We start from the raw sequence: 115343 nt of genomic DNA, 5'->3' as shown, positions 1-115343 counted from the left end.
GTAACCATATTATTAAAACAGGAACCGGATAAATAACCCGGCTAAAGAATAGAAAAACAACAAGGTGAAATAAAACTGATTATACAGGTTTAATTGTTGCAACTCTGGTCTTATCTACTAAATTTGTAGACTTTAACCAAGACCCGATGATCACAAACCTAAAACACAGTATTACCTTAATTTTTCTATTCTTTATTACCAACCTGGCTACAGCTCAAAACAAGATTCTTGTTTTTCAATCAGACTTCGGCTTAAAAGACGGGGCAGTGTCCGCCATGAAGGGCGTTGCTATTGGCGTTTCCCCGGATCTTAAAATATTCGACCTGACACATGAAATCCCAGCTTATAATATCTGGGAGGCTGCGTACCGCCTGGTGCAGACCGTCCCTTATTATCCGGCCGGAACTGTATTTGTTTCTGTCGTAGATCCCGGAGTAGGGACTACCCGTAAATCTGTAGTGCTTAAAACCAAAACAGGGCAATTTATAGTGACACCAGACAATGGTACACTTACTTTGGTCGCGCAATCATTAGGCATCGAAGAAGTCCGTGAAATTAATGAAGTTAAAAACAGACGTAAAGATTCTGAGAAATCCTATACCTTCCACGGCCGTGACGTTTACGCTTTTACCGGAGCGAGATTAGCCTCAGGAGCTATCAGTTATGATCAGGTTGGAAATGAACTTCCAAAACAAGTTGCAGAAATCCCTTATCAGAAAGCTACCCTGGAAAACGGGAAACTTAAAGGCAGTATTGCTATACTTGACGTACAATTCGGCAATATCTGGACAGACATTCCTGCAGACCTCGTCAAACAACTTAATCCGCAATACGGAGCAGTACTTCATGTGCAAATCTTCCATAAAGACAAGAAAGTTTATGAAGGAGACGCACCTTATAGTCAGACATTTGGTGCTGTTGCTGAAGGTAAGCCTTTAAGTTACCTGAACAGCTTGTTACAATTATCCTTTGCCTTAAACCAAGCCAACTTTGCCGCGGTTCATCACATTGCCAGTGGCAATGAATGGAGTGTTGAAGTGACTTTAAGGAAGGGTAAATAGCATGAGGAGATTAATTTACGCTTTCCTTTTTTTACTGATTTCAACTGCAGCCTTCTCGCAAAACCGGGTCATTACAGGCCGGGTTACCGATCAGCACCACAACCCGTTGCCAGGTGCAACCGTTATCCTGTCGCCCGGTGGCCAGCAAACCAGCAGCGATCAGACAGGTGCATTTAAAATAACTGCGACAGCTCAGTCACAACTGATCGGTGTCAACTTTATAGGTTATCAGCTTTTTAAACAAAAATTGACCACTGCAAATACTTACGCCATTAGTTTACAACCAGACGAAGCCCTGCTGGATGAGGTTGTTTTAGTCGGCACACGCAGTACGGGCAGAACAAGGTTAAACACCGCAGTTCCTGTAGATGTATTCAATATTCCTAAATTACAGCTGATGGCACCGCAGAATGATTTGAATCAGCTGTTGCAATATGCTTCACCATCTTTCAACTCTAACCGTCAATCCTCCTCTGATGGCAGCGAGCACATTGACCCGGCCAGTATCCGTGGATTAGGCCCCGATCAGCTGCTTGTGTTAATTAATGGGAAACGCAGGCACACCACTTCTCTGGTCAATAACCAGGGAACTATGGGCAATGGCTCTGTAGGTACAGATATGAACTCTATTCCAGCCTCAGCAATTGAGAGAATTGAAGTTTTAAGAGACGGTGCTTCTGCACAATACGGCTCAGATGCAATTGCAGGTGTCGTTAATATCGTGCTGAAACAAAATACCGGTAAACTAATGGTGGCAGCTACCGGGGGAATTACTTCGCGGGGTGACGGCCAGGTTGGGCAGCTTAACCTGAATTACGGAACTGCTTTAGGCAAAAAAGGAGGTTATTTAAACCTGACTGCCGAAGGCGCTTACCGCGGTAAAACTACAAGAGATCAGAACAATGACCTGGCTATCTTTGATCAGTCCGCTAATCCTGCCCGTGAATATGATGACGCACAATTGAAAGCAAGAGGCCTCACCAGGGACGATTTTAATTTCCAGATCGGGGATGCTAAAATTCAGAACCTGTCTGGCTTTTTTAATCTCGGACTGCCATTTAACCGCGGAAAAACAGAATTCTATGCCTTTGGAGGTTATAACTACCGAACTGGAGAAGGCTTTGGCTTTCGCAGGCTTCCAAGTGACCCTTCAGCAAATGTATACAGTATTTTTCCTAACGGCTATCAGCCCAATACTACTTCAAAGATCAATGACCGTTCTTTAGCCTTTGGATTTAAACATAAACTGGGCAATTGGAATGCCGACCTGAGTAATACTTTAGGTGATAACAGGTTTGACTATGAAGTGAACAATACCGTGAACGCTTCCCTGCAGGATAAATCGCCAACCAGTTTTAAAGCCGGAGGGCATGAGTTTCTGCAAAATACAACCAACCTTGATTTTAGCCGTAAACTCGATGTCGCTTCAGGCCTGAACCTTGCTTTTGGTGCTGAATTCAGAGTAGATGATTACCAGATCCGTGCAGGTGAAGAAGCTTCCTGGAAAAACTATGCTTTGATAACTAATCCTGATGGGACAGTTTCCAACCCCTCAGGACTGGCAGGAGGTTCGCAATCCTTCAATGGATTTTCTCCTGATAACGTAGTGCATAAAAACAGGAGCAATACCGGTTTATATGCTGACGCTGAACTCGATGTCACTTCAAAATGGCTGATCAGCGGAGCGGCCAGGTTTGAACACTACAGTGACTTTGGCTCTACCGTGAGTGGTAAATTTGCGACCCGCTACAAGCTTACCTCTAAATTTAACCTCAGAGGAGCCATCAGTAACGGATTCAGAGCACCATCCCTTCATCAGCAATATTTCAGTGCCGTAAGTACCGATATTTTACCAGACAATACCTTAGGGCAATCCGGCTTCTTTGTCAATAACAGCCCTGTCGCAAAAGCTTTAGGAATTCCTGAATTGAAACAGGAAACCTCTATGAATTATAGCCTTGGTTTTACCGCTCAGCCGTTTGCCAACTTTAATATTTCCGTAGACGGTTACCTGACAGAGATTAAAAACAGGATTGTACTGACCGGAAGCTTTGGCTATGATGCCTTTGGAGATCCTGTTCCGAAAGTTCAAAGTATCATTAACTCCTTTGGCGTATCTTCTGCACGCTTCTTTAGCAATGCAATTGATACCAGGACTATCGGTGTAGATGTGGTTGCAGATTATAATATTAAATCCGGTGACCATACTTATGGTGCTTCCCTGGGATTTAACCTGAACAGGAACAAAATTATTGGTGACCTGCATATCCCGGGCCAGTTGAAAGGGCAGGAGGATATTTTTTTCTCTCCCAATGACAGAACTTTGATTACAGAAGGAACGCCAAGGATAAAAACTAACCTTGCGCTGAACTACGGCTATAAGAATTTCAGCCTGCTGCTGCGTAATGTTTACTTTGGAAAGGTGGCCAGAAACAGCTTCCCTTACGGAGAAGAGCAGATTCATAGCGGAAAAGTGGTGACCGATCTCTCCTTAAGCTATGCCGTAAAACCAGTAACCTTTACCATAGGTGCGAATAACCTTTTTGACATCTTCCCTGATCAGCAAATTTATGCCAATAGTTATTTTGGTGTGTTTAAATATGCTTCAGTACAAATGGGAACCCTTGGAAGTTATTACTTCCTGCGGGCAACACTCGACTTGCCTAACAAAAAAAGATAAACTTGTGCTAAAGACAGTATTCTTGCTGTCTTTAGCTAATTTTGTTTGAATTGTGTAATATTTATAAATGCCGTAAATAACCCGTATTCATTGATAATGACACCCTGAGTTATATTTTTACTATCAATTTAATATATCATCATTGAAATGTGTAATCATTTATTTGATTATTGTAATTGCAAGAGTTGCTAAAGTGGTAATTTTGTAGCATTATGATAACGATTACCTCCAAATCGAAAGCTATTAAAGATCAACACCAGGGAATAGCCACCCTGTTAGCTTTTGCACTACTACCTTTATCTGGCTTTGCAACTGATATTTATATTCCGTCTTTGCCTACAATGGCGGGGGAGATGAACGTAAGCAGTATCCAGGTGCAGCTTACCTTAAGTATCTTTCTGATCAGTTATGGTGTTTCCCAGCTCTTTATCGGGAGCGTGCTGGATAGCTTTGGGCGTTACAAGATTTCCCTGGTTTCCCTGGTGATTTTCGCGCTTGCAAGTTTCACGATTGCAACCACACACAATATTTACCTGATCTACCTCATGCGGATCATCCACGGGCTAACTGTTGGTGCAATTATCGTAGCCAAACGTGCTTACTTTGTCGATGTATTTTCAGGAGATAAACTCAAACACTATTTAAGTCTTTTCTCTATTATCTGGTCTACAGGCCCAATTGTGGCCCCTTTTATAGGTGGTTATTTACAAGCAGCTTTCGGCTGGGAATCTAACTTTTATTTTTTAGGAGGTTTCGCACTCGTACTGCTCGTGCTGGAACTGATCTATAGCGGCGAAAGCCTGGTGCACTTTACCGAGTTCCGTTTCCGTAATATTTTAAATATCTATACCACGATGATCAAAACTGCAAGTTTTTCATTGGGTATTGTAATGCTTGGCCTGGCTTACTGTATGGTCATGACTTATAACATGACGGGGCCGTTCATCATCGAACATCATTTAAAACTGTCACCGATTATTGCAGGTTACAGCTCCCTGTTTTTAGGTTTTGCATGGATGGTCGGCGGATTTATCGGTAAAGCAACAATTAATAAGCCCTTTTTTAGAAGACTTGCTATTAATGTTGGTCTGCAGGTGGCCTTTGTAACCATTATGATTATCAGCCTTAACTTTATCAGCAACTTATACTCGATGCTCTTCTTTGCCTTTATTATCCACGTAGGCGCAGGTTATACTTTTAATAACTATTTCACCTTCTGTTTAGGGAAATTCCCTAAGAATGCAGGTATTGCCGGTGGTTTGACCGGGGGGATTACTTATGTAATCGTTTCCTTCTTAAGTTATGGAATTGTAAATGTTGTACCTGCAAAAGATGAAACAAACCTGAGCTATAGCTATTTGATTCTGATTGCACTGTCAGTAGTGATTATGCTGATTATTGCAAATATCAATAAGAAAACAGCAGCGCAGTCTGTAGCGCAAGCTGCTTAGTTTTTTTTTAAACTACTTATAATCAGTTTTATATGAAGTTTATTTTATTATAAACTATAGCATGAATAGTTAAATTGGAAGAATTGGTTATCTGCATTGAAGTATAAGATCCAGGCAAGGGTCGTGGCTAGGTTGTGGTACAGGTTGAAGTAATGTTGAAGAAGGGTTGTACCCCTACAGTACCCCTGCAAAAATGGGTTCAAAATATGCCTTTTTCTTTTTTCGGGCATGCTCAAAAAACTGTAGTTTTGGGCATGCTTATTTTATTGACTTCACTGAACTCACTCCTTTTTATTATTTTGTCATTGCTGCATATATACTGGGCATTTGGCGGGGTATGGGGAAAAGATCTGGCTGTACCAACAGGTAAATCAGGTCAGAAATTATTCGTGCCCAGCGTTCTTTCTACTTTAATTGTAGCGATCGGGCTATTGATTTTTGCACTAGGTAATCTCAGTATTCAGTTTGCACCAATTTTGACATTAAACCCTTTATTCCAAAAATATGGAATTCTTTTGATCGGACTAATCTTTCTTGTACGCGCAATTGGTGATTTTCATTATGTCGGATTGATGAAGAAGTACAAATCATCTGATTTCGCAAGATACGATGGCCTCTTTTATTCCCCTTTGTGTTTATTCTTTTTCCTCTCTCATCTGCTGATCTTTACAGGCTTTTAATCGGATAAAATCTTCTCCTAATGAAAAGGAAACGAGATTTGTCTACCTTTGCCGCATTCTTAAATCGTATTTGGGAATAAAATATTAATTTGCTGTTATGCGTCAAAAAGTGTTTTTATCCGGATTAATTTTGATGGGGTTCATTACTAGTTCCATCACAGGCTGTAAAGAAGAAAAATCCACGGCTGCTTCTGCTTTTTATTATTGGAAAACCACTTTTCTATTAGATAAAGCGCAGACTGCACTTTTAAAGGATGGGGCTGGTGATCAGCTGTATCTTCGCTTGTTTGATGTGATCTGGGATGAGCAGCAAAAGGATGTGCGGCCTAATGCAGTGATCAGTATCAATCAGGATATTCGTCAATTTCATATTGTCCCGGTCATTTATATCACCAACAAAACGTTCGAAAAGCTAACTCCTGATCAGCTTGTGCCATTGGCTGAAAAAGTCAATAAATTAATCAATGAAATTACGGTACAGAATAAAATCACTTATCAATGGGTACAGATTGACTGCGACTGGACTACGGGTACTAAAAACAGGTATTTTGCTTTCCTGGAAGCATTTAAGCAGCTGAACAAAAAGCAATTGGAAGCGACTATCCGGCTGCACCAGATCAAATATGCCGACCGGACAGGTATACCCCCGGTTGATAAGGGCTTATTGATGTTTTATAACATGGGTAAGATTTCCGCCAATCTGAAACAGCGTAATTCTATCTACAACCCAACGGATGCCTCTAAATATATCAGCTATCTGCCTACTTATCAATTGCCACTGGATATTGCATTGCCGCTGTTCTCCTGGACCATACAAATCAGAGAAGGTAAGGTTATCCAGCTTTATGGAAAGATAGGGCTGAAAGAATTATCAGACCGGAATAACTTTCAGCAGATCGCGCAGTCAAAGGTTTATAAAGCGAATAAAAGCTTTTATTTGTCAGGCCTTTATATCAAAGAGAATGATTTATTTAAACTCGAAAATGTAGACACTAAACAGCTGAACCTGGCTGCTAAACAATTATCAAAACACCTTGCACATCTTGAAAATAGAAATATAATATACTATGAATTATCAACCGTCGCTGCTTCAGCGCTTGAAGCAAAAGATATCAAAGAAGTTTCTGCTCATTTTTAGTGTCTGCTCCATTGCGGTAGCAGGTATTGTAGTCGCCTGTGGTGACGGGGGCTATTATGATGATTATGAAAATTCCAGTTTTGCACCGGAAGCTTTTGTAAGCAGTGCTTATACTCCTTTTTTCTTTACCAGCGAAATCAGTTATTATAACGGATATAATCTGGACGATAGCAACACCCGTTATAATCAACTGGTGGTTAGTGAATGGAATTCCTGGTTTGAGAACCAGGTAGATACTGCCGCACTGAAAACACTGCTTATTAAAGCGAGTGCCGGAAATATTGATTCTGCTGCCCGTTATTACAAAGGAAAGCTGGATGTATTACCCACAGGTTTACCTGAGCTGAAAAACACAAAAGCGAGTAAAAAGAAAGTCAATGCTTTTTTTGACTATTTGCTTCTGGCTAAAGAATGTGAGGTTTATGCCGTAGGACCTGGTGATTACTGGAGTTATGAAAAAACTCCTGTAAAAGAAGTACCTGCAGATTTGGAAAATACTTTACTAAAAGCCGTTGACCAGGAGAAAGATCCTTTTATCAAAGAGCGTTTATGGTTCCAGATGGTACGTTATTACTACTTCAAGCAAAGACAGTATGCTGCAAATGTGCCGAAAATTGATATACCGCTTCCGGCTTATTTTGCCAAAGAAGAAGCAGCTTTTCCCAAAAATATGATGTATTACCGTGCATTGGGATATTTAGCTGGTTATTATTATCAAAAGGGAGAATTTGCACAGGCAAACTATCTGTACAGTTTATGTTATAATTACTCTTTTGAAATGAAAATTCCCAGCAGATGGAGTTTTCATCCTCAGAATGAAAACGACTGGAAGCAAACTTTGGCGCTGGCCAAAAATGGAGGCGAGAAAATCACTTTATGGCATATGTTAGGTAGCAGCAGGGATGAAGCGCGTGCAATTAAAGAAATCTATACTATTGATCCTAAGGCTGAAAAGCTTGATCTTCTGTTAAGCAGGCTGGTCAATATCAGAGAAGCACAAGGACAGGCATCAAAAGACACCAGTGCCTCCAGCCAGGCGAAAAGAATGGCCACAGCAGCTGAAAGGACTTTAGTCGGTAAAATTGCCATTGAGGAGAAAACTTCAAAACCTTATTACTGGAACCTTGCTGCAGGTTATCTGAATTCGCTTTCAGGTAATTATGCGCTGGCCAAAACATTTTATACCAAAGGCAGGAAACAGTTACCGGTTAATGATACCCTGGTGATGGCACAGTATAAAGTGCTGAACTGGCTGCTTTATTTGAAAACGCTGAAACATATCGATGCGAAAACTGAAGCAGAAATGGTGGAGCCTTTAAACTGGCTGAATAGTTTAAGCAAGAATAAAAAATCTATTACCAGCCTTCGTTATAACAGTGCAATCGCTCAAAGTATGACGATTTTATCTGCTCAGTATAAAAAACAAGGCGATGTATTGAAAGCCTATTTTTTTACTCCGGAATTGGCATTTTACAATAGCAATGAAAGGATAGAAGCTGCGAAATCGCTGTTAAACAAAAAGAATAAAACTCCTTTTGAGCTCGCTATGCTGAATTATTATTCGATCAATGTTGGGCAGCTGAGTTATTTACAAGCTATGTTACTGGTTTACCAGGAGAAACTGGATGAAGCTATTGTCCTGATGAAACAGGCAGATACGGTGAACAGAACTGAACTGATGGCTAATCCTTTCAATATAAAAATCCAGGATTGTCACGATTGTGATCATCTGGCAGATAAGGATAAAAAACATTTTACCGTGTTGAGCTTTATTGAGGCTTTAAAGACAATTAAAGGAGATCTGGTTGCAGGTAAAGACGTTTCCAGAAATGCAGCGCTGCTGGGTAATGCTTATTATAACATTACGCATTATGGCAATGCCCGTGTATTTTACTATTCTGCTTCAGTAACCGAGAGTTACGGGGATTCTCCTTTTAGTATCCCGGTGCCTTATAGAAAGATAGTGACTGATAGTAAAATTGCAGAGAAGTATTATCTTTTGGCCCGTGCCAATGCGAAGACCAAAGAGTTAAAAGCAAAATATACTTACATGGCAGCTAAATGTGAGCGCAATGAGATCTACAATGTGCAATATAATAACGCCATTAAAGAGAAGCAGTATTCATGGCAATTTGATTTCAGTAAAATACCTGTTGGTAAGTATTTTTCAGAGCTGAAAGCACAGTACAGCCAGACTAAATATTACCAGGAAGTATTAAATGAGTGTGGTTACTTTAATAAGTATATCAATAAGAAGCATTAACCACATAATTATCCGGCTTTTTTATAGCCATCCAGCTTTCAGAGAGGGGCAGATGAAAACATCTGCCCCTTTTTTATGGAATTTTATGACAGGTTCCTGAATATAATTCCGGCTGCTATTTGCCTTAATTATGATTCAAATGCAATTATTTGATAATTATTTGTATTTATGTAGTTGACTACGTACTTTTACACTTATATACTATAAAGCGATGGAAACACAATTTGAAATTACCACCTCAACAGTTGCAGAAACTGAACAAATCATAGACTTAATCCTTACTATTCAACAACAAGAATTCAATATTCCAATCACTGCTGCAGATCAGCCCGATCTGAGCGAGATAGATCAGTTTTACAAAGCACCGGGAGGTGAGTTCTGGGTTGCGAAACATCAGGATCAGGTGATCGGTTCTATTGCTTTAATTAATATAGGTGAGGGGATTGGGGTAATCCGTAAAATGTTTGTTCATAAAGAGCACAGGGGTAAAGAGAAGGGGATTGCACAAAAACTGCTGATAACCTTAATTGCTTATGCCCGCGAAAAAGGAATTAATGCGATCTATTTGGGAACGGTAGAGAAATTACAGGCAGCAATCAGATTTTATGAGCGGAATGGTTTCGTCCCTATAGAAAAAGCGAACTTACCAGCGAGTATGCCTTTAATGAAACTGGACACTCACTTTTTTGTTTTACACCTGGATGATGACAAATAAAGAAACTGTTAATCTAATAGATGAATCTGGCATATTAGCCATTTCAACACGTTTACAACGCTTAAGTGAACAATTCCGTAAGGATGGGTTATTGTTGTATAAAGCTTTTGGAATTGAGTTCGAACCGAAATGGTTTCCTGTCATCTATACGCTGCAGTTCAAATCTCCTTTGAGTATCCTGGAGCTTGCAGCAGAAATTGGCTATGCGCACCCTTCCACAATTAGTCTGTTGAAAGAACTGGAACAGCAAAAGCTGATCAGCTCTTTACGCGACAAAACCGATGAGCGAAAACGGCTGATTATTTTAACGGGTAAGGCCTGGGAACTGATTGAACAGATGAAACCAGTATGGGAAGTCATGGTCAAAGTTTTATCGGAACTCACTGAGAATGAAAATAGCTTGCTGAAAGCATTAAATGAGTCAGAAGAGCAACTGCGCAAGAAGGGTTTTTTGGAGCGGGCACTGGTTTTGGTAGATGCGCTAAAAAAAGAAAAGGCGGAGCGTAGTTCTGAGCCTTTTGAAATAGAAGTACAGCCTGTATTAACGGTCGGGGGATTGAAAACTTCGGGTGCTATATTGAAGTCTATTCTAAGGGAAACAGACGGGGATCAGTTGTTTACTGCTTCCACAGCAGCTGAATCTTCTCATTTTCTGGCTACTGTACATGATCTGCCTGCAGGAACCTGCAGTTACCGGAAAACTAAAACAGGAAACAAGATCGAAGGGCTGGCCGTATTGGAGCAGTACCGGGGCATGGGGGTAGGAAAAGCTTTAATTCAAGCCATCAATGCCTTGAAACCGGAAGTCTTTTATGTGCATTCATCGCTTCCTTTGGTCAGCTGGTTCGAGAAAATGGGTTTCGTGAAAAAAGGGAAACAGCTGGAAGAGCCCGGAGGCCTTTATTATAAAATGGTTTATGCGCCCTGAAAAGATAATTGTACATCCTGAAATATATTTCTGATTTCATTACCCCTGTTTGTTTTTCTAATTGTCAGTAGGTTAGATGTTTATAGTAAACAATAACCTACCAAAAACAAACAAATATGAAACCATCATGATTTTTCAGCTCACACAACGAAATGAATATAAAATCATGATAGCTTCATAACCATTAAAATCAAATATATACTTATGAAAAACATGTATTTTATCGCGCTCATCGCGATGCTGACTATTTCTTGTAAAAAAGATCAGGCTATTGCTGACAATGCGGCGCAGCAAACAGACAAAAAAGAGGTTGCTGCAGTTAGTACCATCGTATTTAGCGGCATTACCTGGAATGTCAAGGATGTGGGTAATACCACAGTCGGCCCGGGCCCGAACTATTGGTCAGGGAGCGGTGTCTGGGTAGACGCGCAGGGATTCCTCCATTTAAAAGTTAAAAAAGATCCGGCAACCGGCAGATGGAATTGTGCGGAGATCTACTCCCAGCAGAATTTTGGTTACGGTTCCTATGTCTGGCAAATCGAAGGCCGCCCGGATCAGTTAGATCCAAACCTGGTATTCGGCCTGTTTAATTACAAAGCCGGGGATGACGGGCATCATGAGGTAGATATTGAATTTGCCAGGTGGGGAAATAGCCAGTGGCCTAATTTCAACTATACAGTATATCCTGCTTATGGTGACACCGGAACAAGAGATTCTAAAACTTACGAACTGGCTTTAAATGGTACTTACAGCACTTATAAATTTACACGTACCAGCCAGCAGGTCGCTTATAAAAGTTATCATGGACATACGCAAAATGAAGCAAACGCTTTTTATGCGCACCAGACTCCTGCTGGTTTTCCTGTAAGTACAGAAGCACTTCCTGTACATATGAATTTATGGTTGTTTAGCGGCCATGCGCCTGTAAATGGTCAGGAAGTAGAAATGATTATTCATTCTTTTAAATTTACGCCTCAATAAGTTTTGAATAAGAAAGCTGGTGAAATACTAATTTCACCAGCTTTCCTGCTTGCGTTTGTCATTCAACCGGAATCTTCTTTTTAATTAAGCCCGGTATGGATAGCAGTTAATATTAAAGGGTTTGAACCCTGATCAAAACGGGGCTCAATTTTGCCTTCACTGATCAATTTCAGGATATGAAAACGCATTGTTGATAACAAATAAGTAAGTAATCTTTGTGCTTTCTTGTTTTCTCTTTCTTCCCAAAGACTTACAAAAACACTTTCTGTAATGGACTCAACGAGTACAAAATTCTTTATTCTTTTATAAGACTCATTATAGATTTTCTTCCAATACCGTTCAAAAATTTCTGTTAAAGCCATACGGTCACTTTTTTTTAAATGTTTAAGTAACATCGCATCGCTTAAATTGCTGTAGACGGTTTTTTCTGATCCCATAGTCATCCTTTTAGGTTAATATAATTAGCTTTTTATTTACCAAGTATAAAAAAATAACCGCTAATTATTGGCATAATAAATGACTGTAATTCAACTTTTTATGGCTAAAAGCATTTATATTTGATAATTCAGTGATTATTTTTTAAGCCTTTAAAAACTTTTTAATGCCGTTTCAGAAAGTCCTGAGTGGAACTGATCTCTGCATAATAAAAATTAAGTGCTCCTAACAAAGCTTTTTGTACTTCTTCAGCTTTAACATGCTGCCCATTTACTTCCAGATCTCTTGTCGCTGTGGCATCTGCAATCACCTCGCAGTTAAAACCGAAATCTTTAGCTGCTTTAACAGTGGCATCAATACAAACATGGGTCATCATGCCTGCAAATACGAGGTTTTTAATGTTTTTACTTTTAAGGTATTCCAGTAAATCTGTTTCACGGAAGCTATTAGGATAGTGTTTCACAATTAATTTCTCATTTTTTACCGGGGCCACATCAGGATGGATCAGCGCGCCTGTTGTACCAGGTAAAAAGAAGGTGGCACCTTCTTGTGTGGCAATATGCTGGATATGGATAACCGGCATGTTGATCTTCCTGCTTTTCTCTAGTAACAGCCTGGTGTTTTCGGCCGCTTCATTTGCACCGGATAGGGTCATCCGACCGCCAGGGAAATAATCATTTTGCACATCAATGATAATTAATGCACTATTAGTGTGGTTTTGCTTTTGAGCAGATACGGTAGGAATACCACAAATAGTAACCAGGCAGGTTACACCAAGATTTAAGATTGCTTTCTTCATTTTGCTATTTTTTATTCAACAAAAGTACAGCGCCCTTTTTTCCGAAAAATTGAACTAGTTCAATGTGAAAGCTTTTTTCGGATTTTATTTAAAAATTCGTGCGTAATCCCCAGGTAGGCGGCAATTTGCAGTTGCGTTAACCGCGTTTGCAGCTGAGGATATTTCTCTGTAAATTCCAGATAACGGTTTTCGGCTGTCTTACCGATAGAGGAAATCACCCGGCGTTGAAAAGAAACCAGCGTCCTTTGGTTCATGATCCGGAACAATTTTTCCACCTGGGGCAATTGCTGGTATAAAAGATCCTTATCGGGTTTATTAATACATAATACTTCACAATCTTCTAAGGCTTCAATATTTAGAATAGCAGGCACCTGGTTCGTGAAACTATCAATATCAGTGGCCCACCAATCCTCTACAGCAAAATAAATGATTTGCTCAGAGCCATTTTCATCCAAATAATAAACCTTAAAACATCCTCTGGTCACAAAACCTTCATACCTGCATATTTCTCCCGCACGTAACATAAATTCCTTTTTTTTGAATTTACGAAGATGAAAGTTTGCACAAAACTGTTCAAACTCTCCGGTAGTCAGCTGAATGTGTTTTGCTATATTTTTATGCAGCAGCTCGAACATGGCTTTTAGTTTTTGAGGATAATTTTCTGGATATAGGCCGCTCCCCAGATTCCAAAAGCATCAGTTACGTTTCCTTTAACAGGAACATCCAGTACACCTGCAATACTTTTGGCAGCCTGTAAATCAATACTGTATAAATAATCAAAATAGGCAGCAGAGGTAGACTTTACAATTAAAGTATACTGCGTATTTTCAGTCTTCAGTATACTCTGGTCATAGTAGATTTCCAACGTTGTTTGATTTCCATTAAATGTTTTATCGGTTAAGAAAATCCTTCCGGAATGATCTTTTAAAACATTGAATCTTACATTTTCAGTTCTGGCATCATCGGTAGCAATAATTAATCTGTTAGATTTTGCGTCGAAAGCAGTGTCTCGTTTAAGGGTTAAGCCAGGATGGGTTTTCAATAATTCTGTAAACTCAGCTTCTGAATTAACTTTTATCTTTTGTCCATTTTCCAGGTAATATCTTTCTATAGTATAAGTTCTCGCCCTAAGTTCAAAGGTGTAATAATTAGGTTCAGTATTGAGGTCTGTAATTTTTACATTCATCGAGGTTGAATCCTGATCCAGCAGATTAAGTTGAAAAGCCGGAGGAATAGTCGTTTCTGCCCGGTGTGTTTTTCCTTGATAAGTAATAGATAACTTGTAATTTTGACCAGTGACAGCCTTTTTGCCCGTATAATTCCCTTTTCCCTGGTAAAGATATTTTTCTATTAAATTATTATTCTGGTCCAGAAGACTGACCTGCGCATCTTCAACATTGGGGAATCCCCCCGCGGCAGCAGAGAAAACGGATGTGCTCAGGTTGATTAACGCATCATCTGCCTGGTTAAATTCTCCAAGAACAACCAATTGAGGCGTTTTGCCGGAAATGTCTATGTTGGTTTCTTTTTCACATCCACTGAAGACGACTAAAAAGAGCAGGGCCAGAAGATCTATTTTCCTGTAAATGGACATGGCTAAAATTTATAGGTGAAAGTAAAATAGGGAATTAATTTTAACTTGGCTTCTTCCAGGATATTTACTTTGTTGGACTGACTGTTGACTGATACAAATAAATAGGCTGAGGAAGAGTTCGCAATCGCATTATACATCCCTAATGTCCAGATTCTTTGATGTCCGTTACTAAACTTACGGGTAAGATTTAAACCCAGGTCAAGTTTATAATTTTGGGCAAGCGTGTAATTGTTTAATCCTGAAATTACATAAGTATCAGGGCTGGAAGCAGAACCCAGAACATCGTCTATGCTTTTATGGGTAGTCTGTGGTACGGTGACATGCCGGCCGGTAATGTAGGTCCACAGGGCAGATATTTCCAGCCTTTTTCCTAAAGAGGCATTCACTGCAAGGTTAAAGTTATGTCTTAAATCCTGATCTAAAGGAAAACTCTGTCCCAGGTTAAGTGCTTTAAACTGGCCGGTTGTTTTGGATAGGGTATAGGCCATTTGAAATCTCAGCCAGTTCAGTTGCTGCACATAACTAAATTCTATGCCCTTACTATTTCCTCTTCCTGAGGCCAGCCGGTCTTCAATTTTTCTGGCGAAATAACCATTGGCTATATCCTGTCCCGCTCCAAGGGCAAGCAAATTATCCATATTTTTTAAATACGCTTCGACAGTAAAAGTGCTTGTTTTTCCAGCTTGCAGGCGGTAAGAAAGATTTAAGATTTCAGAAGTCTCTGGTTTAATGTTTTTACTGCTTGGAATCCTGAATTCTGTTGGAACTGAAAGGCCATTGGTCGTAAACTGATGTATAAACTGAGCCATTCTGGAATAAGAAGCCGTAATGACCTGGTTATCGCCCAAACGATAAGAAAACCTGATCCTTGGTTGCAGGGTATGATAAATGGTATTGCCATTTTTAAATCCTGTATAGTGCCAGCCAGCCGTGAATTCAGCATGTGAGCCAATTTTAACTTCATCTTCGATATAAGCGTCAAAATTAAGGGTATTGATAGTGATGCTTTCCTCAGTGCTTAAACCCACGGGAAAGATAAATGAGTTCATACTTACACCTGCTCCGAAGTTTAGTTTAAGATCCGGCCTTAAATAATAATTAAAATCACTTTTTAATCCATAATCTTTCACTGTGGTATAAACCCTTTTTGGCAACCCAACCAGCGAAGAAACCAGGTTAGCATCCAGGCTATTTCTGTACTGACTAAAAGTAGCCGTTGTATTTTTAAAGAGGCGGGGACTTAAAATACTATTCCACCTGAAAGCGACGAGCCTGTTTCCCCATTTCAGGGTAGACCTGAAAGAATCATTACTTTCATCACTAAAGTCTAATTTCTGCCGGTAAGAGTCATTTCCTAAATAAGTACTGATGTAAAACCTGTTATTGGGGTTTGCGATATAATTGAGCTTCAGGTTCAGGTCTAGAAAATAATAGTAAAGTCCGGCATCCTCCAATGCTTTTGCGCCTAATAAATCCAGCCAGCTTCTCCTGGTATTCAATGAAAAAGAAGCTTTGTCTTTAATAATAGGCCCTTCAAGGCCAGTAGATGCAAACAATAAACCAATGGTGCTATGTCCATGGTATTTTTCCATATTACCATCTTTGGAACGCACGTTCAGTACTGAGGAAAGACGGCCGCCATATTTTGAAGGGAAATCGCTCCGGTAAAAGTCTACACTTTTGAGTACATCGGGATTAAAGATGGAAAACATCCCGTTAAAATGATTGATGTTATAAATGGAAATATCATCCAGGGTCACCAGGTTCTGATCTGCATTTCCGCCTCTTACAAACATACTGACCGAGCCGCCTGTGTTCCCTGAAACACCAGGGTATAATTGAATGGCCCGGATTACATCTTTCTCTCCAAGAAAGGAGGGGAGCTTGTTCGCAGCTTCCAGATCCACATGGTCACCGCCTACATTTAAATTATTCCTGGATTCGTTACTTTTTGTCACTACTAATTCAGGAAGGTCCACGCCGGATTTCAGGAAAATATCCTTTCGGATACTCTCTCCATTCAAATTAACCTTTAGGATAACCGGTGCGTAGCCTGTATGGGTAATTGTTAATTCATAATCCCCTTTTTCCAGACTGATACTATAAAAACCAAAACCATTGGTTACGGCAATACTCTGACTTTCAGTCTCTGTTATATTGGCACCGATAATCACCTCAGCACTGCCCTCTTCTTTGATGAACCCGCTCAGGGTAATGAGCCTGGGGTTGCTGATCAGCAGTATTTTACCCTCATATTCTTTAATTTGGATAGATTCTGCACGTAAAACTTCTTCCAGTAATTCTCCAACGGTTTTGATCCGGCTGGATAAAGTTATCTTTCGGTTCATCCTGATATTATCAGGATTATAAGTTAACAGGATACCAGTTTGCTCAACCTGGCTTAGAAAGGAAGAGATTAATCCTTTTCTGTGTGTAATTTTTATGGGCGTGTTTAATAGCCCGGTCCGGTTCTGTGCATTTAGAAAAACAGGGACCAGAATTAAAAATAGGAAAAAATAGATTTTATTCCCTGTTATCATTCTCACAGGCTAAATTATGGATTAATATATAATCTTTTTTAACCTCGTAATTAAACTTAAGAATGAGTTTTAACTCTTCTAATACACTTTCTAAAGTCTGGTTTTTAAAAGTTGCTGTCACCGCGCAGGATGCAGCATTATTATCCAATATAATTTTTCTGTGATAGGTGTTTTCAAGTACTTTGACCAGGCTGGATAACCGCTCTTTTCTAAAAACCAGCATGCCTGTTTTCCACGCATACTCATTTCCAGACAGCACGGTATCTTTTTGAAGCTGATTGTTATGTAATGTTCCTTTGTTGCCTGGTAAAAGTATAACAGCAAGGCCACGTTTTTCGGTGCTGCTCAGTTTTACTTTTCCGGTTCTTACGGTAACTTCTACCTGTGCCTGGTTGGTATTGACATTAAAGGATGTCCCTAATACGCTGACTTGTCCTTTTCCAGCTGCAATAATGAAAGGTCTTTCCGGATTTTTGGTAACTTCAAAGAAAGCTTCTCCTTCAAGTCTTACTTCTCTTTGATCTCCTGAGAGCAGTTTAAAATATTTTAAGGTACTGTTTGCATTCAAAGTGACCAGGGAACCATCTGCGAGTGTAACCTGCTTATTGGCCAGATTACCTGAGCTGACTGTGATTAAAGGGTTATAATAAGAGCTGTAATAAATCAGTGCAAAGCTGGTCACCAGGAATAATGAGGCAGCAATAGACATCCACCAGGTACGCTGACTGCCGGTTTTAATCAATTTAACTGTTTTGGTCTGCTGTCCTTTGATTTGAGCATCTATATTTTGCCAGGCATTGTCTAAGTTGCAATCAGGGTTGTAATCAGCCTGTTCAGCTTTTGCTATTAATGATTTCAAACGGCCATATTCCAGCGGATTGGATTTGATCCATTCTTCCACAGCTATTTTTTGCTCAGGAAGAAGCTCATCGTTGAAGTGTTTGGCCAGAAGAGAATTAATATCTTGATTTTGCATGGTCGCTGTTAAACAAAGATTAAACGTAAAAATTTAAAATACCCCTATGTTCCAGAAAATAAATTAATGAAAGCAAAATAGAAAGGGGAATATAGTGTGTACGGGCAAATTCCCGCATGATACTGATCGCTTTACCCATTTGATTTTCAACTGTTTTAATGGAGATCCCTAATTCGGTAGCGATTTGCTGATAAGTGAGCTTGTCCATCCGGCTCATCCTGAAGATCGCACCGCATTTTGGTGGAAGCAGTGCGAATGCTTCCTCAATAAGCGATTGTATATCTGTGTTTTCTTTAGCTTCTTCTTGTTCTTCTAATGGGGTATCACTTATTTTATTGGCAACGGTTTCATCCTCCATGGACAGGGTATGCACTTTTTTTCTCAGCCTGGAGATACAATTATTGCGTACTGCAGTAATCAGGTAATATAAAGCGTTTTTATCATTCACCATATCCTGCTTTATTTCCCAGAATTTCACAAATACTTCTTGTACAGCATCCTGACTTTCATCACTGTCGGCCAGGTATTTATACGCATGCGTACATAATGTCTTGTAATGCAAGCGGAATAACTTTTGAAAATCTGAATATAATGGCTCTTGTATGTGCATATATTAACGCCTGGTCTTGGCTTGCAATGGGCAAAGATAAATTAATTTAAAATATAACATGGGGGTATTTGTGATTCTGGCCGTCTAACAGGAAAGGAAAATAAATCATACCCGATGCTTAGAAGAAAAATTGCCACTATTGTTACACTCCTTATTTTATCCGGGATTACCTGTGAGCTTAAAGCGCAAGCCCGCAAATCCGGAAGGTTAAATAGTTTACGCCTGTCTGAAAGTTTCGTAAGAGGGAATTCAAATCTCTCTATATTGACTGTTTTGGGCTATCGTTATCTGTTGAATGAAGAAATAAGGGGCGGTGCTGATTTTGGGTACCATAGTGGAATGTATCAGGATAGTCACCTCAGAGAGTACAATATTGCAGGGAGTATTGATTTTACATATTCACGTGGCAGAACAGTAGAGTTTTATGGTTCAGCTGGTGCCGGGTATGGCTTATTTACAGGTAATCACGTCAATAAATTTCTTTACCAGGTCAATCCTTTGGCAATGCGGCTGGGCAATGGCAGTTTGGCTGGTTTTGCTGAATTGGGCTGGGGATACAGAGGGCTGATCACCTCTGGTCTTGCTTATAGATTTTAACTGCTGATCAGCTCATTTTTACAATTAAATTATATGGAACCAATTATCGGAATTATAGAAAATAACTCGGCCAAAGTAGCAAAAATGCTGAATTTAGTATTGGCAGATGAGTTTTTGCTGTATACTAAAACAAAGAATGCCCACGAGAATCTTGATGACAATGATCTTTACCGGAAGTTAATGCTTTTTAAAGAGCAGTATGAGCTACTGGAAACTACGATGGACAGTATTGCCGAACATATCCACTCTACGGGTTACAATATCCCGGTTACACTGGAAATATTTTTAGAGCTGGAGCATCTGGCTGAGCAATGCGGGCTTAATATTGATGGCCTGGAGGTTATTCATGAATTGCTGGAAGAACATGAAGGTTTAATCATCCGCTTGCGAAAGAGAGCTGTATACTTTGGAAATGAGCTTCAGGAATCCGGAGTTGGCCGCTACCTGATACAACTGATGGAAATTCATCAGCGCATGATATTGGAATTGAAGATTTATCTGTAAACTGAACAACCCCTGTGTGATACGTAAACCGCATGGGTTTTTATCTCGTATTGTAAATATAGACGATGGGTGAGAAAATAATGGTATTTTTGACCTTCTATTGAATGAAACATTTACGATTTGAAACCTACATACACTAAATTTCTATCGAGAAAAATTATTCTTGCCTTCTTAGCAGGGGTTATTGTTCTGGCTATAGCGGCTTTATTTGTACGTTATTCTATCACGCATAAATTAGAAAACCTTTCGAAATTCGCCTATGATATAGAGCGTGATCAATCGAAACCACAACGGGCTTTATTATTACTTCATCAGGCTGAGGATGATTTTCAGGAATCCCTTTTAAGCACTGACAGCACTAAAAGTAATGCCTACAAAGTAAAATTATCACAGGCTTTTGATGAGATCGATTCACTGCTCAAAGAAAATACCGATACTGCAGGCCTTTCTGCCATACAGCGTAATAAAGTCAGGTTTTGGTATCATAAAAAGCTAAAACTATCCGAAAACCTTTATACGCTCAAACATAATTTTGATTCTCTGCTGACTGCCTATACTGACTTTAACCTGAATAATCAGAATTTGCCGGGTATCCGCACCATTGTACATGCAAATAAGAAGATAACTAAAAATCAAACGGACACGATCCGTAAAGAAGTAGAAGTTCAAAAGAAAGGACTCTTTAGCAGGTTGAAAGATGCGATCTCTAATACGAATGTACCAAAAACCGGGGTAATTGAAATTAACCATAACCGTACCAGTGGTTCTATTGATTCTGTGACAATGAAAATTGCAGGAAATGATAAAAGAGCTTATGCAAAAGGTATTAAACAATTACAAGAGCGCAATGAAAAACTATTAACTGCGCAAAAAGAACTGATTACCCTGAATATCCGGATCAATAATGAAATGGAGCGTATTATCAATGGCGTAAAGGAGATCAATTATAGTATAGTAGCTGAATTCAAGGAAATGGCTTTTAAAAGTTACCAGGAAACTACTGCTTTATTGAACAAGTTTTACCTTGCTGCACTTTTCCTGGTCCTGGTATTTGCTATATTATTGATCATATTTATTATTAAGCTGGATAAATCAGAAGTAGACCTGCGTCAGGAAAATGACCGCGCTGTAACTATCGCACAGCAAAAGATGGATTTATTGCTCCATATGAGCCATGAGATCCGAAATCCATTAACGGCAATAAAGGGCTTCCTTTATATCTTTAGCCGCACAAGCCTTTCTCCGCGGCAAACAGAAATGCTGGGCTCCATTACCTTATCTTCTGATATGCTGCTGCTCACGCTGAATGATACTTTAGACGCAGCAAAAATGGAGAATAATGAGTTCAAGATCAATCCTGAGCCTTTTAATGCCGATTTTGCCTTGAAAGAAGTCATCGAGAGCATGGAATTCAGTGCCACTAAAAAGAAACTGGCAATCCATTATAATTTTGAAGGAGATAAACAGCTGGTCTTGTTGGGTGACAGTTTCAGGTTGAAACAGATCATGGTCAATTTGCTGAGCAATGCGATTAAATATACCAATACGGGCAGCATTACCGTGCATGCAAAGTTGAACATAGCGAAGCAGCAAACCAGGCTGGAAGTTAGCATTACCGATACTGGAATGGGAATTAGCCAGGAACAGCAAACCAACTTGTTCTCTAAATACTATCAAACTAATTCTGCCAAAGGAAAAACAGGTACTGGCCTTGGTTTATATATTTGCAAACAAATGGTCGAGCTGCAAAAGGGGGAGATCAGTGTACAAAGTAAGGCCGGGGAAGGCAGTACGTTCCGGTTTTATATTCCTTATCAGCAAGGGATGCCTGCGGAGAGCGGGCTTGTTCAACCTGCCACTGATGACCCGCTGTTGTTATTGAATGGCATCAGTATCCTGGCCGTTGATGACAATGAGCTTAATTTAATGTTCCTGAAAATGATGACCAGTAAATGGAACGTTAAATTCTACCAGGCCTCAAACGGAGCTGATGCTTTAGCTCTGCTGCGTAAAAACCCGGTAACAGTGGTACTGACTGATATTCAGATGCCGGAAATGGATGGGTATGAGCTGCTGACTGCCATGCGGGCTGCTGAAGGTCCGGTCAGTAAAATTCCTGTGATTGTCATCGGAGGAAATGAAATTGAGCTGGAAAAGGTGAAGGTTTCGGCCAATGGGTTTGCAGGTTTAGTCAGAAAGCCATTTGTAGAGTCAGAACTGGTTCGCAAAATTGCAGCTGTGTTACCCCGCCAGTAAAATCCTGATATTATTTTTATTCTTTTTTGTAATTTTATTGGTTTCCCATAGTCATAGGGAAGGGGTATGTAATTTTTAATCAGATCGTATACCCCCAACGTGCGTTTCACCTGTTTTAGTTATAAAAAACCTCACCTCATAGAAATTATCGACAAATTTAAATATGAAACAAAAATTACTATTAACAATGGCCATTTCGGGCTTGTTCCTGAGTGCTTCGGCGCAAAAGGTAAAGTTTACCGAGTATGATATGGATAATGGCTTACACGTCATCTTACACCAGGACAAAACAGCGCCGGTAGTTGCAGTCTCTGTGATGTATCATGTGGGTTCAAAAGATGAAGATACGAAGCGAACTGGGTTTGCACATTTCTTTGAACACCTTTTGTTTGAAGGCAGTGACAATATGAAACGCGGAGAGTTCATGAAAACAGTGAGCAGTAACGGAGGGCAAAATAATGCGAATACTTCGCAGGACAGAACTTTCTATTACGAAGTATTTCCTTCTAATCAGTTAGAATTAGGACTATGGCTGGAGAGTGAGCGTATGCTGCATCCTAAAATAGATGAGATCGGGGTTAAAACCCAGAATGAAGTAGTTAAAGAAGAAAAAAGGTTAAGTTACGATAACAGGCCTTATGGAATGTTCACAGAAAAAATATTCAGCAGTTTGTTCCAGGGACATCCTTACCGCTGGCAGCCAATTGGTTCAATGGAACATCTGGACGCTGCAAAATTAAGTGAGTTTATTGCTTTCTTTAAAAAGTATTATGTGCCGAATAACGCGGTGTTAACTATTGCTGGTGATATTGATGTGGACCAGACCAAAGCTCTGGTACAGAAATATTTTGAAGAGGTTCCCAAGGGTGCCCCGGTTGTAAAAACAGTTTACCAGGTGAAGCCTGTAGAGAAAGAAATCATCGATACTGCTTACGATGCCAATATTCAGATCCCTGCAATATTTGCGGCTTACCGCGTACCGGGTATGAAAAGCCGGGATAGTAAAGTATTGGGAATGATCAGCAACCTGCTTTCTGGCGGGGGCAGTTCAAGACTAAGCACTAAAATGGTGGATGAGAAGAAAACTGCCATTCAGGTTGCGGCTTTCAATTATTCTTTAGAAGATTATGGGGCTTATATTACCCTGGCATTGCCGAATAACAATACACCGCTGAATGATCTTTTGAAAGATATTGATGCTGAGGTTGTACGTTTACAAACTGATCTGATCAGTGAGGCTGAACTTTCTAAATTACAGAACCAGTTCGAAAATGGCTATGTCAGTGCAAATAGTAAAATGATCGGTCTTTCTGAGAACCTTGCGAATGGTTATACTTTCCACGATAAACATACCAATGATATTAACGAGGAATTAGATAAGGTAAGAGCTATCACACGGGAAGAAATCAGGGAAGTTGCCCGCAAATATTTAAATAAGAACCAACGTGTCGTTCTTTATTACTTACCTAAGAAATAATCGCTTTCTAATCCAGCTTAAAATTACAAAATGAAGAAAATATTCATACTTGCCTTTGCCACACTGTTTGTACAGTCTGTAGTCGCGCAAAAATTAGATAGAAGTCAGAAACCAAAACCAGGACCAGCACCTGTACTTACTTTTGCTGATCCGGTTATTTATAAACTCCCTAACGGAATTACGGTTTTGGTTGTTGAAAACCATAAGCTGCCGAAAGTAACGGCTACTTTCAGCATAGATGCAGGCCCGATTACTGAAGGGGAGAAAGCGGGTTCAATCGCTTTTCTGAGCGGACTGCTGAACGAGGGAACGACAACGAAAACCAAGGCTCAGTTTGATGAAGCAGTGGATCAGTTAGGGGCAGATGTAAGTCTTTCTGCTACTGGTGGCCGTACGGCTGCATTAACGCGTTATTTTGATAGTGCATTCCTTTTAATGGCTGATGCTTTGCGTCATCCTTCTTTTCCGGAGGCTTCTTTTGAGAAATTAAGATCCCAGGCATTGACGAACTTAAAGTCCAGTGAACGCAGCGCTAAGTCTATTTCAGGACGAGTAGTGAGTGCGCTTACTTATGGTCTGAACCATCCATTAGGAGAGTTTGAAACTGAAAAAAGCGTTAAAGCGCTTAGTTTAAATGACGTTAAAGCAGCTTATAGTAAATATGTGACTCCTTCCAGAGGATACCTTACTTTTGTAGGTGATATAAAACCTGAAGCAGCAAAAGCAATAGCGATTAAAGCATTAGGCGACTGGAAAGGCAACTCTTTAACGCTTCCTGTATTAGCTAAAGTAAACAATCCTTCAAAAACTGAAGTGGATGTAATTGATTTGCCAAGTGCGGTACAATCAGAAATTACGGTAACCAATCTGATTGATCTGCCAATGAGCAGCCCTGATTATCATGCAGTTTTACTGGCCAATGAACTTCTTGGCGGTGGTGCTGATGCGAAGTTATTCAGAAACCTGAGAGAGAAACATGGTTTTACTTACGGCGCTTATGCTTCTACGGGTTCGGGTCGTTTTCAGTCACAGTTCCGTGCAAATGCGGCTGTGAGAAATGAAAAAGTAGACAGTGCTGTTGTTGAATTCCTGAAAGAGATCCAGGTGATGCGTACTGAAAAAGTAAGTGCTGATGATCTTCAAAATGCGAAAAACCTTTACAATGGGTCTTTTGCTTTAGGGTTGGAAAATCCGGCACGTACTGCGGGTTTTGCAAGCAATATCCTGATCAACAATCTTCCGAAAGATTTCTACCGTACTTATCTTCAAAAGATTAATGCGGTTACTGCCGATGATATTCTGCGGGTGAGTAAAAAGTATTTTGGTTATGATGATGCAAGAATCGTTATTGTGGGTAACCAGGAGAAATTTGTTCCTGGTTTAAAGAAAATGGGGTTTGTTGTTAAATCTTATGATAAATATGCAGCTCCGGTAACTGCTGCTGTTGAGGCCCCGAAAAAGGCAGCTGAATAAGCTTTTTTTAACAGCTTAAAACCCCTGATATATCGCTGATCCTGATTTTGGCGATATATCAGGGGTTTTTGCATTATACAGTCAGAATTTATCATCTTTGAATTCTATAATTTTAATTGTGAAACAATCAAAAGATAAACGGACTTCTATACCTGTTCATAAGTTACAGGAGCGCACTTCGCTGGGCATACAGGTTCGTTATTTTGTCAACTTCAATAAGCAGGATATACGAAAGCTGGGGGCACACAGGGATGATCATTATATTTTGATTATCCAGGAATACGGAAATAGCAAGGTGAACATTGATTTCAAAACGATCATGGTCAGTGGTTGTGCTGCTTTTTTTATTTTGCCCGGACAAGTGCATTATGTGCCGGAATCTGAAGAAACGGCAGGCTGGTTTATGGCGATAGACTCTTCTTTGGTAGACAAGAGTTATCAGCAGATTTTTGAAGAGCTTGCATTACATCAGCAAGCCCTGGCAATCAGTACTGAAAAAGTGGATCAGTTAGCGAAATGTGCGGGGCTTTTGTGTGATATGTTCGATGATGCTGAGCAGGCGCTGATGCCCGGTACTGTGATTCATTCTCTGGCATCTGCTTATGTAGGGATCTTTGCAGATCTTTATAAATCCAGCAATCCTGAAAAAGATAAACAAAACCTCAGACCAGAAATTATTACCAGTGAATTCCGGAAACTGGTAAGCAGTCAATTTAAAACCCTTAAAAATCCAAGTCAGTATGCAGATACGCTTTCGCTCTCGCTGTCTTATCTGAATGAGGTGGTTAAAGCAGTAACTGGTTTTCCTGTCAGCTACTGGATTCATCAGGAAATTATTCTTGAAGCTAAAAGGATGCTGTATTACAGCGATTTAAGTGTGAAGCAGATTGCGTTTTCACTGGGGTATGATGACCATGCTTATTTTTCCAGGCTTTTTACCAAAGTATCTGGTATTTCGGCGGTCAGATTTCGGAAAGACTACCGCGAATAATCCAAGTTAAACCTTGGATAGTCTCTTGAATGAGCTTTTGTTTTATCGTTTTTTTGTATAAAGTAAAGCTTATGAATATTATCAAAAAGAAAGTCTTATCAATTTTTGAAAGCCGCGTTTTAAAACAAGGATGTGTATTAGAAGTGCGGGCTTGGAATCCAGCCACTTTTTTTGAAATTGATTTACACCTGCCAGGGGTAGATATGGACAAATGGACCTCAGTCCAGCATATGAAAGTTAAAGTTTCCGAATATACTTACCGTGATTATACGCCGGCATTATGGGACGCCGAAACAGAAACTTGTACACTTTGCATAGATTCGGCGCATTCAGGGCCTGGCAGTGATTGGGTAAAGGGATTAAAAAGAGGGGACACTATATCATACGTCGGGATAGGCTCTACTTTTCATAAACCAGTAGCTGATAGTAAATTGTTATGTCTGGGTGACAGCAGCAGTATCGGTCATTTTCTGGCACTGAAACAATTGGCTCTGGGCATTGGTGAAGTTTATGGAGCGATCAGTTTTGATACGGAATCACATGCCCGCGAATTCTCAGAATATTTTGATACTTATCTGCAACCGATCAAGGAGAATAAAAGGGATGTTTCCCTGGTTTCCTGGCTGAATGAACAGGATTTAAGCAATGAAACAATTTATATTGCTGGTCATATTCCAACAGCTATGCAGCTGCGCACGCACCTAAAACTGCGCAATGATTTCAACGGAAGTATTAAACTACAAGGATTCTGGCACTAATGAAACAGGTTAAAGAAATGAGATCCGCCATTTTATTGGATCTGTGGTTTTTAGTCGTAGCGCTTATTTGTTTATTAAATCTGGTGCGTATGCTGTAAATTTGAATAATCATTTATATCAATATTTATATCACTGGCCTTATGATGATCGATAACTATCTTGAAAGTACATTCAAACAGTTTGAATACTATAGAATGCTTGGGGAAAAGACTTTTGCACAACTCACGGATGCACAGCTTTTTTATCAAATTAATGCGCAAAGTAATAGTATAGCAATTATTGTCAAACATATATCCGGGAATATGTTATCCCGCTGGACAGATTTTCTGACCATAGATGGTGAAAAGGCCTGGCGTAACCGGGAAGCTGAATTTGATAATGATGTTAAAGACAGAGCAGCATTAATGCAGTTATGGAATGAAGGCTGGACCTGTTTATTTACAGCTTTGAAGACGATCAACGCAGCTAATTTTGAGCAGCTTGTCTATATCAGGAATCAGGGGCACTCTATCACCGAAGCTATTAACAGGCAGCTGGCACATTACCCATATCACATTGGTCAAATCGTGTTTTTGGGTAAAATGCTGAAGGATGGAGATTGGGATTCTTTATCCATTCCGCGTGGTGATTCTCAGAAAGTTAACAGTGAAAAATTCGCTCAGCCCAAGACGAAGACCCATTTTACAGATGAATTTCTGAATAAAGGTGAAAACTGATCTTTATATAGTTGATTGTGAAATCGGTACGGCATTTTTATTGTCGGTTTAGTGGTCAAATTATCTGAAAGGAACCTTTTTTAATTGTAAATATTAATTCCTGATCAAATGATTTAAGTCTGATTACAGGAAGAGGTTTTTCGTAAAAAAACACTCCATTGCTTTGGTTAGGGAGCTATTTATGGTTATTTTTAAAGTATAAATTAGCCTCTCGAAGAAACCAAATCAGGAAACCTTATTTATTAAGGCGACCAATGCACTACCATGCAAAAACAATCAATGAGAGCCCAGTTATTAAAAATCCCAACCCCCCTTGTTAATTCTTTCAGCATCCGGAGAGATCTGCTTCCAGACATTAACAACAGTTTACATTATCACCGTGAAATAGAGCTGATCTATTTCAAAAACGGTTCAGGAACCCAATTTATAGGGAACAGTGTGAAGCCATTTAAATCAGGAAACTTAGCCCTGATAGGCAGTCGTCTCCCTCATTACTGGAAATTCGATGAGCATTACTTCTCTGCTGTCGATGGACAGCAAACAGATGTGATTGTTATTCATTTTTGTGAGGACTTTTTAGGAGAAAACTTTTTGAATCTTCCTGAAAATAAGGTGATCCGTAAACTTCTTCAGGAATCGACAAAAGGAATTCATATACAGGAAAGTATCAGCCCGAAAATAGGCGAATTGATGGAGCATATCTTTCTTAGTGTTGGAGCTAAAAGGTTATTGCTTTTATTAGAAATCCTGGCAATGTTGGGGAGTAATTTTAAAAGCTGTACTTTATTGAATAGCGATTTTTTAGGTGATACCGCCATAAAAGATAATAGCCCGATCAGCAATATTTACAATTATATTCTGTCCAATTTTAATAAAAAGATAGAGATCGAAGAACTGGCAGATTTTGCGAATATCAGCGTACCTTCCTTTAGCAGGTATTTCAAAACGCATATTGGAATGACTTATAAGCAGTTTTTGCTGGATGTGAGAGTTGGTCAGGCTTGTAAATTACTGATTGAAGGCCAGATGAATGTAAAACAGATCAGGTATGAGTGTGGTTTTCAAAATGTAGTCAGCTTCCATAAGCAATTTAAAGAGGTGACAGGAAAGAGCCCGCTGGAATATCAAAAGTATCATTTGCAGCACAGAAAAGGGATTTAATCAACATGCCGTTATCTTTTTAAAGGTAACCGCATGCTGTTTTGTTGTTTTTCTGTTTGAAGGAGTATTGCTTTTCTGCCTGAAGGTTTGCCATCAGCAGGAGTGATGTCGTTCTGCTTATAAGCTCCAAGCAGGGCGGGACAGACTTAAAAGTGTAAGTGCTAATTTTTTAATAGGGTATGTTTTTGATAGGAGTTAGTTACAGACAGGAGTTATCAGGAAGATACTGTCTGGATTTTAATAATTCAGGAAACTGCCCGGTTAAAGACAGCTTCCTGATTAGTCAACCGGTAGATGTTTAATTATTTATAAATTGTGGTGTGTATTAGCAATTCAGGTTTGTTTATTTTACTGGATATAGTGTTTTTAAAGCAACAATATCACTTGTTGTAAAAGGGCGGTTTGTTCCATCAGAACAAGCCAGCATGAATGAGCCTGGTTCGCCTCCTTTTGGAGTGCCGGGAATGTAGATTGCGCCCACACCACTGGCTCCTTCATTTGGATTCTTATCAAAACCACAACTGTAAGTTCTGTCAGCATAATCCGTGTGTCTGAAACCAATTGCATGTCCAATCTCGTGTGCAATTACGGTAGCCAGTACATTGTTGTTTTTATAATCTTTATTGTATACCACTGAACTCAGTTTAATTGGCGTTGCAGGGTTCCCGTTTGAAGGAAAACCAGCTGATTGTCCTAAGATCGTTCCTCCTGAAGGGGATTGCCCTAAGTCTGCACCATTGATTACAATGTCTGCTTTTTCAGTAGAAGTTGAACTTAACAGCTTCATGCTTAGCTTAAGACCCTGGTCATTGTAACGTTTAATGGCCTCAGTCGTTGCATTGGTGAAAACTGTTTGCGATGTACCAGCATCAATTTTAATCTTAATAACTCTTGGCAAACCTGTTACTAAGTTGGTTGTGCGATACTGCTCTGTTTTCGGCCCCTGATCAGAAAGTCCGGCAACAAATTCCTGCTGAAGCTGAAGTTGTTGTGGTGTTAAAAAAACATCACCCTCCACTAAATAGCCGCCATCAGTTTTGACTACCATATTAGTGGAAAATCCTGCCTGCGCGATAGCTGTTTTCTCTTCTTTGGTCAATTCCGAACTTGAATTTTGTTCAGCAGATGTACTGTTATTGTTCTTCTTACAGCTTACGACTACAGCGATTGTCATCAATAATGCTAAAGAGATTGTTTTTGGATTAAATAGGTTGTTAGTTTTCATGTTTTTCATTAGTTAGGTAGGTAATTAGTTAGGTTGACTAAAGCAATGATAAATAATCGTGGTGATGAAAAACAGGGAAAGCTGAATTGCGTATAAAAGATGTACTCTTTTGTAGGAAAAGCTTAAAAATATTAAACAATAATTCTCTCACTTTCGGCACTTGTTTAGCTTTATATCATAAACTATAATCATTATGTTCTTCTTTATAAGAACAATAGCTTAAATTTAGGTCAGTAAAAATATCTAATCAATTGACAGTTGAAAGCTTCTCTGCATAGTTTCATTAAAGCTAATTACAGAACCATTTTCACAGTGGGATTACTGGTATTGATATTTCAGATAAGTATGAAGCAAAATTTCCTGTTATTTCATACTATTGTTGAGCTTTCTGCAATTGTCATTGCCTTCGCCGTTTTCATTGTAACCTGGAATACCAGGAAGATAATTGATAATAATTACCTGTACTTCGTAGGAATGGCCTATGTTTTTATTGGCACTTTAGACCTGCTGCATACCATCACTTATCCGGGTTTGAACATTATTCCGGGAACTATTTACTACACTAATCAGTTTTGGATAGCAACCCGGTTCCTGGAAGCTCTAACCTTTATTATGGGCTTCTGGTTTCTGAAAAGGAAGAAAGTACTCAACGGAGATATTACAATTTTAACTTATTGCCTGATCACAATACTCCTTACGTTATCCATTTTATACTGGAAGATATTTCCTGTTTGTTATATCGCGGGAACAGGACAGACCGCCTTTAAAATTACTGCTGAATATGTAGTCATCGCTATGCTCTTTCTTGCCGGGTTCCTGTTGTATAGTTCCAGAAATAGTTTCAGCCCTTCAGTGTTCCGGTTGTTAATGTTATCGGTGTTTTTTGCTATTCTCAGCGAATTTTGTTTCACCTTATATGTCTCAATTTTTAGTCTTCCAACCGAGATCGGACATTATGCAAAGCTAATTTCTTTCTTTCTGATCTATAAGGCCAACGTAGAGACTGGATTTACCAAACCCACTGAGCTTATCTTTAAGGATCTGAAAGACAATGAAGAGAAATACAGGACGCTGACAGAAAACCTTCCGGAACTGATCTTTCGTTTTGACCGGAGTTTCAGGTGTTTATATGCGAATTATGCCCTGCAACAATTCCTTTCTATGAAACAGGAGTCTTATACCGGCAGGAAGTTAAGCCACCTTGGATTACCAGCTTCTTTTGAACACCTGTTAATCAAAATGTTAATCACGGTAAAGCAAACAAAACTAACGCAGGAAACTAATTTTGACCTGAATGAAGGCAATTATACAAACTCCTTTGCAATACAGGTCATTCCGGAGTATGTTCTGGAAGATCACAAAGGTACTTATTTGGTGATTTGCTATGATATTACGGATTTAAGGATTACTGAGCGCAGGTTAATGGAGTTGAACAATACCAAGGATAAGTTTTTTTCAATTATTGCGCACGACCTGAGAAATCCATTTACTTCCCTGATTTCTTTTAGTGAGCTGATTTATAAAAATGTGAACAGGCTAAGTCCTGAGAAAATTGAGAATTTAGCTATGCGGATGAACGATTCCGCTAAACAGGCTTATATTTTATTGGAAAATCTGTTGCACTGGTCAAAGATGCAGACCGGTGTGCTAAAGCCTGATTTACAAGAGCTGGACGTGATTGAATTGTTAAAAGAAATCAAACATATTTCTTCTTCCACTGCGATTGCGAAGGGCATAGAGATTAAACTGGAAGAATTGCCTGCGGCCAAAATAATTGCAGATAAACAAATGATGAGTACTATATTGAGGAATATCATTGCCAATGCGATCAAGTTCAGCTATGCCAATGGAAGTATTGTGCTGAAAGCTGCTGAGCGCCAGCATGAGGTCCTTTTTTCTGTAATGGACTCAGGTGTAGGCATCGAAAAGCAAAATGCCGACTTGCTATTTAAAACTGACAGCAGCTTTTCTACACCGGGTACTCAAAATGAAATGGGAACAGGTTTGGGGCTAAGGCTATGCCGGGAATTTGTAGAAATAAGTGGCGGGAGTATCTGGCTGGAAAGTGAGCCGGGGCTGGGCACCACTATTTATTTTACGATACCTGCTCAGGATAATGCTGTGCAAAAGGATACTGTTGTTAAATGATCAAAACTGCACAATGAGCTTTGATCATTTAATAGTTTTTAATTGGCGACCAGTTGCTTTGTATATTCCTGAATCGCATTTTTGATATTCTGAACGATCTCCTGTCTTCCGCTTAAAGAGTTAATATATTCTTCCTCATCCGGATTACTGATGAATCCTATTTCAGTTAATACAGCCGGCATACCCGCTCTTGCCAATACAGCCAGACTTTGTTCTTTTACCCCGCGATTAACACGGCCTGCTTTAATATACTGCTGTTGAATTAAAGTAGCCAGTTTAATACTTTGGCGACGGTAAGCATTTTTCATCAATGATAGAATGATAAAACTTTCCGGATCATTTGGGTTATACCCATCATAGTTTTCCTTGTAATCCTTCTCCAGTAAAATTACCGCATTCTCTCTGACCGCTACATCTTGTTCACCTAATCTTCCGGAACCAGAAACGAAAGTCTCCACACCCGAAGTTTCTGTTCTTCCTCTCATATTTCCAGGCATAGAGTTACAGTGGATAGAGATAAATAAATCTGCGTGAGCTTTATTTGCAATATCAATACGCTCATATAATGGAATAAAAACGTCTTCAGTACGGGTATATATCACTTTTGTGTTCTCAATTTCCTTCTCAATTGTTTGTCCAAGCAACATAGCCACGTCCAGGGCAACATCCTTTTCTTTGGAAAACAAGCCTCTTGTTGATCCATCTTTTCCACCATGACCTGCATCGATCACGATGATCATTGGTTTAAGAACAGGAGCTGGTTTGACTTGTTGTACTACAGGTGCTGTTTGTATTTGTGGTGCTGGTTGTACTTGCTGAGGCGTTTGTGCGTATATAAAGGAAGAACTAAGCAGAAAAAGAACAGTAAAAGTAGTTCTGAAGGCTGTTATGTTTTTAATGTTTTCAGGCATTATTTTTTGCAGGTTTATTTAGTGTTTTCGTAAATCCCCCTGGGGGGTCAATTTACAAATTTACAAAGATAACGTTGAAATTCTAAACTTAGTTCGAATTCATTGACCTGAAATTTAATTGGAAACCCTCCCTTGTTCTTCGGCGGTGTATGTTTTTCTGTTCCTGGTGGTTTTAATTTTCATGTTTCCAAATTTATAACTGAAGCTCAGTGAGAACATTCTGCTTTCCCATTCATTCTCCCAGTAGGTATTTACATTGTTGTATTTTAGCACACCTATGAATCTTGCGGTATAAAAAATATCACGGATCTTCAGGGAGATTGTAGCCTTTTTATCCATCAAAGTCTTCTTAGCTGAGTTTATCAGATTAGGTTGTTGTAGCCCTCAGCCACCTTTTTACAGGGTTCATAAATCATATACTGTAGCTATTGATAAAATCAGGATGATAGACGGTAATACAATCTATATTCAGTATCAGACTATATCTGTTGGAGAAACATATGAGGATGAATTCTTTAAGATGATCAGGGAGCAGAAGTAGCCCGCATAAGCATAAATAATAAAAAAGATAAAACTTTAAATGGTTTTTTTTGATTAAAGATAGTAACTGAATGATGTTAATTATTAATAAACAGTAGTTTAACCTTAATTTAATATGATGAATTTAAAGTTTTTAGTAGCCGTAGCTTTAACCGGAATGGTTTTTACGGCATGTAATTCAGACAAAAAAAGTGGCAGTGATACTACGAATACCGAAATGACTGACACCTCTGCTGTAGATACCAGCAGGCATGATACTGCAAGGGCTGATACAGCAGGTGTAGGGGTAAGTGGAGCAGGTGCTGGCACTGAAGGATCCGGATCTGGTGCAACAGGAACTAATGGACAGGGTACGCCTCCTCCAGGTACAACAAGTACTCCTGGGATGACAGGTACCAAAAATCCTTCCCCGGTAAAACCTTAATCAAATGCTGGCAGTTTTATAGCTTGTGCTAAAACTATAAAACTGCCAGTTTCTGATTCAATTACTGAATGCTATGGAATAGTATATTGTTAAATTATAATAATATAAATATATTGCTGATTTACAGCCTTTTACATATGTGTAGTTTTTTTTATGGGTAGGGCTATGGAAATGATCTTTAATCGGCATCATTTGTTTAATAAACCGAACCTCATTCGCCCAGGGCGATTAAAAACCAACAATTATGGCTGAATTAAACAATGCCTTCCGAAACAGAAAAAGCATTCCTAAAGTTGACCTGACCGCAATGGTGGATCTGGCTTTTTTACTGATTACTTTTTTTATGCTGACTACTTCTCTTTCTAAGCCCGTGGCTATGGATATTGCAAAACCAGATCTTAGTGATCCGGATGCCAGCTTGGATTTAGCAGCTTCAACAACAATGACCATTTTATTAGGTAAGCATAATAAAGTTGCCTGGTATAGGGGAGAAGCTGGTAAGAGTAATCCAAATATTGAAGGGTTCAAAGAAATTAGGCGTTCAATCTTGAATAACAAGACGAAAGTTGCTGTTGAAAATGCCAATAATCCTAAGAAAGGATTAGCGGTTATTATTAAGCCAACATCCGGTGCTACTTATAAAAACTTTGTGGATATAATGAATGAATTAGCCGTTACACAAATTAAGATTGCCCCGGCAATTGATGATGATCACATTACTGATATTGAAAAGGCATTTATGAAACTAAATGACATTTTATAACTATCCAAAATTTCATAATTATTCAAACATAGCGGATAAACCTGGAAATTAAGTTTGGTAGTTATGTTTTAACTTACTGATCCTCACATAGAACCGGTGCAGAAGCGATAGCTTTCTCTTTTCTGTATTTAACGAGATTAATTAGGAGTACACTAGCAAGAATTACAATTAATCCAAGAATCCTGATCAGGCTAACTGTTTCATCTGCGAAACATACCCCAAGCAAAATCGCTACAACAGGGTTAACATAAGCATAAGTGCTCACTTGCGTTGCAGGGCGTACTTTTAACAACCAAACATAGGCGCTAAAAGCTGCAATAGAGCCAAATATAATCAGGTAAACGATGGAAAGCCATGCGCCAAGGGAAACATTACTCCAGTGAAATTGCTGGTATTCAGCACTCAATGCGCTACCGGGTATAAAAGCAATACCTGCAGCAAGCATTTGCCACGCTGTATTTACAGCGACAGAACTATCAGGAGCGGTATGATATTTAGAATATAAAGACCCTCCTGCCCATGCAATAGGTCCCAGCACTAATAATCCCATCCCTAATATCTGATTCGAACTTTGTGCTGTATTTACTGCCTGAAACACCTGCTCTGAAAATAATAGGATTACCCCGACAAAACCTATAACCAGTCCGGCAATTGTCGATTTGCTGCTTAGGTTTTCTTTCCACTTAGGTTTATCCAGGATAACAAACCAGATGGCGGCAGAGGCAACCATGATTGCTACCAAACCACTTGGAATAAACTGCTCTACCCAGATTACCGTACCATTGGCAACCCCTAGCATCAATATCCCACTCACTACCGCATACTTTATGTTTTTCCAGTCGAATATCTTTTCTCCTCTGAATTTACACCAGGTCATAAGCAGTGTACCCGCAATGAGGAAACGAAAAGTGCCAAGGAAAAACGGCGGAAAGCCTGCGAGGGCTTTTTGAATAAAAAAATACGTAGATCCCCATACAATATATACCGTAGCAAATGCCAGGTAGACGAGGAGCGGAGAGGCAGGTTTATTGGTCATAATATTTTTGTTTTCTGGAATGGCTATTTTTTATTTTCAGGAATGACTAATTGTTGTTGTTCTTTGACTGTTTCCAGAACGATGGTAGTACGAATAGATACGATTGTCGTGATTTTACTGAAGGAAGTTCTCATTAATTCCATCAAAGAGGCCGAGTCGGCTGTTCGGACCTTCACTAAATAGCAATCTTCACCTGCAATAATATGCACTTCCTGAACCTCTGCAATTTTAGCAAGCTCAGTCGCTGTAGTAGTACAGCCGAGGCTGTGTGATGCCTTCATCGAGATAAAAGCCAATAATTTCAGGCCAACTGCTGCAGGATTAATTCTTGTTGTATACTGAACAATCACTTCCTTTTGTTCCAGTTTCTTTACCCGCTCTAAAACCGCAGAAGGTGCCATTTCAAGTTCCTTTGCAAGATGTACATTGGAGATCCTTGAATTGTCCTGCATTAACCTTAATATCGCAAGATCAATATGATCTAAATTGATGTTGTTTTCGATTATCATTCTATAAATATATAGATAATCCGAATTATATTCATTTATTATGATAAATAAATATAATAAATTCTGATCAGTCCGTTTAAAGCCGATAGGTTGTAAGGAATTCCTGTAAAAAAAACAAGGCTGCCCGTAGAGGCGGCCTTGTTTAAAAAATCATCTTATTTTGAAGAAATGACCTGATGAATTAAGGAAACAATGATTTGATTTTATCAAACGATAATTCTTTATAATCCTGTATATATAAATTACAAGGAGGCAATTCTGCTATTGTATGAGAAGTGAGTACGCCGGCTACCCGCATCCCTGCATTAAGTGCAGCTGAAATTCCTGAATAAGAATCCTCGAATACAAGACATTGCTCTGGCATAACACCCAGATTTCTGGCAGAGGTTAAATAAACTTCAGGATCAGGCTTATGCTTTTTTACATCTTCACTGGCCATGATGGAGCCTAGTTTTTCACGGATAGGCACCTCACTTAAAATCAGGTCAAGATTAGCATAAGGGGCAGATGTAGCTACGCCAAGCTTAACTTTATTTAGTTGTAAATCAATTATGAATTCCATGATTCCATCAATTGGTTCAATATGTGCTGCGTATATTTCTCTGAAAAGACTTTCCTTCTCATTTTCCATTTGAAGTAACTCTTCGCCGGCAATCGGTCTTCCTAAAAAATGAGACAGGATGTAGCTATTACTTTTTCCAAACATATGCGCAGCGAAATCTTCATCTGTAGGATTAAGGTTACGTGCTGAGAAAAACTCGCGAAAAGCAAGGGAATGATATGGATTAGTATGACAGATTACCCCGTCCATATCAAAGATGACTGCAATTTCATTGTTCATTCCGCAAAGTTAATATGATTTTGATTAAAAAGATGATTAGCTATTATCAATACGGCCCAAAAACGGGCCGTATACTTAGATAATTTGATTAATACCCTGGATTTTGTACCACATCAGGATCTGAAAGTAAATCTGAATAGGGAATAGGGAACAACCAGAAATTCGTATTGGTGAGCCCTAATATTTTTCCTGCCTGTTTTGTTCTCACCAGGTCAAACCAGCGATGTGCTTCGAAAGCAAACTCAACACTATTTTCGTCGGCAATCGCCTGTAATATCTCTTCCTGATTACCTGAGGTGAATGGAGAAACACCTGCTCTTTTACGGATAGCATTCAAATCAGCCAGTGCACCATCCAGTTCATTTAGATGTGCTCTCGCCTCTGCCCTGATCAGGTATAATTCAGCAATCCGGAGCACATAAGAAGGATCTGTACCAGTTCCGGCGGTATTATACAGCGTGCCGTAAACACTGCTTCCAGTGCCTGCGATCAGGCTTTTTCTTGTTCCCCCAATCCCGGGATCGTTCAATTTACTAATTAATGAAGCAGTTGGCTTTAACGTATATGATCCGCCCAATGCACTTGGATACCATAAAGACCAGTAGTTGTTTTGATTGTTTGCAGAAAAGGTTAACTCAAAAACAGATTCAGTGCTTAAATAGGGAGCTGTAAAGAATGATTGATAAGTATTGACCAATGCAAATTTTGACTGAGCAATTACCTGTGTTGAATAGGTTGCCGCATCTGTCCAGTTTTCCCGGTAAAGTGCTAATCTTGCACGTAATCCCCTGACAGCACTTTTTTGTACTCTGTTTCTTGTGATCGCATCATCTGCTGGCAATAACTGTTCTGACTGTATTAAATCTGCAAGTACCTGATCATAAGTTTGGGTTAGTGTACTCCTTTTGACTCCTTTAATCCCGTTAATGTTGGCAGTCGGAGTTAACTGCAGTTGTACGCCGCCCCAGCCTCTGGCCAGGTCAAAATAACCCAGCGCGCGAATAAAATAAGCTTCTCCCAGAATTCTGTTTTTCTCTGCAGTCTGTAATAAAGGATCAGTAACCCCGGGCAGGCCCGCAATCACACTGTTTGCAGAATTAATTGTACTATATATCTTTTGATAAACACCTACAGTGATTACATTATCTGTAGGAATAGCATTTTGATCCAGCTGTAAGTATTCGCTTAAAGTACCGTTAAAGGCTACATTGTCTGCTGTAACCGTACCTAAAGTAATATAATCTGTGGTATAATTCTGTAATCTATTATAAGTACCTAAAATCGCTGCTCTGGCCGTTCCTGCATCAGTAATTGCAGCTGTTGAAGGTATTGCATTGTTTGGTATTTCCTCCAGATATTTTTTGCAGGAGCTAAACAGCAAAGGTAAAACAAGTAAATAAATAGCTTTCGTATATTGAGTTGGATATTTCATGTTGATTGTTTTGAAAATTAAAATGTTACACTTAAACCTGCCTGAATCGTTCTTGGCTGAGGTACAGTGGCCCAGTCATACCCAGCCGTATTCTGGTCACCACTTTGAGAACTTACTTCCGGGTCCAGACCTTTGTATTTGGTAAAAGTCAGCAGATTTGTACCAGATACGTAGATCCTTGCTTTACTGATTCCCCACTTCTGGCTGATTAATGAAGGAATTGTATACCCTAATGTCACATTCTTCAATCTGATAAAAGAGCCATCTTCCAGGTAACGCGTACTTAGCCTGGCTACATTTCCCCCGTAATTATTAGCCGCACCACCATTTGCTGTAGGGTCGCCACTATAAGTAGTTAATCTTGGAATATCAGTGATGTCACCTGGTTTTTGCCATCTGTCCAATTGTCTTGGGTCAAACCCGATATTGTTCTGTGTACCACCATGCACCAGGAAGAAATCGTGCATGTTCATAATTTTGTTTCCCTGCTGAAAATAAAAGAAGAAGTTAAAATCGAAGTTTTTATAAGTTAAAGTATTGGTTAATCCGCCCGTATATTTTGGAATGGCGCTGCCTGCAATTTGTCTGTCTGCTGTATTGATCTGGCCATCTTTGTTGACATCATCATATACTGCATTCCCTGTATTCGGATCAACATATAATTGTTTGTAGAGTTGAAAAGAATTTACAGCATAACCTTCTCTTAAAATTGAAATATTCCTTCCTGAAGCGCCAAGAGAGATGTCAGAAGCCAGTTTTTCAATACGGTTAGTATTCTGTGAAACATTAAAATCAGTAGTCCAGCTAAAGTTCTTTGTTTCTATATTAACTGAGTGAATACTGAGTTCGAGTCCTTTATTTCTTATTGATCCGAAATTTTGAAGCTGTGAATTAAAGCCTGAACGGTAGGGTACAGGTACATTAAGTAATAAGTTATAAGTATACTTATTATAGTAATCAAAAGTGAAACTCAGCCTGTTTTTCAAAACCGCGAACTCTGTACCAATATCAATCTGGCGGGTAGTTTCCCACGTTAAATCAGGATTTGCCAATTGCGAAGGTGCTGTTCCTGCACTTTCAAGGTAATTATAGCCAGCTTTCCACAAGCCTAATGCGGCATAATCTCCAATCCCATTCTGGTTCCCTGAAAGACCTGCACTTGCCCTGAATTTCAATTCGTCAAAAATCCCCAGTTTAGAAATAAACTCTTCTTGTCCGGCTCTCCAGGTCAATCCTCCCGAGGGAAAATAACCCCATTGTTTATTTTTGCCAAATTTAGAAGAAGCATCGGCTCTCAGACTTCCATCAATGGTATATTTCTGATTATAGGTATAACTTGCTTTACCAAAGAAAGAAACCAGTTTATTTTGAGAACGGTAAGAGGAGCCTGAGCGGATTGCGGCATCAGTAATGGCAGTTAAAGCGTTGGTTGCAAATCCAGTTCCTGTTGCACCTGTGCCTTGTGAAAGTGTGGTACTTAAAGTATTTCCAATCAGCGCATTGATATTATGTTTTTTATCAGTTCCGAATGATTTGATATAAGTTAATACCTGCTCATTGGTTAGTACCAGGTTTTTCCCCTCATTGGAACTGGCAGCTCCATTGGAAGCAATACCTGCACTGATTAATGTATTGCTGTAATTGTTCTCATAAAGACTATTGTTGTCTATACTCCAGCTACTCTTTAATTTCAGGTCGGGAGAAATTGTATATTCCGCAAATAAATTACCAATGGTCCGCCATCCCACAGCAGAGTTATTCAGATTTTCGATCAGGGCGATATGATTGTCAAAACTTCCATACCTGGCGAAAGTGCCATCGGCATTGTATACCGGAAGATAGGACCTTGGAAAGATAGCAGAATTGATCACTCCTGTAGCGTTGTTATCATTACTGCTGACATTTCTGAACGTACGGGTGAAATTGAAACTGGTTCCTGCTTTTAATTTATCAGTCAGGTTATTATCATAATTAAACCTTCCTGTATATCTTTCAAAACCCGAAGGCTTCACAATTGATTCTTGTTTTAAATAACTTAATCCGGTATAATAAGTACTTGTTGCTGTTCCTCCCTGCGCAGAAAGCTCGTAATTGGAGGTTCTTGCTGTTCTGAATAAATCACTGATCCGGTCATAAGTAGGCAGGGCAGAAGGATTTGGAAAAGGCAGTACTACAGTTGAAGGATCTGTGCCGCGATCTTTTGCCGTATTAATCACTGCTTCGTTTGCTAGTTCTGCTGTTTGAGGTCCGGTTGCTGTTTTAAATTTCTTATTGGCATCAGACCATCCCTGATAGGTGCTTAAATTGATTTTTGCCTTTGTATTTAGCTTTCCGCGTTTAGTAGTTACCAGTACAACACCATTAGCACCCAGGGAACCGTAAATGGCGGTTGAATTGGCATCCTTCAAAATGACCAGTGATTCAATGTCTGCCGGGTTAATGTCTGACAGCGGATTAGAACCAGCCTGATTACCTAAACTGGTGGTAATCGGATCTTTACTGCTTACGAAAACTCCGTCGATTACATAAAGAGGCTCTACCGAGGCATTGATAGAATTGTTACCCCGAATGCGAAAAGTGATTCCGCCACCTGGTACACCAGAATCTGAGGATACTTGTACTCCGGTTGCTTTACCTTGTATCAGCTGATTAAAACTGGAGCCGGCAATATCTTTGAGCTGATCGCCTTTGATTGTCGATATAGAACCGGAAATAAATTTACGTTCCTGTGTACCATAACCTGTTACAACGACTTCACTGAGTTGTTGTAAGTCGGGTACAAGCTGTACGGCAATTGTATTTGTAGTTACTTTAATACTTTGTGAAAGATAACCTATGTAGCTGAAATCAAGGGATTTTTCGTCATCCGGAAGGTTCAGTGTAAATTCGCCCTGTGCGTTGGTTATAGTGCCTGAGTTTTTAGTATGCAGGCGTACACTCACACCAGGGACAGGTTGATGGTCGGTCTGATCGACAACCTTGCCAGTAATGGTTTTATGCTGTGAAAATGCTTGTGCAGCGAGTAGCATCAGCAGCGGAAAAAGCTGTAGTAATTTTAGTTTCATGTCTGGATATTTGAAAAAATAGGGGCATAGTTTTTCCATGTCCCGGAAATTGGGACTGGTAAAAAAATAGCAGGATTAAATAATTAATTAAGAGGCGGCAGGTATACCGGGATTTGGCAAATTATGCCATGAGACAACATCGCATGGAAGGCACGCGGCTGGCATAAATTAACACGTTGAAATCAGCAATGATCAACGGCAATTGAGATTCAGTTTTTTTAGCTTCGGAAGTCATTTTGTAATTGGCATTTGTGTATAATGGGACAAATATACAATGTTTGGATTAAATACTACTGTTTTAGTAGTATTTAATCCAAACATTTAAATGATACCTTGAACAAGATAATTTCAAGAGCTAATAACTATTCATTAATTCCTGAAATTTTTCGACAAACTTCCCTACATGGTAACCATCCATTAACGCGTGATTAACATGGATGGAAACATTCATTGTCTTGCTGGTTTTTGTAGTTGTTAATTTACTGAAAGAGATCTTAGGTGAGCTATCTTCCATTGAAAAAGATCTCGCATGCGACAAAGCAGAAAAGTCCAGCCAGGGAAGAGCGGAATAATGAATAACATTTTCACTGAAGACTTCGGGAAAAAGGCCGCTGCCTTTTGAAACCCGATCGGCTTCTTGTTGTGCAGGCCCATAAAAACCCTCAAAATCTTCCTTAAATTCGATATAAGAGAATCCAAACGTTTCATCAGGACGGCCAATCGTGGCAGAAGCATTTACCTGGTCATAAACCATTACCTTTTCACCCTTAATTCTATATTTAAATTCTTCAATAGTATTGGCAGCTTTTAGAGATTGATATAAATAATAGAGGAAAAATGATTTTCCTGATTGTTTTGCATAATCATAAGCTTTCGTACAATCAATTTTTACTGTTACCCCAAAGAAGGGCTCTTCAAATTTTCTAAAAAAATGGAAATGTTCTTTTCTTTTCCAATTTGCTATATCCAGTTCTTTTTCCATTAGTTTTTTAAGATGTTAATAATTTCAGTCATCGTGTTGAGGGGCATAAAATTTGGATGTTCTAAACTATCTTCCAGCTGTTCATGTGCCCAAGTGATATGATAGGGGATATGGGCCGCATAACCACCCAATTCCAAAACAGGAAGTATATCTGATTTGATAGAATTACCGAGCATTAAGAAGTGTTCCGGCTTACAATCCAGATGCTTCAGCAGTTTTTGATAGTCTCCGGTCAGCTTATCGCTCATAATTTCAATATGATGAAAATAAGACTGCAACCCTGAGTTCTTAAGTTTTCTTTCCTGATCTAAAAGGTCACCTTTAGTCGCAACAACTAGTCTGAAGTCACTTTTAAGCTGTTTTAAAACTTCTTCTACGCCATCCAGTAAATTGATAGGTTGTTGTAAAAGTGCCTGCCCAAGTTCAATAACCTGATTAACCAGTACTATACTTGCTTTATCATTTGATATGCGGCTTAAGGTTTCTATCATGCAAAGCATAAAACCTTTAACTCCATATCCATAAAGCGCAAGGTTTTTCATCTCAGTTTTATATAATTCCCGGGAAACATCAGGAGCTGGCAAATACGCTTCCAGCAACTGGCAAAATGCAAGCTCAGCTTCCTGAAAGTATGGCTCGTTGACCCAAAGTGTGTCGTCTGCATCGAAAGCGATTACCTGAATTTGATTTTTGATCATTACTTTTGTTTGAATAGCTGCAAAAGTAAAACACTTTAATTCCCTAAAAAGGACAATTGTCCCGAACCATTTATATGTTAAGAACCAATGCCGATTTATTAGCCTTCACTGAACGTCTTTATACAAGTCAGGAAAGAAAAGAAGACATTATTCTGAGGTCTTTTAATAAAGGGGAAAGATTACTCGAACAGGATATTAAGATCGGTAAAGTGTTTATTCTCAGCGAGGGAATTGCAAAATGTTACCTGACTGAAGAAAACGACAAAGATTACTTGTTTGAATTTTTGGGTAAAGGACAAATTATTGGTGAAATAGAAGCACTGAAAAACAGTACATGTCTTTGTACTGTGGAAGCGATTATTGCTGTTAAGGCTTATTGTTTATCCGCCTCTTTTTTTATGTCCTTAGTAGATAAAAATCTTGAAATGAATAAAATACTGCTGCAGGAATTATCCGATCGTCTCCTGAATACAAGCAGCAGAGCTTCTTTTCAGCAATTATATTCTTTAGAACACGGTCTTTCTAAATTACTTCAGCTTCAAAAAGAAGAAGAAATCGAGCTGAGCAGGGATGATATGGCTGCTTACCTTGGCATTACTATCCGAAGTTTAAACAGGGCATTAAAACAATTGAAGAAAACCTAAGTCTTGTTCAGAATAATACCCTGTGATAATATGAAGATAAATATCAGGTGATTATATGTTAAATTTCAGCTGGTGAAATGATAAACCTGTATTTCTTACGGTAAATCTACTTTTATCAATTCAATGTTATTTTTAAATAAAGGAACCTGGTCATCGAATGCAAATGCTTTATTAAATGATAATACGACCTTTTCTGCTGTGGTTTTAAATGGCTTTTTAAGACGGATTAAAATACGGTCGCCTTTTTCTATTGTATAGAGATCTTGTTTTGATCCTGAGATCTTTTCTACCGTTACTACATCCTTCAAATGAACTGAAGAAGATTCTCCGGGATACCTGATGTCCAGCTTGTCTTTATTTATTTTTACAGGAAAGCTGGAATGGTTCACTATAAATATTTCTGCATTTAGCGTATCCCGCTCCTGATAACTTCTTAACCTGAAATTTACACCTGAAAGTGCAATTTCCTGATCACTTACATAAACAAACGGAGGCTGTTTGACCTGTTTTATACCTTTCAAATAAGCAATCTGTTTTTTGGTGAAACCGGACTTTGTATCCAATGAATAACTGGTAGTCTTAATTTGATATTTTTCGAGATATGCTTTATAGTCAGCTGGTGCTAAAGTTGTTGTCATGCTCAATAATGTTGGAGAACTACTATAAGCCTTGAATCCGCCATCATCTTTAACTACTGCAGACTTATCTTCTTTCGCGCTGTAATTAATTACAAGATTGTAAAGGGACTTAAAGTATCCATTCCTTCCTGTAAGCTGATATTCTCTAAGTTCATTTAAAGGTTGAAATTTTAACGAAAGGGCTTTGTTTTCTCCGGGTTTCAGGACAATTGGTCCGGTGCTTCCGGTTTTAGGTAAAGAACGGAGTCCTTCTCCTGTGGCTATTTCAATTTCGCTAATGGTTAAATCGCTGTTGCCCGGATTGCTGAGTTCAATATCTGCCTGCAATTCCTGTGTTTTGATAGTGCCAGTCAGGCTGAATGCGGCCGCTATTAACTCAGATTGCATACTCATAGGTGAATAATTCAAATCACCTTTGATCCTTTTAGTTTCGGAATGATTTTTACAGGCAAAAAGTAAAGTGAGCAGGATTAAAGGAATGATTTTTTTCATAGGAATTGATGAGGATGGGTGTGTTTAAATGGGGGTCAGGTATGTTTAAATGAAGATCAGGTTTATTTAATATAGATAAGTTATCAGGAGCTGAAGCAACTACCAAATCACCTCAGCCTCCTGATAATAAATTATAATTTTATATACCAGTAACAGACCAGATCGAATACGCGTGTGGCGGGGCCTGGATCAGAACCCTGCCGTCAGCAGCTACAGTTGGTTCCCAACCCGATGCCCCGGTATATTCCTTTATTTTTTTGCCACCCCAGTTAGTACTTACCCACTGTTGCTGCCAGTTATCACTACCATTAAAATAAACAACTAACCCAGGAAGTGTACCATATCCGTTTCTTCTGTCAATATATTGATCGGTAGCTGAATATAGATTTGTCGTTGTTCCTCCAGCCAGATTTTTATGAATCCAGATCAGGTTATTCATCCTGTTTTTGTCCAGCAAATTCTCATAATCCTTATAGAAAACGCAAGGGTAACCTTCATGAGTCATGATATAAGCATAAGCAGAGTACTTATTCGTGGTAATATCAGTATCATGGTTACTCACGAAAGTAACTGCCTTCGCTGCATTTCTTTTTAATAACATATCATCATTAAGACGAGTCAGATCATTGGTGTCAAAAGCACTGTGCATCGCATAAAAACAAGCAAAATCAAAAGCCGAAGAGGTCTGCTCAGTCGCATCTACCCAATTCTGTAAGTTTGCCGCATTTCCATCCCATTCCTCACCAACAGCAAATACAGCAGCAGGGCCACCAACGCTGTTGACAAAGTTTTTAACTACCCAGGCACCATATCCTTTGACATAATCAAAACGAAATCCATCAAAGTGAAGGCTGTTTTTGTAGAATTTGGACATGCTATAAGAAGCATTATAGATCCAATTAGACACATTTGCCTTTTTGTGGCAAAGATCAGGGAAACCGGCAAAAGCACCTTCATCAGCAGCTTCTATATCATTTGGGTGAAAATCACTGTAAGTACGCTGGAATTTACCGGATAGTGGAGTGAACTTCGTATAAGTACTGGTACTGGTATAAGGATTGGCCTCTAAAGTTCCCCCGCTGCAATGATTGAGAACAATGTCAGCATATACTTTTATACTATTATTGTGCGCTGTGGTTATCAATTTCCCAAGACTGGTTGAGTCACCAAACCTTGTAGGTTTGGTACCCATTTGATTGTAACTGCCGAAATCGAAATAATCATATGGATCATAACCCATACTTGTCGCGCCACCTTGTGCTTTAGTAGCAGGAGGGAGCCATATTGCCCCAATTCCCGCTGCTTTCCAGGCCGGGATCTTATCATTTAATACATTCCACCAGCCGCCCTGAGGAACGTCCCAGTAAAATGCCTGCATCATCACGTCACTGCCGGAACCGGTAGCCGCGTCTACTTGAATCTGTTTAAATTGTTTTGCTGGTACAGGGTCGGTGGTTATTGATTTTTTGCACGCAGTAAAGGAGAGAAAAAAGCCCATAAAAAGGACAGTCTTCCCGAGTAGGCAAGATGTTTTTTTGTTCATACTATTTGGTTATTTATTTGGTTTAATGTTTTGCCCGTAACCTATCTATCAATAGGTTATTCCAGTTCGGGAACGTTCCCGAACTGGAATAAAAATACAATTATTTATTTAATATGAACAACGTTGTTGATTTAAGTTTAATAAATAGCTGGGTAAGAAAGCTATTCAACTATCTTAGCGGTCATTGATAATTCGTTACTGTAAGAATATTCTATAATGAAAGAAATAGCTGATCTTAAAAGAAAAATTGAGCACTTTACAAAAGCGGACTTTGAGCAGTTAAAAAGCGAAACCGAAAATCAGGTTGCAGTTTGGTTTTGGGCAACAAGCGATTTATATAACCCTGAACCTTTTCACTATGAAAGTAATAACTGGTCAAAAGGGCGTAAACTCAAAGCAGCGCCTGCAAAAAAAGCAAATCACCATCATTATGGCTTAAATGAGGCGGGGGAAATCATTGTTGTAAGACAATATACCAGCTTTGAGCAATATTTTTATGAGACGTTTTTTATCAGGACCCAGAATACCATAACCTGTTATAGATTTTCTTACGATGATCAGGAAATAGAAAGTATTTCGGAATTCTATGAAGAGCAAGGCCAGCTTATCAAACATATCACTGTTGCTGATAGTCAATGTATATGTGATCATGCAGACTATCATTATGACAGCCATCAAAAGCTGATCGAAAAGAAATGTCACCTGGAATTTGATAATTTTGAAACCAATAGAGATCACCAATACAAATATGATCAGTTTGGCCTGCTGGAAACCATTACCGAAAACCAGGAGCGGGTCATTTACCAGAAACCCGATAAATCAATAAGCTTCACACAGCTTACTGCTATGGCTGAAGAAAGATTATTCGCCGTACTTCAGCGAAACATCCACGAGAACCCTATACAAGAAGAATTATTCTGTTTGTATATTCACTATGGGAATACTGATTTTTTTCCGCCAGCTATTGCTTATGGCACTAAAGCCGAAAAGGAACAATTGCAAACGGAAGGAAAAAATGCTAAATGGATCATCTGGAACCCCGCAGACTATAAATATAATATTGAAGTCAGTATGGATCAGGAAACGGAGAACTTTTTTGACTTCTATAATCAGGAAACAGAAATGAAGCAAAAATATGCGGCGGCTAAAAAAGCAATCTTAAACGTGACACTTAAACTCAAAGCAGGCCTTAATAAATTTAAGCTGAATAAAACAAGCGATTTTGTAATCGTAGCCGCCGATGATGAGCAAGCTGATTTAAAAAAGAACTTTAAATTCCTGAACCCTGAGCTATTTGAACAATTTAAAAAAGATCTTCCGTAGAATTCAAAAACATTTTAAATAAGCTGATGTTTAAACCTTTCACCCACAAAAGGGTAGCAATCAGCATATGGAACCATTTAATATTAAAATCGAACACAGTAATAAGGAAATCACCTTAACCATTCTGCCCGACGACAAAGGGTATTTCAAAGTAATTTATTATGGAGGGATATTGGGAGCCATTTATTTTGACGGGCACAATTGGGAACAAGTTCCGCCAGCAGATGTCGTGGCCGGAGATCTGCCCATGTATGAACCAGATCCAACCGGGGATGATGATGAAGATATAACGCTTACTGAATATCTTGTGGAGCGTGCAGGCCGTGAAATTGATTTATACCACGATGAACATATCTGACAGATATAATCAACCTGTCTGATAAACATAATCAATATATGATGGACATCATGCTCAGGATATTCGGTGAGGGTAAAGACCTTAACGCATTAAATATGGGATGCCGCGCACTTGTATTGTATGCGATAACCCTGATTTTTATCAGAATTTCCGGTACCCGTACTTTTAGTAAAAAGACTGCTTTTGATAATATCATTGTCATCACAATCGGTGCGTTACTAAGCAGGGTTGTAGTCGGAGCATCTGCTTTCCTGCCTACCGTTACCGCTGGTTTTGTACTGGTGATGACACACCGTGTGCTAGCCTGGGCAAGCTTGCATCATAAATGGGTTGACCTGCTGATCAAAGGATCTGAAAGAATATTGTATAAACACGGAAAAATAGAGCAGAAAAATCTGGATAAAAGTTTAATGTCTAAAGGTGATCTGATGGAAAGCGTCCGGATAAATGGTAACCTGAACGATCTGAACGCGATTAATGAAGCACGTTTAGAAAGAACAGGTGAAATTAGTATTATCAAAAAAGAATAAATTATTCGATGAGAAAATAGCCTGTCTATAATATGGTTAATAATTAAATTCTAAACATTGCTAAGACTTATTAAAAAAAATAAAAAGTATTAGTGATGTTTAGAATTTAATTATTAAGTTTGGTAAAGACAACTAAACCAGACTATTGCAGCTATGAATAATAGAGAGTTATTACGCGTTGATATTATCAAGCAACTTTATTATAAAAAACCTCTTTCTCTAACAGAGCTCAGTAAACTGACTGTTAAAAGCTTACCACTGGTTACTAAGGTCGTGAACGACCTTGTTTTAGAGGGGTATGTTCAAGAACAAGGCCTGGGACCCTCAACGGGGGGAAGAAGGGCCTCTTTATTTCTATTAAATATAGAAAAACAACGCTATGTTATTTCTGTAGCCACAGATCAGTTCACCGTCCGTATGATCATTTACGATCTGGCGAATAAGATCATCCTTCCTATTAAAAAATTAGAACTTGACATCCTGGATGATGAAGAAGCAGTAGATAAGCTGGTTTCATTTATTGCTGAAAACATAAACGCATCTGGTATTGATAAGAAGAACTTCCTGGGTATTGGAATCGGTATGCCTGGTTTTATCAGTGCAGAAGAAGGCGTAAACTATACACACCTTAAAACCAAAGACGGCTCACACCTTGGCAAATATTTAACAGCCAAACTCAAACTCCCTGTATTTATTGACAATGATTCACGTCTGATTGCGAATGCGGAATTATTCTTTGGTGCAGCAGTGGGGATGAAAGATGTGATGGTCGTTAACATTGGCTGGGGAACTGGTCTTGGGATGATTATAAACGGCAATTTATACCGTGGAAACAGCGGTTATGCAGGTGAATTCAGCCATATTCCTTTATCCAATACCAATAGCTTATGTTCTTGCGGCAAACGGGGCTGTCTTGAAGTTGAAACCTCTTTACTAGTAATGACCCAGAAAGCTAAACTGGCGATGGAAGCTGGCGAAGCAACCAGTATGACTGAACTTTTTAAAGATGAAAACAGAAATACAGGTGAATTATTCTTAGAAGCCGCACGTAACCACGACCCATTAGCTGTTTCCATCCTTTCTGAAGCAGCCTTTCATATTGGAAAGGGCGTTGCAACGCTGATTCACATTATGAATCCCGAATGTATTGTCCTGAGCGGACGCGGTGCAGCAGCCGGTAAAATATTACTACCTCCTATACAACAAGCTATCAATGAATTCTGTATTCCAAGGATAGCAGCTCAGACTTCAATAGTGCTCTCAGAACTAGCTGCAGATGCTGAATTATTAGCAGGAGCGAGCCTGGTCATTGAGCATTGTGAATTTGATTAACCCTCCATATTTAATCCGCAATAACAATTATCCCCCAATAAAACTAAATCGAATTATTATCCTAAACCCACCAAACATGAGAAAAATTTACTTAAAGTATTTAAGTGTTTTCTTGTTAACGTTGTTAACAGTGAACGCTTTTGCACAAAAAACCCTTACAGGGACAGTCAGGGATGCCTCGGGCCCTGTACCTGGCGTTAGTATTACTGTAAAAGGAACTACTAAAGTCACCCAAACCAATGGCTCAGGAAAATTCTCTATTACTGCCGGAGCCAATGATGTCCTAACTTTCTCTGCAGTAGGTTATGCCCGACAAGAGCTTACTGTTGGAAGCCAGGAAGCTTTAAATGTCACTTTGAAAGAAAGCGAAAATAACCTGAACGAGGTTGTGGTAACCACCGCTTTAGGGATTAAAAGACAAGAAAAGTCATTGGGTTATGCGGTGAGTACAGTAACTGCTAAACAATTAACAGAGGCCGGAAATACAAACTTTGCCTCCGCTTTATACGGTAAAGCAGCAGGAGTAAAAATTACAACTGCACCCGGTGGAGCAAGTAGTGCAGTGAATGTACAGATCCGCGGAATTAACTCTATCAGTTATAACCAGCAACCTTTATACGTTGTAGATGGAGTAATGATTAGAAACGATGGTCAGAACGGAGCTGCCGGAGCTAACAATAACAGTTACGGCAGTGATCAGCGGATTCGTGGAAATGGTATCCTGGATATTAACCCGGCAGATATTGAAAGTCTGACTATTTTGAAAGGCGCAAGTGCATCTGCATTATACGGTTCTGACGCAGGAAGCGGTGTTGTGGTAATTACTACTAAAAAAGGAACAAAAGGAAGAGGATTGGGTGTTGATTTCAATTACCAGGGATCTGTTGATGAAGTTGCCTTTTTGCCTAATTTTCAAAATGTATATGGCCCTGGCTATAGCAGGTCAATCAATTTAGCGAATACAGGCAGAGAAGATGGCTGGATTACAGAAGCAGATTCTCCAAGTGGGGTCAGGCCATATTTCAGAGCCTATGCAAATTTTGGCCCTAAAATGGAAGGTCAGCAAGTGAAATGGTGGGATGGCTCAATCCGTTCCTATTCTCCACAACCTGATAACTATAAAGATGTTTATCAGACAGGATATACCTCTAATGCGAACGTGGCTATCTCTAACCAAAGTGATGCCATCAACTACCGTTTCTCTGCCTCACGCCTTGATTATAAAGGAACGCAGCCAGGAAACACAGGTTCGAAAAATTCATTTAACCTGAACTCTACCGTAAAATTAAGCTCGAAATTATCGGCAGACATCATCGTGAGTTATGTAAATACACTCACTAAAAACAGGCCATACCAGCTTGGTGAGGTTCTGGGTTCATTTGGCGGATACTTTAGCAGAGCTGAAGATATGGACCTGATGAAACAGAAATTCCAGACCAGTAACGGGTATAAATATACGCCGCTTGATCAGGCAGCAACCACACGTCCGGAACCATTTATTTACAGTATCAGGGCAACTAACCTGCTTGACTTTTACTGGAAACAATTAAAAAATGAATATACAGAGAATGAAAACAGGCTGTTATCAAGCTTTACCTTAAACTATGATGTCGCTAAAAACCTGAAATTCAGAGGACGTATAGGTAACGATTATACAGGATCAAGAACAGAAAACAGAGAATATAGCGAGTATCCTGTTGGATTAAATGGCAATACCAGTACTGGCGGCTATGCAACCACACAAGGACAATATGCCATCTTGTATGGAGACGCATTGTTAACTTACACCAATAAAATAGGTCAGGACCTCAATCTATCCGTAAGTGGAGGTTATCAAGGTAGAAAAGAAACTTACAAAGATCAGAAATCCAATACAAGAGACGGATTAGTTTCAGAAAACTGGTTCTCCCTAAACAATTCATTCGGTGTTGCCGAAACTTCTGATATTAGAAAAGAACAATTGAAATATGCCTATTTAGGGATACTGAATTTATCTTATAAAGATTTCTTGTTTTTAGAAGGTACTGCCCGTAAAGAATATGCTTCTACACTGCCTCCGCAAAACAATTCTTATGCTTACTACTCATTGAATGGTGGTTTTGTATTTAGTGATGTTTTCAAATTGCCGAAATTCTGGAACTATGGTAAGTTAAGAGCTTCTTATGGTGTTGTTGGTAATCCGGCACCAATTTATGAAGCGAATATTGTTTACACACAAACCTCTCTTCAAACTATCAATGGCTCAGTTCCATCTTTGGTTACCGCCAGGGCATATGGAAATAACAACTTGTTGCCAGAAATGAAACATGAAGGCGAATTTGGTTTGGAAACACGCTTTTTAGGCGGACGTTTAGGACTGGATGTAAGTTATTATAACAACCGCGTTAAAAATCAGATTGTTCCCCTGCAAGTGACAACCACTACAGGTGCAGCCAGTCAGATTGTCAATGTCGGTGAAATCGGGAGCAGAGGATATGAAGTTGCTTTAAATGCAACGCCTGTAAAAGCTGGTAAATTCCGCTGGGATACCCGTTTGAACTTCTCTTCCAACAAATCAAGGATCATTTCTTTCATGGAAGGAATGACGGAACTGAATTTTTATAACTCAGACCAGGCAACTGCGAAGATTGTAGCGAAAGCAGGAGAAGAATTAGGTAATATCTATGTACGTCCAAGAGCCACTGATAGCAAAGGTAATTATGTGATTAGTGATGACGGTTATTATGTGATGGACAATACAACCTATGTTAAAGCAGGCAACATTATGCCGAAAGTAGTAGGTGGTTTTTCAAATACCATCAGCTACGGTAACTTATCCTTGGATTTTACGATTGACGGCCGTTTTGGTGGAAAAATGTTAGCACCAAACCTGAAATTCATGCGTGCCGCAGGGATGCTTGAAAATTCAATGGAATTCAGAGACGCAGCACACGGAGGTTTAACTTATACAAGCGGCGGTAAAACTTATGACGACGGTGTATTATTAAAAGGTACAAACGAAAAAACAGGTTTACCGAATACAAAAGTTGTTTCTGCAGCAGACTATTACTTCAATACCTACAACTGGGGAGAAGGATCACTAACAGACGGAGAAGTTTTGGATAACAGCTTTATTAAAATGAGAGAAGTGGTGCTGAGTTATAAATTACCAGCCTCATTTACCAGCAAGCTTAAGATCAATAACTTAAGAGTATCACTGATTGGCCGTAACCTGTTTTATATCTGGCGTACCCTGAAAGATCTGGATCCTGAAGCACCATTAGGTAACAAATGGTGGTCACAAGGAGTAGATGTGGGATCAACAGCTGCATCAAGAAACTATGGTTTTTCTATAAGCGCGAATTTCTAATCACATGAATCAAGGCGGAAGAATTTCATTCCCATTAAAATATACTATGATGAAAAAATTAATTATCAATATAAGCTTTGTGTTAGTTGCAATGACCAGTATCGTGGGTTGCAAAAAAGACATCGCAGCTAAATATAATGATCCCGAAAAGGCACAAAATGCAAGTCTTGCAGGTCTTTTTACAGCCATGCTGAATAACGACAGGGTAGCTGCCAAATACTGGAATGTACGTACATTTTTATCGCAGATGCCGGGTGTATATGCACAAACTGCTTATTTCTCAAACGGGAATACCACCTATCAGCAAAGCGATAGTTATTCACAGAATTACTGGGATGACTTTTACGCTACTGGCGGCAATGGCAGCGGGAGTATGGCACAATACCGCAACATGGAAGTTAAATACAATACCCTTCCTGAAGCTGAAAAAATAACTCAAAACACGATTATGCAGGCTGCAAAAGTTGTTTTAATAGAACAAGCAGCGAAGATGGTAGACTTATGGGGAGATATTCCTTACAGTGAAACCGGAAGTCTGGAAACATCAAGCACGATCAAACCCGCTAAATTTGATGATCAAAAAGAATTGTATACTTCTTTTATCAAAGATCTGGCAACTGCAGGCGCTTATTTTAAAGCGAATACGACGAACAAAGATTTTGGCAAAGCAGATATTCTGCTGAAAGGTGACATGAATAAATGGGCACGTTATGCTAACTCGCTGCGCTTAAGACTGCTGATGCGTATCTCGAAAGTAGATGAAGCCACGGCCAGAACTGCAGTTTTGGAAATGTTAAATAATAGTGCCGCTTTTCCGCTGGCAGATGGTGATAATAACGGGTCTTATAATCCTGGTATTTCTGATATTTTATTGCAGCCATTAACCAATAGTACAAGCGACTTGCGTGCTGCTTTTACTGAAGGTAGCTGGTATGCAACAGATTATATGCTGAATACGGTGATGGTTACTGCCAATGATCCGCGTATTCCTGTAATTTATGATAAATATGGAAGAACGGTGAAAATTGATAATAAAGATGTATTTATACCTAACAAAACTTATAAAGCAATGCCTGTAACCTTCACCTCTACAGACCAGGAATCGAAATTTCCTGACTATGCGGTGCTGGATTCAGCAACCTTTCTGTTCAACCAGAAATTGCCGGGAATCGTAATAACTGCTTCTGAAGTGAACCTTTTAAAAGCAGAAGCTTATGAAAGATGGGGAAGCACAGGAAATGCTAAAACTGCTTATGAAACTGCATTGAGGCAATCAGTAACGTTTTATTACTTTTTGAATAACTTGAACCAGGGGGGATATGTGAACCTTCCGGCACCTGCACCAACTGTTGTAGATAGCTGGATCAATTCATCAACTGCCTCTTATACCGGATCTGCAACTGAGAAACTGGCTAATATTTACATCCAGAAATGGGCACATTTTGGTGTCCTTCAAGCTACAGAAGCATGGTCAGAGTATAGAAGAACGGGTTATCCAGTGTTAACTTTTCCTGCTGATGGTAAGCTTTCAGGTTTTGAAACACCGCCAACAAGATTAGTATATCCTGCATTGGAAAAAACATTAAATAGCGCAAACTACCAGGCTGTTCAAGCTAAGGATACGCGTAAAACCAAGATTTTCTGGCAGCAGTAAGCTTAAAATAATAGAGTTAATATCTTGTCCCGGTTAGTCTTTTTAACCGGGACATTTTTATATTCAGCAGAGAAAACCAGTTCAAATATGATGATACTAATGAAGAAAGAAATTATAATTGCAGTCTTGCTGATTTGTGCTTTTGGCAAATTGACAGCACAAGAAAATGGAGTTCATCAACAATCAACTGTTTATGAAGCGCCATCCGATCAGCTGGTTAAAAAGAAACTTGACAAGTGGCAGGATCAGAAATTTGGTATGATCATCCATTGGGGATTGTATGCCGTACCTGGTATCATTGAATCGTGGTCAATCTGTTCCGAAGACTGGATAGAACGCGATAGTACAAAAACTTATGACGATTATAAGCGCTGGTACTGGGGGTTGAGTAAAGCTTTTAATCCGGTACATTTCAACCCGGATCAATGGGCAAAGGCTGGTAAAAGCGCAGGCATGAAATACCTTGTTTTTACGACCAAACACCATGATGGTTTTGCGATGTTCGACACAAAGGAATCTGATTTTAGTATCGCTAAAGGCCCTTTTGCAAATAATCCGAAAGCAGATGTTGCAAAATATGTTTTTGATTCCTTTAGAAAAGAAGGCTTTATGATTGGTGCTTATTTTTCCAAACCTGACTGGCATTCTGAATATTACTGGTGGTCCAAATATGCCACCCCGAACCGGAATAACAATTATGATATTCAGAAAAACCCATGGAGATGGAATAAGTTTAAAAGCTTTGCCTTTAATCAGCTGGAAGAACTCATGACCCATTATGGCGGTATTGATATTTTATGGCTTGATGGTGGTTGGGTGAGGCCTCTGGAAACTGTGAACGAAGAGGTGCGTTCCTGGGGCGCGGATATTCCAAAATGGAGCCAGGATATTGATATGCCTAAAATAGCCGGGATGGCCAGAAAAGCACAACCTGGTATTTTAATGGTAGACCGGACTGTTCATGGGCCCTATGAAAACTATCAGACACCTGAACAAAAGATTCCTGATACCCAATTGGATCATCCCTGGGAAAGCTGCATGACTTTAGGCGGGGCTTGGGGATTTGTGCCAAATGATCAATATAAGCCTGCCAGTGAGGTCATTCACAAACTCGTGGAGATTGTGGCTAAAGGCGGAAGCCTATTGCTGGGAGTCGGGCCCACGCCAGATGGTTTATTACCCGCTGATGTAGTGACCAGGTTAAATGATATTGGGCAATGGACTGCTAAAAATGGGAAGGCTATCTACAATACCAGGATTACTAAAAATTATCACAGTGGTCAAACCTGGTTTACGCAGGGCAAAGATGGTAAACTGAGGTACGCAATCTATTGCACGAACGTTGACGAGCACCCTGCAAAAACAATAACCTGGACTGGGAATTCCCCTAAAAAAGGTACTATCTTGAAGCTTCTTGCTACAGGTGAACCGTTGAAATGGACAGTATTAAATGATAAAACCACGGTTGAATTACCAAGGGGTATTATAGCTTCGGAAGCAGCATTGTCTTTTGAATTTGTTCCTGAAAATTAATTGTTTACAGGTTTTATAAGAAGTAAGTATTGAGTTTAATCTTGTTGGTTTATCCGACAGAAAACGATAAATAAATGAAATATAAAGTTATTTTACTGCCGTTCCTGCTCTCTTTATTAAGTTACGTTGCTGTTGCGAGCGACACAATACAAGTAGTTAAAAATAAAAGCCGGGTAAAAACATCTTCAACCTTGCCCTTGTATAAAAATCCAGGTGTAAGTATTGAAAAAAGGGTGAAGGATTTGCTTTCCAGGATGACACCGGAAGAGAAATTCTGGCAGCTTTTTATGATTCCCGGAGATCTGGACGGCGTAGATAAGAACCGGTATAAAAATGGGATCTTTGGCTTACAAGTCAGTGCAGTTTCACAGGGAGGTGGCGGTGCAGGACAAATGTTAAGCTATAATACCAAGGAAAACGCTTATACACTGGCCAAAAAGATTAATGCCATACAGCGATATTTCGTCAAAGAAAGCCGTTTGGGTATCCCTATCATTGCATTTGATGAGGCACTTCATGGATTAGTCAGACAAGGGGCTACAGCCTTTCCCCAGTCCATTGGTCTTGCAGCCAGTTTTGATACTGCGATGATGAACCAGGTAGCCAGCACCATTGCTCAGGAAACCAGGATCAGGGGGATCAGGGATATTTTAACGCCTGTAGTGAATATCGCTTCGGATGTGCGCTGGGGACGTACCGAGGAAACTTACGGAGAAGATCCTTTTTTGTCTTCTCAAATGGGACTGGCTTTTGTCAGTGCGTTTGAAAAACAGAATATTATTACCACTCCTAAACATTTTGTAGCCAATGTTGGCGATGGTGGCCGTGACAGTTATCCGATCCACGCCGGGGAACGCTTACTGGAAGAAATCTATTTTCCTCCATTTAAAACGACCATCCAACAGGGTAAAAGCCGTTCCTTAATGACAGCCTATAACAGTCTGAATGGAACCCCTGCTACTTCAAACGCCTATCTGCTCACTCAAAAGTTGAAAAATGAGTGGGGTTTTAAAGGGTTTGTGATTTCTGATGCCGGAGCAGTTGGTGGCGCAAACGTGCTGCATTATACTGCTTCAGGTTATCATGATGCCACCAGTCAAGCTATTATTGCAGGGCTGGATGTGATTTTTCAGACTGACTATGCCCACTATAAATTGTTTATTCCACCTTTTCTTGATGGTTCAATTCCAAAGGAGCGGATAGACGATGCGGTTTCCAGGGTTTTAAGGGCGAAATTTGAATTAGGACTTTTTGAAAACCCATACGTTTCCGAAAAGGACGCTGAAAATGCTTTGAATGACCAAAGTCATAAAGCTATTGCGAAACAAGCTGCTTTGAAATCATTTGTTTTGCTGAAGAATGAAAAATCTGTGTTGCCTCTGCAAAATATTAAGAATATACTGGTTGTTGGAGAGGACGCTGTAGAAGCCCGGTTAGGAGGCTATAGCGGAACTGGTAATGGTAAGGTGAGTATCTTAGAGGGTATGAAAAAAAAGGCCGGTGAGCAGGCTAAGGTAATCTATAGTAAAGGAAGCACCCGTGATCCTGTTTTATATCTGCCCGTAGCTCCGCAATTCCTGAAAACAGATACAGCCTCCGGGCTTTCCGCTGAATACTTTGATAACCTGACTTTGAGCGGTAAACCAGTTTTTGCCCGGATAGATCGTGGAATTGACTTTATGTGGACGCTATCCTCGCCCGATAAACGTTTAGCGAAAGATCAATACGCGATTCGCTGGAACGGAGAAATTAAAGCCCCAAAATCAGGGACCTATCAAATTGGACTGGAAGGGAATGACGGCTTCCGTTTTTACCTGGATGGAAAACTATTAATCGATCAATGGGAGAAAAGATCCTATCATGCCCGGCTAGTTCCATTCTCTTTTGAGCAGGACAAATCTTATCAAATCCGCGTAGAATTTAAAGAACCTAAAGGCAACGCACATATCAAACTAATCTGGAATTACGGAGTGACAGATAGCCGTGCTAAAGATTTAGCTGATGCCGTTCAACTCGCTGAGCAAGCAGATGTTATTGTAGTAACTGCGGGAATTAAAGAAGGAGAATTCCAGGATCGCGCCTTGCTGAGCTTGCCAGGGAACCAAGAACAACTTATTCAGGCCATGGAGAAATCCGGGAAACCTGTAATCGTTTTATTAGTTGGGGGCAGTGCAATCACTATGGACAATTGGTACAATGAGGCTGCGGCAGTTTTAGCGGTCTGGTATCCTGGTGAAGAAGGTGGAAATGCTGTCGCAGAAACATTATTCGGAGACTATAATCCCGCCGGACGTTTACCGGTTACTTATCCTGTTCATGAATCGCAATTGCCACTGGTGTATAATCATAAACCAACCGGAAGAGGCGATGACTACAATAACCTGAGTGGTGAACCTCTTTTTCCATTTGGCTTTGGTCTGAGTTATACAACATTCGAATACAAGGAGCTGAAATTAAGTAAAAGGGAGATTCTCAGTAAAAAGCAGGTCGCTGATACAGAATCTATTACCGCAAGCTTCACGTTAAAAAACACAGGGACTTATGATGGAGAGGAAGTTGTGCAGCTGTATATCCGCGATCTGCTGAGTACAGTGGCCACACCAGTTTTAGCATTGAAAGGCTTTGAGCGTGTGAAGTTAAAAGCAGGGGAGTCTAAACAGCTTTCATTTGAAATTACTCCCCAGATGTTACAAATGCTGAACGCTGAAATGGAGACTGTTATTGAGCCCGGAGACTTTAGAATAATGATCGGATCATCCAGTAAAGAGCTTGTATTAAAAGATACTTTAAAGGTCATTAAATAATAGGATAAACCGTGTAACATATCAGATTGACTAAGCACTTAAAGGGCCTTTAAATTAATAAAGAGGCCCTTTTTTCGTATCTTTAAGCTTAATCATATATGGAAGAAACACGATTGGGGAAACCCGGATTTAAAGAAGCTTTAAAGTTTTGGTTTAAGTTAGGATGGATTAGTTTTGGCGGAACTGCAGGGCACATTGCTATCATGCACGATTTTTTAGTTGGTCAAAAGAAATGGGTGAGCAACAGCCGTTTCTTTCACGCACTTAGTATCTGTATGCTGTTGCCGGGGCCCGAGGCACAGCAATTAGCTATTTATATCGGCTGGCAGTTACATGGCAAAAAAGGAGGGTTGGCTGCCGGAATATTATTCGTGGTTCCTTCGGTACTTATCCTTTTAGTTTTAAGTATTGTTTACGTGTCTTACGGTAACCTTCCCTGGATCTATGCGATGTTCAACGCCCTGAAACCAGCAGTGATTGCTATCATTATTATTGCCCTATATAAAGTCGGGCAAAAATCACTCAACGGTCTTTTACACTACCTGGTGGCAGGCCTTGCTTTCGTCTGTATTTTCTTTTTCAATGTTTCCATGCTGGCGATTATTGGCGGCAGCATTACACTGGCAATAATTGTCCAATATCTTAAGCCTGATTTATTGCATGGGAAAAATAAAATAGAAGGGCAGGCATTGCAGGAAGAGGCAGGTTATTATATCAACGCATCTTCAGTAGAACCGGGCCGTAGTTTTAAAATTAAAACATTGATCAGACAGCTCTCTGTTTTTCTATTGTTATGGTTTATACCCATAGCTATATTTTACTGTTTATCAGCTGAATATGTTTTCTGGAAGGAATTGACGTTATTCTTTACGCAGTCTGCTTTTATGACCATTGGAGGTTCATATACTGTACTGCCCTATGTCGCACAATTTGCAGTCACTAAATTAGCGTGGCTTTCCAAGATGCAGATGGTAGATGGTTTTGCGCTTGCAGAAACCACACCGGGGCCATTGATTATTGTGGTTGGTTTTGTCGGTTTTATGGCTGGCTTCAATCATTTCCACGGGTCGCTGCTGATGGGGAGTATCGCACTGCTCATTACTGTTTTTTACACCTTTTTACCCTGTTTCCTATTTATATTTGTTGGCGGGCCAATGATCGAAAAATCGCATGGCAATGAAACAATCGGCGGTGTTCTGAAACTGGTTACTGCCGCTGTTGTAGGGGTAATTTTGAATCTGACCCTGTTTTTAGGGAAAGATGTGATCTTTCCGGGCGGAGTAAACTTGCAGCATCTGGATCTGATTGCACTGGTCTGGGTAGCCGTTTCGTTGTTCCTTTTGCTCAAACTGGAACTGAATGTGGTTTATCTTATTTTATTAAGTTTGCTATTTGGGCTCATACGTTATTATATTCGCGAAGTTTATATTAGTTAACAAATACCCGGATATCAATTTGATTATGACGCATTGGAAAAAGCTGGAAGTCTACAGACCATTACAAGCAGAAGAGGTCGCTCCATCATTCAAAAAATTCGCACATTTTATTGCGGATGAACTGGTCAAAGAAGACTTTAAACTCAAAGAGTCAAAAACAGTAAAGAAGTTTTATCGGTTTAATGAAGATTTTGAGCAAGCCATTTATTTCGAAACGCTGAGTTCTAAAACTGATTTTAGAATAAAAATAGCCATAAAACCACTTTTTTCTGATCCTTTAATCCCTTATTGGATTTTGGAAGCATTTGAAATCTCAGCGGCGTTTAAAATGACTTATCCATTAACACAGGAATTTTTAATACTGGCCGGACATCTTGCAGAAGAAATAAGAGAAAGCTTAATCTCATTTTTTGATCAATATGATAGCTATCAAAAAGTAGTGCTTCATTATCAGGATTTATTAAAAAACTATCGCACAAATAACAATGAGACTATTCCTGAATTTGTAAGCGCTGACCTTTTATTTTATGATAGTTCATTTAAAGTGAGGGATGCAGCATTATTTAATCAATCTCATGCAAAATTTTTAAACCGGGAACTTAGCGTTTATGAACGGTTTAAAGACGATCTTGCCGCTGGAAAGGAGATTTTGGCCCGAATTGAAGCATTTAAACAGGTTAAATTGATCTTCAATGATGATAAACTTTATCAGCGGGAAATAGAGAAGCTCAATCAAAAATCTGTAGATTATCTAAATACGTTTCAAAAAAAGAAGGCAAAATAGCTTTGTTTACTTTATCCATTGCGTCAAAGAACTGATGAACGCTGTCTGCTGATCTGTATATAAATAGTGGGCGCAATTTTCCAGGTATTTTAGCTGACCAGTGCCCACCAGATTTTGCAGGTTCATAATTTGCTGCGTAGAAAAAAGACCGTCATCCTTACCATATAAAGCGTAAATATTAACTTTCTTTTCCTGCAAACGCTTCAAAACTGGCATGATGCTCATACCGGAATATTGCTCGCTTTTCCAAAAACCAATAACCGGGGCGTTCGTTTTATGTGCAGACAGATTCTTATAAACGGAATCTGATCCCAATTTAGCATATAAACTTTTGGCTAAGCTACTCTGGTTTTTTGTACTGAAAAATCCGTTTACCGAAGAATGCTTAAAACAAGACGCTCTGTACTCAAAAGAATTGGGGTCCATCTTTTCAATAGCCAAAACACTGCTGAGGCCTGCACTATCATTTTGAGCCCGGTAAATTACTTTTGACCGCTCTAATATAGTTTTATAAGTTTCCGGCTGCGACAACAGCGAACTGACCAAAACCAGGGACTTTACCTGCTGAGGATATTTTTCAGTATATAAAGTAGCTACAATTCCACCAAAACTAAAGCCGATCAGTGTCGCCTTCTTCAATGAAAACTTCTTATAAATACCATTCAGATCATCAAACGTCTGCTGGAAATTGTATTGCGCTTTTTCATCTTTTGATAGCCCTTCACCACGTCTATCATACAGCACCACATAAAACCCCTGGCTTGCAAGTTTCTGCGCCGTGGTAACCTCAAAAGCCCTGACACTGCTGCCCGGGCCGCCATGGATAAAGATTACAGGTTTGTTCTTACTGTGCCCGTAAGCCTTAGTATAAAGCGATTGTCCGTTTACAAAAAAACAGGAGAAGAAAAAGATAAAGAAGAAGGTATATTTCACAAACGAAATTACAAAAAATGCCGCCCAATCTGAGCAGCATTTTTTGTTAAATTCAATATGTAAATCCAGCCAATTGCCGGCTAACTATTATTTTTCCGCCGCATATTTATCACTGAACTTTTTATCCAGTTGCTTATGCAGATTATCCAGGTTAATAGCTCTTCCCTGGATAAAAGCCTGCTCCACCTTGTTTGTTTTCATATCCAGCGCATCACCCGCAGAAACGAAGAAAGTTGCATCTTTTCCAACCTCAATACTTCCGGTAGTTTTATCCGTGCCCATTGCTTTTGCTGCATTCAAAGTGATCGTAGCTAAAGCCTTTTCTTTATCCAGACCCCATGCCGTAACTGTTCCCGCCATAAAAGGCAAATTGCGCTGCTGCCAATATCCATCAATGCTTAACACCACATTTAAACCTGCATTGGCCAGGATAGCTGCATTCTTATAAGGCATATTGACATCATCATCATTGTTATTTGGCAAAGCATGAGGCTGTTTAACGACTAACGTAATGTTATTTGCTTTTAAAAAATCAATGATTAAATAAGCCTCATCCGCACCCGTAATCACAGGCGTGATACCAAACTTCTTTGCAAAATTAACTGCATTAACAATATCCTTTTGACTTTCTGCGCCAATAAATAGTTTTTCCGCACCTGTAAAAACAGGTTTCATAGCTTCAAAACGCGTATTGATTACTTCAGGTTTACCCATTTCTGCATAAGCTTTTGCCTCAGCAAAGAAAGAAGTTAATTGGTTAATCGCCGATTGGGTGCGTTCCGCCTGTACCTCTGCGGTAACCTGCGGGCGGCCATAACCCCGAAAGCGGGGAGTCGTTGGCCAGCTCATGTGCATCGCATCATCTTTTTTGAGCGCAGCATCTTCCCAATTCCACGCATCCAATTGCACTACAGAAGAACTGCCTGAAATTATTCCGCCTTGTGGTGTCGGCTGTGCCATCAGTACGCCATTACTGCGTAAAGTAGCCGGTACTTTTGAATCCGTATTATAAGCGACAATAGAGCGGATATGCGAATTATAATCGCCAATTTCTGCAAAATCAAGCGTTGCTTTTACGGCCTCAATCTCAGTTAATCCTAAGTTTGTGGTCGCTGCAATAAAACCCGGGTAAATGTGTTTGCCGCCCGCATCGATGCTGACCACATCGCCCTGTGGAGCCTGTCCGCTGGCAGCTACTGCTATAATTTTTCCATTCCCAAAAAGGAGGGTCCCATTTTCAATCACCGTACCATTGCCAACATGAATTGTTGCGCCGGTTATCGCTATCGTTTTACTTTGTTTTTTTGCCGGAGATATATTGGCCTGTGCAAAACACATCAGGCTTGATGCCGATAAAGCCAGGCTAAATAGATATGTTTTCATGTTAGTGTGCATGTTCTGATTCATTTAATTCTGCTGAATAGTTTTCTAAAGTTTCGCAATTGTAAAGGCGCGGCGCAACTCCCTGGGCACGTTGTGTACCCGAGCCGCTGCTTTTGCTCTCTAACATCTTTTGAATTAAACGTGCTTTTTCTGTTTGCTGAGTTTTAATAACCAGCGCATCCTTCTCTATATCCCAATAGGCAGCACCATCTACAAAAGTTTTTTCTGCTTTCGCATAAATAGAAAGCGGGTTGTCTGACCAGATGACCACATCGGCATCCTTACCAGCTTTTAAACTTCCCACCTGACCATCAATATGGAGCATTTTTGCCGGGTTTAACGTCACAAATTTAAAAGCTTCCTCTTCAGGAACATTGCCATATAAAACAGCCTTACCAGCCTCCTGATTTAAATGTCTTGCCATTTCTGCATCATCAGAATTGAAAGCCGTAGTAATCCCTACATTGTGCATAATCTTTCCATTGTAAGGAATTGCCTCTGCTACTTCATTTTTATAAGCCCACCAATCAGAAAATGTTGAACCCGCAATGCCATGCGCTTTCATTTTGTCAGCTATTTTATAACCTTCTAAAATATGCGTGAACGTATTGATTTTGAAACCTAAACTATCCGCCACATGGATCAGCATATTGATTTCACTCTGTACATAAGAATGACAGGTAATGAAACGCTTGTTCTTTAAAATTTCAACGATCGCATCCAGCTCCAGATCACGGCGCACATTATTTCCTTTCACCGCTATCGCTTTCCCGTACTCTTTTCCACGGGTAAACTCATCTACAAAAGTTTGTTCAACACCCATACGGGTTACCGGGAAACGGGCACCAGTACCAAAATTACTCTGCTTCACGTTTTCACCCAAAGCAAACTTGATAAAGCCATCAGCACCAGCAAATTTCAGCTCTTCCGGCGCTTTACCCCAACGTAATTTAATCAATTGAGACTGGCCGCCAATTGGATTTGCTGAACCATGTAAAATATGCGAAGTTGTTACACCTCCTGCCAGCTGGCGATAAATATTCACATCTTCCGAATTGATAATGTCTGCAATACGAACCTCCGCAGAAACAGATTGCGCACCTTCATTGATACCACCGCTGCCCGCAATGTGCGAATGCTCATCAATAATACCCGCTGTTACATGTTTGCCAGTTGCATCAATAACTCTTGCATTACCTGCACTCAGATTTTTACCTACAGCTTTGATTTTTCCATTTTCCAGTAATACATCTGCATTTTGGAGGATACCTTCCTTTTCATTCGTCCAAACCGTAGCATTTTTAATTAAAACGTTTTCTGCTTTTGGCAAAACTTCATTTCCGAAAGCACCAAAGGGATAAATTACAGGCCCCATGGCTAAGGTAGCTTTTGGCTCTTCTTTTTTTTGCGTTTCTTTCGCTGCTTCTTTATAAGCTGCCGTAAATCTGCCAGTTGTTCCGTCCGGAAGTACCGCTTCACCTTTTAATAACAGGGGAGAAGCAGCAGTCAGAAAACCACTTAAGCGGATATTTCCTGCAGGATTTTTCTTTAAACTGAAGTTGATGCTTACCCAATCGCCGTTTCTTGCCAAAGCAGCAGTTGCTTTAACACTATCTACGTCTATTCTTTCAATGGCGGCAACTGAACCACCCGATGTTCCGGTGATTTTTAAAGTCAAAGCACCAACGCCGTCAATGTTTAAATTGTAATTTCCACGAATATCTGTTACGTCTATTTTATTGATAATAAAGCGTTTTCCCTGCACCCAATTCTCAAAAATGATATTATCTTTTTTAAATAAATTATCGGATGAAATCAGAAAATTAGCCACCTTACCTTTTTCCAGTGAACCCACTTTGTCGCTGATTCCTAACAGGGAAGCCGGGATTTCGGTAATGGACTGTAAAGCTTGTTTTTCAGTTAATCCATTCTCGATCGCAAGGCGGATATTAGCCCAGAAATCGCGTGTATTTTCTAAACCGAAAGAAGTCAGTGCGAATTTAACACCTGCTTTTTCTAAAGCAGCAGCATTTGCAGGAGCCATTTCCCAGGCTTTCATCTGCGTCAGCGTTAGGTTTCTTGCTTCCGAAGGATCTTCCACATCATAAGCTTTAGGAAAGTTCAGCGGTATAATCAGGCTTGCTCCGGTTGCTTTAACTTCTTGAATACGCTGATATTCATCACCTGTAGATTTGATTATATATTGCTTGCCAAATTCTTTTCCAATTTTATCGGCACGAAGGATATTAGCCCATCCATCCACCTCAAAAAGCTGAGGTATGTTTTGCTGCCTGGCAAATTCTTCGAGTGAAATATTGTATTCGTCTTTTTGCTTGCCATACCACTGCGCATCGTAATAAGTTTGGCGCAATAAAGCGATTGAACCCATTAAAGAGGTCGGATAGTCATTAGAAGACGTTCCTTTGCTGAAGGAATAGTTTGCTGCCGTCTGATCTTTTAAAAACACATTGTTATCAGCGCCATCATTTAAGGTTACTGCTGCAGAAATTCCGCGTGCAATTCCGTCACGGTTAATCACATTGACACTTCCGAAACCAGCTTTCCGCAAATCATCTGCTTTTTTGCTGTCCACAGAGAAAATGTTTTTCACTTGTGTTTCCGGTCTGATGGCTTCGTTCCATCCATAAGCACCTTTTTTAGCAGATACAAAAACAGATTGACGTGCGCCGCGGGGTTGAACAACGGCTTCCGGTAAGCCATAGCCAGTAAAAGCGTCTACTAAGGAAGGATAAATGAACTTTCCTTTCGCATCAATAATCACATAACCTTTTGGTACAGCCAGGCCAGCGCCAACGGCTTGTATTGTCTGGCCTTTTACTAATAAGGTAGCGTTTGTAAGTGTTTGGTTGGAATTGACGACGATTGTTGCGTTGGTAAACGCAAATTGGCCCGGTCTGGTGTCAAAAGAGCCATTAACAGGGTAGGTAGTTTGCTGTGCAAACAGGATTGCAGCATAAAATACCAGCACAACGGCGAGTAAAAGTTTCTTCATAATAGGTTAAGGGGTTAATTTATTTAAAAATAATATAAATTAACAACCAACTCACATAATCACTCAATTTTTACAATTGATCGGATCGCGAAACATTAATTTCAGATTCTTGAATTTCTATTATTTGTATTTCAAGTTCAAAAATGACTATTTCAAGCATGAGATCGCCCAGAATAGTCCCAAAAGCATCTGAATTTTAGTCACGGCGTATGCACAAGCAGGTCTTTTACCTTTTACCAGGATAAATAGCTGAAAGTATCAATATATAGGCTTACTTTAAGGAATTGATAGCACGATATTAGAATCAGGGGCCATTTTATGAAAATTTCCAGAGACGATCCATTTGACCTGAACCTTTGTATCAGAGGATTAGGTGTTTTAACCACTTATATGCACTCTGATATTTATGAATACATCTATTACTTCACTTTTAAAAAGGTAATGAAATCCTATGCGAAAGATTTCAAAGACGCATGGGAACAATATCTGGATGAAGATGAGTTTTTTGAAAAAATTGAAGATCCTTTTGTTCAGAATGCGCTTAAAGCTCAGTTTAAACTTATGGAGTTTAAATTGGAACTGATCCGTAGATTTGGCTTTACAGAAACAGAAGATCTGGAAGATGCAGCAATAATTATACAGGCTCAGCGGTTTAAGCCATATATACTGATTTATAAAAAGGCTAAAACTTATAAAAAGCTACAACTCTACTATGAGCGGACATTAGAAGGGATTATCGCCTGTTTGTATAGCTATGCTACCGCAATCACTGTGCAAAGTAATAAAATCCCCCTGGTATTTAAGAGACAATTTAATTCGGAGGACCAGAGCTGGTCGCGCTTGCTGAATACCGACGATAATAATGTAGAACTATTAAAGCAATTAATCAGTGGATTAAAAGAAGAGCTGGAAGGCCTGAGGTTGCTGTTAAAAAAATGAAAACCTGGTCAGGTTTTTCTTTCTGAAATAGGGGTATTGTATTTTTGGTCGTTTAAATTATAGGTGTTAACTATACGCTATTAATTATATAATTTAAATTATGAAACTTACAAATTTTAAGGTGCTGCTTATCTTGTTGAGCCTTACACCTTTAATGACTTTTGCGCAAAGTAGCGGACAAAGAAAAAGTGATTTAGTAGTGGTACTGATCAAAAAATATATCAATGAAAAACGTCCGGATCGGATTTATGCGCTGGGTAGTAAAGCTTATCAAACTTCCATTAGCAAAGATAAATTGGCTGAGTTTTTTGAAAAAAACATCTATTTTCTGGGAAAAGTTAAGGAATCTTCTTTTCTCCGTACTGAACAAAAACAGCGTAAATATAAGCTTGAGTTCGAAACTGAAAATCTGGAACTTTCTCTTTCGCTTGACCAAAATAACAAACTAGACAGACTCTCTTTCTCGGATTTTGTACCAGTTGTTACCAAAAAGACTGTACTGGTTCCTTCTTCTAACCCTTTGAAATCAAAACTGGATAAAGAAATAGATACCCTGGCAAGGAATTATATTCAAAATTCAAATGCAGTAGGTTTGAGTATTGGGGTATTCAAAGACGGGCAAACCTATACTTATGGATACGGTACTGCACAAAAGAACAAGGACATGCTTCCTGATGCAAATACCATTTTTGAAATAGGTTCCATCAGCAAAACATTTACTGCTCAATTATTAGCTTACTATGTGAATGCTGGAAAAATTAGTTTAACAGATCCGATTACGAAATACCTGCCGGATTCGGTCGCTGCAAATCCTGAGCTTCAAAAAATAAAGATTGTAAATTTAAGTAACCATACTTCCGGATTAGCCCGACTGCCGGAAAATCTCCTCAGCAAAAACCCTGATGCTGCAAATCCTTATAAATACTATACTAAAGAATTATTGTTCAGTTATTTGAAGTCCTGCAAACTTGCGTCAGTTCCGGGAGAAGTTTATAGCTATTCAAATATGGGCACCGGGCTTCTGGGAGTGATTTTAGAGCGGATCAGTGGTAAAACCTATGCAGAGCTGCTGAAAGAAATTATAACTGACCCCTTAAAAATGAACAGTACATTTCAGCACCTGACTCCTGAATCAGCAAAACGTTTTACGAAAGTATATAATAAGGAGACAAAGGAAGTTAAAGCCTGGGATTTCGACGCGCTTGTTGGGGCTGGAGGTCTTCGCTCTACTGTAAATGATATGCTGATTTATGCAGAAAATAACATTGAAAGTAAGCATACTGAATTAGCAAAAGCATTCGCGCTTACCCATCAGGTTACTTTTTCGAAAGAACCTATGGTTGGTTTGGGCTGGCACATCATGAAGCCGACAGCGGATACTTATTATTGGCATAATGGCGGAACTGGCGGAAGCAGAAGTTTTATTATCATCAATATCAATAAAAAGACTGCTGTAGTGGTACTTTCTAATTCGGAGGCCGAAACTGATAGTACCGGCGTAGGGATTATAGATAAATTATAATGATTTGATAAGCCGGTGAATTTTTTCACCGGCCTATTATTTGTTAATTTCCTAATTTAAGATCAAAGTTTGTTTTCTATCCGGGCCTACAGAAAGGTACTTTACAGGTACACCCAATTGCGCTTCTAAAAAGTCTATATAGGTTTTCAGCTTTGCAGGAATCTGATCCGGACCAGTGATCCCTGTTATATCTTCTTTCCAGCCTTCAATTTCCTGTAAAACCGGTATAGGTTGAATAGAGCTTATATCGTAAGGCATGTAATCAATGACTTCACGCTTGTAATTATAATGGGTACAGGCATAGATCTGATCAAAACCGCTCAGTACATCTGCTTTAGTCATTACGAGTTGTGTAACCCCGTTAATCATAATCGCATATTTTAATGCAGGCAGATCAATCCATCCGGTGCGCCTGGATCTTCCGGTTATAGCACCAAACTCGTGACCTTTACGGCGTAATTCTTCCCCTGTTTCATCCGTCAGTTCCGTAGGGAAGGGGCCACTGCCTACTCTTGTGCAATAAGCTTTAAAAACACCAATCACTTCTCCAATCTGGTTAGGCGCAATGCCAAGGCCTGTGCAAGCACCTGCAGTAGTGGTATTTGAGGAGGTTACAAAGGGGTAGGAGCCAAAATCAATATCGAGCATTGTGCCCTGTGCACCTTCGGCCAATACCTTTTTACCCTGCTTCACGTACGTATTGACTACATGTTCTGCATCTACTAATGGAAACTTGCTGATGAAATCAAGCGCTTCGAAAAATGCGGTTTCCAGTGCGCTGAAGTCAGTGATTTCACTATATAAAGATTGCAGTATCGCTTTGTGTTTGCTCACCAGGTTTTCATAGCGCTGCTTAAAGTCTGGTAAAGTTATATCTCCCACACGCAGGCCGTTACGCCCGGTTTTATCCATATAAGCCGGACCAATCCCTTTTTGTGTAGAACCAATTTTATTGTCGCCCATTCTTCTTTCTGAGGCAGCATCCAGCAATCGGTGTGTAGGTAAGATCAGGTGTGCTTTTTTCGCAATCATCAGCTTTTTTTGAGCAAGCAGATCATGTCCGGCTTCTTTTAAATTGTCCAGCTCTCTTTTTAAAGCGATTGGATCAATCACTACACCGTTTCCAATGAGATTCATCGTATTTTCAAAGAATATACCTGAAGGAACTGTATTCAGTACAAACTTTTTACCCTCAAATTCTAACGTATGACCGGCATTTGGGCCACCCTGAAAGCGGGCGATCAAATCATAATCCGGACTTAAAACATCTACAATTTTTCCTTTACCTTCGTCGCCCCATTGGAGGCCTAATAAAACATCAACAGCCATTCTCTATTTATTTTTTGTTGAAGCAAAGTTGGGGATAACCTGGTAGCTGTCAATTGTCAAATGGCAAAAAAGCAAATCAATTATTTTTTCCTGATCCGGCTAAGTGAGGATGCTGTAATTCCAAGATAGGAGGCGAGCATGGATAGCGGAACCCGGTTAGCGAGGCCGGGATAATGATCAAGAAAGTGCAAATAACGCGTCTGTGCATCCTGAACCAGCATATTACTGCTTGCTCTCATTTTATTTTCCATCACATAGGAAGTAATCTTTGAAAACAGATCGCTCCACCCGGTAATGGTATTGGAAAGTTCCTGGAAACCTGCTTTAGAAAATACCAGCAGGGTACAATCTGTTACTGCTTCAATATATTCGGCAGTAGGGATTTCGTCACGAAAGCTGTTAATATCGGCTACAAAACGATTCTCATAAACAAAATAACGGGTATAACCTTCTCCGGCTTTATCATAATAACAAACTCTGAATACGCCATCTGTAATGTATCCTACTTTATCTGCTATTTGACCTGCTTGTGAAAAGTATTCTCCTTTTTTGATTGTTTTTGGCTTTACCTTGGACTGAATCATTGCAATCTGCTCCTTGCTGAGGTGTCCAAACTGAAGGAGGTAATTAATTAATTCTTCCATATTCAAAGTTAAGCAGTCTGCGTTGAACAAGAGTTGTCATTTGACAAAAAATGGCTGTAATGTTTGATGATTTTATAAATATAAGAGGTTTACGGCTTTCCGTAAGGAAAGTATTGAGTAAAAATATTATGCTGTTTCTCTGCCTGATTTAAAAAGTGTTTTTGGAGAAATTTGAGTGCTTTTTCTTTACAATTTATATTATAGGTTAAAATTTCTCCTGTTAACTATTTATTCACAATAGAGATATTTATTACCTTTTAAATATAAACAAGGGTAGCTTGTCCTAAATCATTAAGAATTATGTCAGCTAGTACAAATAAATACATTGATCCATTATCAGATTTTGGATTCAAACATCTTTTTGGCGGTGAACCTAACAAAGAGATCATGATTGCTTTTTTAAACGCATTGTTTGAAGGAGAAAAACACATTACCGATATTGTCTATAATCCAACTGAACTTGCCGGGGAGGACAAGGAGCATAAAAAAGTCTTCTTCGATTTGTTATGTACCGGGGACCAGGGCGAGCAGTTTATTGTAGAAATGCAGCGGGCAGACCATGATAATTTTGAGGACCGCTGCATTTTTTACCTGAGCCGCCTGATTCACCAGCAAAAGCTAAAGGGTAATCGTCAATGGGATGTTAAACTGAAAGAGGTTTTCCTGGTTGCCATCCTGGATTTTAACATGAGAAATTGCCTGAGTGACCATTATTTGCAAAGTATTTCACTGGTGAACAGGGGGACTGGTAAAGTATTCCACAATGGACTGGGATTTAAGTTCCTGGAACTGCCTAAGTTTGAGAAGAAAGAAGATGAACTGGAAAATGAGCTGGACAAATGGGTTTATCTGCTTAAACACATGCACAGCCTGAATCAGATTCCTAAGTATCTGGATAAACGTGTTTTTGAAAAAATCTTTAATATCGCTGAAATGAAAAAACTATCACCAGAACAACAATTTATACACGACTCGATTTTACAGCGGGAAGAAGATGATTACGGCCGGATTAAATTTGCAGAACGCAGAGGAACGGAAAAGGGAAAACATGAAACTGCACTGGCTATCGCAAGAAAAATGAAAGAAGAGAATTTTGATCCGGATAAAATTGCCAGATTTACTGCGCTCTCCATGGAAGAAATAGAAAGCCTTTAAACATAAACCATAGCGTGTAACCTCAATCAAATTTGTTCATTAATTTGATTGAGGTTACACGCTATAATTCTTACATGTGCATTCAAAAAGGCCTTAAATATTTACCACAAGTCTTTTGCCATCTGTAAGATTACTATTCCAGAATTTTTCAACGTCCTGAATGGGAACAGTAGTTACTTCTATCTTTAGTTGCTGTTCTGCTGCCAGGCGAAACAATTCCGGAAGGATCTCCTTAAAAAGCAAGCTGATTTCCTCTTTTGTCCAGCTTCCTAAACCAGAACCGGATAACTGAAGATCAATGCTGCGCAATATTTGTGAGGATAAAGTGATTGTATCTCCCGACATTGAGCCTATAGATACATAGCGGGTCCGGGCAGAGAAAGTCCCTGTACCTTTTAAGGAAGATAAAATCAGTTCTGCAGAATGTCCCCATAGATAATCGATAACTACGTTAATCGGTGTTTCAGCATGGATCTTTTTTAGCTGGCTCACAAAATCATTGTCGTCCTGATTGAGCGATACCAGCTGATCTGCCCCTAATTCCGGTAAAGCTTGGAGTACTTCCTCATTTCTGCCTGTTACAATTATCTTTCCTGCGCCATAATATTTGGCAAGCTGAATAGCCATTTTACCGGTAAAACCAGTTGCGCCATTGATTAAAACTGTTTCTCCTGGTTTTAATCCGGCACGGAAACGGAGTGCCAAAGCAGATCCCATAGCTGCATTAGGGAGTGCTGCAGCCGTAGCATCGTCCAGTGCATCGGGTACTGGGGAGCACCAATCTTTGATAAATACGGCTTGTTCCGCCATTGTACCTGCAGTACCGACCCCATAAATGCGCTGACCGTTTGGTAACAGGCCAACGCCGTCAGTCCCCACTACTTGTATTTTAGCTGTTTTTTCAGAAGAATAATGCTGGCCACTGGCTTTTAGTTTATCCAGATTTTTGATCGCTACGGCTTTTACCCGGACTAAAACTTCCTGGTCATGCTGAACCACTGGTTCAGGAATTTCTGCATATTGAGGTATTTCTCCTGCCTGATAGATTATTGCTGCTTTCATTGCTTATCGATTTATAAAGCAAATCTATGGCTGTATTACCGGGACTGCGATAACATTTGTTATCAAATCAAATCAGCGCTTTTCCCTGATCAGCTGGCTTTTGATACGGCTGAGGTGTACTGAACTCACACCTAAATAAGAAGCAATATAGTGCTGGGGTATGCGCTGAATGACCATCGGTTTTTCCAGTATTAATGCCTGGTAACGTTTTAAAGGAGAATCTCTGAGAAACGAAAAGAAATGATTCATATAATGAAACATCCGGTCGAAAAGGTTATTGATAAATACGTTTCGTAGTTCAGGTGTACTTTCAAGTACCGGAAGCATCTTATCCAGATCCTGTTTACTGATGTACCAGATCACACAGGGTTCGATGGTTTCCAGCGTAAGTAAACTAGGTATTCCTTTTTTTAAGCTTTCTATGGAAGCTACCGTTTCCTGCTCAAAAAAGAATTGCATAGTCAGATCTTTTCCATCATTGTTAAACCAAACACGGACACAGCCTTTTTCAATGAAGAATATCTTTTTTGCAACCTCACCTTCTTTAAGCAGAATTGTTTTTGCCGGAACTTCTATTTTCCTGAGATAACCGGAAAATTCTGCAAACTGGCTGTCACTCATTGGGAATTTTTTCCTTAGCTGTTCAAGCATACACTGATTTTTTGCTGAATATCAATAATTTCTTACAAAACTAGTCTTTATTAATTCCTCTTCGTTTCGAAAGCTATGACTAAGGTAGCCGGGAGGACCTTCGGAAATTCTAAGCAAGAAGATCAGGAACAAAACATTAACTTAATATTCAGGCCATATCAATAAGTTTTATTTGCAGCTTAATTCAAAAAAAATGGATAGAAGAGAACTCCTGAAAACTATTGGCATCCTGTCGGGTTCATTATTAATCAATGATTATGCAGCTGCACAGAAAAATGCGGCCTCCATCGTATTGGAAAATGGAAAAGATCAGTTATCTATTCAGGAATTCCAGAAATTTTACAAAACAGACCGTTCATTTACCAACCTGGAGAATGGGTTTTTTGGCGTGATGTCTGAACCGGTTCTGACTGCATTTATTGAAAATACAAGAATTGTGAACAGCAGGTTATCTGGCTTCGCAAGGTTAGAGTTTCCGCAGCTTTACCGCGATACACTGGCATTATCAGGAGCCTATCTGAAATTACCTTCAAACTCGTTTATTTTTACCAGGAATGCTACAGAAGCACTCAATATTGCTATCCAGGGTTATCCTTTAACTGCAGGTGATGAGGTTGTTTTAAGCCAGTTTGACTATGACAGCATGGTGGAAACCTGGGAAATGCTGCAAAAAACCAAAAAGATTAAACTGATTTATGTGGAAATCCCTTCGCACCCTGAGTCCGCAGCAGCAATTGTTCAGCTTTACAAAAATGCAGTGACCAGCAAAACCAAAGTTGTCCATCTTACGCATATCAATCATTTTACCGGGTTGATTCTTCCTGTTAAAGAAATCACGGCGGCTTTAAAGGCCTCTGGAGTTAAAACTATCTTAGATGCAGCACATTCATTTGCGCATATAGATTATTCCATCACAGAACTTGGAGCCGACCTGGTAGCGATCAATCTTCATAAATGGTTTGGATCACCCGTGGGTACAGGTTTACTGTATATGAAGCCAGAACTGATCAGCAGTATGGATCCGTTATTCGGTGATGTGAAGCAAAAAGAAAATAGTATTTATAAACTGGCACATTTTGGGACGACACCATTTGCTAATATAATGACCATAGGGGCTGCATTGGCTTTTCAGCAAAAGATAGCTCCCGTAGTCAAGCAGAATTATTTGCAGGAGTTAAAAAAAACCTGGATCGATGGGGTACAGCATTTATCAGCAGTAGAAGTACTTACGCCCGTCAGCCCGCAATGGTCATGTGCTATAGGAGCTTTCCGGATGAAAAATATGGACGCTAAACGGGCTGTCGATAAATTGTGGTCTGATTACCAGATTTTAAGTGTTGTACGTAACCTGAAAGGAGGGGACTGTATCAGAATAACCCCCCAGATTTATAATACCGTCGCGGATTCAGAGCGCCTGGTCAAAGCATTGACGGCACTTAATAACGCATAGGACAAAAAATCCACTGTTAAATTATAAAAAAAGGGCGCATCCGATAAGATGCACCCTTTTTTAGTAAATCAGGGAGCTTAAAAGCTATATCCTAACTTAGCATAATAATAAGCACCTGTAACACCCAGCTGACTATTGTTCCCATTATAATATTTGAAATTTCCATTGAAACTCAGACTAGGATCATTTAATGGCGGCATTTTATCAAAGATATTATTTGCACCTATTCCAAACCTGACCTTGTTCTTAAATTGATAAGAAACCTCAGCATCTAAAGTAATCAGCGCAGGCATTGTGTTTAAGCCGATTACCTTTTGAGGAATTGGATACTGGTTAGACAATTCTCCGGCTCTGTAAACTCTCAGCGAGCTGGTAAATCCATTCAGGTTATGTACGATAGACATTGTGAAATTATTCTGTTTAGTTGCAGTTGCAGCAATACGTTCAGGATTGAAAATATTCTCATTTAAGGAAGCTAAAGTTGCTGAATTGTGTACACCGACAATTTTAAGCAAGTTATAGTTATAGGAAGCCAGAAAAGTGAAATGTCCTAAATCTGTGGTGTGTAATTCATATTGAGCAACGATGTCTATACCTTGGGTACGGGTATCAATTGCATTTGCAAAATACCTGGCAGACTGGATACCAACGATATTATAAGTATCAAATAATTTCTTGATCAAAGGGTTGCTGGTCGTAAAAAAACTGGTTCTTACAATTCTGTCGTTGACTCTTACTGCATAGAGATCGGCCGTAATGAAGAGGTTTTTTACAGGCAAAGCGGTTAATCCAGCACTCACATTATATGATTTTTCGGGTTTTAAAGGCTGTGCACCTAAAGCAATGGCCGCAGGAGAGTTGATCGGTAAAGTACTGTTCTCTCTGGATACAATCTGGCCAACGGCCGGGTCAAGTGTATAATTGGTTTGTGTTTGGGAGAAATAAGATTGTTGTAAAGAAGGCGCTCTGAAGCCTGTATTGGCAGCTCCACGAATCGCATAACCTTTTATGAACTCGTAACGGGCAGAGATCTTTCCATTCAGCGTAGAACCAAAGTCACTGTAATATTCATACCGCGTTGCCGCACTTACGGTAAAAGATTTAGTGAAATCTGCCGTTAATTCTGCATAGGCAGCACTGGTATTCCTGCTTTGAGCTACCTCATTACTTGGGCGGTATCCTACATAACCTTGTGAACCTACCGGAGCTCTCTTTCCTGCATTCGGACCGTCCAGAATAGGCACGCCACCGTCAATATAGGAAGCTTCTTCACCGGCTTTGATGGAATAATTTTCCACTCTGAATTCCGCGCCATAAGCTAAGGAATAAACCTTGTTCTGATCGAGTGCTTTTACAAAATCGAGATTAGCAGCATACTGGTTAAAATGATGTGTACCCAGGTAAAAATCTGTCGGACTTTTTGTACCTAAAGAAGGATTGTCAGAATTCAACAGGTTAAACTGTACTGAGTTTCCACCCATAGAAATACTCGCATCCATCATCCCAAAAGACTTGAAGTCTTGTTTATAACCACCTGAAAAAGAGTAATCTGTGGTAACTATTTTGCCTCTGGCCAAAAACCCGTCCGGGTAAATAGAACGTACCGTACCATCATCACTTGGGAGTCTGAAACGGTTACTGCCATTGAGTGTATTGTTGTAATTTACGCCTCCAAAAGCATAAATTTTACCTTCATTTTTCAAGGGCTGCGAATAATTGATCATCGTTCCCAATACCTTTTTCTGCGGATCTCCCTCAATCATGGTTACTTTTGGATCGGCAGCGTATGCTGCATTTTTCGCATCGCCTATGGGATCTGAATAAGTTACATTACCAGCTGCGTTTTTAATGGTCCCAAAATACTGTTTTCTTAAATCAGCACCCGCTCTTACAGTTTTTTCAGCATATAATCCTTGCACAGCCACGTTAAGTACCCCATTGTTTTTTAAAGCAAAGCCTTTATCTATCCCAATCTTGGTATTGAAACCGTCTCCTCTGGAAGTAATTCCGCTTTGGACATCGACACTGCCCCCGGTATCTTTTTTCAGAATGATATTGATTACCCCGGCAATGGCATCTGAGCCGTAAATAGCTGCTGCTCCATCTTTTAATACTTCGATAGATTCAATGGCTGATACTGGGATTGCATTTAAGTCTACGCCAGTATTGTCAGCAATTAAAAAGGCACTGATATGTCTTCTTTTTCCGTTGACCAACACTAACATCTGGTCGGTTCCCATACCGCGCATGGTACTTGGCCTGATGGTTTCCGAGCCGTCTCCGCGCACAATACGGTTTTGGGTAAACGAAGGAACAAGCATTTGAATCAGTTCGGCTGTATTGGTATAGCCAGAAGTTTTAATCTCCTGCGAGGAAATGAGCTGAACAGGAACGGGCGATTTAATGATACTTCTGCTTTTTCCCCTGTTTCCTACAGAAATGCTCACCTCATTCAGGTTGGACGAATTATCAGTCATCCTCACCGTAATTACAGTGTCTTTGATTAATTTAATCGTTTTAGCAAATTTGGCAAAACCGACACTGGAAATTTCCAGCTGATATACCCCGGTTTTTAGCCCGCTGAGCACAAACGAACCATCTGCGGCAGATTTAGTCATTTTGTGTACGGGGTTCAGTGTAATTGTAGCGCCCTCAATCAAGCTGCTGCTTTCTGCGGCAGCTATTTTACCTTTTAAGGTCAGCTGCGCTTTTAAAGTGCTCGCTGACAGGGTGAATAGTGCCATTAAACCAAACAATTTTTTAAAGCTGGTGGACATAGTCTTCATATAAACATTCTCTTTTTTGACAAAGATGTTCTGTGCATATGAAGCTGATGTTATGACATCTTTATGCTAGCCTACATGAAGGCAGGAAATAAACTTACAGGTTGTAACGGTAGTGGTGGTCCAGACTTGTTAAAATCGTGTCAATTGTGTTTAAAGGATGTTATTCTGCTTAAAAAAAGTGTAACAGATAAGTTATGTGAAATTAAAGCGATAAATTTAATGGTGTTAAGCCAATTTTATTTGGTTTTATTTTCTACATTGCAAAACTGTTCTTTGCATACCACATCAAACCGAAATGGTTATACTTAATTGTAGATTCATAGGGAATCGTGTGTAAATCACGAACTGTCGCGCAACTGTAAGTAACTAAAAAAGGTTTTCATCCACAAATATCCACTGTTCTGCCGATAGAATGGGAAGGATGATGAAAACCGTTACAAGTCAGGGAACCTGCCTATTCCGAATGGACAATGCTTTCGCGATTCGAAGCTTTTAGTCTGACAGGTGTTTATTCTTATATGGAAAAATATGCCCCCGATATTCAGGTGGTTGTATTGCCGTATATTTTTATTCCTCCTGCTTTTCTTAAAATTTTCCCGTCAGCAGTATTGTATTAAAAACCGAAGAACATTTTTAACCGAAGCTAATTTTTTTAAAAAAACTGACGATGCAAACAAACGATGTTAAATCCCCCGGTCAGAAATTCCGGGAGGCTTTAAAAACAGAAAGTCCCCTTCAAATTGTGGGAGCGATCAACGCTAATCATGCTTTATTAGCACAACAAGCTGTTTTACACCCGTCATTGGAATATAACAGACTGGCCAATACGCCTGTAGATGAATTCATGGATTTACTCGTAATTTAATGACAATAGCAGAGAAAATCAATGAATCGGAAACACACGTTTTTAAAGTGGTATTTCCAGATACGACCAATCATCACAATACGATGTTTGGCGGAAGAATACTAATGATGATGACCGAAACGGCGTTTATGACGGCGACCAGGTTCTGCAGGAAAAGCTTTGTGCTGGTGAGCAGTGGTCAGATAGATTTTACGAAACCTATTCCTGCTGGTTCTCTGGTTGAATTAGTAGGCAGGGTAGAGCGTATTGGCCATACGAGTATTGTGATACAGGTGGAAGTTTATTTAGAGAAAATGAGGGAAGAGTTCAGAGAGAAAGTAGTCAGCGGCTCTTTTACTTTAGTCGCGATTGACCAGGATAACAAGCCTGAGCCGATTCTGTAATTTTTAATCCACCCGGTTTTAAAACCGGGTGAATTAAAATTATTTGCCCTGAATCAAATCATTATAAATTGCAATACGGTGTGTACGCAATTTGTAGGGTATCTTTTCTTTGCTGTTGCTCATCTGGAAGCCAATAGCGTGAGACTCTTTGACCGGCATATGGCAGTCGATGCAATTCTTTGCCAGCATGGCTTTGTCTCTATTTTTCAGGGTTTCATGTTTTACGTCTTGGTGACAGCTCATACATTTAGCGGAATAAATGGCAACGCCAAGTTTTTTATTGTCATGTATATCGTGGCACGTGATACATTCTGCCTTCCCAATTTTGTAGCACATACTGGCTTCAAGCAGCGGCTTTTGTTTACCATGTACATCGGGATCTTCGCCTCTGTAGGCGCTATATTCGGGTAATGTTTTTAATGTATCCCCCGGTTTAAAATTGAAAGTAGAACTCACTGTCTGGATACCCGTTCCTGAATGGCATACTCCACAGGCATCTATTCTTCGTGATAACGCCAGCTTTTTATAACTCACCATGAAATTGGCTATTTTTACTGTAGGGTTTTCCTGATGAAAGGTGACATGCTGTGCCGCGGGACCATGGCAGCGTTCGCAATCTATACCAGCAATAATGGAGTTTTTAACGTATTCTTCAGTTATCGAAAAATTGGGGCCCTGCACCAGTTTTTTGTCCGCGAAAGAGCTGTGACATTCTAAACAACGCGAAATGATTGGTCTGCCGAAATAAATCTGATCGTCAGGGAAACCCGGGCTGTTTACCCATTGATGTTCTTTTGTCAGATAGTTCAATGGCATTTGCATCAGTTGTTTGCCATACCAGAATGCGAACGTATACGCACTATTTCCTGCACCAAAAATCATGTCTGTATGTTCAGTTTTTTTATCAACCCCATGGAGCAGCGCAGATTGATATAGGCCATCAGCACGGTTTTTCACCTGTACTTTAGTTTGTTCATTAAAAATAAACTCTCCATCAGGCAGGTGTAAGCTGTCGGCAGCACCAGGATTAGTCAGCATCTTTGAAGCATTGAAGTGGGAATTGTGGACTGCAGATGCTGCCAGGTCTTTATGACAGCTTACACAGGTAGAACTTCCTGCGTAGGCTGGCCCTCTGCTGTCATTGGTTTTGCTTTTTACCTGTGTACATTGCACAAGCGCAAACACAAAAATACCTAAAATACAAAAAATCAGGAAGAGGCGGCTCCGGTTCATACAGTAGCTTTGGTTAGTAGATTAGGAATTGTTAACTAAACTAATAAAAAATTTCAATCAGCTGACAAAAAAATACAAAGGGTTACTTTTTCCGGAATTCCTTTTTAAAAACTAATATTATAAGAGTTTTTAATTTCTGCCATTGCAAAAGTACTATGCGTACTTCCTATGCTTTTAACAGACCCTAATTTGTTAAAAACAAAATCCTGGTAATGTTTCATATCCCTTGCATAGACTTTTAAGATGAAGTCAAAATCTCCCGAAATATTATAACATTCTACTACTTCATCGATCTTTAAAATGTCTTCTACAAATTGATGACCTATTTTTCTATCGTGCTGTTTGAGTTTAATATTGCAGAAAACTATAAATCCCTGGTTAAATTTATCAGGATCAAGTATGGCAATATACTTTTTAATATAGCCATTGCTTTCCAGTCTTTTTACCCGTTCAAAAACGGGAGAAGGGGACAGGCTTACTTTAACTGCAAGCTCTTTTATCGTGTAATTTGAATTGTTGCCGAGTATCTTCAGCAGCAATAAATCTGTTTCATCAAGTTCTTCCATAGAATAATTTTCCTTAGTGCTGGCAAAAATAAAGACTTAAAAGCATAATATGCTTCAATTATATGATAAAAAAGTTATTTATACTTATTTAATGAGGTAAGTTAAGTTTTAAAATCTTCATATATACATTTGTGGGGAATTAAAAACTGATTTGTTTAAATAAGCACCTGAAATTAAGAAATGATCCGGGAGCTTTTTACAATGATTATTAACCATTTAAAAAGTTGAAGAAAGATGCAAACGCACAACCTTGGCTATCCGCGAATTGGTAGCAACAGAGAATTAAAAAAAGCCTGTGAACAATATTGGTCAGGCAAAATTACACTAGCAGAGCTTTTAAGTAAAGGAAAGAATATATCAGAGCACAACTGGAAATTACAGCAGGAAGCAGGAATAGACCTGATCCCTTCTAACGATTTTTCTTATTATGATCAGATCCTGGATATGTCCTTAACAGTAGGGGCTATCCCGAAACGCTATAACAAGGTGGCTTTAAAATCCAACAATGAAATGGATTTGTATTTTGCTATGGCAAGGGGTTATCAGAAAGAAGGGCTGGACATTACAGCAATGGAAATGACCAAATGGCTGGATACAAACTATCATTACATCGTTCCGGAGTTTTACAAAGATCAGGAGTTCAAATTATTCTCCAATAAAATCATCAATGAGTTTGTGTGTGCCAAACGATTGGGGATCAACAGCAAGCCTGTAATCATTGGCCCGGTTTCATACTTGTTATTAGGAAAGGAAAAAGAAGATGGCTTTGATAAATTAGATTTAATTAAAAAATTACTGCCTGTTTATATCCAGATTTTAACGGAGCTAAAGGCGCATGGGGCGGAATGGATCCAGTTTGATGAGCCGTTTTTAGCTTTAGATATTAGCGATAAAGTAAAGGAAGCATATAAAGCTGTTTATGCGGAGTTGAAAAAGAAATTTCCTCAGCTAAAGTTTTTGGTAGCAACTTATTTTGAAGGTTTAAAAGATAATCTTGCTTTAGCAGTTTCATTGCCTGTTTATGCGCTGCATATTGATTTGGTACGTTGCCCTGAGCAACTGGATGACGTGCTGAATGCTATTCCTGGGCAATTGGTATTATCACTTGGAGTAGTTGACGGAAGAAACATCTGGAAAAATGATTTCGAACAGTCATTGGCGGTGATCAAAAAAGCAGTAGCAAAAATTGGTAGTGACCGTATACTGGTTGCGCCTTCTTGTTCTTTATTGCATTCTCCTTGTGATCTGGACCTGGAAACCAATGATCAAACCTTAACGCCTGAGATTAAGCAATGGCTGGCTTTCGCTAAACAAAAGATTGATGAAGTAGTGGTATTGAAGGCTTTAGCTGCTGAAAACCCGGATTCAATTGTAGCAGCGAAACTGGAAGAAAATAAAAAGGCGATCTCCAGTCGTAAAACTTCTAAACTTATTCATAACGAGCAGGTTAAAGCGCGCGTGGGTTCGATTACAGCACAGGATTCGCAAAGGATAAACCCTTTTCCCGCACGTAAAAAAGCACAACAGGAGATTTTACAGTTGCCTCTTTTCCCAACAACTACTATTGGTTCGTTTCCACAGACTCCTGAAGTAAGGAGTTGGAGAGCACAGTTCAAGAAAGGTGAAATTACACCTGCTGAGTATGATGTTTTACTGAAAAAAGAGACAGAAGAAACTATTCGCTGGCAGGAAGAAGTTGGTATTGATGTCTTGGTTCATGGCGAGTTTGAGCGCAATGACATGGTAGAATATTTTGGCGAACAATTAGCCGGTTTCACCTTTACAAAAAATGGGTGGGTACAAAGTTATGGTAGCCGCTGTGTGAAGCCTCCTGTTATTTATGGCGATGTGCACCGTCCTGAAGCGATGACAGTTTACTGGACACAGTTTGCGCAGTCATTGACTAAAAGCCTGGTTAAAGGAATGTTAACTGGCCCTGTTACGATTTTGCAATGGTCTTTTGTCCGCAACGATCAGCCACGTTCTGTTACTTGTAATCAAATTGCATTAGCGATCCGTGATGAAGTGGTAGATCTGGAAAAGGCAGGGATCAAAGTTATTCAGATTGACGAACCTGCTATTCGCGAAGGTTTGCCTTTAAGAAAATCGGATTGGCAAGCTTATTTAAAATGGGCAGTAAATGCGTTTAAAATCTCTGCAAGTGGTGTAAAAGATGAAACGCAAATTCATACGCACATGTGCTATTCTGAATTTAATGATATTATCCAGAATATTGCGGATATGGATGCTGATGTAATCACCATTGAATGCTCGCGTTCACAGATGGAGTTATTGGATGCTTTTGCAGATTTCAAATATCCGAATGATATTGGGCCTGGGGTTTATGATATTCATTCTCCAAGAGTCCCTTCTAAGGAAGAAATGATCGGACTTTTAGAAAAAGCAAAGGCTGTAATTCCAGCAGAACAAATTTGGGTAAACCCGGATTGTGGCTTGAAAACGCGTCATTGGCCGGAAACTAAAAGTGCTTTGATTGCGATGGTGGCAGCTGCTAAAGAAATGAGTGCAAATGAATTAGCTGTACTTAATTAGCAAATTTGTTAAACGATCTGCTGATTAATCAAAAACCTCTTTACAATTTGTAAAGAGGTTTTTGATTTTATCGAAATTCAATTATCTGTGAATTGAAATAACAGCATACTTATTCCAAATGGTTTGTGTTAGTCAAAAGTCTGAAGTTTGACGGGATTTGTTTCGTGTGCTTTTTGAAAAAATGGCTAAAATTAGAAGGGTCCTCAAAACCAAGGCTATAGCTGATCTGTGAAATATTCCATCCCGAGTGCTTCAACATAGAAATGGCTTCCATAGTGATCCTATCTGAAATATGATTTGTAGTTGTTTTACCTGTAACAGATTTCACAGCCCGGTTCAGGTAATTGACATGAACTCCTAATTTATCTGCGTAGGCTGCTGCTGAACGCATTTCAAATTCTTCTGACGGAGATTCAATAGGAAACTGCCTGTCCAGCAACTCACTGAAAATAGCGGTAATTCTGGCTTTCGCGTCAACAAACTGATAAACTTTATCCAAAGGAGACATTTTCATCGCCAGGTGTATCAGTTCATTTAAATGGGTCCGCATCAGATCGTGCTTATATTCATAGTCTGTTAACAGATCTGCCTGCATTTTTTTAAACATGTTGTCAACCGACTTTTCCTGAGCTTTATTTAACATGAATACGGGTTTTGCTCCGTTAGCAAATAGGCTCAGTTCGCGAATCCCGTTTTTGAAGTAGTCGTTGTAATAAGACTCCCGGAAAATTAAATATCCGCCAAAGTTGCTTTCTTCGAGCATATCTAAAGTGTAAGGCACATCGGGATTGAAAAAAACCAGTGCAGTTCCATTTATTTCAAGACTTTTATCGCCATAATGGAGTAAAACGCGACCTTTAAAAAGAGCTACTTTATAAAAATCTCGCCTCCGGTAAATGATTTTTGCACCATTTGCACATTGTTCATTAGTCACGATCGCAAATTGGGTTTTACCATGATTTGCAGATTGATCATACAGCGTAAATTTCTCTCTGTAAAAACTTTCTAATGTTTCAGTTTTTTTCATTGCTTAAATTTATGGATTTCCGGCTGATCAGGGTAATTTACTTAATTTTTACCTGGTTAAGCTATTCAGGAACTTTAGCGTGTCCTGTGTTGATTTTTGTGACCTTTCGAATACTTCTTTGGTTAAGCCTACATGAAGTTCATATTCATCGTTTGCTATGCCAGCTATAAGCGCAGAGATATTGTGTTTTTAGTCGTTTTCATATTATTTAGATTCTTTGTTCAATATTTCGGGAATAAATAATTTTCTCATGTAGTTCACATAATCCTGATCACTTTTATTTTGTCTTGCGCCAAAATATAAATGGGTATCCACTCCGGCCATATAACGTAATTGATCTTTGTTGTCGCAGGCGGCTTCATAAATCACTTGCGCAATATCTGCTGTGGTTGAGCTCATGGTGTCGTTTTTAGCCCAATTTTCGAGTGCAATTTTATCAAATTCTTCATAAGCAGTTATGCTGTCATTCGCAGACATGCTTACTGCGCTGAAGAAATTGCTTTCTGTTGATCCTGGCTCAATTATTTTGACTGAAATATTTTGTGACAGCAACTCATAAGCCAGCGATTCAGAGAAGCCTTCTATTGCAAATTTAGTGGAGTGATATAAACTGCAGGTGGGAAAAGTTACTCTTCCGCCCTGCGATGTAATATTGATGATTAAACCAGCTTGTCTTGCTCTGAAATGCGGGAGAATAGCTTTAATGACATCCATTACACCAAATACATTGACACTGAATTGCTGCAGGATTTGTTCTGTGGTCGATTTTTCAAACGCACCGAGTACTCCAAAACCTGCATTGTTCACAATAGCATCGATACTTCCAAATTTTTCAATTCCAGCTGAGATAGCCGCTGCAATACTTTCTTTGTTTTGAACATCCAGTTTTGTCAAAAAGATATTTTTAATGGCAGATAGTTCTTCCTCTTTTTCTGGTGAACGCATGGTGGCAATTACATTCCATCCTTCTGCTGCGAATTTTTTTGCAGTTGCTTTACCAATTCCTGAAGAGGTTCCTGTGATTAAGATCGTTTTCATAATGTTATTTGATTAAGTTAAATTTTTCTATGAGTTCAATTGATTCGGGGGGTACTGTGTTAAATAGTTGATCATATGAATGTTTTTTAACACCACAAAGTTATAGGGTGAGGCACAGGGTATCCTGTTCGTTTCAAACCAATACTTGTGCAATTCAAACCTTACTGTGCAGTTTTTATCGGGTACTTTTATTTACGACTATTTTTAAACTGAAACCGGCTATTTTATCCGCAGGAAGACGCGTAATTTCAGTGCACCAAAATCATAAATGATTTCAGCTTATGTGGTTACAGAATAAAAAAGTCGCCATCGTTGGCGGTGGTCCCGGAGGATTAACCTTAGCACGATTGCTCCAGCTCAAAGGGATTGAGGTGAAAGTTTACGAAAGGAGCAAAGATAAATCGGCTGATCAGCAGGGTGCTACACTCGACTTACATTACGAGTCGGGCTTAAAAGCATTGCGGGAATGCGGATTGATGGAAGAGTTTAAGAAAAACTACCGGCCGGGAGCTGATCGGCTAACGATCACTGATCAGTATGCAGCTTTGAAGTTTTCCGAGGCTGAAGAAGGTGTGCTGCTGGATTTGAACAGCGAATATGCCCGCCCTGAAATAGACCGCGGCCCGCTTCGTAATTTACTTATTGAAGCATTGCAAGAGGGAACTGTGGTTTGGGATGCCCATTGTACTGAACTAAAAAAAGGTAAGACTGGCTGGGGGCTGGTTTTTGAAAATGGAACAGTTGCCTGTGCAGATTTAGTAGTTGCAGCAGACGGAGCGCATTCAAAAATCAGGAAATACATTACAGCTATTCGGCCGGTTTATTCAGGCATTACTATTGTTGAAGGCAACATTTACAATGCTGCGGTTTACGCACCAAATTTGTGGAAATTGACAAACGGAGGAAAAGTTTTTGCAATGGGCAGCTGCAAAACAATTGTGCTGAGTGCAAAAGGTGAAGGTTCTCTTTCGTTTTATACAGGCACCAGTGAAACAGAAGGTTGGGCGAAATCGGGTAGTATTGACTTTAAAAATAAAGAAGAGATATTGACATGGTTTAAACAACGCTTTTCAGATTGGAGTGTAGATTGGCAGGAGGCGTTTTTAGCTGATGAATCTTATTTCATTGCCAGGCCGCAATATTGTTTCCCTGTAGATCAATCCTGGCAAGCTCTTCCTGATTTAACCATGATTGGCGATGTAGCGCATGTGATGCCTCCTTTTGCAGGTGAAGGAGTGAACCAGGCTATGCAGGATGCACTGGAATTGTATGAAGCATTGTGTTTAACGGATTTTAATTCTTTGCAGGAGGCCATTGCGGCGTTTGAGAAAAAAATGTGCAGCCGGACTTCAGCAGTAACAGTGGACACTTTATTGCAAACTGAGGCATTACATGCGGAAAATAGTCTTCAGTATTTGCTGGATATGTTTAACCAGTTCCGGGATTAATAAACAAGCCGTCTCCTGTTTGACTGAGGAAGACGGCTTGTTCGCTATAGAGGGTTTTTATAAATTATAGCGTAAGGTTACCCCGTAAGTTCTTGGGTCACCAAGTACGCCAGCATATAAACCAGAGTTACCTGCAGCAGCCTGTAATTGCTCGTAATAGGTTTTATTTGCAAGATTTCTTGCCCAGACAAATACGGAGAATTTATCGGACTTAAATCCTAATCTACCATTCAGCAGTGAATAGCCTTCAACATTTAATACGCGTGAAGGGGTTGGGTTTGAAGAGTATTCTGAACGATAGCTGGCATCAGCAGCGATAAAATATCTGCCTGTTGTGGTGGCCAGTTTGCCGGGATTACTGAACTCTGCACCGCCAGAAACATTCCATTTAGAGATACCTGGTAATCTGCCTCCTGAGGCATCTTTAAATGCGACCTGTGTAGCAACGCCATTCACGGTTTCCGTATGCCCGGTTTCTTCCAAAGGCAGTGGTGCATTGGTGAATTTTACATATTTGCCATCAAGATAGGCCATGGCAGCGTTTAAAGTTAAGAATCTTCCTATTTGGTAAGTTCCATCGACTTCCAGACCTTTTACCCTAACTTTTTCTGCATTCGCAAGGTAGCCTCTGTTTACACCCAATTGTGGCGATTGTACATTGGTTTGGTAATCTTTAATGTCTGTGTTAAATGCGCTGATGTTTACTATTGCACCTTTAATTGGCTTGGTTTTAATACCTAACTCATAATGCTGAACATATTCTGGTTTTACGATAGCCACAGACAGGTCTGCTTCTCCATTAGCTGTAGTTGGCAAGCCGCCTACGTTAACGCCAACTGGTTTATAAGCAGTAGAGAAAGTTCCGTAAGCATTTAACTTAGGGTTAGGGCGGTACGATACGGTGATATTACCCGATAAATTATTGTTGTCTACATTCGTAGTGAATCGCTGATTGGCATAAACAGCTGTTTTTAAGGCAAGTAAAGCAGGATCTGCTGTTTGCAGGCCTCCATAAGTTGACCTGTCATAATCGACATCTTTTTTATCATAAGTATATCTTAAACCTGGTAAGACGTGCAGGTGATTCACCACTTCCCAGTCAACCTGTGCGAATACCGCAGCACTCAATGATTTAATAGTTGAATTGGTTTTAATACCGTAGCCATCTAACAAACCTGGTGTTGAGTATAGCGCCTGAGCACCGGTATTGCTGGTTTGCACAAATCTCCACTGATCTTTACCGACTTCTTCGGTCTGACCCAGTCCTTTTAAATTCTGGCCCAGCACAAATACACCAACTACACCGCTTACTTTTTCAGATAAATTACCTGCATATCTAACTTCTTGCGAGTATTGGTCATGGCGGGAAGTTCCCTGAGACTTGGTTAATGCAGACAATTCTGAGAAATCCCTGTCGTTTGTAGGGTTCCAGTTCCAGAATCTCCAGGCAGTAGTTGAAGTAAGTGTTCCGTTACCTATTTTATAATCCACATTTACTGATAAACCACCAATGGACTGGTCATGCTTCCATGGCGTATTGGTATTGATGGTTCTGGATTTAGGGTCTGCTACTGGCTGCTGGTATCCCAAATCAGAAACAATTTTGGCATATTGACGGTAAGGGCTTCTTTCTGTTGCTGTAACGCCTGCAATTACCAGCGGATAACCTGCAGGGTGCTGGATACTTGCATCACCACTAAACAATATTTGCAATTTATCTGATGGGGTATAGTATAGCTGGCCTTTAAAACCAAGGTTGTTTTGTCCGCTATATCTGCGTTCTTCTTTCGTGTTGAAGATTGTACCGTCCCTTTGGGTTCCGGAAATAGATAACCTTGCTGCAAGATTTTTTCCAACACCACCTGTAACCGATGTTTTCGCCTGCATAAAGTTATAGTTACCAAAACTCAGTTCAACTTTTCCGCTTGGTGTTTGCGTTGGTTTTGCAGTAGTAATATTAAATGCACCAGCCGTCGTATTTTTACCGAACAGGGTTCCCTGCGGGCCACGCAGTATTTCTATTTGTTCAATGTCCAGAAAGTCGGTAGAGGTAGCGGCCGGACGTGCCTGGTAAACGCCGTCCACATAAAAGCCTACTCCAGGATCAATCCCATCGTTGGTTAAGCCAAATGTTGAACCTAATCCCCTGATATTAAGTGTCGTGTTCCTGGCATTTGAAGCATATAACTGGACTGAAGGAACCAGTTCTTTTAAACGATTGACGTTAAAAGCTCCTGCATTTTCTGCGGCTTGTCCACCGATAACAGTAATGGCGATAGGTACATCCTGCAATACTTCTGAACGTCTTCTGGAGGTAACAACAATTTCATCGAGCAGTGCACTCTCAATCAGCACTAATTCAAAAGGTGTATCCTGAAGCTTTAGAATCTGAAAATCCTGAGATTTGTAACCTACTGAACTTACCCGAAGGTAAAATGGAAGCTCTTGTTTTGAATCGATACTAAACTTGCCATCAATATCTGCAGTCGCAGAAATTTTAGTGCCTCTGATCAGGACTGTTGCATGTGGTACCGGAACGCCGTTACTACTTTTTATAACGCCTGTTATCGGACTTTGGGCAAAAACATAATTTGCCGCGAGCAGGAGTGAAAGGATAATGAGTAAATGTTTCTTCATAATGTTAATAGTCAATGGTTAGTTGGTTATACACAGCCAGATAACTGGTTTTATGCGTTGGTTTTGGGTGATTCTAGTGAAGCAAAATCGCAAAGCATGGCCATAAGGATGTTTTCAGTATCCAGCCAGATTTTAAAATATGATGTTTGCGGGCGTTTTAGTCTTGCTCAGTGATTACTGAACAGAATCAGCAACAACAGTTACAGTCTGAAAGAAGGAGCGTTCCTTCTGTAGCTGTTTTTCTTCTCATTTTTATGAAATGTAAGTCTGTTTTCATTTGGTTCTAATTGTAAAGAGTTATTTTGATTATACGAATATAGTATTCTTTTTTTGTTAAAAAGATTAAATCTATAGATTTTGTAGTTTTTATTTGAAGTGTCAAAAGGAAACTATCTTTAATGGCCTTTTTTTATGTTTATATATTATTGATGTGTGGTTAGCAGGTACTTACAATAATACCTGTCTGGCAACTCTGACCTCTTATAAAAACTCTAAAACAATCATCCGGGCACGATGTTATTCTGGAAAAATAAATTATGGCGAAGATATTAATAACAGGAGCAGGATCAGGATTTGCAAGAGAAGCAGCCTTACGTTTAGCTGAAAAAGGAAATTCAGTAATTGCTACCGTTGAAATTGTAGCTCAAATTGCTGGTTTGAAAAAAGAAGCTGAAGAAAGGGGCATCGATTTGCAGGTGGAGAAATTAGATGTTACCAATTCGGATGATCATAACAAAGCCTGGAAATGGGATATAGATGTTTTATTAAATAATGCTGGAATTTCAGAAGGTGGCTCTGCCGTAGATATTCCATTAGAAAGAGTTCGCCGTCAATTTGAAGTCAATGTTTTTGGCCCGCTTGCTTTGACGCAGGGCTTCGCTAAGAAGTTTATAAAAAATAAGAAAGGGAAAATTGTATTTCTTTCTTCTGTAGCGGGATTATCGGCTGATCCTTTTACTGGCGCTTATGCTGCATCCAAACATTCAATTGAGGCTTTCGCAGAAGCATTGAATAAAGAAGTGAGTGAATTTGGTGTTCAGGTTGCAACGATAAACCCTGGTCCTTATTTGACTGGTTTTAATGACAGGATGTTTGAAACATGGAAAGAATGGAAAGTTGACGGAGAAAATACCATATTCGATTATAGTAAAATAGCTTTTCCTCATGAACAATATGATCCAGAAGCTATCGTAGATTTAATTGTTAAAGTTTTAAGTAATGAGATCGATAATTACCGCAATCTTTTGCCTGAATCCTTTGCAGAGCAAATCAAAGAACAACAAAAATTAATATGGACCAAAAAGCAAAATAGTACAAGTGGGAAACGTGATGAACTGGTACAAAAGGCTTACGAAATTAAACCGGGGACTCCAGTTGAAGGATAAAATAGCTAGTTGTAATAATGTTTGAGGCAATGCAGGGGGAGCATCCTCAAACATTATTTTGTATCTAATAAAAGATGATCTAATCAATCTCTATACTGTCAATTGCTTTCTCCATCGCAAGTTCCTTTACGCCGGGTACTTTTAACCCTTCAGCACGGACTACCGTTAGATCTGTCATGCCTAAAAAGCCAAGGAAGGACTTCAAATAGGGGGCAACAAAGTCGTTGGCTTTACCTGGACCTTCTGAATAAACCCCGCCGGAAGACATGGCCACATAGACTTTTTTTCCAGTTACCTTTCCGAAAGGGCCACTTTCTCCATACCCAAAAGTTATTCCTGCCCTGGTAATATGATCAATCCAGGCTTTTAAGGAGGAATGAATAGTGAAATTGTAAAGCGGCGCACCAATGACAATGATGTCTGCAGCCAGTAATTGTTTAACGGCATGGTCAGAAAAGCGTATGGATTCTTTTTCCTGTTCGGTCAGCTGATCTCCGGGAATAAAGAAGGTACGAAGAACATCAGGAGTAAGATGCGGAATCTTGGCATCTACAAGGTTTAATTCTTCCACTGTACTATCCGGATACTTTTGCTGAATTTTTTCAACTATAGTACTACCCAGCTTAATGCTGTGTGATTCTTTGCCTTGCATGCTTGAGATTAAATGAAGGATACGTTTCATATGAAAATTTGCTTATTTAATAATATTAATAAAAGTAAAAGTAGGATTGATAAGGCGTTAAAAGTCAGTACTTACCTAAAGGAAAGCGGTTACATTGAGGTAAGTGGTGTATCTTTACCCTTATGAAAATGATTAGAAATGAGGATCTTCCAAGCCATGAAGAATGTGCAGGCTCGCTCAAAAACGTGCTTGATGCGCTGTATGTTCTTAATGGAAAGTGGAAAATGGCATTGATCCTTTGCCTGGTGCAGTCGTCGAAGCGCTTTAACGAGATTCAACATGAAATCACTGGTATATCTTCCAAGGTACTAGCTAAAGAACTAAAAGATCTGGAGTTGAATGACTTTATCAAACGTAATGTATATCCGACCACTCCGGTAAGTATTATTTATGAAGCAACTGAATATAGCCGGACTTTAAAAAACGTGATAGGTGAGCTAAGTGCCTGGGGGGAGCAGCATAGGGAAAGAATTAAGCAAAGTATGCGGAAACAATCCTGAATTCTAAAGATCCCGGTTTAATTATATAAGGACTCTTTACACCAGCGTAAAGAGCCCTTATTTTTACCAGGGACAGTTTGTTCCAGGGAAATATTCTTCGCTGAAATATTCTCCAGTAGGGCCATTCTGGTCGGTTAGTGCATACTTGGCAATACGTTGCCCTGCTTCTTCTACAGTGCTTGTACCTTGTTGATCGGTAAAATCAGTTTTCGTCCATCCCGGACAAACAGCATTGACTTTAAATGGGGTATTCCGAAGCTCGTAAGCAAGGTTAACTGTATACATGTTAAGCGCCGTTTTACTAGACTGGTATAGCGCCATTTTATTGTCGTAACCGGCAGAAGAAGTATCGGCTGCCAAAGTCAGTGAACCCATCGCAGAGCTTACATTTACTATACGAGGTTCGGATGACTTTTTCAACAGCTCAATAAAAGCCTGCGTTACGCTAACCACACCAAAAACATTTGTTTCATACACCGTTCTGAATTGATCGGTAGTTGCATGGAGTGCTGATTGCGGAAATCCTCCCGAAATTCCTGCGTTGTTAACGAGCACATCCAGAACATTCGATCCTTTACTAATTGTTGTATATGCGCGATGGATAGAATCCTGATCGGTCACATCCAATCTGATGGCTTCTACGTTTGTAATTCCTTCAGATTTAAGCTTTTCAACCGCTGATAAGCCGCTTTCTAAGTTCCGGCTGCCTAAATAAACCAAAAATCCTTTTTTTGCAAGAATTTTTGCTACCTCAAAGCCAATGCCTTTATTTGCTCCTGTTACTAATGCTGCTTTCATTTTTTTTTAATTATTGAACAAAGCTAGGCAGGAAGAAAACGGGTAATAGGGACAAATCTGTTTAATTGTGGGACAAATCCTGTAATTCAGCCAGGTAACGGCTAACGCTCTTACCGGTGCTTTTTTTGAAAAGACGTGAAAAGTAACCAGGATCGTTAAATCCAAGCTCATAAGCCAGCTCCTTGACCGAAATATTGGTGTATTGCAGTTTTCTCTGTGCTTCGAGCATGATCCGGTTTGTTATCCATTCTTTTGGAGAAACACCTCCGAATTCTTTTACAATGCCATAAAGCGTACTGGAGGTCAATGCCAGCTCATCCGCAATACGCTGTACATCGTGATGCTCGGTCAGTTGGGTTTCCACTGCCAGCTTAAAAGCTATATATTTTGCCAGTTTAGAACCGGCAATACCTTCCTGACTTTGATATTGCTCGAAATAAGCGGTATTGAACTCGGTCAGCAGCGTATGCAAGTGTGCGAGGATGACCTCAGCTTTTCTCTGTTTTCCGGGTGCATGCAGGAGCAGAAACAGTCCTGAAAGCAGATTTTTAATCCGTTGTTGTGCAGCCGGATCAAAAGTGATTTTGTTGGCATTGAACGGATTAACAAGAAATTGATAATTACCGGGCAGGAGCGTCAGTGTATGCTCATCAAAAGAAAGAGCATACTGCTGCATGTTTGCGTCATAGGGCAACTTGGTAAAGATCTGGTTGGGCAATCCGAAAGCCAGTTCGCCATCATTAATGGTGAACTCTTTCAGATCAGTTTTAAATGTTTCTGAACCCTTTTCCAGGTATTGGAAATAATAATAGGAAAGGCGGTGCGGTTTTCGCAATATACGCATGACATCCTCAGGCAAAGCTATCTTACAATTCTCATTCAAAGCGATCGTCAATTTATCGTGATGCCTGATCTTGTCCAGTAATCCTGTCGTTTCTTCCACAGTTGGTCATTTATTTAAAACAAAGATAATTAAGTCCGGGCAGAAGCCTGCATTTAAAAGTTAGTTGAGTTTTTCATCTGGCTAATTTATGTATATATGTACATACAATTATAATTTAATTTAAATATTACCTTATAGATAATTGATTTTTTTGTGAAATCAGCAGAAGTAATCTCTTTAATTGCTTGTTTTATAATGTATTTTGGATTATTAAGAATTTAAAATATATTTGGCTATTATGTATGTACATTTACCCATTGTATATTTTATAGTTGCTGTTTCTTTAGTAATACCAAAATCTTAAAGCATGATGAAAAGGATTGTTCTCCTGTTATTAATTAGTATTCAAACTTCCTTCCTTTATGCACAGCAAGAGGATGGACCAGTCCAATATGTAAAACCTAACATCGGATCTGCGCATAGCCGATACTTTTTCTATACTCCTGCAGCAGTTCCTTTTGGCATGGCCAAATTAGCCCCGAGTACTAATGGCAGTGAAGGTAATCCATCAGGATGGGAAGCCGTAGGATATGATGATCGGCATAGTTCCATAGAAGGTTTCGCCAATTTTCATGAGTTTCAGATTGGCGGGATAGTCTTTGCACCAACAGTAGGGAAATTGAAAACATTTCCTGGTAAAAAAGAGGAGAAAAATTCAGGATACAGATCTTCTTTTGATAAGTCTGATGAATACGCTACTGCTGGTTATTACCGGGTGCTTTTAAAAGATTATGGTATTAAGGCAGAGCTTACTGCAACAAAAAGGGTTGGCTTTCATCAATATACTTTTCCGGAAACAACCGCTGCCAATATTATCTTTGATATTGGTCACAAGATGGGGGAGAGCGGGCCGGTAGTCGATGCAAAAGTGACTTATGCTCATGGTCATATATGGGGCTATGTGGTTACCAAACCTGTATATGTTCAGAAATATCAGAAATCAGCTAATGTGACTATGTATTTTTATGCAGTAATGGATAAAATGCCGGTCTCATATGGTGCATTCAGGGATAGTACACAGTTTAAAGGGCTTCAAACCATTCAAGGGAAGGGAGCTGGAATATATTTGCAGTTTAAAACAAAAAAGGGCGAGCAAATTGGAATTAAAACAGGTCTTTCTTACACTTCTGCAGACAATGCAAAACTCAATTTGAACAAAGAGGCTTCAGGATTAACTTTTGCAAAGGCAAAGGCTGGTGCCACTCAAAAATGGAATAAGTTATTGGGCAGAATTGAAGTAAAAGGCGGATTGAAACAGGACCGGATTAAATTTTATACCGGACTCTTTCACGCACTTTTAGGCAGAGGTCTGGCCAGTGATGTGAATGGTGCCTATCCTAAAAATGACGGTGGAACAGGACAAATCCCGCTATCGGGAAATGGTACTCCGAAATATCACCATTACAATACCGATGCCATTTGGGGTGCCTTCTGGAACCTGACTCAACTATGGGCTATTGCTTATCCGGAATACTATAATGACTGGGTACAAAGTCAATTGCTTGTTTATAAGGATGCAGGTTGGCTCGGCGATGGTATTGCCACCAGTAAATACGTATCTGGTGTTGGAACGAATTTTACCGGACTGGCGATTGCAGCAGCTTATAATGTTGGAATCCGGAATTATGATGTTCAGTTAGCCTATGAAGCTGTACGAAAAAATGAGCTGGAAGCCAGAGGACGTATTCCCGGAGCTGGAAAGCTGGACGTTGGCGTTTTTGTAGAAAAGGGCTATTCACCCTATTTAAAGGATCTTACTGGTAACCCGGAGTTAAATACGAAAGGCTCTCCTTTTGGAGCTTCTCACACGCTTGAATATTCTTTTTCTGCTTTTGCAGCAGCACAATTTGCTAAAGCTCTTCATCAAACAAAAGATTATAACCAATTGACCAAGCTTTCCGAAGGCTGGAAATTACTATATGATCCCGCTACAAAGTTCATCAGGCCTAAGGATGATCAGGGAAATTTTTTAGCTAAGTTTAATCCTTTTGAACCTTGGAAAGGTTTTCAGGAGGGTAATGCCTGGCAGTATACATTTTATGTACCTCAAGCACCAGAGCAACTGGTAAGTTTGATTGGAAAGGAAACTTTTAGCAGCCGGCTGGATAGTATTTTTACTGTTTCGCAGAAAAATTCATTTGGTGGTGGAACAGAGATTGATGCTTTTGCGGGAATTCAAGGCTTGTATAATCATGGGAATCAACCGAACTTACATGTTGCCTGGTTGTTTAATTATGCAGGAAGACCGGATCTGAGCCAGAAATGGGTTAGGGCAATTTGTAATGAATTTTACGGCACTGATGGTATACATGGGTACGGATATGGTCAGGATGAAGACCAGGGGCAGTTGGGGGCATGGTATGTACTGGCTGCCATGGGACTTTTTGATGTAAAAGGGTTGACAGGGCCCGATCCTTCTTTTTTAATAGGAACACCATTGTTTGAAACTGTGAGGATTAAACTTCCTAAGGAGATAAGAAAAAATGAGTTTTTGATTAAGGTTCGTCAACAGAATCCAGCACATTTTTATATTCAGGGTGGTAGGTTTAATGGCCAAAGGTTGAACGCGTTTTCTCTTAAGTTTGAAGATTTAGTTAAGGGTGGGTTTTTAGAACTAGTTGCTGGTGGAGAAGGTAAGTAAAGCGCATCAGAATTTGTTCTGATACGCTTTAGCTAATTAATAACCTGGGTTTTGTACCAACTGAGGATTGATATTCATGATCGAAAGCCCGATCGGAAATATCTCCGTGTGTTTGTCTCCGTCTGGTTTTTTATCCCACCAGGTACCACTGCTGAATACCCCCCAGCGGATCAGGTCTGTTCTGCGCCTGTTTTCTCCAAGGAACTCGCGTCCCCATTCATCCAGCATCTCCTGATCATTGAGCTGACTTCCCCCTGTTTCATAAAGGCTGGGCGATCCCGCCGGATAATTGCGTTGACGCACAGCATTAAGCAATTGTGCTGCGCCTGCTCTGTCACCAGCACGGTATTTACATTCGGCAAGCGTGTAATAAACTTCAGAAAGGCGGACCTCAGCGTATGCGGATGTAATTCGATTAGGATCAGTGGTAGGATATACTGGATATTTAAGCATAAATACTCCGGAGTTATGATCCGCATGGTTCATATTTGATTCTTTGTCTGTTGGTTTTATTCCAGGCTTGTTGCTGAGAAACATTCCAACCTGATCACGGATAAATAGGGGATAATTCCCTTTATTTCCTTTAACCGTATCTGTTACTGTTTTTCCATTTACATTATGCTGATAGGGCAGGTATCCATACAAAAACATTCCTTCACGTTTGCTATTACCAAGGTTCTTATATAATTTAAGACGAAGATCATCCGGATATTTTTGAAACTTTACGAAAGGTTTGCCTAGCTGAAAACCATACTCTACACTATCTACATCTCTTCCCGGCTGTAAGGCATATTTGGGGTTCGATTGTCCGAAATCCGTGAAACCGCAATACAATGGTGCTGCATCATAAGTCATTCCAAAGAAATACATTCCGCCGTCATACTGCCAGTGCGTACGGGAGAGACTTGCTGGAAAACCGTAAATGACCTCTGAATTTGGTTGAGAATTGGTATAATCAAAAGGTGCATCCCATTTGTTATCCAAGGTATAGGCACCATATTTACCATTGATGATGTCCTGAGAAACAGCAGCACATTCTATGAATTTTTCTTGTCCGGTATAGACTTTGGCATTGAGATAGAGCCTTGCCAGTAAAGCAGCAGCTCCTGCTTGCGTCCAGCGTCCAATACCATTGGCCCCTAAATTAGAACGCGTAGGTAAGTCTGGGATAGCGGCCTTTAATTCTGATTCAATAAAGTTAAAGGCCTCTTGCGGGCTCACCTGTTTTCCACCTTGTGTCTGATTCTTTACTTCTTTGACAATTTCAATATTTCTATAATAATCGAGCGCCCTGAGATGAAACCAGGCACGTAAAGTGCGTAACTCTGCTTTAAAATCTGCTAATTCGGCAGTGGTAACGTTTAATTTTGCAGGGTCCTGAATGGATTCCATATCCTGCAGAGAATTAGTTGCCAATACGATCCCCTGATAAAATGCAGTCCAGGCACCACTGGTAAAACTATCATTAATGGTCCAGGTATGATAGTGCATGCGCTGATAATAACCTCCATTTTGCCAGTCACCTTGCCGGTTGAATGTCCCGAATTCATCCGAACTATCCTCATTGACTGCAAAAATATCATTGCCTTGAATACTCCAGTAGGCATGTTCAAATGGGCGCAAAAAGTCGCGGATCACATCCTCACGGCGGGTGAGGAATACGCTCTGGTCAACCTTATCATAAATTTTTTCATCGAGTTTGGTACACCCGGATATAATGATGAAAATAAAAAGTGCTGCTATTTTAATATTGAGATTTTTTTTCATGATTTTTTTTTAAAAAGTGATCTGTGCCCCGATAATTAGTTGTAAGGTTGAAGGATAATAATTAAGGGTTGGATTTCCGCTGTCGTCAGTTTTTACTCCCGGCGTAAGGCCGTTTACCTGAGTCTGGTCAGGATCGCCCACACTATACTTTTTGAAGGTGTATAGATTACGTCCTGCAGCATAAATTCTAAGGCCATGGATAAATTTGGAGTTGAGCTTTCTTGTATAGCCCATCGAAACATTATCAATCTTTACAAAAGACCCATTTTCAAGGAAATAATCTGAGGGAATGGAAGTAGTGGAATTATTGGTGAGTTTTGAATATTTACTACCATTGTCATAAGCTGATGTAAGCACATTGATGTCAGATTGTGTTGCAGGGGTTCCCAGGAAAAATGCTGCGGTATTGAAAATTTTATAACCAAAGTTCCCTCTGAAAAATATGCTGAGATCAAATTGTTTATAAATAAAGGTATTGCCTAAGGAAGCTGTAAACTTTGGTAAGCCATTGCCAACAAATTGCTTATCATCGTTGTTTGCCTGGTTGGCGGGAACAATGGTGCCGTCTTTCTTGTAGACAAGTAAGGCCCCATTGGAGTCAACACCGGCATTTCTGAAGGTATAAAACGAGCCAACACGACGGCCTTCTTCCAAACGTTGTATTGTACCTGGTGAGCCTGGCGCTGGCAAGCTGGCAACATCCTGATAAGTTGCACCTTTATAAAGATCATTAGAGAATGAGACAAACTTATTGCTGTTGAAGGCACCGGCAAAGGTGAGACTGTAGCTGAAATCCTTGGTTTTTACCAAAGATGAATAGAGCTGCAACTCAAAACCTGAATTTTTAAGTGTGCCTACATTAGTAAAAGTGGTTGACTGCGGATTAGGGGGGAGTGGTACGTCATAGTTGCCGAGAAGGTCTTTATTTGTGCGAACATAGTAATTGATCGAACCGGATATTTTGTTCCTGAAGAGTTCAAAGTCAAGGCCCGCGTTAAAGTTAATAGCTTTTTCCCAGCCTAAATTCGGATTGGCGTTTTGTGAGGGGCCGTATACCTGGTAAGTTGTTCCATTGAATGGAAAATATCCTGCACCACCATATAGCAGAAGTGATAGATAATTACCGAAGTCTTGATTGCCTGTTACGCCATAATCAACCCGCAGCTTAAGGTCGTTTAACCAGGAGATCTTGTTTTTTAGAAAACTTTCCTCAGTAATACGCCATGCCGCTGATGCCGCAGGGAAATTTCCCCATTTATTATTTAATCCGAATTTTGAAGAGCCTTCGCGCCGCAAACTTGCTGTAAGCAGATATTTGTGATCATAGTCATAATTAACACGAGCGAAAAAAGCAATTAAGGCGGACCCGTTTTTTGTGGAAGAAACAGCATTTTGACCGTTACCTGCAGCACCACCATTATAAGTTCCTGATCCAAGATTATTCCATGAAAAAGAATCAAATGGGAAATCATAATTAACTGCCTGAAACTGCTCGTAGTTGTAAAGCGCATAGGAATATCCGCCTAATACTTTAAAGTTGTTTTTGCCAAATGTTGTGGCATAATTAGCAGTCCATTCAAAATTCTTTACGTCGTTTTCAACCTGTTCTTGTTTTGCATAATTTGTTTTGATTGTCTGGTTGTTGTGCAGGATGCTTGACAGTGTTGACGGGCTAAAATCCAGATTTTTAAAAGACGAACTGGATTCAGAGACTGTGGCAGTTGTAGATAAGTTCTTGAGCAGGTTAACTTTGAAACTGCCGCTGAGGTCCAGTTCCTTGATTTCCTGCTCGGCTTTGATCATTTTCGCATTTTCAACAGGATTGTTGGAAAAAAAACCTGTATTTAAATAATTATACTGCCCGGTTTGCGTGTATACAGGGTAGGTAGGATTAAGCGTGAGTGCATTGTTAAACCCTCCATAATCGGCGCGATTGGTATGCGCATATCTGGGTGCTGCCACAAGGTTCACTTCGTAGGTGTGATCTTTTGAAACGAAGTTTGCATTAATCCTGGTGCCATATTCTTTTTTTCGGGAACGCAGATCAATCCCATTGGCATCACGGTAGTCGGCAGAGGCGAAGTAATTTGTAGTGCCAGAACCGCCAGAAAGCTGGACGGTATGTTTTTGACCAATGGCTGGAGACTTGCTGACTTCTTTCAGCCAGTCGGTGTTGGCTCCATAATCCTGACCTTGTTTATTTCCTACCCTATTGGTAATGAATTCATCTTTAGATAAGATATTATATTTATTGGTGATATAATCAAAACTGCTATATCCATCATAAAAAAGCCGGGATTGTTCTGAACCTTTTTTGGTAGTGACAATGATTACTCCATTACTTCCCCTTGTACCATATATTGCAGAGGCAGCGCCGCCCTTCAGCACATCAATTGATTCTATATCATTTTGGTTTATATTATCAATATTGCCTCCGATAACACCATTAATGATATACAAAGGGCCCAGGCCTGCGTTTCTTGAAGATACACCACGCATCTGAATTGAGGGTGTAGAATTTGGATCTCCGGTTGCAGTATTGGTTATCGTCAGACCCGCTACTTTCCCCTGGAGCGCCTGCAGGGGACTGTTGCTGGCTACGGTTTGTAGTTCTTTAGCACCTATGTGGGTAATTGCGCTTGAAACTTCTCTTTTGTCAAGAGTGCCATATCCTACACTTACTACCACAACTTCATTTAGGGTACTCACGTTTTCCTTCAGCATAACATCGACCTTTGTCCGGTCGCCGACACGTTCTTCAAAGGTATTGTAACCGATAAAGCTGATTACCAGTATGGATGTTCCGCTTGTGACTGATAAACGATAGTTACCCTTACTATCTGAAACAGTTCCATTGTTAGTGCCCTTTTCTACTACAGATACGCCCGGTATTGCTCCGCCTTTTTCATCGGTAATCTTACCTGTAATTGAAAGGGCAGAAAATTTCAACCCATTGCCATGGTCAATTTTGGTAGCCGCTGCTGCATCCCAGGCCATAAAATGGCAGATCAGTACAAGCAGAAGTACATAGGGGTTAGCCCATACCGATGACTTAAAAATTTGTAAATTTTTGTTCATTATCGTAGTTTATATTGGTTAGAAAATATACTGCAGGTTAATAAAAACCTCACCTAATGTATTTGAATAAAAATTCAGTGGCTTATCACTACTGTTCAATTTTTATTCACTATGATTCAATATTATATTGGGAGCGCAGAAAATCTGGAATATGTCAATAAGTAACTTAATTTTATAAACCCTGATGTTACAGGCTATTCTATATGCACTATCAATAACGTGATGAAGAAGTTTCAGTATTTTTTAGTAACCCTATTGATAATTTTGGGTTTTAATAGTTTATGCTATGCTCAGCGCTATTATTTCCGGCACTACTTAACAGATGATGGATTATCTCATCATACAGTATTGAGTATTCTTCAAGATAAAAAGGGCTTCATCTGGCTGGGGACAAAAGATGGTCTTAATCGTTTCGACGGCTTCAATTTCAGAAAATTCACGAATCCACATCATCAATTCGGTAGTGTGGGTGACGACCAGGTTCATTCGCTGTGTGCAGACAGCGCCGGAAGCCTTTGGCTCGCAACCGGGCGGGGACTGTATCAGTTTGACCCTCAAACAGAGACTTTCAATGAGCGTATATTAAAGCCTTCCGAGCGTATAGGGGCCGTTGTCGCCACTGGTAAAATGATTTATTTTCTTGCTTCTGACACGGTATGGTCGTACAACCAGGAAACAAAGAAACTCCTTAATTTAAATATACAAGCCACTTGTTTAACTCTGGATAAAACCAACCAGCTATTGATGGGCAATAGTAACGGTGAAGTATTGCAGTGCAATTTTTCCAGCGGGCAAATACTGTGCTTTCAGGTGATAAATAAAAAGTTGTCAGCAAGCCTTAAAATGATTACTGCCGTTTTCCCTTCGGGTCAGGAGCTTATGGTTGGAACCAGCAAATTGGGTCTTCTGTGTTATAACCGGTTGACAAGGAGATCAAAAACGTTATTCCAGCGCAACACCGATGGCACAGCTATAAATGTGAGGTCAGTTTTAGCAGGAGCACCTGGAGAGCTATGGGTGGCCACTGAATCCGGAGTTTTTATCTACCATGCAAGTACTCAGACTACGACCATTTTACAGAAAAATCAAAGTGATCCTTATGCCATCAATGATAATGCTATTTATTCCCTTTGCCGTGATTCTGATGGAGGAATGTGGATTGGGACTTATTTCGGCGGGGTTAATTATTATACAGCAAAAAACTCGAGATTCAGGAAATATTACCATGTGGATGGAGGCAATTCTATTAAAGGGAACGCCATTAGTGCAATAGGCGAAGACGAGCTGCATCGCATTTGGGTTGGCACGGAAGACGCGGGGGTGAGTTGTCTGGATCTAAGCACAGGAAGTATTAAAAACTTTCGGCCGGATAACAGTCCTCAAAGTCTGGGGCATTCAAATGTGCATAGCCTGTTAATCGCAGGTCGTCAACTTTTTGTCGGCCTGTATGATCATGGATTAGAAGTGATGAACTTGAATACAGGTCTGATCAAAGAAAGATTCAGGGAACTTGGCGCAGTTTATGGGACACGCAGCAATTTTGTACTATGCCTGCTCAAAAGCAAACAGGGGAAAATTTACCTGGGAACGATTGGAGCGAATGCAGGGCTGTACGAATTTAACCAGAGTACCAGAAAGATTTCTGCCGTAAAAGGATTTGATTATCAGGACGGTGTTTTTGCTGTGATCGAAGACCATCAGGGCAGGATTTGGGTGGGGAGTGCTAATAATGGTGCATTCTGCTATGATCCGCATACAGGTAAAACTATCCATCTGAGATTTGGGAACAGCAGCCCTGATGAAGCTGTAATTGCAGAACCTACAGTCCATTGTATATATGAAGATGCCCAGGATAATATATGGTTTGGAACTGAGGGGGGAGGTGTAATTAAGCTGGACCGAAATGGTATTACCCAGAGCAGATACACAACAGATTCAGGGTTGTCCAGCAATTATATCTATCGAATTGTAGAAGATGGTAAACATCTGCTTTGGATGAGCTCTGTGAAAGGACTGATAAGGTTGAATCCTTCTAATGGAAAAATTACCACCTATACAAAAGAAAATGGATTGATCACTGATCAGTTCAATTACAGTGCAGCTTACAGCGCTGCAAACGGAATCATTTATTTTGGTAGTATTAAAGGTTTTGTAGCTTTTGATCCAGAGAATTTTAACCAGTTGTCCAATCCTCCACGACTTTATTTAACTACTTTAGAGATTAATAACCAAGCCTTTTCCAGTGACAAAGAAGATACGCTGTCAAAGAATTCTATAACTTATAAAGACCATCTTAATCTTTCCCACGACCAAAATAATATTAATCTTGAATTTGCGGCGCTCGACTATTCTGCAGCTAAAGCAATCAAATATCGTTATAGAATGCTTGGATTAAATGAATCCTGGATTTACCTCAACAGGAACAGAAAAGTTTATTTCACAGGGCTGGCTCCGGGAAATTATGTTTTTGAGTTTGCAGCAGAGAGTAATACAGGAGAATGGAAAACTGGTGAGAAAAAATTGTTCATCCGCATAAAACCGCCGGTCTATCTAACTGTTACTGCCTATTTAATATACTCTTGTATTGTTATTCTAGTCTTATATTTTTTAATTGTTACTTACAAAAAGTATATTAGCAATCAACATAATAGAAAGCTTGAGCAGTATGAGTATCAAAAAACTCAGGAATTAAATCAATCTAAGATCGAATTTTTTACAAATATTGCCCATGAACTGCGTACACCATTAACTTTAATTAAATTACCGCTTGATCAACTCATAACTCTTAAAGGGTTTGATGGAAAAGTTAAGGAAAATCTTACTATGATCAATAAAAATACTAATCGTTTAATAGAATTAACCAATCAATTACTGGATTTTAGGAAATCTGACAGGGGTAACCTCAACCTTGTATTCGTTAAAACCAATGTGAATACGCTGCTTGAGGATATTTATGATGATTTTCAGCTGATAGCTACACAAAAAAAACTGAATTATAAGCTGGAGTTACCCCGGCATTTAACACTCCATGCTTATCTGGACATCGAGGCTTTTAAAAAGATAATGGTTAACCTGATTTCCAACGCATTTAAATATGCAGAACAACTTATTTCTGTGAGAATTGTTCCGATCAACAGTGAAGATGATTCTTTTAGCCTGGAAGTTAAAAATGACGGGACACTAATACCTGCAAAGTATCATAAAAAAGTTTTTGAGCCTTTTTTTAGAATAGACGAAAATGATAAAAACTCAGGCACAGGTATAGGACTTTCGCTCGCGAAATCGCTTGCACTAATGCACAATGGAACGATAACACTGACAACCAACGCTCATGTCAATGTATTCACAGTGACCTTCCCTTTGCATCAGCAAACAGAGATCAACTATGTGGCAGATCACAGGGAAAACGACGATTCATTAGCTGATTCGATTGATTATAAATTATCTGCTAAAGGCCTTCCGGCAATTTTGCTTGTGGAGGATCATAGTGATATTCTGAAATATATTGCCCAGGAACTGGAGGAAGAATACTTTATTCTTAAGGCAAATGACGGAGTTGAAGCACTGGCCCTCTTAGAAAAACACCAGGTAAATCTGGTGGTAAGTGATATTATGATGCCAGGAATGGATGGCCTGGATTTGTGCAGAAGTATCAAGACCGATATTAATTACAGCCATATTCCTGTAATTCTGCTCACTGCTAAAAGCTCGGTTGATTCAAGGATTGAGGGGTTAGGGACTGGCGCGGATGTTTATATTGATAAGCCATTTTCCATGTCTCATTTACATATACAGATAAAAAGCTTGCTGAAAAACAGAAAATTAGTAAAAGAACATTTTGCGAGATCTCCTATTAGTGAGATCAAAGGGGTAGCCTATTCTAAAACTGATGTTACCTTCCTAAAACAGCTTACAGATGAGGTTTCCAGTCGATTAAGCGATTCCGCTCTCGATGTAGAAATGCTTTCTAAAGCAATGAATATGAGCAGGCCGACTTTATACAGGAAGATTAAGGCACTGACAAATATGACACCGAGTGCATTGATTGCACTTTACCGTTTAAAGTATGCTGCCGAACTTCTTGCTGCCAAACAATATAAAATTAACGAGATTGCCTTTATGATCGGGTATAATTCACCTGCGAATTTTACCAGAGACTTTCAAAAGCAATTTGGGATTACGCCTACTGCTTATATTAAAGGATTTGAATAATTGTGTTGATTAGCTGGTACAATAACTTGTAATTTTTGCTATTGGGGTACTACAGTCCGTATTTCAGTATATTTCCAGAACTGCCTGCGGCATAACTGTTATCAGCGCTTATTGAATAAACAGAACTTAAATATCCTGGGGATAATATTTTGACTGTCCACGTAATTCCTGCATCAGTAGTTTTAAAGATACTGCCTCCGTAGTCGCCCACTGCATAACCGTTATTTATGTCAGTGAAGAATATAGAATTTAAATTATAATTTTGGATAGTTTGTTTTGTCCAGCTTGTTCCAGCATCAGTGGTTTTGAGAATTGTTCCTTCATTACCAGTTATATATCCGTTATTTTTATCGATAAAATAAACGCAGCGTAAAGTTTCTGTTCCGACAGTTTGAGCTATCCATGCAGATCCTGCATTTGTTGTTTTAAATATAGAACCATCACCGCCAACTGCATAGCCGTTATTGGCATCTGTAAAATAAACGGACCGTAACCAGAGTGTTTCTCTTCCGACAATAGTACTTGTCCAGGTTGCACCTGCATCGGTTGTCTTAAGAATGGTTCCGTCACCGGCAACATAGCCAGTATTAGAGTCTGTAAAATAAACAGAGTTTGCACGAATATGTGCGCCGTTAATGTAGACTTCCCAACTGGCACCTGCATCCGTAGTTTTAAAGATATTAAAATCCCCGACTGCATAACCGTTTTTTCTATCGGTAAAATAAACAGATTTTAAGTCGACAGTTGTTCCGCTTTTTTGAAGTGTCCAGGAGATTCCATCTGTTGTTTTAAGAATAGTACCTTTTTTTCCAACAGCATATCCGTTGTTGCTGTCTGTAAAATAGAGGGAATTTAAATCGGCAGTTGTTCCCCTAACCTGGAATTTCCAGGAGGCAGGTGCAGGAGCAACAACTGGAGGAAGGCCTGGGTTATGAATAGTAGGGGCAGGATCTTTTTTTCTGCAGGATAAGGTTATGGCAATTAAGCTGATAATTAAGAGTGTTTTGATAATTTGAATTTTAGTTGTCAGCATATAATTGAATATGATCCTCATTTTATGGATAGTTATTGAATAAGTGTAGGCTTTATAGCTTTTTAGGTAATTAAAATTCTTTTAGAGATTTTAAAAGTAGTTAATTTATTTTTAATACTTATAGTTGCAGGTTGGGGTACTTTTTCCAGGGGTTTATCGTCCAGGAAGGGGATTAGCTCGTTACTCTCGCTGATCCCTTTTGGGGGGGCTTCAAACAAAAATGCTTGTCGCTGCGCTCCTGGCAATTTTTTGTTTTAAACCTGGCCTCTGAGCTGAAGGGCTCAGGCCGTTTTAAAACAAAAAATGCCACCCGAAGAGGGTAGCATTTTTGTTTGGCGGAGAGTGGGGGATTCGAACCCGCGGACCCTTTGACAAGTCAACAGTTTTCAAGACTGCCGCAATCGACCACTCTGCCAACTCTCCGCGACAAAAGTACAAATAATGTGCATTTCTGCAAACGTTAATCTGCTTTATATGTTTAAATGCCTCATTATGAATTGAAAAAAATGCTGTTTACATCAAAACAGGCTGCATTTTTACCGAAAAACTTGTAATTACCTCAGTTGTCAATGATAAAACGGAAGCCAATACCTCTTATACTTTCAATATGGATGCCTTTATCTTGTGCTAAATACTTTCTGAGCCTGCTGATAAATACATCCATACTCCGGCCGTTAAAGAAATCAGATTCTTTCCATAGGTGATTGAGTATATCATTTCTTTTGATCACCTGGTTCTGATGCAAACACAGGTAATGAAGTAACCGGGCTTCTTTTTCTGTAAGTATCTTTTGATCTCCGGCAGAAGTCAGCATCAGATTAACGGGTTCGAACTGATAAATCCCAATCTGAATGGTTTCCGGAGCAGGAGCAATTTTCGTTCGTTTCAGGATGTTCCTGATCCGCTGTATAAGCTCGTCTGCGTCAAAGGGTTTTAAAATATAATCATCAGCGCCTAGTTTGAGGCCATACAGGATGTCTTCTTTTAGTTTACGGGCAGTTACAAAAAGAAAGGGGAGTTGCGGATAAGTCTGCACTAGTTTTTCTGCCAGCGTGAAACCGTCTTCTTTAGGCATCATCACATCAATAATCAAAATATCATAAGCTTCTCTTTTTAGTTCCTCACGGGCTTCTATGCCGTTATATACCCGGTGGGCCTGGAAATTGTTTATTTCCAAATACTGCTTTAACAGGTTGCCCAGGTCAGTATCATCTTCTACTATTAATACTTTGATATTCATAAAGGTAAACTGATTAGAAATGTACTGCCTTTTCCGGGCTTACTTTTTACCGTGAGCTCAGCGCCAAGTTGTAAGGCTGCTTGTTTAGCCAGGTATAGTCCTAAGCCTAAGCCTTTAACGGTGTGTTTGTTTTGCTCTGGAATACGATAAAACTTATCAAAGATATACTGCTGATAAGGTACGGGAATACCAGGCCCGTGGTCGGTAATTTCTATATGATAATGCGCTGGTGTTTGCAAAGCGACTAAATGAATTGACAGGCCGTCTTCACTGTATTTTGCAGCATTGTCTATTAAGGTATTTAATATTTTTTCTACTGTTGTGGCATTGGTTAGCAACAGGCATGGTCCTGTAGCAATATTAGCTGTTAATTTGTGATTGGCAATCGCTAAATCATTCACATATTCCTGCAGGAAACTGGTAATTTCCAGCTCTTTATGTTCTACTTTTATAGCTGTTACCATTGCACTATCCAGTACGCTATCCACAAGCTGCCTTATTTTTCCATGCTGCCTGTTTAGTGATTGCAGCAGATCATTCAATAAGGCTGCTTCTGCCTGAACTTCTTTTAACAAAATACTTTTTAAGATGATACTTACAGAGCTTAAAGGGGTTTTCAACTCATGGGTAATGTTATTCGCAAAATCCGTTTTCATTTCTGCCAGTTTCTTTTGTCTGATCAGCGCGCTAAAAACCAGGTATAATAAAATAATCACAGCTACAATTAAACCAACAGCGAGAAATAATACACCAGCCATCCGTTTGATAACTTCATTTTCCCGCCTGGAAATATCCATAAGATTTGATTGCCTGATTATAATACGTAAATCCTCTCCATTGCTCAGCGTCACATCCTTATTTAAAGTAACCGCTGTGTGGAAGTCATCCCCGGAAAATACCACAGGCTTTGCCGTTGCAGCAAGCAATGTGTCTGATTTCCCATTGATCTCAAAGATGATTTCATCAAATTGTGATTTATAAGCGATGCCTTCAAGACCGGGGGTTTTGTCCTGCATTTTTTTTAAATAAACACTGAATTTATGACCGCTTTGCTGTGTGCTGCTCTTTAATAATTTTAGAAAACCAGGTTTGCTCATTGGATTAGTCACATACTGGATCACAGTTTGCCTTAACTCTGTCCTGATTTGTTCTTCTAAGGAAATCATAGCCGGGCTGTTGGTCAACTTGTGTGTTATTTCTTTTACCTCTGCATAAAAGTTATCCCTGGTAAGCCGGTAAGTGTTCCTGATCAGGTAATACTGAATAAAAGATAAAGTGCATACGATGATTACACATGCTATTAAAAGGACCCTGGTTGTGTGATTCTTGTTCATCTGGTATTTCAAATATAACAATAGTAAACCCACTTAGCTCATCATTGGATGCCCGTTAACTCTTCATTAACCTTTTGTTAACCATCGGTTCCGAAAGACAACAGCACTTTTGTCCCGAATCAAATAAACGATGATGAAACTTAGAATTATTGCGCTCCTGGTCACCTTGCTGCTCACAGCCTTAAATTTTGCAATTGCACAAACTAACTTAGTCCTCACTGGTCAGGTTTACAGCAAAATTCCATTGGATGGTGCTACGGTTTATCTTTACCAGGCGGCCGGTTCTATACCGGTTCAAACCGCAGTAACCGATTCAAAAGGAACGTATGCTCTGGCACATTTAAAAGCAGGTACTTACAGGATTGCTGTGATGATGATCGGATATGCGGTTTATAAAGGAGATAGTTTCCAATTACAAGTAAGTACTATTTTACCAGTAATTCAGCTACAGCAAACTGGATTAGCATTACAGGAAGTCAAAATAAGCGGTCAAAAAGCTTTAATAGAAAAAAAGATAGACCGTACCGTGATCAATGTAGAGGCAATGGTCAGTAGTGCCGGAAGTACTGTTTATGAAGTGCTTGAGAAGTCTCCGGGGATTATGATTGATCAAAGTGGAGGGGTGAGTTTAAAGGGAAAAGGGGCGGTTATATTTATTGATGATAAGCCGGCCTACCTTTCAGGAGCTGACCTGGAAAGTTATTTAAAGTCATTGCCTTCATCTACTGTTGATCAGATCGAGCTGATGAGTAATCCGCCTGCCAAATATGATGCAGCAGGGAATGGCGGAATTATCAATATCAGGACGAAAAAGAGCAAATTAAAGGGATTTAATGGCGGAGTTAATCTAAGCTATGTCCAGGGGGAATATACGCGGACTAACAATAGCTTTAACTTCAATTACCGGTATAATAAAGTGAACTTATTCGGTAATGCCGGGCTTGCAGTGATTAATAATTATAGTGATCTGGATATTAACCGCCATTTTGAAAATGCAAATGGAGCGATCACTTCTAATTTCTTACAGAATTCTTTTTCCCGTACAACCGGACAAAGTTATACCAGCAAGGTCGGTATGGATTACTATTTATCTGAGAAAACCACTTTAGGTATTGGATTGACCGGGTTATACCGTCCTTCGAAACAAAAAATGTTTGTTAAAAGTGTTTTTACAAATGCTCAGAATTTGCCCGACTCTACTGTATTGGCTGATAACAGGGAACTGCATAAATTCAGAAACATAGGCGTTAATTTAAATTACAGGCATTTATTTGATAAGAATGGCCGGGAGTTAACGGCAGACATAGATTATGTAAATTATAAAACTCAAAACAATCAATCTTTTGATAACAATAGTTATCCGCAGGATGGACTGCTTGCCAGCAACTACCTGTTAACGGGATCTCTGCCTGCCGGAATTAATATATATTCAGCTAAAATGGATTATTCACATCCTTTGAAAAGCGGTGTCAAATTGGAAACCGGGCTTAAAACCAGTTACACACAGACTGATAATATTGCTGATTATTTTTATACAGTAAACCAGGTTACCAAACCGGATTACAATAAGACTAATCATTTTTTATACAAAGAGCATATCAATGCAGCTTATGTAAATGCAAATAAGGAATTTAAGGGTTTAACTGTACAAGCAGGCCTGAGATTGGAGAACACAGTTTCTAACGGAAATCAGCTGGGCAATGTACAAAAGGCTGATTCTACTTTTAAACGTAATTATACAGGGCTGTTTCCTACGTTGTTTTTGCAGTATAAACTGGATAGTGCAGGTACTAATTTGCTCAGCATGGATTATGGGCGAAGAATTGACAGGCCTTATTACCAGGATTTAAACCCATTTTTATCCCCGATTGATAAGTTTACTTATTATACTGGAAATCCTTTTTTGAAGCCATCTTATACCAATAGTATCGAACTGTCTCATACTTATAAGGGCAAATTTACAACGTCGCTGAGTTATGGAAAATCGCTTGATCAGGTGAATGAGACAATTGAAATTGTTAACGGAATTTATTACAGCAGGCCAGGCAATATTGGAAGTGCTACAGTGAAGTCACTATCTTTTGATGGGAGTTTTGATCTGGCTTCCTGGTTTAACTTTCATTTTTATGGACAGGTAACCAATATTCATACGGTAAGTGCATTTTATACGGGGCAACTGGATACGAAAGGTACATTCTACTATTTAAAACCAATTTTGCAGTTTAAAGCCGGGAAGGATTGGACCATACAGCTGGATGGTTATTACCAAAGTAAAATAACGAATGTTCAGTTTGTTACTGGTGAACAGAAAAGAGTGAATGTGGCAATTGCTAAGAAACTGTCAGCGAATACAACAATTAAGCTAGTGGTTAATGATGTGTTCCATTCTTATGTAAATAGCGGTGCGATTAATAATTTAGCACTCACCAAAGCTGATTATCATAATGTGAATGACAGCAGGACCGGGGTAGTTTCTTTAAGCTACAGGTTTGGTAAAGCGATCTCCAATTTGCGCAAACATGAAGGAAGCGGAGCGGAAAGCGAACAGAAACGGGTGAAGAATTGATTTTTAATATGTTAAGGTGGTGAACTGTTATTTTTATCATTCTGGTGATTAATTTGTATTAACTTACTCTCCATATAATTATAACAAGACCGAAAACATTACCATATTTATTCATGATTGATGCTAATTTTAAGCAAAATATTTTATTAATTTTTCTACTTACTTGTGTATTTTCAAATGGCTTCGCACAAAGCAATACGAAGCTCATCTTAAAAGGTATCCTTAAGAATTTAGATAACGTGGCCATTGATGGCGCGACTTTATTTTTAAAGGACGGTCACACTGGTCAGGTTATTAAACAAAGTTTAACCAGTGCGGATGGGGCTTTTACTTTGACGACCGATTCCGGGAGTTATGTGGTTGCTGCGAGTTACCTTGGTGCGCTGTCTTATCAAAGCCAGCTGCTACAGTTGTCGGAAAACATGGATCTTGGCGTTATTAAAATTGAAGTTATCACCCGTAGTTTAAAGGAGATTGTTATTCAAAGCTCAGCTAATAAACCGCTTGTTAAAATTGAAGGCAGGAAAATGATTTATAATATCCAGCAAAGTATAACCGCGCAAGGGACTAATGTACTGGAAGCCTTAAAGAAAACTCCGGGTGTAATCGTTAACCAGGATAACTCAATTACATTGAATGGTGCAAACGGTGCGCTGGTTATGATTAATGGCAGGCAAACTTATTTGCAGGCTGCTGAACTGGCACAGCTACTGAAAACGATGTCCTCCTCCGACTTAAAATCTATTGAGGTTATCAGAAATCCATCCTCCGAATATGATGCTGCTGGTACTGGTGGTATTATTAATCTTGTGCTTCAAAAATCAATTGCTGAAGGTTTCAACGGCAGTATTAACAATGGAGTTGCTTACGGGGTCACTTTAAAGCAAAACACCAATATGAACCTTAACTTCCGGAAAGGAAAAGTTAACCTGTTTGGAAGTTACAACCATAATTTCGGGCATTTTGCGATGGACTACGACAATGACCGGACCACCAATGGAAAGGTATATCTGAATGCGAATCATGATGTGGATAAGCGCCGTAACATCGGGTCAGCTTTGGGTGCAGATTATGCTATAGATACAACTAAAACCATTGGAATTGTGATGAATGGTAATTTTTCAAGTGGTGGAGGCCTGATTACCCCGTTAACGAATATTTATGATCAGCCAACAGGACAGCTTTTACAGACGCTGAAAAGTCAGAGTGATTATCCGGATCAGAAGACTAACCGTTATAATGTTAACCTGAATTACCGCTATAAAGGGCGTAAAAATAATATACTGGATATAGATGCTGATTATGGGATTTTCGATGCAGCTACAAAAAACCTGAGTACAAATAGTTTTTATGCTCCAAATGGTGATTTTCAATCTGCTAATAATTTTTTGGTGGCCAATAGCAGGGATATTAAATTGTATGCAGTTAAGGCTGACTATGGCTTTTCGCTGGGGAAAGGGAGAATGGTAACTGGTGCAAAATTTTCTACTGTAAATGCTGACAATGTATTCAATCAGTATGATATGAATAGTAGTGTAGCAATAATTGATGTCGATGTATCCAATACCTTTAAGTATCAGGAGCAAATAACTGCAGGATACCTGAAGTACGAAACTCCGGTTAATGAAGAACTCCAGGTGGATATTGGTGTAAGAATGGAAAATACGCATTCTAAAGGAGATTTGCAGCCGCGGAATGGCAGTAATCAGTCGCCGGTTTTGGTGGTGAGAAATTATTTGAATGTGTTTCCGACTGCCGGGATTACTTATAAAACCAAAAATTCAGGGACCTATAATTTAAGTGTGGCACGCCGTATTGACCGTCCTGCGTATAATGATCTGAACCCATTCTCTTATCCTGTAGATGAGCTTTCTTACTGGAAAGGAAATCCATTTCTTCAGCCTCAATATGCAAATACACTGGCGCTGCAGTATAGTTATAAAAATACAACAATATCAGCTGGTTATACAAAGACAAGTGATCTGAGCAGCGGGATAACGGAAGTGCTTGAACAGAACAGGATTATTATGATCCCAAGAAATATAGGATTTCAGAATAACCTTAACCTGACTATTACACAACAAATTACCCTGGCCAAATGGTGGACAATGAGCCTGACCGGGATCGGATACCGTTTGGAGAATAAAGTGGGAACTCCTGAATATGGAAATTATAGCCGCAGCCGTTTTGCAGGTACATTTAATATTCAGCAAACTTTTAACCTGCCTGGTCATATGACAGCTGAGGTTGCGGGCGTAGTCAATTCGAAAAATATAAGTGGGCTGAATACTTATATCAAGAGTAATTCACAAGTTGATCTTGGCTTGCAAAAGAATTTAATGAAAGACAAGGCAACACTTAAGCTGGCGGTTACTGACCTGTTCAGGACGAATAAAATTAATACAGATACACAATTGAACAATTTATTGCTTCATACCACTTATGTAGGAGAAAGCCGCCAGATACGCCTGAATTTTACGTATCGTTTCGGCAATAAAAAGATTAAATCAAAAGATAACCGCGAGTCAGGCTTACAAAATGAATCGCAAAGATTATAAACAGCAGCTTATTTTTATAAGATTTAATGATTTGATGTGTACCGCGATTTGTCCGGTTATTCGCGAATACTAAGCAGGGGGCAGGCTTATACTTAGATTAAGCTAACGAATAATAAGTTCATAAAATCATGATAAAACTCAGGCTGTATTTTTACCCTCATGAAATTTAGCTTATTAATTGGAATTACAATATTTATATCGCTAAACACCT

Annotated in this window: 89 protein-coding genes, 1 tRNA gene and 1 riboswitch (2 of these 91 cut by a window edge); of the genes, 49 read left to right on the top strand and 41 right to left on the bottom strand. The window is 39.6% G+C overall.

Annotated features, from left to right (window positions below; genetic code table 11):
• The 10 genes from LY11_RS09465 to LY11_RS09420 form a co-directional block, all read left to right on the top strand.
• A protein-coding gene (locus LY11_RS09465) for a Pls/PosA family non-ribosomal peptide synthetase (protein WP_111633469.1) crosses the window boundary here: on the top strand, positions 1-4 show its final stretch. It extends 4463 nt beyond the left edge of the window; 4 of the gene's 4467 nt are visible here — the last part of the coding sequence; its start codon lies beyond the left edge, outside the window; its stop codon occupies positions 2-4.
• Between the two features lie 142 nt (positions 5-146).
• Positions 147-1061 (top strand): SAM hydrolase/SAM-dependent halogenase family protein, encoded by a 915-nt coding sequence (locus LY11_RS09460; RefSeq protein ID WP_111633468.1) that lies wholly within the window; start codon positions 147-149, stop codon positions 1059-1061.
• A 1-nt stretch (position 1062) separates the two neighbouring features.
• Entirely contained in the window at positions 1063-3741 is a 2679-nt protein-coding gene (locus LY11_RS09455; RefSeq protein WP_111633467.1) for a TonB-dependent receptor, read from the top strand.
• Between the two features lie 212 nt (positions 3742-3953).
• Complete coding sequence (locus LY11_RS09450; protein WP_111633466.1) at positions 3954-5192, top strand: MFS transporter; 1239 nt, start codon at positions 3954-3956, stop codon at positions 5190-5192.
• A 206-nt stretch (positions 5193-5398) separates the two neighbouring features.
• Positions 5399-5872, top strand: coding sequence for a DUF3995 domain-containing protein (locus tag LY11_RS09445; RefSeq protein ID WP_170132662.1), 474 nt, complete (start codon positions 5399-5401; stop codon positions 5870-5872).
• Between the two features lie 97 nt (positions 5873-5969).
• On the top strand, positions 5970-7010 hold the full coding sequence (locus LY11_RS09440; protein ID WP_245952691.1) for a hypothetical protein: 1041 nt from the start codon (positions 5970-5972) through the stop codon (positions 7008-7010).
• Positions 6940-9273 carry a hypothetical protein gene (locus LY11_RS09435; protein ID WP_111633464.1) on the top strand — a complete coding sequence of 778 codons (2334 nt, stop codon included), beginning with the start codon at positions 6940-6942 and terminating at the stop codon, positions 9271-9273. Before LY11_RS09440 ends, LY11_RS09435 begins: the two co-directional genes overlap by 71 nt.
• A gap of 211 nt (positions 9274-9484) precedes the next feature.
• Positions 9485-9988: a GNAT family N-acetyltransferase gene (locus tag LY11_RS09430; RefSeq protein ID WP_111633463.1), complete on the top strand. Its 504-nt coding sequence runs from the start codon at positions 9485-9487 to the stop codon at positions 9986-9988.
• Positions 9975-10916 carry a bifunctional helix-turn-helix transcriptional regulator/GNAT family N-acetyltransferase gene (locus tag LY11_RS09425; RefSeq protein WP_146610826.1) on the top strand — a complete coding sequence of 314 codons (942 nt, stop codon included), beginning with the start codon at positions 9975-9977 and terminating at the stop codon, positions 10914-10916. The genes LY11_RS09430 and LY11_RS09425 overlap by 14 nt, the downstream gene beginning before the upstream one ends.
• Before the next feature lie 204 nt (positions 10917-11120).
• On the top strand, positions 11121-11897 hold the full coding sequence (locus tag LY11_RS09420) for a glycoside hydrolase family 16 protein (RefSeq protein ID WP_111633461.1): 777 nt from the start codon (positions 11121-11123) through the stop codon (positions 11895-11897).
• Between the two features lie 80 nt (positions 11898-11977).
• On the opposite strand, the gene LY11_RS09415 is transcribed toward LY11_RS09420, so the two are convergent.
• From LY11_RS09415 to LY11_RS09385, 7 genes are all read right to left on the bottom strand, one after another.
• A complete protein-coding gene (locus LY11_RS09415; RefSeq protein ID WP_111633460.1) occupies positions 11978-12334 on the bottom strand; it encodes an RNA polymerase sigma factor in 357 nt (118 codons plus the stop codon).
• Between the two features lie 161 nt (positions 12335-12495).
• A complete protein-coding gene (locus LY11_RS09410; RefSeq protein WP_111633459.1) occupies positions 12496-13131 on the bottom strand; it encodes a cysteine hydrolase family protein in 636 nt (211 codons plus the stop codon).
• A gap of 59 nt (positions 13132-13190) precedes the next feature.
• Positions 13191-13766 (bottom strand): Crp/Fnr family transcriptional regulator, encoded by a 576-nt coding sequence (locus LY11_RS09405; protein WP_111633458.1) that lies wholly within the window; start codon positions 13764-13766, stop codon positions 13191-13193.
• A gap of 5 nt (positions 13767-13771) precedes the next feature.
• Complete coding sequence (locus LY11_RS09400) at positions 13772-14725, bottom strand: DUF4249 family protein (protein ID WP_111633457.1); 954 nt, start codon at positions 14723-14725, stop codon at positions 13772-13774.
• Between the two features lie 2 nt (positions 14726-14727).
• On the bottom strand, positions 14728-17265 hold the full coding sequence (locus LY11_RS09395; protein WP_111633456.1) for a TonB-dependent receptor: 2538 nt from the start codon (positions 17263-17265) through the stop codon (positions 14728-14730).
• Positions 17249-18241 (bottom strand): FecR family protein, encoded by a 993-nt coding sequence (locus tag LY11_RS09390; protein WP_111633455.1) that lies wholly within the window; start codon positions 18239-18241, stop codon positions 17249-17251. The genes LY11_RS09395 and LY11_RS09390 overlap by 17 nt, the downstream gene beginning before the upstream one ends.
• A gap of 19 nt (positions 18242-18260) precedes the next feature.
• Positions 18261-18851, bottom strand: coding sequence for an RNA polymerase sigma-70 factor (locus LY11_RS09385; RefSeq protein WP_111633454.1), 591 nt, complete (start codon positions 18849-18851; stop codon positions 18261-18263).
• 114 nt (positions 18852-18965) lie between these two features.
• Here LY11_RS09385 and LY11_RS09380 point away from each other — a divergent pair, with 114 nt between their 5' ends.
• From LY11_RS09380 to LY11_RS09340, 9 genes are all read left to right on the top strand, one after another.
• Complete coding sequence (locus LY11_RS09380) at positions 18966-19448, top strand: hypothetical protein (protein ID WP_111633453.1); 483 nt, start codon at positions 18966-18968, stop codon at positions 19446-19448.
• A gap of 33 nt (positions 19449-19481) precedes the next feature.
• Positions 19482-19952: a Dps family protein gene (locus tag LY11_RS09375; protein WP_111633452.1), complete on the top strand. Its 471-nt coding sequence runs from the start codon at positions 19482-19484 to the stop codon at positions 19950-19952.
• Between the two features lie 120 nt (positions 19953-20072).
• On the top strand, positions 20073-22208 hold the full coding sequence (locus tag LY11_RS09370; protein ID WP_111633451.1) for a hybrid sensor histidine kinase/response regulator: 2136 nt from the start codon (positions 20073-20075) through the stop codon (positions 22206-22208).
• A 163-nt stretch (positions 22209-22371) separates the two neighbouring features.
• Positions 22372-23685, top strand: coding sequence for a M16 family metallopeptidase (locus LY11_RS09365; protein WP_111633450.1), 1314 nt, complete (start codon positions 22372-22374; stop codon positions 23683-23685).
• Between the two features lie 30 nt (positions 23686-23715).
• Complete coding sequence (locus LY11_RS09360; RefSeq protein ID WP_111633449.1) at positions 23716-25158, top strand: M16 family metallopeptidase; 1443 nt, start codon at positions 23716-23718, stop codon at positions 25156-25158.
• 118 nt (positions 25159-25276) lie between these two features.
• Positions 25277-26149 (top strand): AraC family transcriptional regulator, encoded by an 873-nt coding sequence (locus LY11_RS09355; RefSeq protein WP_146610825.1) that lies wholly within the window; start codon positions 25277-25279, stop codon positions 26147-26149.
• 71 nt (positions 26150-26220) lie between these two features.
• Positions 26221-26907 (top strand): ferredoxin reductase domain-containing protein, encoded by a 687-nt coding sequence (locus LY11_RS09350; protein WP_111633447.1) that lies wholly within the window; start codon positions 26221-26223, stop codon positions 26905-26907.
• A 140-nt stretch (positions 26908-27047) separates the two neighbouring features.
• The gene (locus LY11_RS09345) at positions 27048-27623 is read left to right on the top strand and encodes a DUF1572 family protein (protein WP_170132661.1); all 576 of its coding nucleotides are present in this window, start codon (positions 27048-27050) and stop codon (positions 27621-27623) included.
• A 279-nt stretch (positions 27624-27902) separates the two neighbouring features.
• A complete protein-coding gene (locus LY11_RS09340) occupies positions 27903-28784 on the top strand; it encodes an AraC family transcriptional regulator (RefSeq protein WP_111633506.1) in 882 nt (293 codons plus the stop codon).
• Between the two features lie 343 nt (positions 28785-29127).
• On the opposite strand, the gene LY11_RS09335 is transcribed toward LY11_RS09340, so the two are convergent.
• Positions 29128-30009: a M57 family metalloprotease gene (locus tag LY11_RS09335; RefSeq protein ID WP_170132660.1), complete on the bottom strand. Its 882-nt coding sequence runs from the start codon at positions 30007-30009 to the stop codon at positions 29128-29130.
• A gap of 345 nt (positions 30010-30354) precedes the next feature.
• Here LY11_RS09335 and LY11_RS09330 point away from each other — a divergent pair, with 345 nt between their 5' ends.
• Entirely contained in the window at positions 30355-32157 is a 1803-nt protein-coding gene (locus tag LY11_RS09330) for a sensor histidine kinase (RefSeq protein WP_111633505.1), read from the top strand.
• 38 nt (positions 32158-32195) lie between these two features.
• On the opposite strand, the gene LY11_RS09325 is transcribed toward LY11_RS09330, so the two are convergent.
• Together LY11_RS09325 and LY11_RS09320 are read right to left on the bottom strand one after the other, a co-directional pair.
• On the bottom strand, positions 32196-33068 hold the full coding sequence (locus LY11_RS09325; protein WP_245952689.1) for an N-acetylmuramoyl-L-alanine amidase family protein: 873 nt from the start codon (positions 33066-33068) through the stop codon (positions 32196-32198).
• 114 nt (positions 33069-33182) lie between these two features.
• Positions 33183-33431 (bottom strand): outer membrane beta-barrel family protein, encoded by a 249-nt coding sequence (locus tag LY11_RS09320; RefSeq protein ID WP_262510915.1) that lies wholly within the window; start codon positions 33429-33431, stop codon positions 33183-33185.
• Between LY11_RS09320 and LY11_RS27165 the strand changes: the two genes are divergently transcribed.
• The 3 genes from LY11_RS27165 (at position 33367) to LY11_RS09305 (ending at position 34795) form a co-directional block, all read left to right on the top strand.
• A complete protein-coding gene (locus tag LY11_RS27165) occupies positions 33367-33609 on the top strand; it encodes a LytTR family transcriptional regulator DNA-binding domain-containing protein (protein ID WP_111633444.1) in 243 nt (80 codons plus the stop codon). The two genes, LY11_RS09320 and LY11_RS27165, sit on opposite strands and share 65 nt — an antisense overlap.
• Positions 33610-33723: 114 nt before the next feature.
• On the top strand, positions 33724-34032 hold the full coding sequence (locus LY11_RS09310; protein ID WP_146610824.1) for a hypothetical protein: 309 nt from the start codon (positions 33724-33726) through the stop codon (positions 34030-34032).
• 244 nt (positions 34033-34276) lie between these two features.
• The gene (locus LY11_RS09305; RefSeq protein ID WP_111633442.1) at positions 34277-34795 is read left to right on the top strand and encodes an ExbD/TolR family protein; all 519 of its coding nucleotides are present in this window, start codon (positions 34277-34279) and stop codon (positions 34793-34795) included.
• Between the two features lie 73 nt (positions 34796-34868).
• Here LY11_RS09305 and LY11_RS09300 read toward each other — a convergent pair whose 3' ends face one another.
• The 7 genes from LY11_RS09300 to LY11_RS09270 form a co-directional block, all read right to left on the bottom strand.
• Positions 34869-35831, bottom strand: coding sequence for an EamA family transporter (locus LY11_RS09300; RefSeq protein WP_111633441.1), 963 nt, complete (start codon positions 35829-35831; stop codon positions 34869-34871).
• A 23-nt stretch (positions 35832-35854) separates the two neighbouring features.
• The gene (locus LY11_RS09295) at positions 35855-36340 is read right to left on the bottom strand and encodes an Lrp/AsnC family transcriptional regulator (RefSeq protein WP_111633440.1); all 486 of its coding nucleotides are present in this window, start codon (positions 36338-36340) and stop codon (positions 35855-35857) included.
• 181 nt (positions 36341-36521) lie between these two features.
• The gene (locus tag LY11_RS09290) at positions 36522-37181 is read right to left on the bottom strand and encodes an HAD family hydrolase (protein ID WP_111633439.1); all 660 of its coding nucleotides are present in this window, start codon (positions 37179-37181) and stop codon (positions 36522-36524) included.
• An 88-nt stretch (positions 37182-37269) separates the two neighbouring features.
• Complete coding sequence (locus LY11_RS09285) at positions 37270-38613, bottom strand: RagB/SusD family nutrient uptake outer membrane protein (RefSeq protein WP_111633438.1); 1344 nt, start codon at positions 38611-38613, stop codon at positions 37270-37272.
• A gap of 17 nt (positions 38614-38630) precedes the next feature.
• Entirely contained in the window at positions 38631-41678 is a 3048-nt protein-coding gene (locus LY11_RS09280) for a SusC/RagA family TonB-linked outer membrane protein (protein ID WP_170132659.1), read from the bottom strand.
• 355 nt (positions 41679-42033) lie between these two features.
• The gene (locus LY11_RS09275) at positions 42034-42660 is read right to left on the bottom strand and encodes a chloramphenicol acetyltransferase (RefSeq protein ID WP_111633436.1); all 627 of its coding nucleotides are present in this window, start codon (positions 42658-42660) and stop codon (positions 42034-42036) included.
• Positions 42660-43358: an HAD family hydrolase gene (locus LY11_RS09270; protein ID WP_245952685.1), complete on the bottom strand. Its 699-nt coding sequence runs from the start codon at positions 43356-43358 to the stop codon at positions 42660-42662. The genes LY11_RS09275 and LY11_RS09270 overlap by 1 nt, the downstream gene beginning before the upstream one ends.
• A 74-nt stretch (positions 43359-43432) precedes the next feature.
• On the opposite strand from LY11_RS09270, the gene LY11_RS09265 reads away from it, so the two are divergent.
• Positions 43433-44002, top strand: coding sequence for a Crp/Fnr family transcriptional regulator (locus tag LY11_RS09265; RefSeq protein WP_111633435.1), 570 nt, complete (start codon positions 43433-43435; stop codon positions 44000-44002).
• 95 nt (positions 44003-44097) lie between these two features.
• On the opposite strand, the gene LY11_RS09260 is transcribed toward LY11_RS09265, so the two are convergent.
• Both LY11_RS09260 and LY11_RS09255 read right to left on the bottom strand, forming a co-directional pair.
• Complete coding sequence (locus LY11_RS09260) at positions 44098-45132, bottom strand: hypothetical protein (RefSeq protein WP_111633434.1); 1035 nt, start codon at positions 45130-45132, stop codon at positions 44098-44100.
• A 139-nt stretch (positions 45133-45271) separates the two neighbouring features.
• A complete protein-coding gene (locus LY11_RS09255) occupies positions 45272-46675 on the bottom strand; it encodes an alpha-amylase (protein ID WP_111633433.1) in 1404 nt (467 codons plus the stop codon).
• Positions 46676-46891: 216 nt separating this feature from the next.
• On the opposite strand from LY11_RS09255, the gene LY11_RS09250 reads away from it, so the two are divergent.
• The 10 genes from LY11_RS09250 to LY11_RS09205 all read left to right on the top strand — a co-directional run bounded on the left by LY11_RS09250 (position 46892) and on the right by LY11_RS09205 (position 61778).
• Positions 46892-47998 carry a hypothetical protein gene (locus tag LY11_RS09250; RefSeq protein ID WP_111633432.1) on the top strand — a complete coding sequence of 369 codons (1107 nt, stop codon included), beginning with the start codon at positions 46892-46894 and terminating at the stop codon, positions 47996-47998.
• A 67-nt stretch (positions 47999-48065) separates the two neighbouring features.
• Positions 48066-48356 carry a hypothetical protein gene (locus LY11_RS09245; protein WP_111633431.1) on the top strand — a complete coding sequence of 97 codons (291 nt, stop codon included), beginning with the start codon at positions 48066-48068 and terminating at the stop codon, positions 48354-48356.
• Positions 48357-48394: 38 nt separating this feature from the next.
• Positions 48395-48886 (top strand): DUF421 domain-containing protein, encoded by a 492-nt coding sequence (locus tag LY11_RS09240; RefSeq protein WP_111633430.1) that lies wholly within the window; start codon positions 48395-48397, stop codon positions 48884-48886.
• A gap of 153 nt (positions 48887-49039) precedes the next feature.
• Positions 49040-50218 carry an ROK family protein gene (locus LY11_RS09235; RefSeq protein WP_111633429.1) on the top strand — a complete coding sequence of 393 codons (1179 nt, stop codon included), beginning with the start codon at positions 49040-49042 and terminating at the stop codon, positions 50216-50218.
• Between the two features lie 76 nt (positions 50219-50294).
• A complete protein-coding gene (locus tag LY11_RS09230) occupies positions 50295-53567 on the top strand; it encodes a SusC/RagA family TonB-linked outer membrane protein (RefSeq protein WP_111633428.1) in 3273 nt (1090 codons plus the stop codon).
• Positions 53568-53613: 46 nt separating this feature from the next.
• Positions 53614-55221: a SusD/RagB family nutrient-binding outer membrane lipoprotein gene (locus tag LY11_RS09225; RefSeq protein WP_245952684.1), complete on the top strand. Its 1608-nt coding sequence runs from the start codon at positions 53614-53616 to the stop codon at positions 55219-55221.
• Between the two features lie 99 nt (positions 55222-55320).
• A complete protein-coding gene (locus LY11_RS09220; RefSeq protein ID WP_111633501.1) occupies positions 55321-56754 on the top strand; it encodes an alpha-L-fucosidase in 1434 nt (477 codons plus the stop codon).
• A gap of 74 nt (positions 56755-56828) precedes the next feature.
• The gene (locus tag LY11_RS09215; protein WP_111633427.1) at positions 56829-59558 is read left to right on the top strand and encodes a glycoside hydrolase family 3 protein; all 2730 of its coding nucleotides are present in this window, start codon (positions 56829-56831) and stop codon (positions 59556-59558) included.
• 98 nt (positions 59559-59656) lie between these two features.
• Complete coding sequence (gene chrA / locus LY11_RS09210) at positions 59657-60994, top strand: chromate efflux transporter (RefSeq protein ID WP_111633426.1); 1338 nt, start codon at positions 59657-59659, stop codon at positions 60992-60994.
• Between the two features lie 25 nt (positions 60995-61019).
• A complete protein-coding gene (locus LY11_RS09205; protein ID WP_111633425.1) occupies positions 61020-61778 on the top strand; it encodes a hypothetical protein in 759 nt (252 codons plus the stop codon).
• A 6-nt stretch (positions 61779-61784) separates the two neighbouring features.
• On the opposite strand, the gene LY11_RS09200 is transcribed toward LY11_RS09205, so the two are convergent.
• The 3 genes from LY11_RS09200 to LY11_RS09190 all read right to left on the bottom strand — a co-directional run bounded on the left by LY11_RS09200 (position 61785) and on the right by LY11_RS09190 (position 67107).
• Complete coding sequence (locus tag LY11_RS09200) at positions 61785-62711, bottom strand: alpha/beta hydrolase (RefSeq protein WP_170132658.1); 927 nt, start codon at positions 62709-62711, stop codon at positions 61785-61787.
• Between the two features lie 87 nt (positions 62712-62798).
• The gene (locus LY11_RS09195) at positions 62799-64094 is read right to left on the bottom strand and encodes an amidohydrolase family protein (protein WP_111633423.1); all 1296 of its coding nucleotides are present in this window, start codon (positions 64092-64094) and stop codon (positions 62799-62801) included.
• 1 nt (position 64095) lies between these two features.
• Positions 64096-67107: an amidohydrolase family protein gene (locus LY11_RS09190; protein WP_111633422.1), complete on the bottom strand. Its 3012-nt coding sequence runs from the start codon at positions 67105-67107 to the stop codon at positions 64096-64098.
• A 318-nt stretch (positions 67108-67425) separates the two neighbouring features.
• Between LY11_RS09190 and LY11_RS09185 the strand changes: the two genes are divergently transcribed.
• Together LY11_RS09185 and LY11_RS09180 are read left to right on the top strand one after the other, a co-directional pair.
• Positions 67426-68046, top strand: a complete 621-nt coding sequence (locus LY11_RS09185; protein WP_111633421.1) for a hypothetical protein — start codon at positions 67426-67428, stop codon at positions 68044-68046.
• 100 nt (positions 68047-68146) lie between these two features.
• Positions 68147-69568, top strand: coding sequence for a serine hydrolase (locus tag LY11_RS09180; RefSeq protein ID WP_111633420.1), 1422 nt, complete (start codon positions 68147-68149; stop codon positions 69566-69568).
• A gap of 51 nt (positions 69569-69619) precedes the next feature.
• Here LY11_RS09180 and LY11_RS09175 read toward each other — a convergent pair whose 3' ends face one another.
• Both LY11_RS09175 and LY11_RS09170 read right to left on the bottom strand, forming a co-directional pair.
• A complete protein-coding gene (locus LY11_RS09175) occupies positions 69620-70897 on the bottom strand; it encodes an adenylosuccinate synthase (protein ID WP_111633419.1) in 1278 nt (425 codons plus the stop codon).
• 80 nt (positions 70898-70977) lie between these two features.
• Positions 70978-71541 carry a Crp/Fnr family transcriptional regulator gene (locus tag LY11_RS09170; protein ID WP_111633418.1) on the bottom strand — a complete coding sequence of 188 codons (564 nt, stop codon included), beginning with the start codon at positions 71539-71541 and terminating at the stop codon, positions 70978-70980.
• A 300-nt stretch (positions 71542-71841) separates the two neighbouring features.
• Between LY11_RS09170 and LY11_RS09165 the strand changes: the two genes are divergently transcribed.
• The gene (locus LY11_RS09165) at positions 71842-72696 is read left to right on the top strand and encodes an Rpn family recombination-promoting nuclease/putative transposase (protein WP_111633417.1); all 855 of its coding nucleotides are present in this window, start codon (positions 71842-71844) and stop codon (positions 72694-72696) included.
• A 93-nt stretch (positions 72697-72789) separates the two neighbouring features.
• On the opposite strand, the gene LY11_RS09160 is transcribed toward LY11_RS09165, so the two are convergent.
• Together LY11_RS09160 and LY11_RS09155 are read right to left on the bottom strand one after the other, a co-directional pair.
• A complete protein-coding gene (locus LY11_RS09160; protein WP_111633416.1) occupies positions 72790-73758 on the bottom strand; it encodes a quinone oxidoreductase family protein in 969 nt (322 codons plus the stop codon).
• Positions 73759-73830: 72 nt separating this feature from the next.
• Positions 73831-74409: a Crp/Fnr family transcriptional regulator gene (locus LY11_RS09155; RefSeq protein WP_111633415.1), complete on the bottom strand. Its 579-nt coding sequence runs from the start codon at positions 74407-74409 to the stop codon at positions 73831-73833.
• 193 nt (positions 74410-74602) lie between these two features.
• On the opposite strand from LY11_RS09155, the gene LY11_RS09150 reads away from it, so the two are divergent.
• Positions 74603-75859: an aminotransferase class V-fold PLP-dependent enzyme gene (locus tag LY11_RS09150; RefSeq protein WP_111633414.1), complete on the top strand. Its 1257-nt coding sequence runs from the start codon at positions 74603-74605 to the stop codon at positions 75857-75859.
• Between the two features lie 77 nt (positions 75860-75936).
• On the opposite strand, the gene LY11_RS09145 is transcribed toward LY11_RS09150, so the two are convergent.
• Positions 75937-78603 (bottom strand): TonB-dependent receptor, encoded by a 2667-nt coding sequence (locus LY11_RS09145; RefSeq protein WP_170132657.1) that lies wholly within the window; start codon positions 78601-78603, stop codon positions 75937-75939.
• 321 nt (positions 78604-78924) lie between these two features.
• Positions 78925-79117: riboswitch (cobalamin riboswitch) on the top strand.
• Between the two features lie 195 nt (positions 79118-79312).
• On the opposite strand from LY11_RS09145, the gene LY11_RS27050 reads away from it, so the two are divergent.
• Both LY11_RS27050 and LY11_RS09135 read left to right on the top strand, forming a co-directional pair.
• A complete protein-coding gene (locus tag LY11_RS27050; RefSeq protein WP_245952682.1) occupies positions 79313-79510 on the top strand; it encodes a hypothetical protein in 198 nt (65 codons plus the stop codon).
• Positions 79510-79893: an acyl-CoA thioesterase gene (locus LY11_RS09135; RefSeq protein ID WP_111633412.1), complete on the top strand. Its 384-nt coding sequence runs from the start codon at positions 79510-79512 to the stop codon at positions 79891-79893. The genes LY11_RS27050 and LY11_RS09135 overlap by 1 nt, the downstream gene beginning before the upstream one ends.
• A 39-nt stretch (positions 79894-79932) precedes the next feature.
• Here the strand turns inward: LY11_RS09135 and LY11_RS09130 are convergent, their stop codons facing one another.
• Entirely contained in the window at positions 79933-81126 is a 1194-nt protein-coding gene (locus LY11_RS09130) for a cytochrome c3 family protein (protein WP_111633411.1), read from the bottom strand.
• Positions 81127-81230: 104 nt separating this feature from the next.
• Positions 81231-81692: an Lrp/AsnC family transcriptional regulator gene (locus tag LY11_RS09125; RefSeq protein ID WP_111633410.1), complete on the bottom strand. Its 462-nt coding sequence runs from the start codon at positions 81690-81692 to the stop codon at positions 81231-81233.
• A gap of 234 nt (positions 81693-81926) precedes the next feature.
• Between LY11_RS09125 and metE the strand changes: the two genes are divergently transcribed.
• Entirely contained in the window at positions 81927-84245 is a 2319-nt protein-coding gene (gene metE, locus LY11_RS09120; protein ID WP_111633409.1) for a 5-methyltetrahydropteroyltriglutamate--homocysteine S-methyltransferase, read from the top strand.
• A gap of 109 nt (positions 84246-84354) precedes the next feature.
• Here the strand turns inward: metE and LY11_RS09115 are convergent, their stop codons facing one another.
• Together LY11_RS09115 and LY11_RS09110 are read right to left on the bottom strand one after the other, a co-directional pair.
• On the bottom strand, positions 84355-85272 hold the full coding sequence (locus LY11_RS09115; protein ID WP_111633408.1) for a helix-turn-helix domain-containing protein: 918 nt from the start codon (positions 85270-85272) through the stop codon (positions 84355-84357).
• A gap of 204 nt (positions 85273-85476) precedes the next feature.
• The gene (locus tag LY11_RS09110) at positions 85477-86310 is read right to left on the bottom strand and encodes an SDR family oxidoreductase (RefSeq protein WP_111633407.1); all 834 of its coding nucleotides are present in this window, start codon (positions 86308-86310) and stop codon (positions 85477-85479) included.
• Between the two features lie 281 nt (positions 86311-86591).
• Between LY11_RS09110 and LY11_RS09105 the strand changes: the two genes are divergently transcribed.
• Positions 86592-87758 carry an FAD-dependent oxidoreductase gene (locus LY11_RS09105; protein WP_111633406.1) on the top strand — a complete coding sequence of 389 codons (1167 nt, stop codon included), beginning with the start codon at positions 86592-86594 and terminating at the stop codon, positions 87756-87758.
• Positions 87759-87815: 57 nt separating this feature from the next.
• Here LY11_RS09105 and LY11_RS09100 read toward each other — a convergent pair whose 3' ends face one another.
• The gene (locus LY11_RS09100) at positions 87816-90395 is read right to left on the bottom strand and encodes a TonB-dependent receptor (RefSeq protein WP_111633405.1); all 2580 of its coding nucleotides are present in this window, start codon (positions 90393-90395) and stop codon (positions 87816-87818) included.
• A gap of 536 nt (positions 90396-90931) precedes the next feature.
• Between LY11_RS09100 and LY11_RS09090 the strand changes: the two genes are divergently transcribed.
• Positions 90932-91780, top strand: coding sequence for an SDR family oxidoreductase (locus LY11_RS09090; protein WP_211321516.1), 849 nt, complete (start codon positions 90932-90934; stop codon positions 91778-91780).
• Positions 91781-91859: 79 nt separating this feature from the next.
• Here LY11_RS09090 and LY11_RS09085 read toward each other — a convergent pair whose 3' ends face one another.
• Positions 91860-92462 carry an FMN-dependent NADH-azoreductase gene (locus LY11_RS09085; RefSeq protein WP_111633402.1) on the bottom strand — a complete coding sequence of 201 codons (603 nt, stop codon included), beginning with the start codon at positions 92460-92462 and terminating at the stop codon, positions 91860-91862.
• Between the two features lie 122 nt (positions 92463-92584).
• Between LY11_RS09085 and LY11_RS09080 the strand changes: the two genes are divergently transcribed.
• A complete protein-coding gene (locus LY11_RS09080; protein ID WP_317047987.1) occupies positions 92585-92962 on the top strand; it encodes a winged helix-turn-helix transcriptional regulator in 378 nt (125 codons plus the stop codon).
• 63 nt (positions 92963-93025) lie between these two features.
• Here the strand turns inward: LY11_RS09080 and LY11_RS09075 are convergent, their stop codons facing one another.
• Both LY11_RS09075 and LY11_RS09070 read right to left on the bottom strand, forming a co-directional pair.
• The gene (locus LY11_RS09075) at positions 93026-93760 is read right to left on the bottom strand and encodes an SDR family oxidoreductase (protein WP_111633401.1); all 735 of its coding nucleotides are present in this window, start codon (positions 93758-93760) and stop codon (positions 93026-93028) included.
• Positions 93761-93821: 61 nt separating this feature from the next.
• Positions 93822-94703 carry a helix-turn-helix domain-containing protein gene (locus LY11_RS09070; RefSeq protein ID WP_111633400.1) on the bottom strand — a complete coding sequence of 294 codons (882 nt, stop codon included), beginning with the start codon at positions 94701-94703 and terminating at the stop codon, positions 93822-93824.
• Between the two features lie 307 nt (positions 94704-95010).
• Between LY11_RS09070 and LY11_RS09065 the strand changes: the two genes are divergently transcribed.
• Positions 95011-97344, top strand: a complete 2334-nt coding sequence (locus LY11_RS09065) for a GH92 family glycosyl hydrolase (protein WP_111633399.1) — start codon at positions 95011-95013, stop codon at positions 97342-97344.
• Between the two features lie 36 nt (positions 97345-97380).
• On the opposite strand, the gene LY11_RS09060 is transcribed toward LY11_RS09065, so the two are convergent.
• Together LY11_RS09060 and LY11_RS09055 are read right to left on the bottom strand one after the other, a co-directional pair.
• On the bottom strand, positions 97381-99111 hold the full coding sequence (locus LY11_RS09060) for a RagB/SusD family nutrient uptake outer membrane protein (RefSeq protein ID WP_111633398.1): 1731 nt from the start codon (positions 99109-99111) through the stop codon (positions 97381-97383).
• Between the two features lie 9 nt (positions 99112-99120).
• Positions 99121-102189, bottom strand: coding sequence for a SusC/RagA family TonB-linked outer membrane protein (locus LY11_RS09055; protein ID WP_245952677.1), 3069 nt, complete (start codon positions 102187-102189; stop codon positions 99121-99123).
• A gap of 222 nt (positions 102190-102411) precedes the next feature.
• On the opposite strand from LY11_RS09055, the gene LY11_RS09050 reads away from it, so the two are divergent.
• On the top strand, positions 102412-106401 hold the full coding sequence (locus LY11_RS09050) for a hybrid sensor histidine kinase/response regulator transcription factor (RefSeq protein ID WP_111633397.1): 3990 nt from the start codon (positions 102412-102414) through the stop codon (positions 106399-106401).
• A gap of 49 nt (positions 106402-106450) precedes the next feature.
• On the opposite strand, the gene LY11_RS09045 is transcribed toward LY11_RS09050, so the two are convergent.
• The 4 genes from LY11_RS09045 to LY11_RS09025 all read right to left on the bottom strand — a co-directional run bounded on the left by LY11_RS09045 (position 106451) and on the right by LY11_RS09025 (position 110008).
• Positions 106451-107455, bottom strand: coding sequence for a WD40/YVTN/BNR-like repeat-containing protein (locus LY11_RS09045; protein WP_111633396.1), 1005 nt, complete (start codon positions 107453-107455; stop codon positions 106451-106453).
• Positions 107456-107767: 312 nt separating this feature from the next.
• Positions 107768-107857: transfer RNA gene (locus LY11_RS09035), tRNA-Ser, on the bottom strand.
• Between the two features lie 136 nt (positions 107858-107993).
• A complete protein-coding gene (locus LY11_RS09030) occupies positions 107994-108674 on the bottom strand; it encodes a response regulator transcription factor (RefSeq protein ID WP_111633394.1) in 681 nt (226 codons plus the stop codon).
• Positions 108671-110008, bottom strand: a complete 1338-nt coding sequence (locus LY11_RS09025; protein WP_111633393.1) for a sensor histidine kinase — start codon at positions 110006-110008, stop codon at positions 108671-108673. The genes LY11_RS09030 and LY11_RS09025 overlap by 4 nt, the downstream gene beginning before the upstream one ends.
• Positions 110009-110138: 130 nt before the next feature.
• Here LY11_RS09025 and LY11_RS09020 point away from each other — a divergent pair, with 130 nt between their 5' ends.
• From LY11_RS09020 to LY11_RS09010, 3 genes are all read left to right on the top strand, one after another.
• Complete coding sequence (locus LY11_RS09020; protein ID WP_111633392.1) at positions 110139-112574, top strand: outer membrane beta-barrel protein; 2436 nt, start codon at positions 110139-110141, stop codon at positions 112572-112574.
• Between the two features lie 113 nt (positions 112575-112687).
• Positions 112688-115132, top strand: a complete 2445-nt coding sequence (locus tag LY11_RS09015) for an outer membrane beta-barrel family protein (protein WP_111633391.1) — start codon at positions 112688-112690, stop codon at positions 115130-115132.
• Positions 115133-115291: 159 nt separating this feature from the next.
• Positions 115292-115343, top strand: the 5' end (the start) of a protein-coding gene (locus tag LY11_RS09010) for a hypothetical protein (RefSeq protein ID WP_111633390.1). Its footprint extends 1034 nt past the window's final position; the window shows 52 of its 1086 coding nt (coding positions 1-52); it begins with the start codon at positions 115292-115294; its stop codon lies off the right edge, out of view.

Source organism: Pedobacter cryoconitis (assembly GCF_003259615.1).
GTDB classification, from domain to species: domain Bacteria; phylum Bacteroidota; class Bacteroidia; order Sphingobacteriales; family Sphingobacteriaceae; genus Pedobacter; species Pedobacter cryoconitis.
The sequence above is the reverse complement of the archived record's forward strand: the minus strand, read 5'-3'. Positions and strand labels throughout refer to the sequence as shown.

Bases quoted from the DNA above. Each gene is read 5' to 3' on its own strand.
- LY11_RS09220 (WP_111633501.1), top strand. From the start codon at position 55,321: ATGAAGAAAGAAATTATAATTGCAGTCTTGCTGATTTGTGCTTTTGGC.
- LY11_RS09385 (WP_111633454.1), bottom strand. From the start codon at position 18,851: ATGCACATACAAGAGCCATTATATTCAGATTTTCAAAAGTTATTCCGC.
- LY11_RS09365 (WP_111633450.1), top strand. From the start codon at position 22,372: ATGAAACAAAAATTACTATTAACAATGGCCATTTCGGGCTTGTTCCTG.
- LY11_RS09080 (WP_317047987.1), top strand. From the start codon at position 92,585: ATGAAAATGATTAGAAATGAGGATCTTCCAAGCCATGAAGAATGTGCA.
- LY11_RS09050 (WP_111633397.1), top strand. From the start codon at position 102,412: ATGAAGAAGTTTCAGTATTTTTTAGTAACCCTATTGATAATTTTGGGT.
- LY11_RS09330 (WP_111633505.1), top strand. From the start codon at position 30,355: ATGAAGCAAAATTTCCTGTTATTTCATACTATTGTTGAGCTTTCTGCA.
- LY11_RS09430 (WP_111633463.1), top strand. From the start codon at position 9,485: ATGGAAACACAATTTGAAATTACCACCTCAACAGTTGCAGAAACTGAA.
- LY11_RS09100 (WP_111633405.1), bottom strand. From the start codon at position 90,395: ATGAAGAAACATTTACTCATTATCCTTTCACTCCTGCTCGCGGCAAAT.
- LY11_RS09255 (WP_111633433.1), bottom strand. From the start codon at position 46,675: ATGAACAAAAAAACATCTTGCCTACTCGGGAAGACTGTCCTTTTTATG.
- LY11_RS09415 (WP_111633460.1), bottom strand. From the start codon at position 12,334: ATGGGATCAGAAAAAACCGTCTACAGCAATTTAAGCGATGCGATGTTA.
- LY11_RS09295 (WP_111633440.1), bottom strand. From the start codon at position 36,340: ATGATAATCGAAAACAACATCAATTTAGATCATATTGATCTTGCGATA.
- LY11_RS09115 (WP_111633408.1), bottom strand. From the start codon at position 85,272: ATGAAAAAAACTGAAACATTAGAAAGTTTTTACAGAGAGAAATTTACG.
- LY11_RS09275 (WP_111633436.1), bottom strand. From the start codon at position 42,660: ATGGAAAAAGAACTGGATATAGCAAATTGGAAAAGAAAAGAACATTTC.
- LY11_RS09455 (WP_111633467.1), top strand. From the start codon at position 1,063: ATGAGGAGATTAATTTACGCTTTCCTTTTTTTACTGATTTCAACTGCA.
- LY11_RS09245 (WP_111633431.1), top strand. From the start codon at position 48,066: ATGGAACCATTTAATATTAAAATCGAACACAGTAATAAGGAAATCACC.
- LY11_RS09350 (WP_111633447.1), top strand. From the start codon at position 26,221: ATGAATATTATCAAAAAGAAAGTCTTATCAATTTTTGAAAGCCGCGTT.
- LY11_RS09435 (WP_111633464.1), top strand. From the start codon at position 6,940: ATGAATTATCAACCGTCGCTGCTTCAGCGCTTGAAGCAAAAGATATCA.
- LY11_RS09340 (WP_111633506.1), top strand. From the start codon at position 27,903: ATGAGAGCCCAGTTATTAAAAATCCCAACCCCCCTTGTTAATTCTTTC.
- LY11_RS27050 (WP_245952682.1), top strand. From the start codon at position 79,313: ATGCAAACAAACGATGTTAAATCCCCCGGTCAGAAATTCCGGGAGGCT.
- LY11_RS09055 (WP_245952677.1), bottom strand. From the start codon at position 102,189: ATGAACAAAAATTTACAAATTTTTAAGTCATCGGTATGGGCTAACCCC.
- LY11_RS09215 (WP_111633427.1), top strand. From the start codon at position 56,829: ATGAAATATAAAGTTATTTTACTGCCGTTCCTGCTCTCTTTATTAAGT.
- LY11_RS09175 (WP_111633419.1), bottom strand. From the start codon at position 70,897: ATGGCTGTTGATGTTTTATTAGGCCTCCAATGGGGCGACGAAGGTAAA.
- LY11_RS09310 (WP_146610824.1), top strand. From the start codon at position 33,724: ATGATGAATTTAAAGTTTTTAGTAGCCGTAGCTTTAACCGGAATGGTT.
- LY11_RS09030 (WP_111633394.1), bottom strand. From the start codon at position 108,674: ATGAATATCAAAGTATTAATAGTAGAAGATGATACTGACCTGGGCAAC.
- LY11_RS09130 (WP_111633411.1), bottom strand. From the start codon at position 81,126: ATGAACCGGAGCCGCCTCTTCCTGATTTTTTGTATTTTAGGTATTTTT.
- LY11_RS09185 (WP_111633421.1), top strand. From the start codon at position 67,426: ATGAAAATTTCCAGAGACGATCCATTTGACCTGAACCTTTGTATCAGA.
- LY11_RS09045 (WP_111633396.1), bottom strand. From the start codon at position 107,455: ATGAGGATCATATTCAATTATATGCTGACAACTAAAATTCAAATTATC.
- LY11_RS09060 (WP_111633398.1), bottom strand. From the start codon at position 99,111: ATGAAAAAAAATCTCAATATTAAAATAGCAGCACTTTTTATTTTCATC.
- LY11_RS09025 (WP_111633393.1), bottom strand. From the start codon at position 110,008: ATGAACAAGAATCACACAACCAGGGTCCTTTTAATAGCATGTGTAATC.
- LY11_RS09180 (WP_111633420.1), top strand. From the start codon at position 68,147: ATGAAACTTACAAATTTTAAGGTGCTGCTTATCTTGTTGAGCCTTACA.
- LY11_RS09065 (WP_111633399.1), top strand. From the start codon at position 95,011: ATGATGAAAAGGATTGTTCTCCTGTTATTAATTAGTATTCAAACTTCC.
- LY11_RS09405 (WP_111633458.1), bottom strand. From the start codon at position 13,766: ATGTTCGAGCTGCTGCATAAAAATATAGCAAAACACATTCAGCTGACT.
- LY11_RS09190 (WP_111633422.1), bottom strand. From the start codon at position 67,107: ATGAAGAAACTTTTACTCGCCGTTGTGCTGGTATTTTATGCTGCAATC.
- LY11_RS09110 (WP_111633407.1), bottom strand. From the start codon at position 86,310: ATGAAAACGATCTTAATCACAGGAACCTCTTCAGGAATTGGTAAAGCA.
- LY11_RS09410 (WP_111633459.1), bottom strand. From the start codon at position 13,131: ATGAAGAAAGCAATCTTAAATCTTGGTGTAACCTGCCTGGTTACTATT.
- LY11_RS09075 (WP_111633401.1), bottom strand. From the start codon at position 93,760: ATGAAAGCAGCATTAGTAACAGGAGCAAATAAAGGCATTGGCTTTGAG.
- LY11_RS09335 (WP_170132660.1), bottom strand. From the start codon at position 30,009: ATGAAAACTAACAACCTATTTAATCCAAAAACAATCTCTTTAGCATTA.
- LY11_RS09285 (WP_111633438.1), bottom strand. From the start codon at position 38,613: ATGAAATATCCAACTCAATATACGAAAGCTATTTATTTACTTGTTTTA.
- LY11_RS09425 (WP_146610826.1), top strand. From the start codon at position 9,975: ATGATGACAAATAAAGAAACTGTTAATCTAATAGATGAATCTGGCATA.
- LY11_RS09440 (WP_245952691.1), top strand. From the start codon at position 5,970: ATGCGTCAAAAAGTGTTTTTATCCGGATTAATTTTGATGGGGTTCATT.
- LY11_RS09300 (WP_111633441.1), bottom strand. From the start codon at position 35,831: ATGACCAATAAACCTGCCTCTCCGCTCCTCGTCTACCTGGCATTTGCT.
- chrA (WP_111633426.1), top strand. From the start codon at position 59,657: ATGGAAGAAACACGATTGGGGAAACCCGGATTTAAAGAAGCTTTAAAG.
- LY11_RS09345 (WP_170132661.1), top strand. From the start codon at position 27,048: ATGATGATCGATAACTATCTTGAAAGTACATTCAAACAGTTTGAATAC.
- LY11_RS09280 (WP_170132659.1), bottom strand. From the start codon at position 41,678: ATGAAACTAAAATTACTACAGCTTTTTCCGCTGCTGATGCTACTCGCT.
- LY11_RS09420 (WP_111633461.1), top strand. From the start codon at position 11,121: ATGAAAAACATGTATTTTATCGCGCTCATCGCGATGCTGACTATTTCT.
- LY11_RS09390 (WP_111633455.1), bottom strand. From the start codon at position 18,241: ATGCAAAATCAAGATATTAATTCTCTTCTGGCCAAACACTTCAACGAT.
- LY11_RS09225 (WP_245952684.1), top strand. From the start codon at position 53,614: ATGATGAAAAAATTAATTATCAATATAAGCTTTGTGTTAGTTGCAATG.
- LY11_RS09265 (WP_111633435.1), top strand. From the start codon at position 43,433: ATGTTAAGAACCAATGCCGATTTATTAGCCTTCACTGAACGTCTTTAT.
- LY11_RS09260 (WP_111633434.1), bottom strand. From the start codon at position 45,132: ATGAAAAAAATCATTCCTTTAATCCTGCTCACTTTACTTTTTGCCTGT.
- metE (WP_111633409.1), top strand. From the start codon at position 81,927: ATGCAAACGCACAACCTTGGCTATCCGCGAATTGGTAGCAACAGAGAA.
- LY11_RS09240 (WP_111633430.1), top strand. From the start codon at position 48,395: ATGATGGACATCATGCTCAGGATATTCGGTGAGGGTAAAGACCTTAAC.
- LY11_RS09085 (WP_111633402.1), bottom strand. From the start codon at position 92,462: ATGAAACGTATCCTTCATTTAATCTCAAGCATGCAAGGCAAAGAATCA.
- LY11_RS09195 (WP_111633423.1), bottom strand. From the start codon at position 64,094: ATGAAAACATATCTATTTAGCCTGGCTTTATCGGCATCAAGCCTGATG.
- LY11_RS09400 (WP_111633457.1), bottom strand. From the start codon at position 14,725: ATGTCCATTTACAGGAAAATAGATCTTCTGGCCCTGCTCTTTTTAGTC.
- LY11_RS09445 (WP_170132662.1), top strand. From the start codon at position 5,399: ATGCCTTTTTCTTTTTTCGGGCATGCTCAAAAAACTGTAGTTTTGGGC.
- LY11_RS09135 (WP_111633412.1), top strand. From the start codon at position 79,510: ATGACAATAGCAGAGAAAATCAATGAATCGGAAACACACGTTTTTAAA.
- LY11_RS09450 (WP_111633466.1), top strand. From the start codon at position 3,954: ATGATAACGATTACCTCCAAATCGAAAGCTATTAAAGATCAACACCAG.
- LY11_RS09205 (WP_111633425.1), top strand. From the start codon at position 61,020: ATGACGCATTGGAAAAAGCTGGAAGTCTACAGACCATTACAAGCAGAA.
- LY11_RS09270 (WP_245952685.1), bottom strand. From the start codon at position 43,358: ATGATCAAAAATCAAATTCAGGTAATCGCTTTCGATGCAGACGACACA.
- LY11_RS09235 (WP_111633429.1), top strand. From the start codon at position 49,040: ATGAATAATAGAGAGTTATTACGCGTTGATATTATCAAGCAACTTTAT.
- LY11_RS09020 (WP_111633392.1), top strand. From the start codon at position 110,139: ATGATGAAACTTAGAATTATTGCGCTCCTGGTCACCTTGCTGCTCACA.
- LY11_RS09145 (WP_170132657.1), bottom strand. From the start codon at position 78,603: ATGGCACTATTCACCCTGTCAGCGAGCACTTTAAAAGCGCAGCTGACC.
- LY11_RS09360 (WP_111633449.1), top strand. From the start codon at position 23,716: ATGAAGAAAATATTCATACTTGCCTTTGCCACACTGTTTGTACAGTCT.
- LY11_RS09160 (WP_111633416.1), bottom strand. From the start codon at position 73,758: ATGAAAGCAGCAATAATCTATCAGGCAGGAGAAATACCTCAATATGCA.
- LY11_RS09375 (WP_111633452.1), top strand. From the start codon at position 19,482: ATGGAACCAATTATCGGAATTATAGAAAATAACTCGGCCAAAGTAGCA.
- LY11_RS09460 (WP_111633468.1), top strand. From the start codon at position 147: ATGATCACAAACCTAAAACACAGTATTACCTTAATTTTTCTATTCTTT.
- LY11_RS09165 (WP_111633417.1), top strand. From the start codon at position 71,842: ATGTCAGCTAGTACAAATAAATACATTGATCCATTATCAGATTTTGGA.
- LY11_RS09015 (WP_111633391.1), top strand. From the start codon at position 112,688: ATGATTGATGCTAATTTTAAGCAAAATATTTTATTAATTTTTCTACTT.
- LY11_RS09150 (WP_111633414.1), top strand. From the start codon at position 74,603: ATGGATAGAAGAGAACTCCTGAAAACTATTGGCATCCTGTCGGGTTCA.
- LY11_RS09395 (WP_111633456.1), bottom strand. From the start codon at position 17,265: ATGATAACAGGGAATAAAATCTATTTTTTCCTATTTTTAATTCTGGTC.
- LY11_RS09290 (WP_111633439.1), bottom strand. From the start codon at position 37,181: ATGAACAATGAAATTGCAGTCATCTTTGATATGGACGGGGTAATCTGT.
- LY11_RS09250 (WP_111633432.1), top strand. From the start codon at position 46,892: ATGAAAGAAATAGCTGATCTTAAAAGAAAAATTGAGCACTTTACAAAA.
- LY11_RS09325 (WP_245952689.1), bottom strand. From the start codon at position 33,068: ATGCCTGAAAACATTAAAAACATAACAGCCTTCAGAACTACTTTTACT.
- LY11_RS09125 (WP_111633410.1), bottom strand. From the start codon at position 81,692: ATGGAAGAACTTGATGAAACAGATTTATTGCTGCTGAAGATACTCGGC.
- LY11_RS09090 (WP_211321516.1), top strand. From the start codon at position 90,932: ATGGCGAAGATATTAATAACAGGAGCAGGATCAGGATTTGCAAGAGAA.
- LY11_RS09105 (WP_111633406.1), top strand. From the start codon at position 86,592: ATGTGGTTACAGAATAAAAAAGTCGCCATCGTTGGCGGTGGTCCCGGA.
- LY11_RS09170 (WP_111633418.1), bottom strand. From the start codon at position 71,541: ATGGAAGAATTAATTAATTACCTCCTTCAGTTTGGACACCTCAGCAAG.
- LY11_RS09380 (WP_111633453.1), top strand. From the start codon at position 18,966: ATGCTTAGAAGAAAAATTGCCACTATTGTTACACTCCTTATTTTATCC.
- LY11_RS09155 (WP_111633415.1), bottom strand. From the start codon at position 74,409: ATGCTTGAACAGCTAAGGAAAAAATTCCCAATGAGTGACAGCCAGTTT.
- LY11_RS09230 (WP_111633428.1), top strand. From the start codon at position 50,295: ATGAGAAAAATTTACTTAAAGTATTTAAGTGTTTTCTTGTTAACGTTG.
- LY11_RS09305 (WP_111633442.1), top strand. From the start codon at position 34,277: ATGGCTGAATTAAACAATGCCTTCCGAAACAGAAAAAGCATTCCTAAA.